General features: G+C 65.3%; 110 protein-coding genes, 2 tRNA genes and 2 pseudogenes (1 of these 114 cut by a window edge). 59 read left to right on the plus strand and 55 right to left on the minus strand.

Translation table 11 applies throughout. The features are described 5' to 3' along the window. Nucleotides 1-257 precede the first annotated feature (257 nt). Both EU800_RS10035 and EU800_RS10040 read left to right on the plus strand, forming a co-directional pair. Nucleotides 258-1,934 (plus strand): DNA polymerase Y family protein, encoded by a 1,677-nt coding sequence (locus EU800_RS10035; protein WP_129631310.1) that lies wholly within the window; start codon nt 258-260, stop codon nt 1,932-1,934. Nucleotides 1,935-2,100: 166 nt separating this feature from the next. Further along, a pseudogene (locus tag EU800_RS10040) lies at nt 2,101-2,250 on the plus strand (IS481 family transposase); the annotation flags it as partial. Here EU800_RS10040 and EU800_RS10045 read toward each other — a convergent pair. After that, a complete protein-coding gene (locus tag EU800_RS10045; protein ID WP_129631315.1) occupies nt 2,247-2,870 on the minus strand; it encodes an alpha-ketoglutarate-dependent dioxygenase AlkB in 624 nt (207 codons plus the stop codon). The pseudogene EU800_RS10040 and the gene EU800_RS10045 overlap by 4 nt on opposite strands. Nucleotides 2,871-3,040: 170 nt before the next feature. Between EU800_RS10045 and dnaK the strand changes: the two genes are divergently transcribed. Both dnaK and dnaJ read left to right on the plus strand, forming a co-directional pair. Beyond that, on the plus strand, nt 3,041-4,954 hold the full coding sequence (gene dnaK, locus EU800_RS10050; protein ID WP_129631318.1) for a molecular chaperone DnaK: 1,914 nt from the start codon (nt 3,041-3,043) through the stop codon (nt 4,952-4,954). A gap of 73 nt (nt 4,955-5,027) precedes the next feature. Next, nucleotides 5,028-6,173 carry a molecular chaperone DnaJ gene (gene dnaJ / locus EU800_RS10055; protein ID WP_129631321.1) on the plus strand — a complete coding sequence of 382 codons (1,146 nt, stop codon included), beginning with the start codon at nt 5,028-5,030 and terminating at the stop codon, nt 6,171-6,173. A gap of 15 nt (nt 6,174-6,188) precedes the next feature. Here dnaJ and EU800_RS10060 read toward each other — a convergent pair whose 3' ends face one another. The 3 genes from EU800_RS10060 to secA form a co-directional block, all read right to left on the minus strand. Next, nucleotides 6,189-7,742 carry a phosphate ABC transporter substrate-binding/OmpA family protein gene (locus EU800_RS10060; RefSeq protein WP_129631324.1) on the minus strand — a complete coding sequence of 518 codons (1,554 nt, stop codon included), beginning with the start codon at nt 7,740-7,742 and terminating at the stop codon, nt 6,189-6,191. Nucleotides 7,743-7,864: 122 nt separating this feature from the next. Beyond that, a complete protein-coding gene (locus tag EU800_RS10065; RefSeq protein ID WP_129631326.1) occupies nt 7,865-8,092 on the minus strand; it encodes a hypothetical protein in 228 nt (75 codons plus the stop codon). A gap of 139 nt (nt 8,093-8,231) precedes the next feature. Continuing rightward, nucleotides 8,232-10,922: a preprotein translocase subunit SecA gene (secA, locus tag EU800_RS10070; RefSeq protein ID WP_129631329.1), complete on the minus strand. Its 2,691-nt coding sequence runs from the start codon at nt 10,920-10,922 to the stop codon at nt 8,232-8,234. A 178-nt stretch (nt 10,923-11,100) separates the two neighbouring features. Between secA and EU800_RS10075 the strand changes: the two genes are divergently transcribed. From EU800_RS10075 to EU800_RS26780, 4 genes are all read left to right on the plus strand, one after another. Continuing rightward, a complete protein-coding gene (locus EU800_RS10075) occupies nt 11,101-11,946 on the plus strand; it encodes a peptidylprolyl isomerase (RefSeq protein ID WP_129631331.1) in 846 nt (281 codons plus the stop codon). A gap of 11 nt (nt 11,947-11,957) precedes the next feature. Next, nucleotides 11,958-13,205, plus strand: coding sequence for a bifunctional glutamate N-acetyltransferase/amino-acid acetyltransferase ArgJ (gene argJ / locus EU800_RS10080; protein ID WP_129631334.1), 1,248 nt, complete (start codon nt 11,958-11,960; stop codon nt 13,203-13,205). Next, nucleotides 13,202-13,600: a (deoxy)nucleoside triphosphate pyrophosphohydrolase gene (locus tag EU800_RS10085; protein WP_129631336.1), complete on the plus strand. Its 399-nt coding sequence runs from the start codon at nt 13,202-13,204 to the stop codon at nt 13,598-13,600. The genes argJ and EU800_RS10085 overlap by 4 nt, the downstream gene beginning before the upstream one ends. Before the next feature lie 132 nt (nt 13,601-13,732). Continuing rightward, complete coding sequence (locus tag EU800_RS26780) at nt 13,733-13,870, plus strand: hypothetical protein (protein WP_165354619.1); 138 nt, start codon at nt 13,733-13,735, stop codon at nt 13,868-13,870. A gap of 86 nt (nt 13,871-13,956) precedes the next feature. On the opposite strand, the gene infB is transcribed toward EU800_RS26780, so the two are convergent. From infB to EU800_RS10120, 7 genes are all read right to left on the minus strand, one after another. Beyond that, a complete protein-coding gene (gene infB, locus EU800_RS10090) occupies nt 13,957-16,512 on the minus strand; it encodes a translation initiation factor IF-2 (RefSeq protein ID WP_129631338.1) in 2,556 nt (851 codons plus the stop codon). Further along, entirely contained in the window at nt 16,509-17,144 is a 636-nt protein-coding gene (locus tag EU800_RS10095; protein ID WP_129631341.1) for an RNA-binding protein, read from the minus strand. The genes infB and EU800_RS10095 overlap by 4 nt, the downstream gene beginning before the upstream one ends. A gap of 29 nt (nt 17,145-17,173) precedes the next feature. Then, nucleotides 17,174-18,793, minus strand: a complete 1,620-nt coding sequence (gene nusA, locus EU800_RS10100; protein ID WP_129631343.1) for a transcription termination factor NusA — start codon at nt 18,791-18,793, stop codon at nt 17,174-17,176. A gap of 15 nt (nt 18,794-18,808) precedes the next feature. After that, nucleotides 18,809-19,408 (minus strand): ribosome maturation factor RimP, encoded by a 600-nt coding sequence (rimP, locus tag EU800_RS10105; RefSeq protein ID WP_129631346.1) that lies wholly within the window; start codon nt 19,406-19,408, stop codon nt 18,809-18,811. Nucleotides 19,409-19,535: 127 nt separating this feature from the next. After that, on the minus strand, nt 19,536-20,150 hold the full coding sequence (locus EU800_RS10110; RefSeq protein ID WP_129631348.1) for a DedA family protein: 615 nt from the start codon (nt 20,148-20,150) through the stop codon (nt 19,536-19,538). Continuing rightward, on the minus strand, nt 20,147-20,353 hold the full coding sequence (locus EU800_RS10115) for a hypothetical protein (RefSeq protein ID WP_129631351.1): 207 nt from the start codon (nt 20,351-20,353) through the stop codon (nt 20,147-20,149). Before EU800_RS10115 ends, EU800_RS10110 begins: the two co-directional genes overlap by 4 nt. A gap of 286 nt (nt 20,354-20,639) precedes the next feature. Next, on the minus strand, nt 20,640-22,421 hold the full coding sequence (locus EU800_RS10120) for an IlvD/Edd family dehydratase (protein ID WP_129631355.1): 1,782 nt from the start codon (nt 22,419-22,421) through the stop codon (nt 20,640-20,642). Between the two features lie 391 nt (nt 22,422-22,812). Here EU800_RS10120 and EU800_RS10125 point away from each other — a divergent pair, with 391 nt between their 5' ends. Further along, nucleotides 22,813-23,016, plus strand: a complete 204-nt coding sequence (locus tag EU800_RS10125) for a hypothetical protein (protein ID WP_129631358.1) — start codon at nt 22,813-22,815, stop codon at nt 23,014-23,016. 189 nt (nt 23,017-23,205) lie between these two features. On the opposite strand, the gene pip is transcribed toward EU800_RS10125, so the two are convergent. Continuing rightward, nucleotides 23,206-24,195, minus strand: a complete 990-nt coding sequence (gene pip, locus EU800_RS10130; RefSeq protein WP_129631361.1) for a prolyl aminopeptidase — start codon at nt 24,193-24,195, stop codon at nt 23,206-23,208. Nucleotides 24,196-24,264: 69 nt separating this feature from the next. Between pip and ubiG the strand changes: the two genes are divergently transcribed. Beyond that, complete coding sequence (gene ubiG, locus EU800_RS10135) at nt 24,265-25,005, plus strand: bifunctional 2-polyprenyl-6-hydroxyphenol methylase/3-demethylubiquinol 3-O-methyltransferase UbiG (RefSeq protein ID WP_129631364.1); 741 nt, start codon at nt 24,265-24,267, stop codon at nt 25,003-25,005. Between the two features lie 10 nt (nt 25,006-25,015). Here the strand turns inward: ubiG and EU800_RS10140 are convergent, their stop codons facing one another. Beyond that, complete coding sequence (locus tag EU800_RS10140) at nt 25,016-27,247, minus strand: transglycosylase domain-containing protein (RefSeq protein WP_129631367.1); 2,232 nt, start codon at nt 27,245-27,247, stop codon at nt 25,016-25,018. 270 nt (nt 27,248-27,517) lie between these two features. Between EU800_RS10140 and EU800_RS10145 the strand changes: the two genes are divergently transcribed. The 4 genes from EU800_RS10145 to EU800_RS10160 all read left to right on the plus strand — a co-directional run bounded on the left by EU800_RS10145 (nt 27,518) and on the right by EU800_RS10160 (nt 31,385). Further along, nucleotides 27,518-27,856 carry a P-II family nitrogen regulator gene (locus tag EU800_RS10145; RefSeq protein WP_129631371.1) on the plus strand — a complete coding sequence of 113 codons (339 nt, stop codon included), beginning with the start codon at nt 27,518-27,520 and terminating at the stop codon, nt 27,854-27,856. A gap of 30 nt (nt 27,857-27,886) precedes the next feature. Next, a complete protein-coding gene (locus EU800_RS10150) occupies nt 27,887-29,212 on the plus strand; it encodes an ammonium transporter (protein ID WP_129631374.1) in 1,326 nt (441 codons plus the stop codon). Between the two features lie 477 nt (nt 29,213-29,689). Next, a complete protein-coding gene (locus tag EU800_RS10155; RefSeq protein ID WP_129631377.1) occupies nt 29,690-30,028 on the plus strand; it encodes a P-II family nitrogen regulator in 339 nt (112 codons plus the stop codon). Between the two features lie 31 nt (nt 30,029-30,059). Beyond that, nucleotides 30,060-31,385: an ammonium transporter gene (locus tag EU800_RS10160; RefSeq protein ID WP_129631380.1), complete on the plus strand. Its 1,326-nt coding sequence runs from the start codon at nt 30,060-30,062 to the stop codon at nt 31,383-31,385. 154 nt (nt 31,386-31,539) lie between these two features. Here the strand turns inward: EU800_RS10160 and EU800_RS10165 are convergent, their stop codons facing one another. The 5 genes from EU800_RS10165 to smpB all read right to left on the minus strand — a co-directional run bounded on the left by EU800_RS10165 (nt 31,540) and on the right by smpB (nt 35,193). Further along, entirely contained in the window at nt 31,540-31,926 is a 387-nt protein-coding gene (locus tag EU800_RS10165) for a rhodanese-like domain-containing protein (protein ID WP_129631383.1), read from the minus strand. A 105-nt stretch (nt 31,927-32,031) separates the two neighbouring features. Further along, nucleotides 32,032-33,216: an aromatic amino acid transaminase gene (locus tag EU800_RS10170; RefSeq protein WP_129631386.1), complete on the minus strand. Its 1,185-nt coding sequence runs from the start codon at nt 33,214-33,216 to the stop codon at nt 32,032-32,034. 8 nt (nt 33,217-33,224) lie between these two features. Further along, on the minus strand, nt 33,225-33,791 hold the full coding sequence (locus tag EU800_RS10175; protein WP_165354620.1) for an N-acetyltransferase: 567 nt from the start codon (nt 33,789-33,791) through the stop codon (nt 33,225-33,227). Beyond that, entirely contained in the window at nt 33,788-34,639 is an 852-nt protein-coding gene (gene sseA, locus EU800_RS10180) for a 3-mercaptopyruvate sulfurtransferase (RefSeq protein ID WP_129631392.1), read from the minus strand. The genes EU800_RS10175 and sseA overlap by 4 nt, the downstream gene beginning before the upstream one ends. Nucleotides 34,640-34,719: 80 nt before the next feature. Beyond that, on the minus strand, nt 34,720-35,193 hold the full coding sequence (smpB, locus tag EU800_RS10185; protein WP_129631711.1) for an SsrA-binding protein SmpB: 474 nt from the start codon (nt 35,191-35,193) through the stop codon (nt 34,720-34,722). A 70-nt stretch (nt 35,194-35,263) separates the two neighbouring features. Between smpB and EU800_RS10190 the strand changes: the two genes are divergently transcribed. Continuing rightward, nucleotides 35,264-35,464, plus strand: a complete 201-nt coding sequence (locus tag EU800_RS10190) for a DUF3329 domain-containing protein (RefSeq protein WP_129631395.1) — start codon at nt 35,264-35,266, stop codon at nt 35,462-35,464. A gap of 128 nt (nt 35,465-35,592) precedes the next feature. On the opposite strand, the gene dapA is transcribed toward EU800_RS10190, so the two are convergent. Continuing rightward, nucleotides 35,593-36,468, minus strand: coding sequence for a 4-hydroxy-tetrahydrodipicolinate synthase (dapA, locus tag EU800_RS10195; RefSeq protein WP_129631397.1), 876 nt, complete (start codon nt 36,466-36,468; stop codon nt 35,593-35,595). A gap of 378 nt (nt 36,469-36,846) precedes the next feature. Between dapA and EU800_RS10200 the strand changes: the two genes are divergently transcribed. Beyond that, on the plus strand, nt 36,847-37,251 hold the full coding sequence (locus EU800_RS10200) for a hypothetical protein (RefSeq protein ID WP_129631400.1): 405 nt from the start codon (nt 36,847-36,849) through the stop codon (nt 37,249-37,251). A gap of 241 nt (nt 37,252-37,492) precedes the next feature. After that, the gene (locus EU800_RS10205; RefSeq protein ID WP_129631403.1) at nt 37,493-39,433 is read left to right on the plus strand and encodes a lytic transglycosylase domain-containing protein; all 1,941 of its coding nucleotides are present in this window, start codon (nt 37,493-37,495) and stop codon (nt 39,431-39,433) included. 60 nt (nt 39,434-39,493) lie between these two features. Here EU800_RS10205 and EU800_RS10210 read toward each other — a convergent pair whose 3' ends face one another. Continuing rightward, nucleotides 39,494-40,366 (minus strand): DMT family transporter, encoded by an 873-nt coding sequence (locus EU800_RS10210; protein ID WP_129631426.1) that lies wholly within the window; start codon nt 40,364-40,366, stop codon nt 39,494-39,496. Beyond that, a complete protein-coding gene (mnmD, locus tag EU800_RS10215) occupies nt 40,363-41,070 on the minus strand; it encodes a tRNA (5-methylaminomethyl-2-thiouridine)(34)-methyltransferase MnmD (protein ID WP_371685616.1) in 708 nt (235 codons plus the stop codon). Before mnmD ends, EU800_RS10210 begins: the two co-directional genes overlap by 4 nt. Nucleotides 41,071-41,088: 18 nt before the next feature. On the opposite strand from mnmD, the gene EU800_RS10220 reads away from it, so the two are divergent. After that, entirely contained in the window at nt 41,089-42,135 is a 1,047-nt protein-coding gene (locus tag EU800_RS10220; RefSeq protein ID WP_129631433.1) for an FAD-binding oxidoreductase, read from the plus strand. Between the two features lie 107 nt (nt 42,136-42,242). Here EU800_RS10220 and EU800_RS10225 read toward each other — a convergent pair whose 3' ends face one another. The 4 genes from EU800_RS10225 to EU800_RS10240 all read right to left on the minus strand — a co-directional run bounded on the left by EU800_RS10225 (nt 42,243) and on the right by EU800_RS10240 (nt 46,757). Beyond that, complete coding sequence (locus EU800_RS10225) at nt 42,243-44,624, minus strand: molybdopterin-dependent oxidoreductase (RefSeq protein WP_165354621.1); 2,382 nt, start codon at nt 44,622-44,624, stop codon at nt 42,243-42,245. 729 nt (nt 44,625-45,353) lie between these two features. Beyond that, nucleotides 45,354-45,659, minus strand: coding sequence for a hypothetical protein (locus EU800_RS10230; protein WP_129631439.1), 306 nt, complete (start codon nt 45,657-45,659; stop codon nt 45,354-45,356). Nucleotides 45,660-45,777: 118 nt separating this feature from the next. Continuing rightward, on the minus strand, nt 45,778-46,410 hold the full coding sequence (locus EU800_RS10235) for an SH3 domain-containing protein (RefSeq protein ID WP_129631442.1): 633 nt from the start codon (nt 46,408-46,410) through the stop codon (nt 45,778-45,780). Beyond that, on the minus strand, nt 46,407-46,757 hold the full coding sequence (locus EU800_RS10240; RefSeq protein ID WP_129631445.1) for a hypothetical protein: 351 nt from the start codon (nt 46,755-46,757) through the stop codon (nt 46,407-46,409). Before EU800_RS10240 ends, EU800_RS10235 begins: the two co-directional genes overlap by 4 nt. 132 nt (nt 46,758-46,889) lie before the next feature. Between EU800_RS10240 and cysQ the strand changes: the two genes are divergently transcribed. The 5 genes from cysQ (at nt 46,890) to EU800_RS26785 (ending at nt 51,066) form a co-directional block, all read left to right on the plus strand. Next, entirely contained in the window at nt 46,890-47,693 is an 804-nt protein-coding gene (gene cysQ / locus EU800_RS10245; RefSeq protein ID WP_129631448.1) for a 3'(2'),5'-bisphosphate nucleotidase CysQ, read from the plus strand. After that, nucleotides 47,690-48,490: a 3-deoxy-manno-octulosonate cytidylyltransferase gene (locus EU800_RS10250; RefSeq protein ID WP_129631451.1), complete on the plus strand. Its 801-nt coding sequence runs from the start codon at nt 47,690-47,692 to the stop codon at nt 48,488-48,490. The genes cysQ and EU800_RS10250 overlap by 4 nt, the downstream gene beginning before the upstream one ends. Nucleotides 48,491-48,700: 210 nt before the next feature. Then, nucleotides 48,701-49,594: a UTP--glucose-1-phosphate uridylyltransferase GalU gene (galU, locus tag EU800_RS10255; protein ID WP_129631714.1), complete on the plus strand. Its 894-nt coding sequence runs from the start codon at nt 48,701-48,703 to the stop codon at nt 49,592-49,594. A 14-nt stretch (nt 49,595-49,608) separates the two neighbouring features. Beyond that, nucleotides 49,609-50,592 carry a UDP-glucose 4-epimerase GalE gene (galE, locus tag EU800_RS10260; RefSeq protein ID WP_129631454.1) on the plus strand — a complete coding sequence of 328 codons (984 nt, stop codon included), beginning with the start codon at nt 49,609-49,611 and terminating at the stop codon, nt 50,590-50,592. 336 nt (nt 50,593-50,928) lie between these two features. Then, on the plus strand, nt 50,929-51,066 hold the full coding sequence (locus EU800_RS26785; protein WP_165354622.1) for a hypothetical protein: 138 nt from the start codon (nt 50,929-50,931) through the stop codon (nt 51,064-51,066). Nucleotides 51,067-51,100: 34 nt separating this feature from the next. Here EU800_RS26785 and EU800_RS10265 read toward each other — a convergent pair whose 3' ends face one another. The 7 genes from EU800_RS10265 to EU800_RS10295 form a co-directional block, all read right to left on the minus strand. Next, the gene (locus EU800_RS10265) at nt 51,101-51,565 is read right to left on the minus strand and encodes a PTS sugar transporter subunit IIA (RefSeq protein ID WP_129631457.1); all 465 of its coding nucleotides are present in this window, start codon (nt 51,563-51,565) and stop codon (nt 51,101-51,103) included. 37 nt (nt 51,566-51,602) lie between these two features. Beyond that, nucleotides 51,603-52,181, minus strand: coding sequence for a ribosome hibernation-promoting factor, HPF/YfiA family (hpf, locus tag EU800_RS10270; RefSeq protein ID WP_129631459.1), 579 nt, complete (start codon nt 52,179-52,181; stop codon nt 51,603-51,605). 336 nt (nt 52,182-52,517) lie between these two features. Continuing rightward, entirely contained in the window at nt 52,518-53,282 is a 765-nt protein-coding gene (gene lptB / locus EU800_RS10275; RefSeq protein WP_129631462.1) for an LPS export ABC transporter ATP-binding protein, read from the minus strand. Next, nucleotides 53,279-53,803 carry an LptA/OstA family protein gene (locus EU800_RS10280; RefSeq protein ID WP_371685617.1) on the minus strand — a complete coding sequence of 175 codons (525 nt, stop codon included), beginning with the start codon at nt 53,801-53,803 and terminating at the stop codon, nt 53,279-53,281. The genes lptB and EU800_RS10280 overlap by 4 nt, the downstream gene beginning before the upstream one ends. 13 nt (nt 53,804-53,816) lie before the next feature. Further along, entirely contained in the window at nt 53,817-54,437 is a 621-nt protein-coding gene (gene lptC / locus EU800_RS10285) for an LPS export ABC transporter periplasmic protein LptC (RefSeq protein WP_129631465.1), read from the minus strand. 3 nt (nt 54,438-54,440) lie between these two features. Continuing rightward, nucleotides 54,441-55,418 (minus strand): SIS domain-containing protein, encoded by a 978-nt coding sequence (locus EU800_RS10290; protein WP_129631720.1) that lies wholly within the window; start codon nt 55,416-55,418, stop codon nt 54,441-54,443. 4 nt (nt 55,419-55,422) lie between these two features. Beyond that, on the minus strand, nt 55,423-56,034 hold the full coding sequence (locus EU800_RS10295; RefSeq protein ID WP_129631468.1) for a ribonuclease D: 612 nt from the start codon (nt 56,032-56,034) through the stop codon (nt 55,423-55,425). Nucleotides 56,035-56,233: 199 nt separating this feature from the next. Between EU800_RS10295 and fliL the strand changes: the two genes are divergently transcribed. The 14 genes from fliL (at nt 56,234) to EU800_RS10365 (ending at nt 71,618) form a co-directional block, all read left to right on the plus strand. Then, nucleotides 56,234-56,719 carry a flagellar basal body-associated protein FliL gene (gene fliL, locus EU800_RS10300; RefSeq protein WP_129631471.1) on the plus strand — a complete coding sequence of 162 codons (486 nt, stop codon included), beginning with the start codon at nt 56,234-56,236 and terminating at the stop codon, nt 56,717-56,719. 9 nt (nt 56,720-56,728) lie between these two features. Then, nucleotides 56,729-57,106, plus strand: a complete 378-nt coding sequence (locus EU800_RS10305; RefSeq protein ID WP_129631474.1) for a hypothetical protein — start codon at nt 56,729-56,731, stop codon at nt 57,104-57,106. Continuing rightward, nucleotides 57,103-57,726, plus strand: a complete 624-nt coding sequence (locus EU800_RS10310; protein ID WP_129631477.1) for a MotE family protein — start codon at nt 57,103-57,105, stop codon at nt 57,724-57,726. The genes EU800_RS10305 and EU800_RS10310 overlap by 4 nt, the downstream gene beginning before the upstream one ends. A gap of 78 nt (nt 57,727-57,804) precedes the next feature. Beyond that, nucleotides 57,805-58,677 (plus strand): flagellar motor stator protein MotA, encoded by an 873-nt coding sequence (motA, locus tag EU800_RS10315; protein ID WP_129631480.1) that lies wholly within the window; start codon nt 57,805-57,807, stop codon nt 58,675-58,677. Beyond that, nucleotides 58,677-61,004 carry a hypothetical protein gene (locus EU800_RS10320; protein WP_129631483.1) on the plus strand — a complete coding sequence of 776 codons (2,328 nt, stop codon included), beginning with the start codon at nt 58,677-58,679 and terminating at the stop codon, nt 61,002-61,004. Before motA ends, EU800_RS10320 begins: the two co-directional genes overlap by 1 nt. A gap of 463 nt (nt 61,005-61,467) precedes the next feature. Then, nucleotides 61,468-62,730 (plus strand): glycerate kinase, encoded by a 1,263-nt coding sequence (locus tag EU800_RS10325; RefSeq protein ID WP_129631486.1) that lies wholly within the window; start codon nt 61,468-61,470, stop codon nt 62,728-62,730. Nucleotides 62,731-63,253: 523 nt separating this feature from the next. Beyond that, nucleotides 63,254-64,924: a bifunctional diguanylate cyclase/phosphodiesterase gene (locus EU800_RS10330; RefSeq protein WP_165354623.1), complete on the plus strand. Its 1,671-nt coding sequence runs from the start codon at nt 63,254-63,256 to the stop codon at nt 64,922-64,924. A gap of 102 nt (nt 64,925-65,026) precedes the next feature. Next, nucleotides 65,027-66,832: an adenine deaminase gene (gene ade, locus EU800_RS10335; protein ID WP_129631492.1), complete on the plus strand. Its 1,806-nt coding sequence runs from the start codon at nt 65,027-65,029 to the stop codon at nt 66,830-66,832. After that, a complete protein-coding gene (locus EU800_RS10340; RefSeq protein WP_129631495.1) occupies nt 66,829-68,304 on the plus strand; it encodes an AMP nucleosidase in 1,476 nt (491 codons plus the stop codon). The genes ade and EU800_RS10340 overlap by 4 nt, the downstream gene beginning before the upstream one ends. 130 nt (nt 68,305-68,434) lie before the next feature. After that, complete coding sequence (locus tag EU800_RS10345) at nt 68,435-68,725, plus strand: HU family DNA-binding protein (RefSeq protein WP_129631498.1); 291 nt, start codon at nt 68,435-68,437, stop codon at nt 68,723-68,725. Nucleotides 68,726-68,910: 185 nt separating this feature from the next. Continuing rightward, a complete protein-coding gene (locus tag EU800_RS10350) occupies nt 68,911-69,441 on the plus strand; it encodes a hypothetical protein (RefSeq protein WP_129631501.1) in 531 nt (176 codons plus the stop codon). A 90-nt stretch (nt 69,442-69,531) separates the two neighbouring features. Further along, complete coding sequence (locus EU800_RS10355) at nt 69,532-70,419, plus strand: DMT family transporter (protein WP_129631504.1); 888 nt, start codon at nt 69,532-69,534, stop codon at nt 70,417-70,419. 39 nt (nt 70,420-70,458) lie between these two features. Continuing rightward, entirely contained in the window at nt 70,459-71,190 is a 732-nt protein-coding gene (locus EU800_RS10360) for a cytochrome c biogenesis CcdA family protein (RefSeq protein WP_371685618.1), read from the plus strand. 17 nt (nt 71,191-71,207) lie between these two features. Continuing rightward, the gene (locus EU800_RS10365; protein WP_129631506.1) at nt 71,208-71,618 is read left to right on the plus strand and encodes a thioredoxin family protein; all 411 of its coding nucleotides are present in this window, start codon (nt 71,208-71,210) and stop codon (nt 71,616-71,618) included. Between the two features lie 59 nt (nt 71,619-71,677). Here EU800_RS10365 and EU800_RS10370 read toward each other — a convergent pair whose 3' ends face one another. The 8 genes from EU800_RS10370 to petA all read right to left on the minus strand — a co-directional run bounded on the left by EU800_RS10370 (nt 71,678) and on the right by petA (nt 79,273). Further along, entirely contained in the window at nt 71,678-72,286 is a 609-nt protein-coding gene (locus tag EU800_RS10370) for a glutathione S-transferase family protein (RefSeq protein ID WP_129631509.1), read from the minus strand. A gap of 129 nt (nt 72,287-72,415) precedes the next feature. Next, a complete protein-coding gene (locus EU800_RS10375; protein WP_129631512.1) occupies nt 72,416-73,360 on the minus strand; it encodes an AEC family transporter in 945 nt (314 codons plus the stop codon). Between the two features lie 4 nt (nt 73,361-73,364). Then, nucleotides 73,365-74,468, minus strand: a complete 1,104-nt coding sequence (gene aroC / locus EU800_RS10380) for a chorismate synthase (RefSeq protein ID WP_129631515.1) — start codon at nt 74,466-74,468, stop codon at nt 73,365-73,367. A gap of 68 nt (nt 74,469-74,536) precedes the next feature. Continuing rightward, nucleotides 74,537-75,463 carry a DMT family transporter gene (locus tag EU800_RS10385; protein ID WP_129631518.1) on the minus strand — a complete coding sequence of 309 codons (927 nt, stop codon included), beginning with the start codon at nt 75,461-75,463 and terminating at the stop codon, nt 74,537-74,539. Nucleotides 75,464-75,544: 81 nt separating this feature from the next. After that, nucleotides 75,545-76,294, minus strand: coding sequence for a hypothetical protein (locus EU800_RS10390; RefSeq protein ID WP_129631521.1), 750 nt, complete (start codon nt 76,292-76,294; stop codon nt 75,545-75,547). Between the two features lie 191 nt (nt 76,295-76,485). Further along, a complete protein-coding gene (locus EU800_RS10395; protein WP_129631523.1) occupies nt 76,486-77,325 on the minus strand; it encodes a cytochrome c1 in 840 nt (279 codons plus the stop codon). Nucleotides 77,326-77,344: 19 nt separating this feature from the next. Beyond that, nucleotides 77,345-78,682 (minus strand): cytochrome b N-terminal domain-containing protein, encoded by a 1,338-nt coding sequence (locus tag EU800_RS10400; protein WP_129631526.1) that lies wholly within the window; start codon nt 78,680-78,682, stop codon nt 77,345-77,347. 12 nt (nt 78,683-78,694) lie between these two features. Next, on the minus strand, nt 78,695-79,273 hold the full coding sequence (petA, locus tag EU800_RS10405) for a ubiquinol-cytochrome c reductase iron-sulfur subunit (protein WP_129631529.1): 579 nt from the start codon (nt 79,271-79,273) through the stop codon (nt 78,695-78,697). 288 nt (nt 79,274-79,561) lie between these two features. Between petA and EU800_RS10410 the strand changes: the two genes are divergently transcribed. Further along, on the plus strand, nt 79,562-80,221 hold the full coding sequence (locus tag EU800_RS10410; protein WP_129631532.1) for an outer membrane protein: 660 nt from the start codon (nt 79,562-79,564) through the stop codon (nt 80,219-80,221). Here the strand turns inward: EU800_RS10410 and EU800_RS10415 are convergent, their stop codons facing one another. The 4 genes from EU800_RS10415 to dapF all read right to left on the minus strand — a co-directional run bounded on the left by EU800_RS10415 (nt 80,222) and on the right by dapF (nt 84,764). After that, complete coding sequence (locus tag EU800_RS10415; protein ID WP_129631535.1) at nt 80,222-80,824, minus strand: glutathione S-transferase; 603 nt, start codon at nt 80,822-80,824, stop codon at nt 80,222-80,224. Between the two features lie 197 nt (nt 80,825-81,021). Then, nucleotides 81,022-82,383, minus strand: coding sequence for a nucleobase:cation symporter-2 family protein (locus EU800_RS10420; RefSeq protein ID WP_129631538.1), 1,362 nt, complete (start codon nt 82,381-82,383; stop codon nt 81,022-81,024). A 322-nt stretch (nt 82,384-82,705) separates the two neighbouring features. Further along, complete coding sequence (gene mtaB / locus EU800_RS10425; RefSeq protein WP_129631541.1) at nt 82,706-83,962, minus strand: tRNA (N(6)-L-threonylcarbamoyladenosine(37)-C(2))-methylthiotransferase MtaB; 1,257 nt, start codon at nt 83,960-83,962, stop codon at nt 82,706-82,708. A 1-nt stretch (nt 83,963) separates the two neighbouring features. Further along, on the minus strand, nt 83,964-84,764 hold the full coding sequence (gene dapF / locus EU800_RS10430; protein ID WP_371685621.1) for a diaminopimelate epimerase: 801 nt from the start codon (nt 84,762-84,764) through the stop codon (nt 83,964-83,966). 135 nt (nt 84,765-84,899) lie between these two features. On the opposite strand from dapF, the gene EU800_RS10435 reads away from it, so the two are divergent. From EU800_RS10435 to EU800_RS10445, 3 genes and pseudogenes are all read left to right on the plus strand, one after another. Continuing rightward, nucleotides 84,900-84,975, plus strand: a tRNA-Lys gene (locus tag EU800_RS10435). Between the two features lie 258 nt (nt 84,976-85,233). Further along, the gene (locus tag EU800_RS10440; protein WP_129631547.1) at nt 85,234-85,776 is read left to right on the plus strand and encodes a hypothetical protein; all 543 of its coding nucleotides are present in this window, start codon (nt 85,234-85,236) and stop codon (nt 85,774-85,776) included. 270 nt (nt 85,777-86,046) lie between these two features. After that, nucleotides 86,047-86,322 (plus strand): annotated as a pseudogene (locus EU800_RS10445) (IS21 family transposase); the annotation flags it as partial. On the opposite strand, the gene EU800_RS10450 reads toward EU800_RS10445, so the two are convergent. Both EU800_RS10450 and EU800_RS10455 read right to left on the minus strand, forming a co-directional pair. Next, nucleotides 86,300-86,968, minus strand: coding sequence for a DUF6538 domain-containing protein (locus tag EU800_RS10450; protein WP_129631550.1), 669 nt, complete (start codon nt 86,966-86,968; stop codon nt 86,300-86,302). The pseudogene EU800_RS10445 and the gene EU800_RS10450 overlap by 23 nt on opposite strands. 78 nt (nt 86,969-87,046) lie before the next feature. Further along, a tRNA-Leu gene (locus tag EU800_RS10455) sits at nt 87,047-87,133 on the minus strand. A gap of 179 nt (nt 87,134-87,312) precedes the next feature. Here EU800_RS10455 and EU800_RS10460 point away from each other — a divergent pair. Then, nucleotides 87,313-88,293: a complex I NDUFA9 subunit family protein gene (locus EU800_RS10460; protein WP_129631553.1), complete on the plus strand. Its 981-nt coding sequence runs from the start codon at nt 87,313-87,315 to the stop codon at nt 88,291-88,293. A 116-nt stretch (nt 88,294-88,409) separates the two neighbouring features. On the opposite strand, the gene EU800_RS10465 is transcribed toward EU800_RS10460, so the two are convergent. Continuing rightward, nucleotides 88,410-89,213, minus strand: coding sequence for an undecaprenyl-diphosphate phosphatase (locus EU800_RS10465; protein ID WP_129631556.1), 804 nt, complete (start codon nt 89,211-89,213; stop codon nt 88,410-88,412). A gap of 217 nt (nt 89,214-89,430) precedes the next feature. Between EU800_RS10465 and EU800_RS10470 the strand changes: the two genes are divergently transcribed. The 10 genes from EU800_RS10470 to EU800_RS10515 all read left to right on the plus strand — a co-directional run bounded on the left by EU800_RS10470 (nt 89,431) and on the right by EU800_RS10515 (nt 100,899). After that, nucleotides 89,431-90,864 (plus strand): NAD(P)-dependent oxidoreductase, encoded by a 1,434-nt coding sequence (locus EU800_RS10470; protein ID WP_129631559.1) that lies wholly within the window; start codon nt 89,431-89,433, stop codon nt 90,862-90,864. A gap of 27 nt (nt 90,865-90,891) precedes the next feature. Continuing rightward, complete coding sequence (locus EU800_RS10475) at nt 90,892-91,626, plus strand: hypothetical protein (RefSeq protein WP_129631562.1); 735 nt, start codon at nt 90,892-90,894, stop codon at nt 91,624-91,626. Next, entirely contained in the window at nt 91,623-92,039 is a 417-nt protein-coding gene (locus EU800_RS10480; RefSeq protein ID WP_129631565.1) for a GFA family protein, read from the plus strand. Before EU800_RS10475 ends, EU800_RS10480 begins: the two co-directional genes overlap by 4 nt. After that, entirely contained in the window at nt 92,036-96,574 is a 4,539-nt protein-coding gene (gltB, locus tag EU800_RS10485; protein WP_129631568.1) for a glutamate synthase large subunit, read from the plus strand. Before EU800_RS10480 ends, gltB begins: the two co-directional genes overlap by 4 nt. Before the next feature lie 174 nt (nt 96,575-96,748). After that, complete coding sequence (locus EU800_RS10490; RefSeq protein WP_129631571.1) at nt 96,749-97,552, plus strand: VPLPA-CTERM sorting domain-containing protein; 804 nt, start codon at nt 96,749-96,751, stop codon at nt 97,550-97,552. Beyond that, a complete protein-coding gene (locus tag EU800_RS10495) occupies nt 97,552-98,076 on the plus strand; it encodes a hypothetical protein (RefSeq protein ID WP_129631574.1) in 525 nt (174 codons plus the stop codon). Before EU800_RS10490 ends, EU800_RS10495 begins: the two co-directional genes overlap by 1 nt. 45 nt (nt 98,077-98,121) lie before the next feature. Then, nucleotides 98,122-98,862, plus strand: coding sequence for a monofunctional biosynthetic peptidoglycan transglycosylase (gene mtgA, locus EU800_RS10500; RefSeq protein ID WP_129631577.1), 741 nt, complete (start codon nt 98,122-98,124; stop codon nt 98,860-98,862). A gap of 64 nt (nt 98,863-98,926) precedes the next feature. Then, nucleotides 98,927-99,592, plus strand: a complete 666-nt coding sequence (locus tag EU800_RS10505; protein WP_129631580.1) for a glutathione S-transferase family protein — start codon at nt 98,927-98,929, stop codon at nt 99,590-99,592. Next, nucleotides 99,573-100,637: a tRNA epoxyqueuosine(34) reductase QueG gene (gene queG / locus EU800_RS10510; protein WP_129631583.1), complete on the plus strand. Its 1,065-nt coding sequence runs from the start codon at nt 99,573-99,575 to the stop codon at nt 100,635-100,637. The genes EU800_RS10505 and queG overlap by 20 nt, the downstream gene beginning before the upstream one ends. A gap of 64 nt (nt 100,638-100,701) precedes the next feature. Next, nucleotides 100,702-100,899, plus strand: coding sequence for a hypothetical protein (locus EU800_RS10515; RefSeq protein WP_129631587.1), 198 nt, complete (start codon nt 100,702-100,704; stop codon nt 100,897-100,899). 42 nt (nt 100,900-100,941) lie between these two features. On the opposite strand, the gene EU800_RS10520 is transcribed toward EU800_RS10515, so the two are convergent. Together EU800_RS10520 and EU800_RS10525 are read right to left on the minus strand one after the other, a co-directional pair. After that, complete coding sequence (locus EU800_RS10520) at nt 100,942-101,427, minus strand: hypothetical protein (protein ID WP_129631590.1); 486 nt, start codon at nt 101,425-101,427, stop codon at nt 100,942-100,944. 82 nt (nt 101,428-101,509) lie between these two features. Continuing rightward, nucleotides 101,510-102,379: a branched-chain amino acid aminotransferase gene (locus EU800_RS10525; protein WP_129631593.1), complete on the minus strand. Its 870-nt coding sequence runs from the start codon at nt 102,377-102,379 to the stop codon at nt 101,510-101,512. Nucleotides 102,380-102,536: 157 nt separating this feature from the next. Here EU800_RS10525 and EU800_RS10530 point away from each other — a divergent pair, with 157 nt between their 5' ends. The 7 genes from EU800_RS10530 (at nt 102,537) to dxs (ending at nt 108,204) form a co-directional block, all read left to right on the plus strand. Beyond that, nucleotides 102,537-103,049: a MarR family winged helix-turn-helix transcriptional regulator gene (locus tag EU800_RS10530; RefSeq protein WP_129631596.1), complete on the plus strand. Its 513-nt coding sequence runs from the start codon at nt 102,537-102,539 to the stop codon at nt 103,047-103,049. Beyond that, nucleotides 103,046-103,765, plus strand: a complete 720-nt coding sequence (locus EU800_RS10535) for a response regulator (RefSeq protein ID WP_129631599.1) — start codon at nt 103,046-103,048, stop codon at nt 103,763-103,765. The genes EU800_RS10530 and EU800_RS10535 overlap by 4 nt, the downstream gene beginning before the upstream one ends. 110 nt (nt 103,766-103,875) lie before the next feature. Further along, nucleotides 103,876-104,154 (plus strand): hypothetical protein, encoded by a 279-nt coding sequence (locus tag EU800_RS10540; protein ID WP_165354618.1) that lies wholly within the window; start codon nt 103,876-103,878, stop codon nt 104,152-104,154. Then, a complete protein-coding gene (locus EU800_RS10545) occupies nt 104,151-105,086 on the plus strand; it encodes a histone deacetylase family protein (protein WP_129631605.1) in 936 nt (311 codons plus the stop codon). The genes EU800_RS10540 and EU800_RS10545 overlap by 4 nt, the downstream gene beginning before the upstream one ends. After that, a complete protein-coding gene (locus EU800_RS10550; RefSeq protein ID WP_129631608.1) occupies nt 105,083-105,325 on the plus strand; it encodes an exodeoxyribonuclease VII small subunit in 243 nt (80 codons plus the stop codon). The genes EU800_RS10545 and EU800_RS10550 overlap by 4 nt, the downstream gene beginning before the upstream one ends. Next, entirely contained in the window at nt 105,322-106,194 is an 873-nt protein-coding gene (locus EU800_RS10555; protein ID WP_129631611.1) for a polyprenyl synthetase family protein, read from the plus strand. Before EU800_RS10550 ends, EU800_RS10555 begins: the two co-directional genes overlap by 4 nt. Before the next feature lie 81 nt (nt 106,195-106,275). Then, nucleotides 106,276-108,204: a 1-deoxy-D-xylulose-5-phosphate synthase gene (gene dxs / locus EU800_RS10560; protein WP_129631614.1), complete on the plus strand. Its 1,929-nt coding sequence runs from the start codon at nt 106,276-106,278 to the stop codon at nt 108,202-108,204. Between the two features lie 18 nt (nt 108,205-108,222). Here the strand turns inward: dxs and EU800_RS10565 are convergent, their stop codons facing one another. The 6 genes from EU800_RS10565 to EU800_RS10590 all read right to left on the minus strand — a co-directional run. Beyond that, nucleotides 108,223-108,903: a hypothetical protein gene (locus tag EU800_RS10565; protein WP_129631617.1), complete on the minus strand. Its 681-nt coding sequence runs from the start codon at nt 108,901-108,903 to the stop codon at nt 108,223-108,225. Nucleotides 108,904-108,939: 36 nt separating this feature from the next. Further along, nucleotides 108,940-109,404 (minus strand): SRPBCC family protein, encoded by a 465-nt coding sequence (locus EU800_RS10570; RefSeq protein ID WP_129631620.1) that lies wholly within the window; start codon nt 109,402-109,404, stop codon nt 108,940-108,942. Next, the gene (locus EU800_RS10575) at nt 109,401-109,742 is read right to left on the minus strand and encodes a helix-turn-helix transcriptional regulator (RefSeq protein WP_129631623.1); all 342 of its coding nucleotides are present in this window, start codon (nt 109,740-109,742) and stop codon (nt 109,401-109,403) included. Before EU800_RS10575 ends, EU800_RS10570 begins: the two co-directional genes overlap by 4 nt. Before the next feature lie 72 nt (nt 109,743-109,814). Beyond that, nucleotides 109,815-110,675, minus strand: a complete 861-nt coding sequence (locus EU800_RS10580) for an SDR family oxidoreductase (protein ID WP_129631626.1) — start codon at nt 110,673-110,675, stop codon at nt 109,815-109,817. A gap of 173 nt (nt 110,676-110,848) precedes the next feature. Next, nucleotides 110,849-111,268, minus strand: coding sequence for an EVE domain-containing protein (locus EU800_RS10585; protein WP_129631725.1), 420 nt, complete (start codon nt 111,266-111,268; stop codon nt 110,849-110,851). Further along, nucleotides 111,268-111,307: the final stretch of a YciI family protein gene (locus tag EU800_RS10590; protein WP_129631629.1), read on the minus strand. The gene runs 233 nt beyond the window's last position; the window shows 40 of its 273 coding nt (coding positions 234-273); its start codon lies off the right edge, out of view; it ends in the stop codon at nt 111,268-111,270. Before EU800_RS10590 ends, EU800_RS10585 begins: the two co-directional genes overlap by 1 nt.

Consider the following 111,307-nt stretch of genomic DNA (forward strand, 5'->3'; position numbering starts at 1 on the left):
TGTCCGAAGCTCCATCGCAGGCAAGCCGAGCGAAAACTTTCCGACCCAAAGCCCGAACGACATCAGATCAGCCCAAGATCAGGACACGAACACGGCTCGATGCCCCGCCCGATGAATATGGCGGGGTTAGATGATCCCGTTTGGGCTCTGGGCGCGGCGGCCTTCGGCCGTTGCTCCGCGCCATGCGACTCGACTCCGGCCGACCACGGGATAAAATGAGAACATAACATGAACAAACTGCCGCCCCGAATCGCCCCATGCCCTCCCGACGGATCCTGTCCCTCTGGTTTCCCCGCCTCGCGGCCGAGCGCCTGCTGCGCCGCGAGGGGGCTGCGCTTGCCGGGCCCTTCGCGGTGGTTCGAGACGCCGGCAACATGCAGCTCCTGCAATCGCTCTCGGTCGAGGCGTCTGAGGCCGGGCTGGTGCCAGGCCAGCCGCTACGCGACGCGCAGGCGATGTGCCCCGGCCTCGTCACCCGGCTCTCCAACCCGCAGGCCGAGGCCGCCTTCCTGACCATCCTGCGCCGCTGGGCGGGAAAGTTCTCGCCCTGGGTGGCCGAGAATGGCGCGGCCTCGCTCCTCGTCGATCTGACCGGCTGTGCGCATCTCTTCGGCGGCGAGGCGGCGCTGCTGGCGCAGGCGGAGGCCGATTGCGCCGATCTCGGCATCACCGCGCGCGGCGGCATCGCCGACACGGTGGGGGCGGCCTGGGCCCTGGCGCGCTATGCCGGGCGGGACGCCGCGCCCGTCCGCTCGGGCGACGCGATCGACCAGGAGGCGCGGGCGACGCGCTCGCGGGCGGCGAAGCGGCGGCACTGGGAGCGCGGCGGGGCGCCGCCGCGGACCGAGGCGGGGGCGGATGTCGCCCGGATCGCGCTGCCGGGTCAGACGCGCACCGCGCTCGCGCCCCTCCCCGTGGCGGCGCTGCGCCTCTCGCCCGAGACGGTGACACAGCTCACCCGGCTCGGCCTCAGGCGGATCGACGAGCTTGCCGGCCAGCCCCGCGCCGGGCTCGCGCGGCGCTTCGGGCAGGAGCTGGTCCTCAGGCTCGACCAGGCGCTCGGGCTGGTGCCCGAACCGGTCTCGCCGGCCCGCCCGCCGGACCATTTCGCCGTCCGCCTCACCCTGCCCGAGCCGATCGGGCTGGAGGAGGATGTCCGCGCCGGGCTCGACCGGCTACTGCCGGCGCTAGCCGAGCGGCTCCGGGCGCGTGGGCGCGGGGCGCGGCGGGTGCGGCTGCAGGCCTTCCGCTGCGATCACACGATGCAGCCGGTGGAGGTCGGCCTCGCCCGGCCCTCGGCCGATCCCGAGCGGCTGCGCCCGCTCCTGGCGATGAAGCTCGGCGAGATCGAGGCCGGGCCGGGGATCGACGTCCTGCGCCTCGAGGCGCATGTGACCGAGCCGGTCCACCCCACCCAGCACCGCGGCCATCTCGGCGCGGCGGCCGAGGGCATGGCGCGGCGGGGGCGGGCCGGTGCCGGCGTGGCGCTCGACGACCTGATCGGCCGGCTCGGTGCGCGGGTCGGACTGGAATCGATCACGCGGCTCGCCCCGGCCGACAGCCATATCCCGGAGAAGACGACGAAGGTCCTCGCTGCCGCCTGGTCGGAACCGGCGCGGGACTGGCCCGCGGCGCCGCCCCGCCCGCGCCCGCTGGTGCTCTTCCGCCCCGAGCCGGTGCATGTGGCCGAGCCACCCGGCCGGCCCGTCCGCCCGCCTGCGCGCTTCCGCTGGCGACGGCGCGACTTCGCCCTCGCCAGCGCCACCGGCCCGGAGAGGATTGCGCCGGAATGGTGGCTCGACGATCCCGAATGGCGCTCGGGCACTCGGGACTACTGGCGCGTGGAAACAGCGGGCGGCGAACGGCTCTGGCTCTTCTACGCCCATGGCGGGGCGCTGTCGGCGGGCTGGTTCTGCCAGGGGAGCTTTGCATGACGCGGACTGTGCTGGATCCGTTCGGTCATCAACCAGACTTTGGCCTTGAGCCGAAATAGGCCGGATCCGGGTGCGGAGCCGCGCCACCGACGGACCGCGGCGCGGCAATCCGACAGTGGGACGGGGCACTTAATCGGGAGGAATCCGAAATACCTCAACGCGACGCGCCGGCTTCATGGCCGCCTACAACTTCGCACGCCGCCTCAAGACGCTCAGCGGTCTTACGCCCTACGAATACATCTGCAAGATCTGAACTTCAGAGACAGACAGATTCATCGTCGATCCGATCCACCAGATGCTGGGACTAAACACCTAGCGGGCTACCCGCAGCGTCAGGTTGATCCGCCCGCCCTCCGGCAGGAGCGTCGAGGAGCCGGGCCGGATCCGGTCGATCCCGTGAAATACCAGCCGCGCCGCGCCCCCCATCACCAGCACGTCGCCCGACCTGAGCCAGACCGACTCGGTCTTGCCGCCGCGCGTCAGGTTGCCGATGCGGAAGAGCGCGTCGTCGCCAAGCGAGATCGACACCACCGGCTGATCGAAATCGGCCTCGTCCCGGTCCTGGTGCATCCCCATCCGCGCGGTCTCGGCGTAAAAATTGACGAGGCAGGAATCGGGCGCCCGCGCGCCCGGTGCCACCCGCGCCCAGACCGCGCGCACCGATTCGGGGATCGGCGGCCATTGCCCGCCTTCGGGGTGCGTCTCCTGGTAGCGATAGCCCCGCCGGTCGCTCACCCAGCCGACCGCGCCGGCCGAGGTCATCCGCACCGACATCTGCTGTCCGCGCGACGTCACGGGCCGGAAGAACGGCGCATCACGCGCCACATCGCGCAGATCGTCGACGATCCGGACCTGTTCCCCGGGCGAAAGCAGACCCTGGAAAAGCGCCACGCCGCGGATCGTCACAGTCGGTTTCGCTTCCAATTTCTTCACCATTTTTGCTTCATATCGGCCGCGCATCCCGGCTTGCAGGGGTGCCGATGCACTCCTATATACGCCGGGATGCTCGGCCGGGCAGCCAATCCGGCCGGATAAACCGGGATTGGGGCGCGGGAGCCTGATAAGGGCCCGAGCCCCGCAACATCGCCAAGAGAGGTAGAAAGCACATGGCCAAAGTCATCGGTATCGACCTCGGTACGACCAACAGCTGCGTCGCCATCATGGACGGGTCGCAGCCTCGCGTGATCGAGAATGCGGAAGGCGCGCGCACGACCCCGTCGGTCGTCGCCTTCACCGAGAGCGAACGTCTCGTCGGCCAGCCCGCCAAGCGGCAGGCCGTCACCAACCCCGAGAACACCATCTTCGCCGTCAAGCGCCTGATCGGCCGCCGCGAGGATGACCCGGCAGTCGCGAAGGACCGCAAGATCGTCCCCTACACGATCGTGGACGGCGGCAACGGCGACGCCTGGGTCCAGGCCCGCGGCGAGAAATATTCGCCCAGCCAGATTTCCGCCTTCATCCTGCAGAAGATGAAGGAGACCGCCGAATCCTATCTCGGCGAGGATGTGACGCAGGCCGTCATCACCGTTCCCGCCTATTTCAACGACGCACAACGTCAGGCCACCAAGGACGCCGGCAAGATCGCCGGCCTCGAAGTCCTCCGGATCATCAACGAGCCGACCGCGGCGGCGCTGGCCTATGGCCTCGACAAGGAAGAGAGCAAGACGATCGCCGTCTACGACCTCGGCGGCGGCACTTTCGACGTGACCATCCTCGAGATCGACGAGGGCCTCTTTGAAGTCAAATCCACCAACGGGGACACCTTCCTCGGTGGCGAGGACTTCGACATGCGGATCGTCCAGTATCTCGCCGACGAGTTCAAGAAAGAGCACGGCATCGACCTGACCAAGGACAAGATGGCGTTGCAGCGCCTGAAGGAAGCCGCGGAGAAGGCCAAGATCGAGCTCAGCTCGAGCCAGCAGACCGAGATCAACCAGCCCTTCATCTCCATGGACCCCAATGGCGGAACGCCGCTGCACATGGTGATGAAGCTCTCCCGTGCCAAGCTCGAAAGCCTCGTGGGCGACCTGATCAAGAAGTCGATCAAGCCCTGCCAGGCCGCGCTGAAGGATGCCGGCGTGACGGTGGACCAGATCGACGAGGTCGTTCTCGTGGGCGGCATGACGCGCATGCCCAAGGTCATCGAGGAAGTCACCAAGTTCTTCGGCAAGGAGCCGCACAAGGGTGTGAACCCCGACGAGGTTGTCGCCGCCGGCGCCGCCATTCAGGCCGGTGTGCTGCAAGGTGACGTCAAGGACGTCGTCCTTCTCGACGTGACGCCGCTGTCGCTCGGTATCGAGACGCTGGGCGGCGTGTTCACCCGGCTGATCGACCGTAACACCACGATCCCGACCAAGAAGAGCCAGATCTTCTCGACCGCCGAGGACAACCAGAACGCGGTGACGATCCGGGTCTTCCAGGGCGAGCGCGAAATGGCACAGGACAACAAGCTCCTCGGCCAGTTCAACCTCGAGGACATCCCGCCGGCGCCGCGCGGCATGCCGCAGATCGAAGTGACCTTCGACATCGACGCCAACGGCATCGTCGCCGTCTCGGCCAAGGACAAGGGCACCGGCAAGGAGCAGAAGATCACCATCCAGGCTTCCGGCGGCCTCTCGGACGACGAGATCGACCAGATGGTCAAGGACGCCGAGGCCAATGCCGAGGCCGACAAGGAGCGCAAGGAACTGGTCGAGGCCAAGAACCAGGGCGAGAGCCTGCTCCATTCGACCAAGAAGTCGATCGAGGAGCATTCCGACAAGGTCGACCCGTCGACCGTCGAGGCGATCGAGCTGGCCATGGGCCCGCTCGAGGAGGCCCTGGAAGGCGAGGATCTGGGCAAGATCCGGTCCGGCATCCAGAACCTGACCGAAGCCGCGATGAAGCTCGGCGAAGCCATCTACAAGGCCGAGCAGGAGAAGGCCGGCGAGTCCGCCCCGGACGGCGAGGATGAACCCAGCGGTGTCGACGAGGACATCGTGGATGCCGATTTCGAGGATCTCGGCGACGACAAACGCTGAACCGCGCAATACCTCCAGGGGGCCGGTCCGGGCAACCGGGCCGGCTCCCGCGTTGGAGGCAAGGGGATGATTGATGGCAAAACGTGACTATTACGAGGTTCTGGGTGTTGCGCGCGGAGCCTCGGAACAGGAAATCAAGAAGGCCTACCGCAAGAAGGCCCGCGAACTCCATCCCGATTCCAATTCCCACAAGCCGGATGCCGAGGCCCAGTTCAAGGAAGTGAACGAGGCCTATGACTGCCTGAAGGACCCCGAAAAGAAGGCGGCCTATGACCGCTTCGGGCACGCCGCTTTCGAAGGTGGAATGGGCGGCGGGCGGCGACCCGGCGGTTTCCACGGCCAGGGCGACTTCGCATCGACCTTCTCCGACGTCTTCGACGATCTCTTCGGCGATTTCATGGGCGGTCAGCGCGGCGGTGGCCGCCAGCGTGCCGCGCGCGGCTCGGACCTGCGTTACAATCTCAGGGTCACCCTCGAGGAGGCCTACGGCGGCGTCCAGAAGACGATCAACGTTCCCACCTCGGTGGCCTGCGCGGCCTGTTCGGGCACTGGTGCTGAAGGCGGCGCCGAGCCGGTCTCCTGCCCGACCTGTTCGGGCATGGGAAAGGTGCGCGCGCAACAGGGCTTCTTTACCGTCGAGCGCACCTGCCCGACCTGCTCGGGCCTCGGGCAGATCATCAAGAACCCCTGCCAGACCTGCCACGGTGCCGGCCGTGTCGAGAAGGAACGCTCGCTCTCGGTCAACATCCCGGCCGGGGTCGAGACTGGCACGCGCATCCGGCTCGCCGGCGAGGGAGACGCGGGGACCCGTGGCGGGCCCTCGGGCGATCTTTACATCTTCATCGAGGTGGCCGAGCACGAGATCTTCAAGCGCGACGCACAGCACCTCTTCTGCCAGGTGCCGGTGAGCGTCGCCTCCGCCGCGCTCGGCGGCGAGATCGAGGTGCCGTCCATCGACGGTGGCCGCTCGCGTGTGAAGGTCCCGGCGGGCTCGCAGACCGGCAAGCAGATGCGCCTGCGCGGCAAGGGCATGCCGGCGCTTCGCGGCGGCGGCCAGGGCGACATGTTCATCGAGCTGGTGGTCGAGACGCCGGTCAACCTCACCGCGAAGCAGAAGGAACTGCTGCGCGAGTTCGATGCGCTGAGCGCCGAGAACAACCCGCAATCGTCGAACTTCTTCACCAAGGTGAAGAATTTCTGGGACGAGATGAAGGGCTGAGCTGGGCGCGGCGGCTCACCTGACCCAGACTTCGACGCGCCGGTTGGCCTGACGACCGCGCTCGCTGTCGTCGCAGGCCAACGGCAGCGCCTCGCCAAACCCGACCGCCTTCAGCCCGACGCGACTCCAATCGGCGCCGGCCGACGCGCTGCGGAGCGCCTCGGCAACCGCCTCGGCCCGCTCCAGCGACAGCGCCCGGTTCGCATCGGCGGGCCCCAGCCCGTCGGAAAATCCCGCCAGCACGATCTGCCTGTCGTCATAGAGACCGACGCCGATATCGCGCACCAGCCTGTCGAGATTACCCTCCGACTGTGCGTCGAGCTGCACCGAGCCGTTGCGGAACCGAAATGTCGCCGTGAGCCGTCCGGCGCCGGACATCGCCGCGACGAGTTCCCTGAGATCGGCCAGGTCCACTTCCTCGCCCGCCGCCGCAATGGCGTTGGCGAGCCGCTCGCCCTGGGCCGCGAGCGGGATCTCCACCGGCACCTGGTCGACATAGCCCGCGCGCCGCACCGCCATCTCCGCTGTCGGCGTCGAGAGCCAGTCGAGGAACTCGCGCGCGATTAGCGGCAGGCGCCGCGGCGGCACGTAGAGATAGAGCGGCAGGGCCAGCGGATAATCCTCTGCCTTCAGCGCCTCGGGCGTCACGGTGATCTGCCGCCCGCAGCGACCCACAAGGGCCAGCGGCCGCACCGCGCGCAGGTCGGAAAAGCGGGCGAGGCCAAGAGCTTCGGGATTGCGGGCGACCGACTCGACGAGGCCCGCGCCGGATTCGTGTCGCACCAGCCACGCAGGCCGCCCCTCGCCGCCGCGTCCGGACGGTGGCAGGACCTGCTCAAGACTGCCGTCGGGCGTGGTTTCGTGGAGGTCGATGGTGACGCCGGCAGGACCGCCGAGGACGGCCCAGTCCTGCAAGCGTCCTGCGCGGATCGCAACGAGTTGCTCGATGGAGATGCCGCGGACCGGGTTTCGCATCGCCACGACCGGCACAAGCGCGTCAAGCGCGATGATCCGCGCCCGCCGCGGCCCTGCGAGATCGCCAATCCCGGCCGCGCGCCCGGCAGCAACCTCGGCGTCGGTGGCGGCACGATTGGCCATCGCGAGGTCGGCGCGGTCTGCGGCGAGATCGGCGAGCCCCGCTGCGCTGTCGCTGAGCGAGAGGTGGAACCGGGCCACGAGCCGGTCCTCGGTCGGGTCGATCAGGTGATAGGAGAGGTTGGCGGCGTCCTCAGGGACGCGGCGCGCCAGCAGCGCGCTGCGTGCGGCGAACGTCTCGATCAGCGCCGGTAACAGCAGCCGGCCCATCGTTGCGTCGCCGGAAAGGCGGATGTCGGCGACCGGGTTCATCAGGTCCGGACAGCCAGGCCCCTCGCAGCGCACCCCCTCGGCGTCGACCGTCAGGATGCCGAACTCGGTCTGCAGGCGATAGAATTCGCCGTCGAAACCGATCATCGTGCCCTCAAGGCTGATCGATCCGTCGCGCGATGTCAGGAAGGCGTCCTGGGCGGCCACCGGGCCCGCCCCGATTGCAAGGAGTGCTGCGAGGGCCGCCGCGCGGATTGGTTTCATGCGCATGTTGTTGGATTGGCCCGCCTCAGTCGGAGGCGATCTTCGTCGCTCCGCCGCGCGGATTCAACACGCAATATGTGCAGAAAGGGTCTCAGGCCGGACAGTCCGGCGCGCGCGTGGCTTCAGGCCTCCGGCAGGCTGAGCGCGTAGGTCTGCGTGGCCGGCGGGGTGAGGTCGCGCGAGGCCGGGTCAGTCGGCAGCTGCTGACCGGCTTGCACGAAACTGGCCGTCTTCGCCTCGCCGCCGCCGAAACGCGCCGCGATCGCCTCGGCATTCTGCATCACGTAGCCGGTCCCGAAAGCGACCAGGAAAACGAATCCGACCGTTCCAAAACGCCGCACAACTTGCATCGTTCTATTCTCCCCACAGTTTCCTGGGAGACGGAATATCGCGGGATTCGGGCGCGGCTGTGGCCGTACTGGGGCCGATTTCCGCCACATTCGGCGGGGCAGCGCACGTTCCCTGTCCCGAAGCCCTGTGACGTCCGGTTCAGAGCGCGCCGTGGCAGTGCTTGAATTTCTTGCCGGAGCCGCAGGGGCAGGGCTCGTTGCGCCCCGGGTTTCCCCAGGTCGTGGGATCGGATTCGTCGAAATCCGCGACCAGCGGCGTACGGTCCGCGTCCGGCGCCGGTGCCGCCGCCTTCTGCTGCGCTGCTTGCTGGGCCAGCATCTGCTGCATCATCGCCTGCTGCTCTTCCTGGGTCAGCGGCCGGATCTGGCTCAGCTTTTCCGTCACCTCTTCGCGCAGCCCGTTGAGCAGGTTCTCGAAGAGCTGGAAGGCTTCGTTCTTGTATTCGTTGAGCGGGTCGCGCTGCGCGTAGCCGCGGAAACCGACGACGGAGCGAAGGTGTTCCAGCGTCAGCAGGTGATCGCGCCACTTGCCGTCGATCGTCTGCAAAAGAAGCTGCTTTTCGATCATACGCATGTTCTCGGCGCCGAAATCCGCGGCCTTCTTGGCCATGAACTCGTCGGACGCCTTGTAGAGCCGCTCGCGGACGTCGTCGTCGTCAACGCCCTCCTCGTCGGCCCAGTCGATCACCGGCACGTCGATGCCGAGGTGCTTGATCACGTCGGCATAGAGCTTCTCGGTCTCCCACTGGTCGGCATAGCTCTTCTTGGGCATGTACTGGTCGACAAGCTCGTCGACCACCTCGTGGCGCATGTCCTGCACCACTTCGGAGAGGTCCGCGGCCTCCATGATCTCGCGGCGCTGGCCGAAGATCACCTTCCGCTGGTCGTTCATCACGTCGTCGAACTTCAGAAGCTGCTTGCGGATGTCGAAGTTGCGACCCTCGACCTTGGCCTGCGCCCGCTCCAGAGACTTGTTGACCCAGGGGTGGACGATCGCCTCGCCCTCTTTCATGCCAAGTTTCTTGAGCATCGAGTCGAGCCGCTCGGAGCCGAAGATCCGCATCAGGTCGTCCTCGAGGCTGAGGAAGAAGCTGGACTTGCCCGGGTCACCCTGGCGGCCGGAACGGCCGCGCAACTGGTTGTCGATCCGACGGCTCTCGTGACGCTCAGTGGCGAGCACATAGAGCCCGCCCGCAGCCTTCACCGCCTCCTCGTCATCCTTGTGCTGCGCCTCGATCGTGGCGCGAATCACCTCCGGATCGCCCTCGGGGTCGGCGGCGATGGCTTCCATCACCTTGAACTCCACGTTGCCGCCCAGCTTGATGTCGGTTCCGCGGCCAGCCATGTTGGTGGCGATGGTGATCGCGCCGAGCTTTCCGGCATCGGCAACGATCTGCGCTTCCTGCTCGTGCTGGCGCGCGTTCAGCACGTTGTGCGGAAGCCCTTCCTTATTCAGGAGCTGGCTCAGCTGTTCGGACTTCTCGATCGAGGTCGTTCCGACGAGCACCGGCTGGCCCTTCTCGTGCGAGGCCCGGATCTCGTCGATGACCGCCTGCAGCTTCTCGGCATTGGTGCGGTAGACCTGGTCGTGCTCGTCGATCCGCGCCACCGGCAGGTTGGTGGGAACCTCGACCACGCCGAGCCCGTAGATCTCGAGGAATTCCTCCGCCTCGGTCAGCGCGGTTCCGGTCATGCCGGAAAGCTTGTCGTAGAGGCGGAAATAGTTCTGGAAGGTCACGCTCGCGAGCGTGACGTTCTCGGGCTGGATCTGGCAGTCCTCCTTGGCCTCGATGGCCTGGTGGAGACCATCCGAGAGACGACGCCCGTGCATCATCCGGCCGGTGAACTCATCGATCAGCACGATCTGGCCGTCGCGGACGATGTAATCCTTGTCCTTGTGGAACAGCACATGCGCCTTGAGGCCCTGGTTGATGTGGTGGACCAGCGTCGTGCTCTCGGGATCGTAGAGGTTCTGGCCCTCGGGCAGCAGCTCGTATTGCAGCAGCCGCTCCTCGAGGAACTCGTTGCCCTCATCGGTGTAGGTGACGTTCTTGGTCTTTTCGTCGAGCGTGTAGTGCTCAGGCGAAAGCTCGGGGATGATCTTGTCGATCACCCGGTAGAGTTCCGAGCGGTCCTGGCTCGGGCCGGAAATGATCAGCGGCGTGCGCGCCTCGTCGATCAGGATCGAGTCGACCTCGTCGACGATGGCAAAGTTGTGGTGCTTCTGGCAGACGTCCTTGAGCTCCGACTTCATGTTGTCGCGAAGATAGTCGAAGCCGAGTTCGTTGTTGGTCGCATAGGTCACGTCGCAGCCATAGGCCGCGAGCTTTTCCACCTCGGGCTGCTGCGGGTAGACCACGCCGGTGGTCATGCCGACATGGGCATAGACCTTGCCCATCCATTCGGCGTCCCGCTTGGCGAGATAGTCGTTGACGGTGACGATATGCACGCCCTTGCCGGTGAGCGCGTTGAGATAGGCGGGAAAGGTGGCGACCAGCGTCTTGCCCTCACCGGTCTTCATCTCCGCGATGTTGCCCTCGTGCAGGAAGATGCCGCCCATGAGCTGGACGTCGAAGGCGCGCAGGCCGAGCGCCCGCTTTGCCCCCTCGCGCACATTGGCGAAAGCCTCCGGCAGAAGGGCGTCGAGCGGTTCGCCGGACTTCGCCCGTTCCTGCAATTCCCTGGTCTTGGCGATCAGCTCCTCGTCCGACTTCGCCTCGTATTCCGGCTCGAGCGCGTTGATTTGCTCGATGATGGGGCGGGTCGCCTTGATCTTCCGGTCGTTGGGCGTGCCAAAGACCTTTTTCGCGATCGTTCCAATTCCCAGCATATCCGCTCCGCCTTGACGCTTTCGTGTGGAAGCACGCCTTGTCGGCCCCTCTGCGCAGCGTTACCAAGCATCAAACGAAGAGCCGCCCGTCTCCCGGACCCTCCGCGATGTAAGGGCGTGCCCTCAGAGTGTCAACGCCGCGCAAGGGCGCGGCCAGCGAGGAGCCGATTTAATGCCGATGACCAAGAAAACCTGGGGAGCCGGGCTGATTGCCCTTGCCTTGATCGCAAGCGTGCCGGCTCTGGCCGAGGAGGTGACGGCCGATACAGTCGTCGCGACCGTCGGCGGGGTGGATATCACCGTCGGACATATGATCGTGGCGCGCCAGACGCTGCCGGCGCAATACCGGCAGATCGACGTGGCGACGCTCTGGGACGGCTTGCTCGACCAGCTGGTACAGCAGAACGCAATGGCGCAGTCGCTTGGCGACGGGGTGACGAAGGCCACCGAGCTTTCGATCGACAACGCGATCTCGGGCCTGCTGGCCGGCGAGGCGATCGGCAAGGTGGTGCAGGCGGCAGTGACGCCCGAGGCGCTGCAGGCGGCCTACGAGGCGCGGTTCGCCGATGCCGAGCCGTCGCTGGAATACAATGCCGCGCATATCCTCGTCGCCACCGAGGAAGAGGCACAGGCGCTGGTCGCAGAGCTTGAGGGCGGCGCCGATTTCGCGGAGCTGGCGAAAGAGAAATCCACCGGCCCGTCGGGTCCGAACGGCGGTGATCTCGGCTGGTTCGGCACGGGCATGATGGTGCCCGAGTTCGAGCAGGCCGTGATCGCGCTGGAGCCCGGCCAGGTTTCGGCGCCGGTGCAGACGCAGTTCGGCTGGCACGTCATCAAGCTGAACGAAACTCGTGCGGCCGAGGCGCCGCCGCTGGAGGAGGTCCGGGACGAACTCGCGGGCGAGCTCGAGGCCGCCGCGATCGACAAGGCGCTCGACGATGTCATGGCGGAGGCCGAGGTCACCCGTGCGGAGATCGAAATCGACCCCGCCGTGCTCGACAATCTCGACCTCGTCGCCGAGTGACGGAGGCGTAGATGGCCGGATCGCTGCCTGTCTCGCCGCTCGCACCTGCGAGCTTTCCCGCCCTGCCGGAAATCGCCGGGCTGGAGCTTTCCGCCACCGAGGCCGGGGTACGCTATGCGGGCCGGCGCGACGTTATGCTCGCGCGGCTTGCGCCGGGAACGGCGGTCGCCGGGGTGTTCACCCGCTCCGCCACCCGTTCCGCCCCGGTGCTCGACTGCCAGGCCAAGCTCGCCGCGCGCGCCGACTCCGAGGCCGGCGCAGCAATCCTGGTGAATTCCGGCAATTCCAACGCGTTCACCGGCTCGGTGGGCGACGATTCGGTGGCCGCTATCTGCGCCGGCGTCGCGGAGGCGGCGGGCGTTCCGGTGTCGCGCGTCTTCACGGCCTCGACGGGCGTGATCGGCGAACGGCTGCCGCACGAGCGGATCACGGCGAAGCTGGCGGAACTGGTCGCTGGCCTTGCGCCCGAGGGCATCGCCGACGCCGCCCGCGCAATCATGACCACTGACACCTATCCCAAGGGCGCCGGTGCAGTGGTCGCCACCGAGGCGGGCGAGATCCGGATCGCGGGCATCGCCAAGGGCTCCGGTATGATTGCGCCCGACATGGCCACGATGCTGGTCTATATCTTCACCGATGTCAGAATCCCGCAGCCCTCGCTGCAGAAGATCCTGGCGGATCACACCCGCTCCACCTTCAACGCGATCACCGTCGACGGCGACACCTCGACCTCCGACACGCTGATCCTTGCCGCCACCGGCAAGGGCCCTGTCGCGATCGAGGATCTCTGCACCGGCGCCGGTCCGGCCTTCTGCGAGGCCCTGCGCGGCGTCATGCTCGATCTCGCCCAGCAGGTCGTGAAAGACGGCGAGGGCGCAACGAAGTTCCTCGAGATCCGCGTAACCGGCGCCGCCTCGGACGCAGATGCAAAACTCTGCGCCATGTCCATCGCCAATTCGCCGCTGGTCAAGACAGCGGTGGCAGGCGAGGACCCGAACTGGGGCCGGGTCGTCATGGCGGTCGGCAAGTCCGGAGCCCAGGCGGATCGGGATCGGCTTTCCATCCGTTTCGGCGACATCCTCGTCGCGGAGAATGGCTGGGTCGCCGGGAGCTACACCGAGGAGGCCGGCGAGGCCTACATGAAGCGGCAGGAGCTTCTTCTCTCGGTCGATCTCGGCATCGGGGACGGGCGCTTCACCGCCTGGACATGCGATCTGACGCATTCGTACATCTCGATCAACGCGGATTACCGTTCGTGAAGACGGTCCTTGTCTCGGCCGTGGCACTTGTCGACCGCGACGGGCGGGTGCTGCTCGCCCAACGGCCGGAGGGCAAGGCGATGGCCGGGCTCTGGGAATTCCCGGGTGGCAAGGTCGAATCGGGCGAAACGCCGGAGGCCGCGCTGATCCGGGAACTCCACGAGGAGCTCGGCATCGACACCTTCTCCTCCTGCCTCGCGCCGCTGACATTCGCCAGCCATACCTACGAGAGTTTTCACCTTCTGATGCCGCTCTTCATCTGCCGAAAATGGCAGGGCACGCCGGTCTCGAAGGAGGGACAGGCGTTGAAATGGGTCCGCGGCGCCGCCCTGCGGGATTACCCGATGCCGGAGGCGGACATCCCGCTGATCCCGCATATCCGCGAATGGCTGTGACCAGAGGGACAATATTTTGCGCCCCGCCCAAAATTTGCGCTGATATATCGACAATGTGACAATTTTATACGTGATTTGTGAACAGTCTCTTTGTAACCTCCTTTGGACAGACACGAACGGAGACGCGAAGAGATGCTGCGCACGATCACTATCGGCAGCCATGTTTCGATCCAGGGGAATTTCGTCCGGGATCTGCGCGACGGCCGGATTCTTGTCCAGGTCGGCGAGCGACTGTTCAAGGGAACCCCGGTCGAGACAAAGGCGGCCTGACCACACGCTCCACTCACGAAGCAATACAGAAGGGCGGCCCTCGAGGCCGCCCTTTTCACGTCTTCCGGGTCTGACTCGGCTCGCGATCAGGCAAGCTTGCGCTCGACCTCCTCGCGCTCGAAGATCTCGATGACATCGCCCTGGCGGATGTCGTCGTAATTCTCGAAGGCCATACCACATTCCTGGCCGGACTGAACTTCGGAGACCTCGTCCTTGAAACGCTTGAGCGTCTTCAGCGTGCCCTCGTGGATCACCACGTTGTCGCGCAGCAGGCGGACGCCGGCGGAGCGGCGGGCGACGCCTTCGGTGACGAGACAGCCGGCGACCTTGCCGACATTCGACACCTTGAAGACTTCCTTGATCTCCGCATAGCCGATGAAGTTCTCGCGCACCTCGGCCGAAAGCAGGCCGGAAGCGGCCGCCTTCACGTCGTCCACGAGGTCATAGATCACCGAATAGTAGCGGATCTCCACGCCCTTCTGGTTCGCCGCGGCGCGCGCAGGCGCGTTGGCACGGACGTTGAAGCCGATGACCGGCGCACCAGAGGCTTCCGCGAGACCGATATCGCTCTCGGTGATCGCCCCGACCCCGGAATGCAGCAGGCGGACCCGCACCTCGTCGTTGCCGATCCTCTCCATCGCCTGGGCGATGGCTTCGGCCGAGCCCTGCACGTCGGCTTTCACCAGAACCGGCAGTTCCTTGACGTTCTCGTCTTCCTTGGCCTTGGCCAGCAACTGTTCCAGCGAGGTCGCAGCCCCGGCAGCGGCACGCTTCTCCTTGGCCGCCTGCTCGCGGTATTCGGCGATCTCGCGGGCCTGCGCCTCGGTCTCGACGACGTTCAGGACGTCACCAGCCTCCGGCGTGCCGTTGAGACCCAGAACCTCCACGGGCACCGACGGTCCGGCCTCGTCGACGCGCTCGCCCTTGTCGTTGACCAGCGCACGCACCTTGCCCCATTGCTCTCCGACCACGAAGATATCGCCCTGCCGGAGCGTTCCGTTCTGCACCAGGACGGTGGCGACCGGTCCGCGGCCGACATCGAGCTGTGCCTCGATCACCGCGCCGGCGGCGGCGCGCTTCGGGTTGGCCTTGAGTTCCAGGATCTCGGACTGCAGCGCGATGGCCTCCAGCAGCTCGTCGAGGCCCTCCCCAGTCTTGGCCGAGACCTCGACATCCTGCACATCGCCCGACATGGCCTCTACGACAACCTCGTGTTGCAACAGGTCGGTCCGCACTTTCGTCGGGTTCGCCTCCGGCTTGTCGATCTTGTTGATCGCCACGATCATCGGCACCTTGGCGGCTTTGGCGTGGTTGATCGCCTCGACGGTCTGCGGCATCACTGCGTCATCCGCAGCAACCACAAGCACGACGATGTCGGTCACCTGCGCACCACGAGCGCGCATCGACGTAAAGGCCGCGTGGCCCGGCGTATCGAGGAAGCTGAGCACCTGTCCGCCATCGGTGGTCACCTGGTAGGCGCCGATATGCTGGGTAATGCCGCCAGCCTCGCCGGCAACGACCTTGGCGTGCCTGATCGCGTCGAGCAGCGAGGTCTTGCCGTGGTCGACATGGCCCATCACGGTCACGACAGGCGGACGCGGCTTGAGATCCTCTTCCTTGTCTTCGACGGTGTCGATCACGTCCTCGACATCCGAATCGGAGACGCGGACGATCCTGTGGCCGAATTCCTCGACGATGAGCTCGGCGGTATCGGCGTCGATCGGCTGGTTCTGCGTGACCATCATGCCGTTCTGCATAAGCGCCTTGACCACGTCGGCAACGCGTTCGGCCATGCGGTTGGCAAGTTCGGACACGACAATCGTCTCCGGAACCTGGACGTCGCGCACGACCTTTTCGCGAACCTCGGACCCGCCCATGGCCTTCTGCCGGGCGCGTTCCTGCTTCCGCTTCATCGCGGCCATAGACCGTTGCCGGCCGCCTTCGCCACCGGCCATCGCCTGGTTCAGCGTCAGCTTGCCGGCGCGGCGGCCATCCTCGCCCTTGCCCTTGCCGCGGCTCTCGCGCTGGCGGTCTTCGCGGTCGCCCTTGCGCGGGGCTGCGTCCGGCTTGGTGAAGTTGCGCTGCGCGTTCCGTGCGCTGCCGGCATCCTCGGGCTGCGCGGCGGAAGACGATGCGGCCGCGTCGGCCTCCTGCCTGGAGCCGGCCTTCTTCGCCGCCTCGCGCTCTTCCTTCTCGCGCTGTGCGGCCTCTTCGGCTTCGCGCTTCTTGCGCTCGTCCTCTTCTGCCTTGGCTTTCAGCGCTTCTTCGCGCTCGCGCTCCTCGCGTTCCTTGGCCTCGGCATCCGCACGCCGGCGATCACGTTCTTCCTCGCGGCGCTTCTCTTCCTCGAGACGCACCTTCTCTTCATCGGCCTCGCGCGCCCGCGCAGCGGCGAGCGCCTTCATGCGGCGCTCCAGCTCCGCATCGGAAATGCCAGCCGGGCGGCGCGAGGGATCCCCGCCCGTCTTCCCGCCGCCACCGCTGGCCGCCTTGCCGGCGCCAGGCTTCGGCACAACGACCCGCTTGCGCTTCGTCTCCACCACGACGTTCTTGGTGCGTCCATGGCTGAAACTCTGCTTCACCGAGCCGGAGCGCGTGCCGCCCTTCAGGCCCAGGGTCTTCTTGCCGTCATTGTCGCTCATGCGATTCCATCGTCCTTTCCGGGGCCGGTTGCCCCGATCTTGCCGCGCAGGCCGGAAAGCCGTGTGGCTTCCTCCACGACGCGAGTCGTGAGTCCTCCGGCACACAGCGCCGCGTGTATTACATGGTCTCGACCAAAGGACAAACCCATTTCCTGAGCCGTCAGACAGTCGAAACTGACACCCTCCTCAGCGGGAAGGCGCAATTTGCTCTTGCCGCGCTCCGAGCCGTCGGCGGCCTGAAGAAGTGCAACGGCCTCGCCGGCCTGAAGCATCCCGCGAACCTTCTCGTATCCTGCCACCGCCAGCCCCGCCTTTCGCGCAAGCGACAGCAGGTCCGTCACCCGCCGGCAAAGCCCGGCCTCGACGGTCTCCACGAGCCCCTCGGGCACCGCTACCTGCCGTTTCGCGCCGCGGGCGAAAGCCCGCTTCTTCACCGCAAGCTCGAGCGCCTCGCGGCGTGCCGTCACCCAGATCCCGCGGCCGGGCAGCTTGCCGGCAAGATCCGGCACGATCCCGCCATCGGGTCCGACCACGAAGCGGATCATCTCCGCCTTGGGCCGCGTGTCGCCAGTGGCGACACAACGCCGCTCGCCTGGCCTGTCCCGGTCCTTTGTCATGCCCCCGCGCCCCACGGCCCGACACCCGGCTCCGGCGCCAGGGATCAGGCGCCGGCCTCCTCGGTCTCCGCGTCCTCGGCCGCTTCACCTTCCTCGGGGAAGAGATCCGCCGGGTCGACCCAGCCGAGCTGAACTCGCGCGGTCATCACCAGGTCCTGCGCCTCGGCGAGGGACAGGTCGAACTTCTCGAGCACGCCGTCGTCCTTCACCCGCTCGCCATCGACCGTGGTCCATCCGCCGGCAAGCTCCCAGTCGGCGCATGTCGCGAAATCCTCGAGGGTCTTCACGCCATCCTCGGCCAGCGCCTCGATCATTTGCGGCGTCAGCCCCTCGAAATCGATCAGGCTCTGTTCGACCCCAAGCTCCTTCGCATGCTCCAGCGCCTTGCGGTTCTGCTCCTCGATATGGTCGCGGGCACGCGCCTGAAGCTCCTTGGCGGTGTCCTCGTCCACGCCGTCGATGACCAGGAGTTCGTCCTGGTCGACATAGGCGACCTCCTCGAGATTGGTGAAGCCCTCGGCGACCAGAAGCTGGGCAAAGAACTCGTCGAGATCCAGCTTGTCCATGAAGAGCTGCGTGCGCTCCTCGAATTCCTTCTGGCGGCGCTGACTCTCTTCTTCTTCGGTCATGATATCGATGTCGAGACCGGTCAGTTGGCTCGCCAGCCGCACGTTCTGGCCGCGCCGTCCGATCGCGAGGCTGAGCTGCTCGTCCGGAACGACGACCTCGATCCGCTCTGCTTCCTCGTCGAGCACGACCTTGGAAACCTCGGCAGGCTGCAACGCGTTGACGAGGAAGGTCGGGACGTCCTCGTTCCACGGGATGATGTCGATCTTTTCGCCTTGCAACTCGTTCACCACCGCCTGGACCCGGCTGCCGCGCATGCCGACGCAGGCGCCCACCGGATCGATCGAGCTGTCATAGGAAATGACGGCGATCTTGGCACGGCTTCCCGGGTCGCGGGCCACGGCCTTGATCTCGATGATGTTGTCGTAGATCTCCGGCACTTCCATCTTGAAGAGTTCCGCCATGAATTCCGGCGCGGTGCGGCTGAGGAAGATCTGCGGCCCGCGGGCCTCGCGGCGCACGTCCTTGATGTAGCAACGGATCCGATCGCCATTGCGGTAGCTCTCGCGCCCGATCTTTTCGTTGCGGCGCAGGATTCCCTCTCCGCGGCCGATATCGACGATGACGTTGCCGTATTCCTCGCGCTTGACGAGGCCGTTGATGATCGTGCCGGCGCGGTCCTTGAACTCCTCGTACTGCCGGTCGCGCTCCGCCTCGCGGACCTTCTGCAAGATCACCTGCTTGGCGCTCTGGGCGGCGATCCGGCCCATCTCGACCGGCGGCACCTCGTCGGTGATCGTGTCGCCGACCTTCGGATCGTCGAGATACTGCTTCGCCTGCGCGACCGTCAGCTCCGCCTGGTAATTCTCGAGCTCCTCGTCTTCGACAACCGTGCGCACGCGGGTGAAGGTCGCCCGCCCGGTCTTGCGGTCGATGGCGACGCGGATGTCCATCTCCGAGCCGTAGCGGGACTTCGCGGCGCGGGCGAGGGATTCTTCCATCGCCTCGATCACCAGCTCCGGGTCGATCATCTTCTCGCGCGCCACCGCCTCGGCGGTCTGCAGGAGTTCCAGCTGGTTGGCGGATGTGATGGCCATCTCTTGTTCTTCCTCTCAGGTGTTCTCGGCGGCGTCGTCCTCGGACGCCAGGATGGTCTCGATTTCGTCGAACTGGGCTTCGTCGATCTGGCCCACATTCTTGCGCTGCTTCAGCATCTCGCGGATCAGCTCGTCGGTCAGCACGAGCTTGGCGTCATTGAGCCAATCGAAGCGGAGCCCGATGGTGACAGGCGCGCCTTCATGGTCGATCTCGACCAGGACCTCGTCGCCCTCGACCCCCCTGAGCGTGCCCTTGAAGCGGCGGCGGCCGTCGATCAGCTCCTCGGTCTCCAGCTTGGCGACATAGCCTTCCCAGGTGTCGAAATCCTTCAGCCGCGTGAGCGGCCGGTCGATGCCGGGAGACGAGACCTCAAGCGTGTAATTGTCTTCGATCGGGTCCTCGACATCCATCACCGCGCTGACCGCGGTGGAGATATCGGCGCAGTCGTCGACCTCGATGCCGCCATCCGGCCGCTCGGCCATGATCTGCAGCGTCTTGGTGCTGCCGGACATGAGCCGGATGCGCACCAGTTCGAACCCCATCCCCTCGATGACGGGGGTCAGGATCTCGGCAAGGCGCCGGTCGATATTGGTCTTCGCAATCAGGTCGGTCACATCTGGGTCCCAAGAACAAAAAAACGGGCACGCGGCCCGTCGATCTTTCCCGGTGGAGCTTCCGGGTTGCCCCGACAGCGCCGCTGTTGAGGGGCATATACGTGCTCGCACCGGATTGCGCAAGGGCTCACTTCCCGGTCTGCGCCACCTTCCCTTGGAGCCGCCAGGCCCGCCAGAGCCACCAGCCCGCGCCAAGCGCCACCACGCCCGAGAGGATGAAGCCGGAGATGTCGACGAGCAGCTCCGCGATTGCCGAGATCTGGTCGGCAAAGAAGAACCCGAGTAGGGCGTAGCCCGCGGCCCAGACCGCCGCGCCGAGCATGGCGGCCGCGGTGAACCTCGCCCAGCCGAGCCCCGCTGCGCCACCGGCATAGCTTGTCCAGGGGCCAAGTGGAGCGACGATCGTGCGCCCGGCAAGCACCGCCACCGCGCCCCAGCGTGCAACCAGAGTCTCGGCGCGGGCGGCGAGCCCGGCGCTGGACGGTCGCGCCTTGAGACGCGCGAACAGCCCCGGCCCGCGCCATCGCGCGAGGTTGAAGGCAGTCTGGTCGCCGATGACGAAGCCGAGATAGGCCGCGCCGATGACCTGCCACAAGACGAGGTCTCCGGCCGCCGCAAATCCGCCCGAGGCCATCACCAGAACGGAGGCGGGAAGCGGGATCGCAAGGCAGGAGAGCATCACCACGGCGGCAATCAGGTAGAGGCCGTAGACCGGCACGAGGGCGAGCACCGTGTCGATCATCGCGCCGCTCCGGGCTGGTAGGCCGCCACGCCGGCGCGCAAGCGCTCGGTCAGGGCGTCGAGCGTCACGCCCTGGGCCGCGGCCACCTCGGCCATCGTCGGCGGTTTGCGGGAACCTAGGCCGTCCGGGCGTTCCAATCCGAGGATATCGAGCACCACCTCGGGTGGAACCTCGTAGGACATCGCCACGTAGCGCGGTCGCATCCAGGCCTCCAACGGCAGGTCGCGCTCCACGCCCTGATGGACAAGACCGAAATGCAAGAGGAACCGAGCCGCGAAAAACACCATAACCAGCAGGGCGGCCGCGAAAATTCCGCTCGGCAGGGGGTGTCTGGTCAGGAAGTACCGCAGGACTGACAGGAGTTCGGTTCCGATCTGTGTTCGTTTCGGGTCTTTAACGATAGGCGCGCGTTGGTCCGTCGCCACCTATGCCGCATTGGTTTTGGACCTCACGTTGTCTCGCGGCCCCCGGGGGCGGGGGCCGGTGTTCTCAGTGGCTGTCGCGGGGCAATCCCTTGGTCTGGGCGATGCGCTGGTATTTGACGGCCGGTTTCAGGACCATGCCCTCGTCGAACTGGTCGACGATGCTGCGCTGGATCTCCTGCCAGGGTGTCTGGTGGTCCGGGTAGGGGAAGCCGCCTTTGGCTTCGAGCGCGGCGCGGCGGGCGGCCAGCTCCGCGTCGGGGACGAGGATGTTGGCCGTTCCTTCCCTGAGGTCGATGCGCAGCCGGTCGCCGGTCTGCACCAGCGCCAGCCCGCCCATCGCCGCCGCCTCCGGCGCGGCGTTGAGGATCGAGGGGCTGCCCGAGGTGCCCGACTGGCGGCCGTCGCCGATGCAGGGCAGCGCCTCGATGCCCTGTTTCAGCAGCGCCGCCGGCGGCTGCATGTTCACCACCTCGGCGCCGCCGGGATAGCCGATCGGGCCCGCGCCGCGGATCACCAGGATGCAGCTTGCGTCGATCGCGAGCGCCGGGTCGTCGATCCGGTGGTGGTAGTCCTCCGGCCCCTCGAAGACGATGGCGCGGCCCTCGAACGCGTCCGGGTCGTCGGGGTCCGAGAGGTAGCGGGCGCGGAAATCCTCCGAGATCACCGAGGTCTTCATGATCGCGCTGTCGAAGAGGTTGCCCTTGAGGTTGATGAAGCCCGCGGCCGGTTTCAGCGGCGTGCCGAAGGGCCGGATCACCTCCGGGTTCTCGACCCGCGCCCCGGCATAGACCTCCGCCACCGGCCGGCCGGTCACCGTGATCGCCTCCGGGTGGGGCAGCGCGCCGGCGCCGATGAGCTCGGCGAAGACGCCCGGAACCCCGCCTGCGCGGTGGAAATCCTCGCCGAGGAAGCGGCCGGCGGGCTGGCAGTCGACCAGCAGCGGGATCTGGTGGCCGAGCGCCTGCCAGTCGTCATTGTCGAGCGGCACGTCGAGATGGCGGGCGATCGCCGTGAGGTGGATCGGCGCGTTGGTCGAGCCGCCGATGGCCGAGTTGACCACGATGGCGTTCTCGAAGGCCGCCCGCGTCATGATGTCGGAGGGCTTGAGATCCTCGCGGACCATGTCGACGATGCGCCGCCCGGTCTCGTAGGAGATCTGGCCGCGCTCGCGATAGGGCGCGGGGATGGCGGCGGCCCCTGGAAGCTGCATGCCGAGCGCCTCGGCGAGGCTGTTCATCGTCGTCGCCGTGCCCATCGTGTTGCAGAACCCCACCGAGGGCGCCGAGGAGGCGGCGACGTCCATGAACTCGTCATAGTCCATCTCGCCGGTGGCGAGCTTCTGCCGGGCCTGCCAGATGACGGTGCCGGAGCCGGCGCGCGCGCCCTTGTACCAGCCGTTCAGCATCGGGCCGACCGACAGCGCGATCGCCGGGATGTTCACCGTCGCCGCCGCCATCAGCAGCGCCGGCGTGGTCTTGTCGCAGCCGATGGTGAGCACGACGCCGTCGATCGGGTAGCCGTAGAGCGTCTCGACGAGGCCGAGATAGGCAAGGTTGCGGTCGAGCGAGGCGGTCGGCCGCTTGCCGGTCTCCTGGATCGGATGGACCGGGAACTCGAAACAGATCCCGCCGGCAGAGACGATGCCCTCGCGCACCCGCTTGGCGAGCTCGATATGGTGGCGGTTGCAGGGCGAGAGGTCGCTGCCGGTCTGGGCAATGCCGATGATCGGCTTGCCAGACTGAAGCTCCGCGCGCGTGATCCCGTAATTCAGGTAGCGCTCCAGATAGAGCGCCGACATGCCGGGCGCATCGGCGTTGTCGAACCAGGCTTGCGAACGGAGCGTCATCAGCAGGATCCTTGATCAGATGCCCCACGCCGGAAATGGCATGGGGCGGGGACCTCGGGCGAGGTCTTCCGATTCAGCATAGCGCGATTTCCGGAGCGGCTTCCAGACGTCCCACGAACCGCAGTGGCGCTCTCGTCGGGGCCGGGCCGGGTCACCGGAGCGCGGAGCGCGGACTCTGTAAAGCGCCCCCGCGTGCGCTCACGTTGACAGGACGGCAAATTCGCCGTTCCCTGTCGCCATTGATCGGAGGAACCATGAAAACTTTCTCTTCCTGGCAGCACTGCCGCTTCTGGCCGGCGCCGCCCAGGCGCAATCCGCACTTCTGTCCGCGTCGCCAATCCCGGACGATGCGGAACGGCGCTTCTGCTATTACGCCGGCCTAGCCTACTCGGTGAACTCCTACATCCTGATCGGCGGCAATCAGGTGACGCAGGTCTCCGGCGGCACGGCTGCGCTTTCCGCCGAGGTCGGCGGCACGCCCCAGGGCGGCGGACAGATTCGCCGGGTCGACGAGCAGAAGCCGCTCCGCTGTGTCGCCGGCGAAGACGGGGTCCTCGGCTGGTCCTCGGTGGCAACGCTCCAGCTCGGCCGGTAGCGCGGCCGGACGGGCGCGATTTCTCCCGGTGCAGGATGTCGGGCCGCCGCCGGCCTGATCAGGCTTCCGCGAAAGCGGCCGAAGGTTGCTTGAAGCCGCAGTCCGACGACGAACCAGAGACCCCGGCCGCAGTGCCGGGCGACGGAGTGCTTGGGGCGCGTTCCGGCAACGGTCGCCTGGGACTTGCGCCTACAGCCCGAACTGAGCTGCCTGGCGGGCGATTCCGTTGGTGGCGCGTACCAGTTCCTCGGAAATCCCCGGCTCGCTCAGCGCATGGCCCGCCAGCCCGATCATCCGCAACTCGCCCCGTGGCCAGGCCTCGGTCAGCTCCCAGGCAGAGCGTGGCGGACAGATCATGTCGTGCCGGCCCTGCACGACGATGCCGGGAATATGGGCGATGAGCGGCATGTCGTCGAGGATCTGCCGGTCCCGGTCGAGCCAGCCGTGGTGCTGGAAATAGTGGTTCTCGAGCCGGGCGAAGGCACGCGCATAGGGGCCAGGCGCCTCACCGCCAGCCGCATCGCCGGCGACCGTCGCAAGCGCGTTCTCCCAGCGGCACCACGCGCGGGCAAAGTAGGTCTGTTCGGTGATGTCCGTCTCAAAGAGCCGCCGTGCATAGGCCGCGATCAGGTCATCGCGTTCCTCCACCGGGATCATGTCAGCGAATCGCCGCCACTCTTCAGGGTGAAACTGCCCCGCACCGCCGGCATAGAACCAGTCGAGCTCGCGCTGCATCATCAGGAACACGCCGCGCAGCACGAGGAAGGCCGCGCGCCCGGGGTGCTTCTGTGCGTAGAGAAGCGCCAGCGTCGCGCCCCAGCTCCCGCCGAAGACACCCCAGCGCGGGATGTCGAGCCGCTCGCGAATGGCCTCGATATCACCGATCAGATGCCAGGTCGTGTTGGCGTGGATGGACGCAGACGGTTTCGACATGCCGCAGCCACGCTGGTCGAAGAGCACGACCCGGTAGCATTCAGGGTCGAAATAGCGCCGCATCGCGGGCGAGCAGCCGCCCCCCGGTCCACCATGCAGGACGACAACGGGAATGCCATCGGGATGGCCGCATTGCTCGACATAGAGCTTGTGGCCGTCGCCGACATCCAGCAGACACCGGTCGAAAGGTTCGATCGGTGGATAGAGGTAGCGCAGTGCGCTTTTGTGTCCCGCGACCCTGTCCATATGAGAGCTATATAGCGGTCGGAGGCACGGCGCTATGCCGAAGCAGCCACACCCGGAAAGGAGCATTGCATGACCCAGAGCACCATCGATCCGGCAGAGGTGGCCAAGTTCGAGGCGATGGCCGCGGATTGGTGGGACCCGACGGGCAAGTTCAAGCCGCTGCACATGCTGAACCCCACCCGGCTCGACTACATCACGCAACAGATCGCGGCCGAATTCGACCGGGACCTGAACGCGGCCCGGCCGTTCGAGGGGCTGCGCCTGCTCGACATCGGCTGCGGCGGAGGGTTGCTCTCCGAACCGATGGCGCGGCTGGGCGCGGAAGTGGTCGGCGCGGATGCGGCGGAGCGCAACATCCCGGTCGCGCAGATCCATGCCGAGCAATCCGGGCTCGAGATCGACTATCGATGCATCACCGCGGAGGCTCTGGCTGCTGCGGGCGAGTCGTTCGACGTGGTCCTGAACATGGAGGTGGTCGAGCACGTGGCGGATCCGCTGGCCTATCTTACTGCCTGCCACGATCTGCTGAGACCCGGCGGGCTGATGATCTGCTCGACCATCAACCGCAACCCCAAGAGCTTTGCCATGGCGATCGTGGGAGCGGAATGGGTCATGCGCTGGCTGCCCAAGGGGACGCATGACTGGGCGAAGTTCATCACCCCCGCCGAGCTGAGGGAACTGATCGAAAAGTCCGGGCTCACCTTCGAGGATGCCACGGGCTTCGTTTTCAACCCGGTGAAATGGACCTGGTCTCTGTCGAAGACCGACCTCTCCGTGAACTACGTCACTGCCTCGACGCGCCCGACCTGAGCGCGCGGCCTCAGTTACGTCCGCCGAAGAGCGCGCCGACGTCCTTCAGAATGCGCTCCGCGAGATTGTCGCGGCGGGGCTGCTGGCGCGCCGGTTGCGCCGCAGACTGCGCCGAGGAGCTGGCACCGTCGTAGCGCGGTGCCGACTGCGCGGCCGCAGCCGGCCTTGGCGTATCCATCGGCAGCGGCAGGATCGGCTTGCCCTCGTGGATGCGCACCATCGCCTCGTGCCAGATCTCTGCCGGCAAACCACCGCCGGTAACACCCTGGAGCGGCGTGTTGTCGTCATAACCCATCCAGACGCCGGTCACGTAATCGGCCGTGAAGCCGATGAACCAGGCGTCGCGCGCCGCCTGTGTCGTGCCGGTCTTGCCGGCGGCCGGCCGCTCGCCGAGCTTGGCGCGCTGGCCGGTGCCGGCCTCGATCACCCGGCTCATCATGTAGACGAGGTTGCGCGCCGCCGAGTCCGAGATCACCCGCTCGCCGAAGCCGCCGCCCTGCCCCATCAGCGGGTCGGGGTCCCCCTCGAGCCGAAGCTCCACCAGCCCGTAGGGCGTGACCGAACGGCCGCCGTTGAGGATGCCGGCATAGGCGCCGCTCATTTCCAGAAGCGTCGATTCGGAGACGCCGAGCGCCAGCGACGGGCCGGTGGCGAGCTTGTTGTCGATGCCGAAATCGGAGGCGATCTTGCGCACATTGTCCCGGCCGACGAATTCCGAAACCTTCACCGCCGGGATGTTGAGGCTGCTCGCCAGCGCCTGCGTCAGCGTCACCCGTCCCTTGTATTCCCGGCTGTAGTTCTTCGGGCAATAGCGCGGCTGGCCCGCCGGCATGTCGATGCACCATGGCTCGTCGACCACGGTGTCGAGCGGCGAGTAGCCGAGGTCCATCGCCGCGGCATAGACGAAGGGCTTGAAGGAGGACCCGGTCTGGCGCTTGGCCATCGTTGCGCGGTTGAAGGCGCCCGAGACCCGCGTCTCGCGCCCGCCGACCATCGCACGCACCGCGCCGTCAGCCGACATCACCACGATCGCGGCCTGCGCCTCGGAGCCCTCTGCCACCTTTTCCTGAAAGATGATCTGTAACGCCTCCTCGGCCGAGCGCTGAATCTCCTGGTCGAGCGTGGTCTTCAGGATCACGTCCTCGGTCGTGTCGCGGGTGAGGAAGCTCGGGCCGGAGTCCATCACCCAGTCCGCGAAATAACCGCCTGTCTGGGACTGCGCCGCCTCGCTCAGTGTGGCAGGCTGGGCCCAGGCCGCGTCGCGTTCGGACTCGGTGATGTAGCCCTGATCGTACATCAGCCGGACCACCGTGTCGGCCCGGTCCTGGGAGCGCTTTAGGTTGTTGGTCGGCGCAAAGCGGGTGGGAGCGGGTAGAAGGCCCGCCAGCATCGCGGCCTGCGCCACCGAGAGCTGACGCGCCGGGATGCCAAAATACCGCTGCGCCGCTGCTTCGAAACCGCGCGCCGACGCGCCGAGATAGGCGCGGTTGAGATAGATCACCAGGATCTCATCCTTGGAGTATTTCAGCTCCATCGCCATCGCGTAGATGGCTTCCTTGATCTTGCGCCTCATCGTTGTGCGGCGGCAATCGTCCTCGTATTCGGCCTCGGTCTTCCAAGTCTCCGCATCGAATGGCACGCCGAGGCACAGAAGCTTCGCCGTCTGCTGTGTCAGGGTCGAGCCGCCATGGCCTGAGAGCGCCGAGCGGCCTTCGCTGAGGTTGATTCGAATCGCGGACGCGACACCGCGGGGGCTCACGCCGAGATGCCAGTAGAAACGGCGGTCCTCGCTGGCGACGACGGCATCCTTCAGGTAGGGCGAGACCTGGTCGATATCGGTGACCTGCTCGAATTGCTCGCCGCGCCAGGCAAAGACCTCCCCGTTGCGGTCGAGAAGCGTAACCGAGCCGCGGATGCGCCCGTCGATCTGTTCGGCGAAGGGCGGAAGCTGCGCGTAGAAGTAGAGCACGGCGCCGGCGAGGATCAGGGCGAAGACGACACCCGAGCGCCAGACCACCGACCAGATTAGCCGCAGGACAAAGCGGAAAAGCGCCGCCAGCCAGCCGAGAGGGCCGCTCTTGCGGGCTGTCCGGGCGCGCTTCTTCGAGGGGGTCTTACGCTTCGCGGCGGGCTTTGCCGCTGCCTTCTTCGGGGTCTTCGATGTCGGGGACCGGCCGCCAGCGCCGGATGAATATCGTTTGTCGGCCCGAAGGGTCGGACGTTTTCCGCCTTTTGAGCTCATGGGGGCCTCTGATGCGATCGCTGCTCGGATTTTTTCCCCTTGATAGCTTGCTTCGTTGCCGATTGGGAGAGGACAGCCGCGTTCCGCGCGCTTCAATTGTGCCGAAAAATTAGGCGAACCGTCCGGGCTGTGCGAATAATGTGCATTATGCCCAGGTTTCGGCCTTCATCCGGCCGGCTGATTCCTTGCTCCCGCTGCGTCACCCCGATTGTCATCGACCATCGCTAGAACGCCGGGGACGCTCCCCGACACAGCGGAAGGGGGAGACAGGTGAAACTCATCATTGCAGCAATCAAGCCGTTCAAGCTCGAGGAGGTGCGCGAGGCGCTCACGTCCATCGGCGTGCGAGGCATGATGGTGACCGAGATCAAGGGCTTCGGCTCGCAATCCGGCCACACCGAGATCTACCGCGGCGCCGAATACGCAGTGAATTTCGTGCCCAAGATCAAGATCGAGATCGTCGTGGGCGCGGAGATGGTCGACCAGGTCGTCGAAACCATCCGGGTCACTGCCAAGACCGACAAGATCGGCGACGGCAAGATCTTCGTTCTCGACGTCAACCAGGCCGTCCGCGTCCGCACCGGCGAGACCGACGACGATGCACTCTGAGTGCGGGCGCCAACAGGGAAACTCCAGCATATGAAACTCTCGAAGCTCATTCCCGCCGCTGTCGCAGCCACGCTGCTGCCGATGGTGGCCTCCGCCCAGGACGTCGTCGACGCGGCGGTCGTCGACAAGGGCGACGTCGCCTGGATGATGACGTCCTCGCTGCTCGTCCTGTTCATGATCATTCCCGGCCTCGCGTTGTTCTATGGCGGCCTGGTTCGACAGAAGAACATGCTCTCGGTGCTGATGCAGTGCACGCTCATCACCTCGGTGGTGATGATCATCTGGGTGCTCTACGGCTATTCCTTCGCCTTCGGCGGCAGCACCTCGCCCTTCTGGGGCGGCACCGGCAAGCTGTTCCTGGCCGGCGTGACCCCCGAGAGCACCGTGGCGACCTTCTCGGACGGGGTCGAACTGCCTGAATATGTCTTCATCTGCTTCCAGATGACTTTCGCTGCGATCACCCCGGCGCTGATCGTCGGCGCCTTTGCCGAACGTGTGAAATTCTCCGGCGTGATCCTGTTCGTCGTTCTCTGGGTGACCTTCATCTACTTCCCCATCGCCCACATGGTCTGGGACGGTGCCGGTGTGATCTTCAACTGGGGCGCCATCGACTTCGCGGGCGGCACGGTCGTTCACATCAACGCGGGGATCGCGGCCCTTGTCTGGACCGTCGTGATCGGACCTCGCGTCGGCTTCGGCAGGGACAACATGGCCCCGCATTCAATGACGCTGACCATGGTCGGTGCGGCGATGCTCTGGGTCGGCTGGTTCGGCTTCAACGCCGGTTCCAACCTCGAGGCGACCGCCGGCGCAACGCTTGCGATGATGAACACTTTCATCGCGACCGCCGGCGCTGTGGTCTCCTGGTCGGTCGTCGAAGCCATCACCCGCGGCAAGGCATCGATGCTGGGCGCGGTCTCGGGCATGGTCGCGGGTCTTGTCGCGGTCACCCCTGCCTGCGGCACCTCGGGCCCGGTCGGCGCACTTGTGCTCGGCCTCGTGGTCTCCCCGATCAGCTTCTTCTTCGTCACCACCGTGAAGCAGAAGTTCAAATACGATGACAGCCTCGATGTCTTCGGCGTGCACGGAGTCGGCGGCATCGTCGGCGCAATCGGCACCGGCATCCTCTGTGCTCCGTGGCTCGGCGGAACAGGCTTCGTCGTCGAGGCGGGAACGATGGGGGCCCAGGTCCTCACCCAGATCAGCGCGGTGCTTCTTACATTGGTCTGGAGCGGCGTCGGGTCGCTGGTGCTGATCTATGTCACCAAGTCGATCACCGGCATCCGGGTCGACGAGGCCGACGAGCGCCAAGGGCTCGACCTCACATCGCATGGCGAGACCGCCTATCACAGCTAACGCTGGGTCCGTCAGCATTTCCCGGCCCCGGACATGGCAGTGTCCGGGGCCGGTTTCGTTCGGGCGGCACCGCCGAGTCGCGACCGCGCAGGCAAGGCGATCCGGGGCGGATGCAAGTGATCGGTCGCCCGAATTGTGCATGCGCTCTCTGCACTGGATTACGACGCGGCCCATTCCCGGGTGCCCCGTCCTCAGTCGCCCCATCTCGTAGCGATGGATCGGCTGCGGTCCGCTGCCCGGATCTTGAACTCCGATCACCTCAGTTCCGGGCGCGCGTGAATACCGTTGCAGGGCCCACATACCCCATTCGCCTAAAAAAACGGCACGTCATTCATTTTGTGCAAAAATTGTGCATAAAGCCCGGATTCCGGCCCTTGTCAGCCCGCCCGTTTGCTTGAACCCGCCCGCTGGTCTCGGCTGTGTTCCTCCATCACCAATCGCCGGGGCCTCCTCCCGGCCAATCGGAAGGGGAGCAAATTGAAACTCATCATCGCAGCAATCAAGCCGTTCAAGCTCGAGGAGGTGCGCGAGGCGCTCACTTCCGTCGGCGTGCGCGGCATGATGGTGACCGAGATCAAGGGCTTCGGCTCGCAATCCGGCCACACCGAGATCTACCGCGGCGCCGAATACGCCGTGAATTTCGTGCCCAAGATCAAGCTCGAAATCGTCGTGGGCGCGGAGATGGCCGACCAGGTGGTCGAGACCATCCAGAAGACTGCCAAGACCGACAAGATCGGCGACGGCAAGATCTTCGTTCTCGACGTCAACCAGGCTGTCCGCGTCCGCACCGGCGAGACCGACGCCGATGCGCTCTGATCTCAGGGCCCCAATAGGAAAACGATCCGACATGAAACTGAGCAAATTCCTTCCTGTCCTCGCCGCGGTGGCACTGCTGCCTGGCCTGGCGCTGGCCCAAGAGGCCGACGTGACGCCGCCGAACGAAGAGATCGGCTATATCTTCACGACCTTCATGTTCCTCGTCACCGGCTTCCTGGTGATGTGGATGGGCGCGGGCTTCTCGATGCTCGAGGCCGGCCTCGTGCGCTCGAAGAACGTGACCATGCAGCTGACCAAGAACATCGCGCTCTTCTCGATCGCCGCGATCATGTACTACCTGATCGGCTACAACCTGATGTATCCGGGCGATGGCTGGACCATCCCGGGTGTGCTCGGCGCCTTCGCTCCGGCCGTTATGGAGCCGGTGGGCGGCAGCCCCGACACCGACCTCACCTACGCATCGGTTGGCTCCGACTTCTTCTTCCAGTTGATGTTCTGCGCCACCACGGCCTCAATCGTTTCGGGCACGCTGGCCGAGCGGATCAAGCTGTGGCCCTTCCTGGTCTTCACCCTCATCCTGACGGCGCTCATCTACCCGATCCAGGCCTCCTGGAAATGGGGCGGCGGCTTCCTCGACGCCAATTATGGCTTCCTCGACTTCGCCGGCTCGACCGTCGTGCACTCGGTCGGTGGCTGGGCGGCGCTCGCTGGTGCCCTCGTGCTCGGGCCGCGGATCGGCAAGTATCCGGCCAGCGGCGGCGTGCATCCCTATCCGGGTTCGAACCTGACGCTTGCCACCCTCGGCACGTTCATCCTCTGGCTCGGCTGGTTCGGCTTCAACGGCGGCTCGCAGCTCTACATGGACACCGCCGGCAACGTCGCCGACATCTCCCGGATCTTCGCCAACACCAACACGGCTGCGGCCGGTGGCGCGATCGCCGCGCTGTTCATGACTCAGATCATGTATGGCAAAGTCGACCTCACGATGGTGCTGAACGGTGCTCTGGCGGGCCTCGTCTCGATCACCGCCGAGCCGCTGACCCCCGGTCTCGGAATGGCCACGATCATCGGTGCCATCGGCGGCGTGATCATCGTCTTCGCGGTGCCGTTCCTCGACAAGCTCAAGATCGACGACGTGGTCGGCGCTATCCCGGTGCACCTGTTCTGCGGCATCTGGGGCACCATCGCGGTCGTGCTGACCAACCCCGATGCCACGCTCTTCGGCCAGCTGATCTCGATCGTGATCGTCGGTGTGTTCGTCTTCGTCGTGAGCCTCGTGCTTTGGTTCATCCTGAAGGCCACGATGGGCATCCGGGTTGACGAGGAAACCGAGATCAACGGTCTCGACGTCGCCGAACTGGGCATCGAAGCCTATCCCGAGTTCTACAAGGGCTGACCCTCCTTCCTGTCAGCCACACTTGGCCCCGGATGCATGGCGCATCCGGGGCCTTTTTCGTCGCCGACACTCGGGAATGTGGCGCAGCCGCATCGGGGAGATGCCTTCCCGTCACAGGATGGCGGAGCCTGGCAGGCATTCCGTCTCCAACGCGTCAGCCGTTCTTGCCAGCCACGCGAACCGAGCCTCCGGTTGCCATATCGGTGCCCATATAGGCTTGGCCGTCCGCTTTCCAGGCCGCGAAGCCGCCGGCCATATGCGCCACCGGCGCAAAGCCCGCGGCCAGCGCGGCGCGCGCGACCTTTTCGGACCGGACGCCGGAGCCGCAGTGAAACACGATCCGCTTGCCTTCCTGCGACGGCAGCCGTTCGGCTTCGAAGAAATGCATAGGCAGCAGCAGCGCGCCGCGGATGTGCTCGAAGGCATATTCCTGGATCGTGCGCACGTCGATGATCGCGACCTCGCCGGCGCGGAAGGCGCTTGCAACCTCTTCGGCGGTCCAGGTCTCGAGATCCCCGTTCGGTGTCCTTTCAATTTCCATGTCCGGTCCTTTCCGTGTGACTGGCTTTCCGGCACAGTCATGCGCCGCCGCGGCGGACAGGTCAAGAATAGATGTAATTATGATATATCTTTAATGCCGCGGCCATCAGACCAGCACCCGGGCGAGCGCGCGGGCGGCCGGGGCGACCGTCTCGGGGGTCAGGCCGGCCAGGTTGATCCGCCCGTCAGCGATCATGTAGAGCCCGTGATCGCGGCGCAACGCCTCGACCTCGGCTTCGCTGGCGCCGACCAGCGAGAAGAGGCCGCGCATGTTCCCGAGAAAATCGAATCGCTCCGAGTTGGTCTCGCGGCGGAGTGCTTCGACCAGCGCCCCCCGCATTCCGGCAATTCGGTCGCGCATGCCATCGAGTTCCTCAGCCCAGAGCGTGCGCAGCGCGGGGTCGCGGAGAATCTCCGTTACCACGCGCGCGCCGTGATCGGGCGGAAAGGCATAGTTCTGCCGGTTGAGCCAGGCCAGCGTGCCCTGCAGCGCCGACGCCTCGGCCGCCTTCCCGGACACGGCCAGAAGCAGGCCCACGCGGTCCCGGTAGAGGCCGAAGTTCTTCGAGGCCGAGATCGCCAATAGAAGCTCCGGCAGCCGCGCGGCGAGCCCGCGAAGCCCGTCGACATCCGTCTCGATCCCGGCACCGAAGCCCTGATAGGCGAGATCGACCATCGGCAGCGCTCCGGTGCCTTCGAGCAGCTGCGCGATGTCGTCCCAGTCCTCCGCCGAGAGGTCGGCGCCGGTCGGGTTGTGGCAACACCCATGCAGCAGGACGACGTCGCCCCGCCGGACCTGCGCCAGATCGGCCTGCATCCCGTCGCGGTCGAGCCCGCCCAGCGCGGCATCGTAGTAGCGATAGGGCTTCCAGCGGATCCCCAGAGTGCCGAGAATCGACTCGTGGTTGGGCCATGTCGGGGCGGGGGTATGGAACACGGCTTCGGGGCGCACCATCCGCACGAGGTCGAAGGCCTGACGAACGGCGCCGGTGCCGCCGGGCGTCGCCAGCGCCGCGATCCGGTCGGGCGCGACGGAATGTCCGAGCGTCAGGTCCCGCATCGCTGCGTGGAAGGCGGGGTCGCCCGCGAGCGCGACATAGCCCTTGCTCTCCTGGGTCTCATGGATAGCTGCCTCGGCGGCCTTGACCGCCGCGAAGACCGGCGTGCGCCCATCCGCGGTGCGGTAGACGCCGACCCCAAGGTCGATCTTCTCCGGCCGCGGATCTTCGGCGAAGGCCTTCATCACCCGGAGGATCTTGTCCGGTTCCGGCGGTCTGTGGTCTTCGAACATGAGCGGCCCTAGTCGGGGATACGGCTGGCGTCGAGCGGGCGCCTGAGCACCCGCGTATGATCGCTCCGGCGGACCGGCGTGAAGCCGCAGCGCTGGTAGTTCTGGAGCGCGCGCGGATGGTCGAGCGTGCTGGTGTTGACAGTGACCTTCTCGACACCGGGCAGGTCCCAGGCCGTCAGCACGGCGTTCTGCAGCAGGAAACGGCCGAGCCCCTGGCCGATCGCCTGCGGAACGAGCCCGAAATAGGCGATGTTGCAGCGCGCGCGCTTGCGGTGATCGAGCAGGACGAACCCATGCGGCCAGCCGTCGCGGATGAGCGTGTAGAGCGCTGTCTCGGGATGCTCGAGCCAGTCGGCGAGCTCGGCCTCGTCGCGGTCGTGCATGTCCTCCCAGGCATAATCGCGGCCGACCGCGTCGTAGAGATCGAGGAAATACCAGACCGGCGGCTTCTCGGCCTTCAGGAGCGAGGCGGGCGCGCCAGAGGGCTGGTTGGGCCAGCCATAGGATGGGCGCTCCGTCATCTCGAGCCAGGTCACGGAGTAGTGGATCTCGGTGCCGGCGGGGGTGATACTCATCCCTTTTCCACCTTCAGGTCCGGATAGGCGCCCCATTCGGCCCAGGAGCCGTCATAGAGCGCGTTCTGCTTGTGGCCGAGGCGGGTGAGCGCGAGAGTGATGATCGCCGCCGAGACGCCGGAGCCGCAGGTGGTGATGGCGGGTTTCTCGAGATCGACGCCGGCGGCCACGAGAATGTCGCGCAGCGCGTCGGTGGATTTCATCGTGCTGTCGTCGTTAGAAAGAGTGTCCCAGGGGATATTGAGCGACCCCGGGATGTGCCCCTGGCGCAGGCCCGGGCGCGGCTCCGGATCGACACCGCGGAAACGGCCCTCCGGGCGGGCGTCGAGGATCTGCCAGTCGCCGAGCTTGGAGGCAAGCGAGACCTGGGTCACGTCCTTGACCATGTTGGACTGCCGGCGGACGGTGATGTGGCGTTCCCGGATCGACGGCGGCATGTCCTCCAGCGGCCGGCCCTCGGCCACCCATTTGGGCAGGCCGCCGTCGAGCACCGCGATATCGAAATGGCCCATCAGCCGGAAAAGCCACCAGACGCGCGGCGCCGAGAACAGGCCCATACCGTCATAGACCACGACCTGATGGCCGTCGCCTACGCCGAGCTTGCGCATCCGCGAGATGAACTTCTCCGGCGGCGGGACCATGTGCGGAAGGTCGGAGCGAAGGTCGGCGATCTCGTCGATATCGAAGAAGCGGGCGCCGGGAATGTGGCCCGCGTCGTATTCGGCGCGTGGGTCGCGGTCCATCGTCGGCAGGTACCAGGAGGCGTCGAGCACCCGCAGGTCCGGGTTGTTCATGTGGGCGGCCAGCCAATCGGTGCTGACAAGCGTTCTCGGGTCGCTCTGGTCCATCTCGGCCTCCCTGCTCGGATCCCGTCTGGAATTGCTAGTGCCGCGGGCGCGCGGACGCAAGGGCAGGCCGGACGGCGGCGCTAGTCCCCGTGCCGGAGCAGGCGCTGCTTCTGGCGATTCCAGTCGCGCTTGGCCTCGTCGGCGCGCTTGTCGTGGATCTTCTTGCCCTTGGCGATGCCGATCTTCAGCTTGGCGATGCCCTTGTGGTTGAAATAGAGAACCAGCGGCACGAGGGTCATGCCCTTGCGCTGCGTCTCGTTCCAGAGCCTGGAAAGCTCCTTCTTCGATACCAGAAGCTTGCGCCGGCGGCGCTCCTCGTGGCCGAACATGGCGCGGTCGTACGGGGCGATGTAGCCGTTGACCAGCCAGAGCTCACCGTTCTCCACCGCGGCATAGCTCTCGGCGATATTGGCCGAGGTGGTGCGCAGGCTCTTGACCTCGGAGCCGGTCAGCATGATGCCGCATTCGAGATCCTCCTCGATCGCGTAATCGTGCCGGGCCCGCCGGTTCTCGGCGATCACCTTGTAGTTCGGATTGTCCTTCGCCTTGGCCATGGCCGCGGGATATAGGCGCTTGCAGAGGGAGTTCCAAGGGCGTTCGATGGGCCAAGCGAAGAGGTGAGCCATGAAACTGATCGATACCGACCACCCATTCTATGCCCCGCTCTGGCGGCGCGCCGTCATCGTCGCGCTGACGCTGGGCTGGTCGGCCTTCGAATTCGTCGCCGGCTCACCGATCTGGGGCGTGCTTACGGGCGCACTCGGGGTCTACTGCCTCTACATGCTCTTCATCACCTACGACCCGAAGGGCGGCGACGGCGCGTGAGCGGCGCAAGTGCATGCAACGACACTTGGCCAGGAGCAGCGGCCGCAGGCCGCCGCGCCCGGTTTTGGTCAACATCAGGCCCGTGACAGCCTTTGGCTGATGACCGGCCCGAGCGGCCGGGTTTCGCCCTAGTTGATCAGACCTGCGAAGACCATGGCATCGCGGATCGCAGCCTTGGTCGGCTCGGTGAGCCCGACGAGCGGCAGCCGCACCTCCTCCGAGCAGCGACCGAGCAAGGACAACCCGTATTTCGCCCCCGCCAGCCCGGGCTCGAGGAAGATCGCCCGGTGGAGCGGCATCAGCCGGTCCTGATACTCGAGCGCGGTGGCATAGTCGCCCGCAAGCGTCGCCGCCTGGAACTCGGCGCAGAGCTTTGGCGCCACGTTGGCGGTGACCGAGATGCAGCCGACGCCGCCATGGGCGTTGAAGCCGAGCGCGGAGGCGTCCTCGCCCGAGAGCTGGATGAATTCCTTGCCGCAGGTCTCGCGCTGGCGACTGACACGGGTGATGTCGCCGGTGGCATCCTTGACGCCGACGATCCGCGGCAGTTCGGCGAGCCGGCCCATCGTCTCGGGGCTCATGTCCACCACCGAGCGGCCGGGAATGTTGTAGATAATGATCGGCAGCTCGCAGCAATCGTGCAGCGCCTTGAAATGGGCGTAGAGCCCGGCCTGGGTCGGCTTGTTGTAATAAGGCGTGACAACGAGGGCGGCATCTGCACCGACCTGCTCGGCATGGCGGATGAGCTGCATGCCCTCGGCGGTGTTGTTGGAGCCTGCGCCAGCGATCACCGGCACCCGGCCGGATGCCGCCATCACCACACGGGCAACCACCTCGCCATGTTCGGCATGGCTGAGCGTCGGGCTTTCCCCGGTCGTGCCCACCGGCACGACACCGTTCGATCCCTGAGAGATCTGCCAGTCGATCAGAGCGTCGATTGCCGCGAAATCGACCTTGTTGTTCTTGAACGGCGTCACCAAAGCGGGAATCGAGCCTCTGAACATGTCGTCCTCCTTTTCCCGCGCCTCCCGGCGCGCCTTTGGCCCTGCTCGGGGCCGAGTCGTTGGTCTGAGCCGCGGCGGACCCTATAACCGGAGCTGCGCCTTGCCAAGTTTACGCGGCGTCTCGCCCGGACCGTGGCGAAGCGAATCTGTTGAATCGTTGCACGAAATCAGACCCGCCCATACCGCCCGGACCACCCATTCTGCAATCTGCATTTTCAATGACCTGCCGTCCGGCCGTTCGGTCGCCGTTTTCGGGAAGACCTCGCCAATCCGTCGGCCCGAACCGTTGGGGCGCGGACCGTTCAATCTATGGTTGATTTCCGTCGATCTCACGCCACCATGTTTGGATCACATCACCCCAAAAGAAAGGACTTCAGGATGCGTTTCCATGTTTTAGCGCTCGTTTCGCTCCTCGCCCTGTCCGCGCCGGCGATGGCCCAGATGACGGCGGATGTGCAGTTCCAGAAGGGCAATTATGGCACGACCGTCAGCGGAACGATCACGGGCGACGAGTATTTCGACTACAGGCTTGGCGCGAATGCTGGCCAGACGATGTTTGTCGAGCTCATGGTCGACGGCACCAACGGAAACGGGTCCGCGTATTTCAACATCCTCCCGCCGGGAAGCGACGGGGTGGCGATCTATAACAGCTCGATGGACGAGAACAGCACCACGATCGAGCTGCCGGAGAAGGGCGATTACACGATCCGGGTCTACCTGATGGGCAACGACCGCGACGCGGACAAAACTGTCGGCTACAATGTCGATATTTCAATCCAATAGGCGCGGCGCGACCCGGATCCGACGTCCCGCCACGGCGACTGTCATGCGCTCCTTTCACGGCGCTTCCGCCAGTTGCCGGTTTGGCGTCATTGCGTCGTCGGCCCAAGCGCAATTGGGTCTAAAGTATTGACATATAAAGGCTGACAGTCCGTCCCGGCACGCGTTTTTGTGAGTTGCGCCTGTCACCGCGCGCGTTACCCTTGTCGGAAACCCTCCCGAGTCAGCGTGATCAGGCTTTCCAATGCGCCTTCTTTTCGGACTGCTCTTGCTTGTCTGTTTGCCCTTTGCATCCCTTGCGACACCTGCGGGACGTGGCGAGGTGCTGGCGCTCGCGCTCGACGCCGCTGCGGTCGGCAATTGGCGGGCGGCGATGGTCGCGGCGCGGCCGACGGGGCCGGAAGGGCGCGATCTCATTGATTGGCTGCGCCTGCGTCAGGGCGGCCAGGCCGATTTCGACGCATATCGCGATTTCCTTTCCCGCCGGCCCGACTGGCCCGGGCTGGACCTGCTGCGAACACGCGGCGAGGGGTCGATCCCGGAGGAAGCCGTCCCCGCCGAGGTCATCGCTTATTTCAACGGCGACCTGCCGGAGACCGGCACTGGCGTGCTGCGGCTCGTCGATGCCTATCTCGCCCTCGGCCAGACCGGAGATGCCGAGGCGACTGCGGTCATGGCCTGGCGCACGCGGACGCTGACGGCCGAGACCGAGGACGCGCTGCTCGAGCGCTTCGGCAAGGTTCTGGCGGACAGTCACGCCAGCCGGCTTGACGACCTGCTCTGGCGCGGGCAGGAGAGCGCGGCGCGGCGAAACATCGCGCGCGCGCCCGAGGGCTGGTCCGAACTGGCCGAGGCGCGACTGGCCCTTGCCGATCGCGCGCCCGGCGTCGACGCGAAAATCTCGGCCGTGCCGGATGCTTTGCAGGAAGATGCTGGTCTTGCCTATGAGCGGTTCATCTGGCGTGCCCGCAAGGGCCGTCACGATGAGGCGATCGCCCTGATCAACGCCCGTTCACGCAGCCCCGAAGCGCTCGGGCGACCCGAGGAATGGTCGAACTGGCGCCGCATCTATGCGCGCCGCGCGCTGCGCGATGGAAATGCGGAGGAGGCCTACGCGCTGGCCAGCCGGCACTTCCTTGTCGGAGGCGCGTCCTTTGCCGATCTCGAATGGCTCGCGGGCTATATCGCGCTGCGGCATCTCAACGACCCCGAATTGGCGCTGCTGCATTTCGACCGTTTCGAAGCCGCCGTGCAGACCCCTATCAGCCTCGGCCGTGCCGGCTACTGGCGCGGCCGTGCCTTCGACGCGATGGGCGACGCAGCGGCCGCGAAGGAGGCCTATACGCTTGGCGCGAAGCACCAAACCAGTTTCTACGGGCTGCTTGCCGCGGAGGCCGCCGGGCTGCCGATGGACCCGACCCTCGATGGGAGCGAGAGCTTCCCACCGCTCGAGGACAGCCCGCTGCGCGGCAATTCCGTCCTGGTGGCTGGGCTGCTGCTGCTCGATGCCGGCGATCTGGCCTTGTCAGAACGTTTCCTCACACACCTCGTCGAGTCGCTCGACCGCGAGCAGGCCGGAACGCTGGCCTCGCTGATGCTCTCGCTCGACCAGCCACATATCGCATTGATGATCGCCAAGCGCGCGACGCAGAACCAGATCGTCCTGCCGGCCGCCTATTTCCCGCTCAGCCCGCTGATGGAGCGCGACTTGCCGGTGGCGCGGGACCTGGCCCTCGCAATCGCCCGGCGCGAAAGCGAGTTCGACCCGGTGGTGGTCAGCCCCGCCGGTGCGCGCGGCCTGATGCAGCTCATGCCGGGGACGGCGCGCGATGTGTCAGGCGTGCTGGAGATCTCCTATGACCGGGACGCTCTGACCGCCGATCCCGCTTATAACGTCACTCTCGGAACGGCCTATCTCGCCGGCCTGATCGAGCGTTTCGGCCCCGCGCCGGTGCTTGTTTCGGTGGGCTACAATGCCGGGCCGGGCCGCTCGACCGACTGGATGGAAGACCGGGGCGATCCGCGTAACCCGGATGTCGACATCGTCGACTGGATCGAGATGATCCCGTTCCGGGAGACCCGGAACTACGTGATGCGGGTGACGGAGTCGATCATGGTCTATCGCGCCCGGCTGAATGGCACGCAGCCGAACGTGCCGATGACCGAGTTCCTGCACAAGGGCTGAGCCCGGCGCACGCAGCGCTGGCACAGCCGCAGGTTCATCCGCGATACGGGCGCGAGCCCGTCACCGCGACTGCCGGGCTTCCCGCAGAAGCGTGAAGATGCCGGCGGAGACGACAATCGCCATTCCGATCACCACATTCGCCCGCAGAGCCTCGCCAAACACCAGCACGCCGAGCATCGAGCCGAAGGCGAGGTGGAGATAGGAAAAGGGCTGCACGGCGCTGGCCTCGGCCACCTCGTAGCAGCGGATCAGCATGTAGTGGCCGAGCGCGCCGGTCACGCAGAGCGCCGCCATCCAGCCCCAGTCGGCCGGTAGCATCGGCTGCCAGTAGAAGGCGCCGACCGCCGTCATCAGCACCGCCCCGGTCGTGCCGGTCCAGAAGAAGCTGGTCGACGCCTTGTCCCGCCGCGCCGCCTTGCGGGTAAGCAGGCTGTAGAGCGCGAACATGAAGGTCGCCGTGAGCGCGATCAGCGCATAGGGCGAGAAGACCCCGAAACCGGGCTTGAGGATCACCAGGAGGCCGAAAAAGCCGATGCCGATAGCGGTCCAGCGACGCGGTCCCACTTTCTCGCCCAGCACCGGCCCCGAGAGCGCGGCGACGAGCAGCGGGTAGCCGCCGAAGACCGCCAGGCTTTCGACCAGTCCCAGCAGGACGAAGGAGGTCACCATGACGCAGATCTCGGCGGCCAGCAGCAGGCCGCGGGTTATCTGAAGAAGCGGTTGCGCCGTCGCCGCGGCGGCACGCAGGCTGCCGGCGCGGCGCGCCGCGACGGTTGTCACGAAGGCCGCGAAGAACCAGTAGCGGATCATCACCACCATGAAGACGTTGTATTCCGCCGCCAGATGCCGCGAGAGCCCGTCCTGCACGGCGAAGACCAGACAGGTCGCGACCATCAGCGCGATGCCGAGCCGGGTGTTCTGTTCCGTGCTCATGACCGCCGTCCCGCGCTCATGTGCCGCTTGCGTCCGAAGCCGGGACGGCGCTCGACGACGAAACCGGCTTCGGACAGCGCGCGGCGCACATGGCCTGCCGCCGAATAGGTCGCGAAGCTGCCACCCGGCGCGGTGTGGCTGCCGACCTCGCTCATGAGATGGGCCTCCCAGAGCTCTGGGTTCTTGGCCGGCGAGAAGCCGTCGAGGAACCAGGCGTCGGCGCGGCCGTCCCAGGCGGCGAGGGTCACGCGGGCATCGCCGACGATCATCCGAGCGGTCACAGGGCCGATCCGGGCGTCGAATCCGTCCGGGTGCCAGGCCGCGAGGAGGTCTTTCGCCGGCGCCGCGAGTTCGGGAAAGGGCGCGAGCGCACGGGCGAGGTCGTCGCGGGCCAACGGAAAGGCCTCGAACCCGGTGTATGAAACTCCGTCAACACCGGCGGCGGCGGCGCAGTGCGCCAGCGCCAGCAGGTTCAGCCCGGTTCCGACGCCCAGTTCGGCGACACGAAACCCCGGCGCGAGGCGCGCCGGCAGGTCGTTGCCGTCGAGAAAGACATGGCGGGTCTCCGCCAATCCGTTATCGAGCGAAAAATAGGGGTCGTCGAAGCGGGACGAGACCGGGACATCGTCGTCGCGCCAGATTACCCCGCTGCTCTGGCTCTCTTCCGTCACTTGCCCTAGACCTCGCTGCAACGCGCGGACCATGTGTGAGAAGGGCATACCTTGGCAAGAGTGGATGTAACGGTTCGTGGCGCCGGGATCTTCGGCCTGGCCTGCGCCTGGGAAATGGCACGGCGAGGCGCGAAACTGCGCGTGATCGATCGCGAAGGCGTGTTCGCGGGATGCTCCGGAGGCCTTGTCGGCGCGCTTGCGCCGCATGTGCCGGAGCGGTGGAACGCCAAGAAGGACTTCCAGTTCGAGAGCCTCGTCATGGCCGAGTCGTTTTGGGGCGACATCGCCGCCGCCTCGAGGCTGGACCCGGGCTACGGGCGCACCGGGCGGCTGCAACCGATCCTCGACGACGAGGGCCTTGAGCGGGCGCGGGCGCGTGGCGAAGAGGCGAAGGCGCTCTGGAAGGGCAAGGCGGACTGGCAAGTGGTCCGGGCCGAAACATTCGGCGACTGGGCGCCCGCGACGCCCACCGGATGGGTGATCCACGACACGCTGACCGCACGGCTGCACCCGCGCCGCGCCGGCGCTGCCCTCGCGGCGGCGGTCGAGGCTCTTGGCGGCGAGTTGGTCATCGGTGAGGGCGAGGACGAGGGGAAAGTGCTCTGGGCGACGGGCGCCGCAGGGCTTGCGGACCTGAGCGCGGATCTCGGCCGGACGGTCGGCGTGCCGATCAAGGGGCAGGCGGCGCTCCTGAAGCTCGACCGCCCGGAGGCACCCCAATACCTCGCGGATGCGACCCATGGTGTCCCACATGTCAACGGCACGCTGGCGATCGGGTCGACCACAGAGCGGGAATTCGGCGACCCCATTGCCACGGATGGCCAGATCGACGCCGTGGTGGCGCGCGCGAAGGCGGCCTGCCCGGCGCTTGCGGAAGCGCCGGTGATCGCCCGCTGGGCGGGGCTGCGGCCGCGGTCGCGGAGCCGCGCACCGATGCTCGGACGCTGGCCGGGGCGCGACGGCAACTACGTGGCCAATGGCGGCTTCAAAATCGGGTTCGGCATGGCGCCGAAAGTCGCGCATGTGATGGCGGACCTGATCCTCGATGGATCGGAGACCGGGATACCGGAGGGGTTCCGGGTCGAAGACAACCTCTGATCGGGCGGAAATGTCCGGCAGGAGGCGATCGCCTGGCCGGGAGGTGTGCGTGAGTTGTCCGGGGAGGATCCCGGCCGACATGGCCGGCCGGGATCGCATGGCAATGGTCAGACGGCTGGGTCGAATGCCGTCACGGCCGGAGCGGGCTCCTCGTATTTCTCGACCTGAACGATCGCCGTGCCCGCGATCGTTGCCTGCGCGAAGCGGGACGTCCGCGGTTCCTCGCGGGTCAGCACGTTGGGCGATCCGTACTTGTCCAGGGAGCCCAGCGTGCCGCCTTGCACCGGATCGTACCAGGCGCCCTCATGCAGGCATATCGTACCTGGCATGATGCCGTCGGTCACGACGGCCCCGGCGAGCACCTGCCCGCGATCGTTGAAGATCCGGACGATGTCGCCAGACTGGATTCCGCGCGCCGCGGCATCCTCGCTGTTGATCGTGACCGGCTCCCGGTCACTGACGGCATAGTGCTTGCGCGCATCGGTGTTGCACATCTGCGAATGCAGCCGGTACATCGAATGCGCCGAGACCATCTGGAGCGGATAGGTGTCCGCCTGTGCGCTGCCCCTCCACTCGACGGGTTCGAGCCAGGTCGGATGCGCCGGGCAATCCTCGTCATACCCCATCTTGGCGACGGTCGGGGAAACGAATTCGAAGAGACCGGTCGCGGTGCCGAGCGGGTTGAGAAGAGGATCCTCCCGGAAATCGGCAAGCTGGACGACGTCGCCCTTACCCATCGGGAACTCGATCAGGCTCTCGCCTTCCCAGAACGTGTCGAAATCCGGCATTTCGACCGTCTTCGACATGCCGCGGGCCTCGTCATAGAGCATCCGCACCCAGTCCATCTCGGACTTGCCTTCGGTATAGTCGCTGCCGAAGCCGAGCCGGTCGGCCAGGTCGCTCAGGATGTCGTAATCGGTCCGCGACTGGAATTGCGGATCGACCGCGGCATGGGAGCCGAGGATCAGGTTGATCACCTGGCCGAGGTCGTTGCGCTCCAGATCGCTCGCGGCCGGAAGGACGATGTCGGCGAACTTGGCCGACGGCGTCCACCACGGATCCTGAACGATGATCGTTTCGGGGGCCTGGAACGCCTTGACCACGAGGTTGGTGTCCTGGTGATGGGTGAACTGGTTGCCGCCCGAGGTGTAGACCAGCCGGATATCAGGATAGGTGATATCCCGTCCCTTGCACTGGATCACCTTGCCCGGGTTGAGATAGGCATCGGTGAGGCAGGCGATCGGGAACGGATCCGGGATCGCGTTCGAGCCGCGCGGCGTCCCGCCGACCGACGGCATGTCCGCCCTCGGGAAGCCGATATCGCCGTAGTTCATGCCGAAATTGATGCCGCCACCAGGCAGGCCGATCTGGCCGAGCATGGCCGCAAACGCAGCCAGCGCCCAGGGGCCCTGCTCGCCGTGGTGCTGTCGCTGGATCGACCAGCCGGAGACGATCTGGGTTCGCGTGCCCTGCATCTTGCGCACGAGCTCACGGATCGTGTCGGCCGGAACGCCGGTGATCTCGGCGGCCCACTCCGCGCTCTTGGGCTGTCCGTCTTGCTCACCGGTCAGGTAGGGCAGGAACGTGTCGAAACCGTAGGTGTAGTCCTCGAGGAAGGCAGCGTCGTGCAGGTTCTCGGTATAGAGCGTGTGCATCATTCCGAGCGCCAGCGCGGTGTCCGTGTTCGGGCGCACCGGAACCCAGCGGGCATCGAGGCTCTGGGCCGTTTCGCTCCTCACCGGGTCGATGACGATCACCTCGATCGGCGACTCTTTCAGCCCAAGCCAGGCCGCGGTCATGTAGCGTCCCGACAGGATGCGGGTGGTGACGGCGGGGTTGGCGCCCCAGATGACAACGAGCTTGGCGTTGTCGCGCACCACCGGCCAGTCGCTGGCAACCGTCGCACCCCAGGCGACGGTCGGCATGATCTCCGAGATCGCCTGGTTCGAGTAGTTGCCGAAGAACTCCGCGCATCCGCCATACTGGTTGAGGAAACGCTGGAGCAAGGATTCGGTCTTGTAGAAATGGGCGTGGTTGCTGGCCCAGGAACTCTTGCCGCGGTGGAGCGAGGCATTGCCGTAGGTCGTCTTGACCCGTTCCAGCTCCTCGGCGACCAGATTGAGGGCCTCGTCCCAGCTCACCTCGACGAAATCGCCGCTGCCGCGGCCCGTCCGGTCGCTCGCCTCCCGCTTCTCGAGGAAGTCGCGGCGTACCGCGGGGGCCCGGACACGGGCACGGTTGTAGAGCCGGTCGGGCATAGAATCGATCAGCACCCAGGGTTCGCCGACCTGCGGCAGGGCCTCGACGCCGACAACCTTGCCACCCTCCTTGATGAGGCGCATCGGGCCGATGCAGGTGTTGACCAGCACGCGGCCGTCCATCACGCCGCCGGCGCCCGACGCAGCCAGAGCCAGATGCGGCAGCATGGAGGCCACGATCACGCTTGACGTGCCGCCCTTGAGAAACGCTCTTCGGCCAAACTCGGTCATGGGGGGTCCTTTCATAGAAAACCGGCCCGGCGGAACAGCGACGACCGTTCGCACGGGCCGGGGTGGTTGAGAATGCGCCGTTGGCAGAGAGGTCCGGCTGGCACCCGCACAGCGGGACGACGACAGGTTCCCAGGGAGGGAAGGACGCCGAATAGCACTCCAGACAGGAAAGAAAGCTGTGATCCCGCCGCATCCAGTCGAGGGACGCCGGAGGGGCCCGGTCGACATACCACGACACCCGCGGCTCTATCCGAGTCGTGTCCCATTCTCGCCGGGGATTTCCGAGCGAACATGTGACCACCGGCCTTTTCCCGCCGCGAATCTCACGCCGGGTCGTCTGCGACGACGCTCCCTAACCATACTCGCGCGAAGGGGATTCGTCGATGTGACCGATATGTTTGCCCGACCGTTCGCGACGAAAGAAGCCTTCGAAGATACGGGATGTCGCGGCCGCCCGCGGGTGACCTTCCTGCCCGGCTCATGCAGGGGCGCTCAATCCGGGGAGGACCGCCAGCCGTTACCGCTGGTCGAGGGTGAAGAATCCGGTCTCGACCAACATTCCGACCGAGCCCTGCCTCAACAGGACGATCCTACAGCTGAACCTTCGGTCCGACAGGCCGTCAGTACGGTAGGCGGCCACGACGGGTCCGGAGAGGCGGCGAGTAGGTGATCGGTGACGGCGAGGGGAGTCCCGAAGCCATCAATTTCGAGGCCAGCTTTTGACGAGAGTCAGGAAGCGCAGGGGCCTGTCTTGGCGACCAAGAATTGCCCGGACACTTCCCCATCACCGGACTGGATCAGATCCTGCCCGATCGCCTTGATTTCGTCGCGGTCGTATCCGGCCGCAAAGAGGTCGTCGACCAAGGCCTGAGACGGCTGGGAATTGTGAAAACGACAGTCATGGTCGGACATGATTTCCACGAACTGCGCCCGCCGCTCGGCGGTGACGCCCTGCGCGAAGGCACCAGTGGAAAACGAAGCGATGCTGATGGCGAGCAAGAAAAGGCGTATCAAAAGGACTTCCTCCCGTTTCATGTCACTGCCGATCCGTCTGTGACCCGGTCCGACAATGACACTGTGTCATCCCAGTCCACGCCGGGCAACGAGCGGCATGTTTCGCTCGCCGGACGGTGTCAGCGAGATCCCTACCCTTTCAGCGCCGATCGAGCGTGCAGCACCCCGACTGAACGCGCATTGTCCCCTCATCCTGCTCTAGCAGCACGACGCGCCAGCCGAAACTGCGGTCGGACATGCCGTCCGAACAGGCCGCGGCCTCGATGATGCCCGAAAGGCGTACCGCACCCTCGCCTGCTGCAAAACCGAAGAGCCGGTTTCCCGGCGGCAGTGGCGACGGCGCAGCCACCACCTGCATCTCTGAGCGCGTTTCTCCCATCCGATCAACGAAAACTGCACTGCCTTCGAAGCGGAGCGACCAGAACGGCTCAGTGCCGAAACAGCGCATCCCCTCGGGAATCGGCCCCGGCGGGAAGGGACGCTGCGCGAGATAGGCCATCGAGACCCAGCCGTCCGTTTCTCCCGCGCCGATCCGGCCCCAGCGGCCGGTAGTGTCGAGCGCAGTGACCTCGATTCCCGTCGCGTCGGGCGGCAGTGTGCCGAGGATCGGGGCCGAGGCGCCGGGTTCGGCGCGGATGTTCAGACTGTCATTCGCTGCCACGCCAGTCACGTCATGCAAGGTGGGAAGGACATCCTGCTGAGCCTGCGCCGGCATTCCGGCCAGCACGAGAAGGAGCGCAAGACGCCGCGCGGCCGCTGTCGGGTGGATCATCGTTTCGCCTCCCAGGAAATAGAACTGCGCTTTCGGGTGAATTTCTTGCCCAGAAACCCGACAAGGACCAACCAAACGCTGAGCCAGAACGGGTAGGCGATGTTCGAGAAATGCAGGTTGTAGTTGACGAAGGCATCGCCGCGGATCGCGTTCGCGCGCCGGCCGACGACATGGAACATAACGTAGGCACCCAGCACGAAGATCATCAACTGCAGGATGTTCCTCAGCTGGCCGATAACGGCGTGGCTATGTGTCTTGCGCAGGCTCCGCAGCGTGGCGTGATGGATCGGGTCGGCGAGGCGGATCGCCGAGCGGAGACTGGTCTGCGGTATGGCGGCCTGGAACATCGGTGCGATGTGTCGCTTTCTGGCAGGTCGGGAGCATTTCTGACAGGGATAACTTGCCGTTCCCTTGACGCGCTACGATAAGGGACGGCGACAGATCGATCAACGGACAGACCGGCCCCGAGGAGACCGCGCATGGAACATGACCGCCTGAGCACAGTGATCCGGCGCCTGGCGCTGGAAGCCGGGGACAGGATCATGGAGATCTACGATTCCGAGGATTTCGAGGTGCGTGCGAAGTCCGACGCGAGCCCGGTGACCGAAGCTGACGAGGCCGCTGATGCGCTGATCGCCGCCGGGTTGGCGGAGGCGTTTCCCGATATCCTCGTGGTGACCGAGGAGCAGGCGGCCTCGCACGGGAAGTCAGCCGAGAGCTTCCTGATCGTCGACCCGCTCGACGGCACCAAGGAATTCGTCAAGCGGCGCGGCGAGTTCACCGTCAACATCGCCTATGTCGAGAACGGCGTGCCGCTGCGCGGCGTGGTCTATGCGCCGGCCAAGGGGCGGCTCTTCTACACCGACGCCAGCGGCCAGTCGGTCGAGGAAACCGGCGCGTTCGACAAGGAAACCCCCGGTCCGGTTCGCCCGATCCGTGTGTCGGAAAAGCCCGACAACGCGGCGCTGATGGTCGTGGCCTCAAAGTCGCATCGCGACCAGGCGACGGACAACTACATCGCCCGCTATGCCGTGGCGGACATGACTTCGGCGGGCTCTTCGCTGAAGTTTTGCCTGGTGGCAGCCGGCGAGGCCGATCTCTACCCGCGACTCGGGCGCACGATGGAATGGGACACCGCAGCGGCGGACGCGGTGCTGCGCGGCGCCGGCGGGCGGATGGTCCGCTTCGACGACCATTCCGAGTTCACCTATGGCAAGCCCGGCTACGAGAATCCGTTCTTCATCGCCTTCGCGCCAGGTGTGGAGCTGAAGCCCGCATCATGAGCGTCCTGATCGTCATCCCCGCCCGCTACGCTTCGCATCGCTACCCCGGCAAACCGCTGGTGCCGCTCAGGGGCGTAACCGGCGAGGGACGGAGCCTGATCCGGCGCAGCTGGGAGGCGGCGATTGCGGTTTCGGGAATCGACCGTGTCGTGGTCGCCACCGATGACCGGCGCATCCGGGAAGAGGCGGAGGGGTTCGGAGCCGAGGTGGTGATGACCTCGGAAGCCTGCGCCAACGGCACTGAGCGCTGTGCGCAGGCGCATGCGCATCTCGGCGGCGACTACGAGATCGTCGTCAACCTGCAGGGCGACGCGCCGCTGACACCGGCCTGGTTCGTGTCGGACCTGGTCGCCGGGCTGCGCGCAGCGCCGGCGGCCGAGATCGCAACGCCGGTGCTTCGCTGCGACGGACGGGCGCTGGCCGCGCTCAAGGGCGACAGAGCGGAGGGGCGGGTCGGCGGCACCACGGCCGTCTTCGACTCCGAGCACCGCGCGCTCTATTTTTCAAAGGAAGTTGTGCCCTACACGGCGACGGTCTATGCGCCGGCCGCGGAAACGCCGGTGTTTCATCATGTCGGCGTCTACGCCTATCGCGCCGACGCGCTGGCGGACTATCCCGGCTGGCCGCACGGGCCGTTGGAGGCGATGGAGGGGTTGGAACAGCTGCGCTTCCTGGAAAACGGGCGGCACGTTCTCTGCGTCGAGGTCGAGGCGCGCGGGCGGCAGTTCTGGGAGCTGAACAACCCCGAGGACGTGCCCCGGCTCGAGGCGATGATGGCGGAGATGGGGATCGAGTGAGCCCCCATGCGCTCCGCAATGCCCCGAACCAGCCGGCAAAGCGTCGCCGAGCGGTCGGATTCGCGCGCAACTGTCGCTGCAACGCGGCAGATTCGGTGAGACAGTCCGCGCCGGAATCCGATAGGGTGCCGGCAAAATGAATTTGGCATGGGGCGGCCAGCGGCCGGGGATCCCGGCGGGCGGCTGCCCGACAAGGAAAGGACAATGCATATGCAACGCACGGTCACGAAGGCGGTGTTCCCCGTAGCGGGTCTCGGCACCCGATTCCTGCCTGCGACGAAGTCGGTTCCCAAGGAGATCATGACCCTCGTCGACCGGCCCCTCATCCAATACGCCATCGACGAGGCGCGCGCCGCCGGTATCACGGAATTCATCTTCGTGACCTCGCGCGGCAAGTCGGCGCTGGAGGATTACTTCGACACCGCGCCGGAGCTCGAGGCATCGCTGAACGACAAGGGCAAGGACGACCTGCTGGAGGTGCTGCAATCCACCAACATGGAGAGCGGCGCGATCGCCTATATCCGCCAGCACAAGGCGCTCGGGCTCGGCCATGCCGTCTGGTGCGCGCGGCGGCTCATCGGCGACGAGCCTTTCGCGGTGATGCTGCCCGATGACGTGATCGCCGGCGACACCGCCTGCCTCAAGCAGATGGTTGATGCCTATCAGGAAACCGGCGGCTGCATGGTCGCCGCGATGGAAGTGCCGCCCGAGAAGGCGAGCGCCTATGGCATCCTCGATGTGGAATCGGAGGATGGCGCGCGCGTGAAGGTCAAGGCGATGGTCGAGAAGCCGACACCCGGCGAGGCCCCGTCGAACCTCGCGGTGATCGGCCGCTACATCCTGACGCCGGACGTGATGGCCAATCTCGACCGGATGAAATCGGGCGCTGGCGGCGAGATCCAGCTCACCGACGCGATTGCCGACGAGATCCAGGCCGGCCGCGGCGTATATGGCTACCGCTTCCGCGGCCAGCGCTACGATTGCGGCTCCAAGGCGGGCTTCCTGCAGGCCACGGTTGCCTTCGGCCTGGCGCGTCCGGACCTGCGCGACGAATTCTCCGAGTATCTCGAGGAGATGATGGCGGTCCGGAACGCCGCACAGTAGCCCGAGGTAGAGGCATGACCAGGATCCTCGTCACAGGCGGAGCAGGATATATCGGATCGCATGCCTGCAAGGTGCTGGCGCGTGAAGGCTACACGCCCGTAACGTTCGACAACATCTCCACGGGCTGGGAAGACGCGGTGCAGTTCGGCCCGCTGGAGAAGGGCGACCTGCTGGACCGGGCGCGGCTCGACGAGGTCTTCGCGAAGCACAAGCCGCACGCGATCATGCATTTCGCCGCGCTCAGCCAGGTGGGTGAGTCGATGCAGGTGCCGGGCTGGTACTGGCGCTCGAATGTGGGCGGCGCGGCCAATCTCTGCGAAGCGGCGGTGGCGGCGGGCTGCAAGCGGTTCATCTTCTCCTCGACCTGCGCCACCTATGGCGACCAGGACGGGGTGGTGCTCGACGAAAACTCGGCGCAGATGCCGATCAACGCCTATGGCGCCTCCAAGCGGGCGATCGAGGACATCCTCGCCAATTTCGAGGACGCCTTCGGGCTTAAGCACGTCATCTTCCGCTATTTCAATGTCGCGGGCGGCGACGAGGAGGCACAGGTCGGAGAATTCCACCGGCCCGAGACGCATCTCATTCCGTTGGTTCTCGACGCCATCGACGGCAAACGCGACAAGCTCACCATCTATGGCACCGATTACGACACGCCGGACGGCACCTGCATCCGCGATTATGTCCATGTCATGGACCTCGTCGAGGCGCATGTTCTCGGGCTGAGATGGCTGGAATCCGGCAAGGACAGCCGCGCCTTCAATCTCGGCACCGGCAGCGGTTTTTCGGTGCGTGAAGTGATGGAGGCGGCCGGACAGGTCACCAACCGGCCGGTTCCCTATGACGAGGGACCGCGGCGGGCGGGCGATGCGACGCGGCTGGTCTCGGGCTCGAGCCGGGCCATTGACGAGCTCGGCTGGACCCCTCGCCGCTCCACCATGCCGCAAATGATCAAGGACGCCTGGCGCTGGCATCAGACGGGAAACTACGAGAAGTAGGCCGCCCTCCCGGCGGCGGTCGGCTCTCCGAGGCGCGGCAGGCGCTGCGCCTCTGCTGGAAGTGGCGTGGCCTCCTCTGGCGCTCCTTCCGCAGCCGTCGCAAGCTTGCGACGGTGGCCGACTGCACGGCTGAGACCTGCAAGAGCCAGATCCTCTCCTGCTTCCGCGACGAGATCGGCCGCCTGCCTTGTTTCCTCGCGCACTATCGGGCGCAATGCCTGGCGAAGTTCGATCCAGCCGGTGCGGCTCAACCACGCCTGTGACGACCCCGACGACTTGGGGCCGAGCGGAATCCTGCCGCAAACGAGATTCCGACCCTCTGTCGTTGCGCGCTAAGTGGAGGAAAAAGAGCGGCGCGAGCATTTCGGCACGCCCGACGAAGCCGGATACGCGCTGGCGGGCCGGCGGGCGCTGGCCCCCCTCTATGACGAGAAGGTCGCGACCGCGGTGCGCGCGGTCCACAACTGGGACTAATGGCGTTCAGGTTCCGCCGCTGGAAGCCCTTCCCTCAGGCCGCCTGCGAGGCGTTCGCGTCGGTCAGCACCGTGTGCAAGGTCGTCGGGTTGTCGTTGGCCCGCAGCTTGGCGCAGACATCGGGATTGCGCATGGTGCGCGAGATCAGCGCCAGCGCCTTGAGGTGTTCGACTCCCGCGTTCTCGGGCGCGAACAGGGCGAAGACGAGGTCGACCGGCTGGCGGTCGACCGCGCCAAAATCCAGGGCGCGCTCGAGTTTGAAGAAAACACCCGTGACGTCGGGCGCATCGTCCAACCGCGCATGCGGCAGGGCGATGCCGTGGCCGACGCCGGTGGGCCCGAGGCTCTCGCGTTCCATCAACGCCTCGGCCGCCTGCAACCCGTCAAGGTCATAGGCGCTCTCCACGACCTCTCCAAGGCGCTGGAACAGCCGCTTCTTGCTGCTCGCCTCGGAAATGACCTTGACCGCCTCGGGCTTCAGAATGCTCGAAAGATCCATGTGCTTTCCAGTTTCCCGGCTTGCGCCTGTGGCCGGATCAGCCCCCGGTTCTCGGGTCGATCCAGCCGATATTTCCGTCGTCGCGCCGATACACCACGTTGACGGCGCCCTCTCCCTCGGGACGGAAGACCAGAACCGGCGCGCCGGAAAGCTCCATCTGCATGACGGCTTCTCCAACGGACAGGCTGGGGATCTGGGTCTCCATCTCCGCAATGATCATAGGCTGGAGCGTTTCCGGTTCCTGTTCCTCGGCCCCATCCTCGGATGCGGCGAGGATATACGAGGCCGCGCCATAGACTGCAACCGGCTCCTTGCGATCCTTGTAGTGATCTTTCAGGCGGCGCTTGTAGCGACGAAGCTGCTTCTCGAGCTTTTCGCGGCAATCGTCGAAGGCAGCATAGACTTCGCTGGCGCGGCCCGAAGCCACGGCGTTCAGGCCGGTCGAGAGGTGGACCGTCGTCTCGCACATGTATTCATGACCACGCCGGGAAAAGATCACTTGGGCATCCGTCGGCCGTTCCGCGTATTTCGCCACGGCTTCGCCGAGCTCCGCTTTCACATGGGTCGTGAGGGAGTCCCCAATGTCGATCTGTCGACCGCTGATCTGATAGCGCATCTCGCCTCCATGAGGTTGAGGTTAGGGGTTCGTCCAGCAAATGCCGTTCGGACCCGGTTGGAAAGCCCAAAAAGAGTTAACGCGGAAAAACGGGGGAATGTCCGGCTCAACGGCGCGGCATCGCGCGGGGCGGGGCGGCGTTCGGCACGGAAGTTTGGCAGTATGCACCGTCATCTTCTCTATTTGGTGACCTCTCCCCCCCGCCGTCAACGCCCTGGCGGCGAAGATTCGGTGGGAAGCCGTCGGATCCAGTCGAGACCGGCCCGGCCGCGCCGTCAATGATCGGTGTCAAATCAGGGGCTTGGGCCGCGCGGCGTGTCGCTGGCGCCGCCATGCTCAGCCAATTCGGAAATTCTGGCCGAGATAGACGCGACGGACGTTCTCGTCGCGCACGACGTCTTCCGCGGTGCCGCTCATCAGGACCTGGCCATCATGCAGGATATAGGCACGGTCGACGATCTCGAGCGTCTCGCGGACGTTGTGATCGGTGATCAGCACGCCGATTCCACGATTCTTGAGATCGGTCACGAGGTGGCGGATATCGCCCACGGAAATCGGATCGACCCCCGCGAAGGGCTCGTCGAGCAGCAGGTATTTCGGTTCGGCGGCAAGGCAGCGGGCAATCTCCACACGCCGCCGCTCGCCGCCCGAGAGCGAGAGCGCGGAGGCGCGGCGCAGATGCTCGATGCCGAATTCGGAGAGCAGGTCCTCGAGCCGTTCGCGCCGCTTGTGGCGGTCACCCTCGGTGATCTCGAGGATCGCCATGATGTTGTCTTCAACCGTCAGGCCGCGGAAGATCGAGACCTCCTGTGGCAGGTAGCCGATACCGAAGCGGGCGCGGCGATACATCGGCAGCGTGGTGACGTCCCGTCCATCGATCTGCACCAGGCCGGATTCGGGCAGGATCAGCCCGGCAATGGAATAGAAGCAGGTGGTCTTGCCCGAGCCGTTGGGGCCGAGCAGCGCAACGATCTCGCCCCGCTGCAATTCGAGCGTCACATCGTGGATCACCGGCCGGCGGCGGTAGCTCTTCCTGAGCTGCACGACCTGCAGCCCGGCGGAACCGGGCGCGATCGAAAGTCCCCGGCCGTCTCGGATCATTGCGTCGTTTCCGGCTCGCTCTCGGGGTTGAAGAAGACCTTCACCCGGCCTTCCATCTGGCCGATTCCGGTGTCGAGATTGACCGTAAGCTTTTCGCCGGCCATCGTGTTGTCGCCCTGTGTGACGAGCACGTCGCCGGTCATGACGACGACGCCCGACTCCACGGTATAGACCGCGTCCTCGCCCTCGGCGGCCTCGGCGCCATTGAAGAGCGTGACGTTGCCCGTCGCGTGGACCCTCTGGATAACGGTCTCGCCCTCGGCATTCTCGGCATATTCGACATCGACCACGTCGCCGAAGAGACGCATCTCGCCTTGCGATACGGCGACATTGCCGGTGAATTTCGCCCGGCCGGCGTCGCGTTGCATGTCGAGTTGGTCGGCAGTGACCTCGACCGGCGCGTTGCCGTCGTGCTCGGAATTGCCGAAGCCGATTTCGGTTCCCTGCGCGGCAGCGGCGATGGCCGAGGTGGATACTGCGACGCAGAGCGAGGCGGATTTCAGGAATGATCGCAGGGACAAGGGCAGTATCACCTCACTTGGCTTTAGGTAGGTATATCACCTTCACGCCGTCCTTGAAAACCACGGTCACGGCTTCCTCGGTTCCGTTTGTCGACTGTTGTGACGTCACTTTCATTCGTCCCGCCTCGATTGTTCCGAGCGGCCCGGTGCCGTGGACGGGGCCGGCGGTCTCGATATCGGTGCGGCTTGTGGAGGAGGTGAGCTCATCGGTGACGAGCCGATAGCCGGAGGAGGTGGAAATGCGCACGTTGCCGCGCAGCACGGTGCGCGATTCCCCAGCATAGATCGTGCCGCTGTCAGAGCGCATGTCGATCGTGGTGCCATCCTCTTCGAGCAGGGTGCCGTGTACCGCGACAGCATCGACGACCTCGTAGTTGCCACCCCGCGGCGTCGCCTGGTCGGCGGTCACGACGATCCGGTTTCCGTCGTCGGTCACGCTGGAAAACACGGGCGAATCGACGGTCTGCGCGCTGGCCATCTCCTCGAGATCGAGGTCCGAATAGGGAATTTCGCCGCCCTCGTCGCCCATCGTGGCCAGCAGGAAGACCGACGAGAGCAGGCCGAGCGCAGCAAGCGGCAGGATGATCTTCAGTCCGGCGACGACATGCGAATGGAGGTTGTCGCGGGCGGCCACGGCTCAGACAATCCCCGCTCTCAGGCAGTCGTGGATATGCAGGATGCCCGTCGTCCGCCCGTCGTCATCCGGCGGCACCACGAAGAGGCAGGTGATGGAGCGCGCGTTCATCTCCGCCAACGCCTCCTCGGCCAGCGCATTGGGCGCGATGGTCCGCGGATTTCGCGTCATCACAGCCTCCGCCGCCATCTCCATCAACCCGCGCATGTGACGCCTGAGGTCACCGTCGGTGATGATGCCGGCGAGCCGGCCGGCGTCGTCGGTCACGCCGACCACGCCGAAGCCCTTTTGCGTCATCACAAGGAGCACGTCCGGCATCGGCATCGCAGCGTGCGCCAGCGGCAGCGCGTCGCCCGAATGCATCAGATCGCTCACCCGGGCGAGCTGCACGCCGAGGCGGCCCCCGGGGTGAAACTCGCGGAACATCTCGGGCGTGAATCGGCGGTGCTCCATCAGCGCGACGGCGATCGCGTCGCCGAGCGCGAGGGACATCGTGGTCGAACTGGTCGGCACGATTCCGGTCTCGCAGGCCTCCGGCACCTCAGGCAACAGCAATGCGACGTCGGCGCGCGTGAGCAGCGTCGAGCCGGCGCGACCCGCAATGCCGATAAGCGGAATGTGGAAACGGCGGGTATAGGCGATCATATCCGCCAGTTCCGCCGTTTCGCCGGAATTCGACAGGAGCAGCGCCACGTCGCCCGCCGCCATCATCCCGAGATCGCCATGGCTGGCCTCGGCCGGATGGACGAAATGGGCCGGCGTTCCGGTCGAGGCGAGGGTGGCGGCAATCTTGCGGGCGATATGGCCCGACTTGCCCATGCCCGAGACGATGACCCGGCCGCGCGCGGCGAGGATCAGCGCAATCGCGTCTGCGAATTCCGGTCCGAGCGTGTCGCCCAGCCGCACCAGCGCCGCCGCTTCCTGCCGGACCACGCGGCGTCCGGTGGTGAGAAAGGCCTCGGTATCGGGCAGGGTGCGCATCGGATCAATGGGCAAAGATGTCGATCTCCGGCCATCCTGCAAGGTCGAGCCGGGCGCGCGTCGGCAGGAAGTCGAAACAGGCCTGTGCAATCTCCGTGCGGCCCTCGCGAGCGAGGCGTCGGTCCAACTCTTCACGAAGCCGGTGCAGGTAGAGTACGTCGCAAGCAGCATACTCCTGCTGCGCGGTGCTCAGCTCCGCGGCTCCCCAGTCGCTCGACTGCTGCTGCTTGGAAATGTCGATATCGAGCATCTCCTGGCAGAGATTCCTGAGCCCGTGCCGGTCAGTATAGGTGCGCACCAGTTTCGAGGCGATCTTGGTGCAATAGACCGGCGCGGCCAGCACCCCGAAGGCGTGGAAAAGCGCCGCGATATCGAACCGGCCGAAATGGAAGAGCTTTAGCACGTCCTTGTCGGCCAGCATCCGCGCCAGGTTCGGCGCCGCCGTCTGGCCGCGGCTTACCTGAACCAGATGCGCCTCGCCATCGCCGCCCGAAAGCTGCACAAGGCAGAGCCGGTCACGATGCGGGTTGAGCCCCATGGTCTCGCAGTCGATCGCGACGACCGCGCCAAGATCGAGCCCGTCAGGAAGGTCGTTTTTGTGCAGATGATTGGCCATTCGCGGCCCCTTGTTTCAGCGCGCTGCGCCCAGATACGGGGTCCGGGGGGCAAATTCAATGGCCGCGACGCAACGGCTGGGGTGTCGGCCGGCGACCCATGCAGATGTCGTAACGGACGCGAAAAAAATCGTCCTGCTTAACAGTCGATTAGCTCTACCGGGGATAACCATGGATCATCGATGGTGAAGGAGTCCCCGGATGTCCGATGAATCCGGCTTCGAAAACAGCGAAACGGATCGAAAGAAAACGGGCATCGTAATGCCCCTCCTGATCGGGCTCGTCCTTGCCGCCGGTCTCGGGGCCGGCGGCTTCTACGTCACCTATTCCGGTATGCTCGGAGGTAACTCGGGCGAGGCTGACGCTGCCGCGTTGCACGGCGCTCCGCCGGTCGCCTTCGTGCCGATCGATCCGATCCTCGTTTCCCTGGCTGGGTCCGGCTCACCCAGGCATCTTCGTTTCCGCGCCCAGATCGAGACCTCGCCGGGACAGCAGGATGCCATCGTCGCGATCATGCCGCGCATTCTCGATGTTCTGAACAGCTACCTGCGGGCGGTCTCCACAGAGGACCTCGAACGCGAAACTGCGCTGATCCGCCTGCGCGCGCAGATGCTGCGGCGAATCCAGTTGGTTTCAGGCGATCGGGAGGTCCGCGACCTCCTGGTGACTGAATTTGTGCTGAACTAGGAGAATGCGATGAGCCTTCTGGCCGATATCCTTCTCATTGCCGGCGCACTCGGCGCGGCGTTCTACTGCTTCGTCCTGTCCCGGCGTCTGACCCGTTTCACCAATCTCGAGAACGGGATGGGTGGCGCGGTCGCGGTGCTCTCGGTCCAGGTCGACGAAATGACCAAGGCGCTCGAACAGGCCCGGTCGATGTCGAAGGACTCGGCGGAGTCGCTCCAGCACCTGACCGAGCGGGCCGAGGCCGCGGCGGCCCGGATCGAGCTGGTGCTGGCCTCGATGCACGATCTCGAGGAGCCTCCGCCGCCTTCCCCTGGTCGCGCGCCCCGCGGGACCGTTCGCCGCAGCCGTCGTCCCCGGTCCGCGGCCGATCTGGATGCCGCGGAATGAGCCGGGAGAAAAAGCCGGCGAAGCGGCGTCCGGGGCGCGGCACGTTGCTTGCCATCGGCGCTCTGTTCTTTGCCTCGGGTGTCCTTCGGCTCGCGGACGGGACCGGAAATGCAATTGCCCGGCAGGTCGAGGCGCTGGCAATTCAGTCAGATGCTGATGCGACTGTGGAGGCGCCGGCCAGTTCGATACATCCGGCCGACTGCGCGACCGAGGACAGCCTTGCGCGGGCGCTCGCCACGCTCCGCGAGCGCGCGGCGCAGCTCGACGAGCGGGAGAAGCAGATCGGCGACCGGATGGTGTCGCTGGATCGTGCCGAAGCGGAGATCGCGCGAAACCTTTCGGCCCTTGTGGAAGCAGAGGACAGGCTCGCCGCGACGATTGCGATGGCCGATGGCGCGGCGGAAAAGGACATCACGCGCCTGACGACGGTCTACGAGAAGATGAAGCCGAAGGATGCGGCTGCCGTCTTCGAGGCGATGGACGCGACCTTCGCGGCGGGTTTTCTCGGGCGGATGCGTCCGGATGTCGCCGCCGACATCCTGTCCGGCATGTCGCCCGCGAAGGCCTATACGGTCAGCGTCCTGCTGGCCGGGCGAAACGCCGGCGCGCCCGCGCAATAGGCGAATGAGTCGGGCGGGATTAACCGCCCTGACAGGTTTTCCCTGCACAACGGAACCACAAGCCAGTGGAGCGTTCGGATGATCGGAATCATCGGGGTCATCGTCATCTTCATCATGGTGTTCGGCGGCTATATCGCGGCCGGCGGCAAGATGGCGATCATCCTGAAGTCCCTTCCGTACGAACTCATGATCATCGGCGGCGCGGCGATCGGCGCCTTTGTCATCTCCAACGATGTCCCCGCGATCAGGCATACGCTGAAAGATATCGGGAAGGTGTTCAAGGGACCGACCTGGCGACCGGAGGACTACCGGGATCTGCTCTGCCTGCTGTTCGAGTTGATCCGCCTGGCCCGGCAGAACCCGGTCGGGCTGGAGGAGCATATCGAGGCGCCCGCGGAATCCACGATCTTTGCCAACTACCCCAGGATCCTCAAGGACAAGGAAGCGATCGACCTGATCTGCGACACGCTCCGGTCCGCTTCGATGAACTATGACGATCCACACCAGGTCGAAGAGGTGCTCGAGAAACGGATGGACTCGAACCGGGAGTCCGCGCTGCATTCGAGCCATGCCCTCCAGGCCATGGCCGACGGGCTTCCGGCATTGGGCATCGTCGCCGCCGTGCTCGGCGTCATCAAGACGATGGGATCGATCGACCAGCCTCCGGAGATCCTCGGCCGGCTCATCGGGGGCGCTCTGGTCGGCACCTTTCTGGGTGTTTTCCTGGCATATGGCATTGTCGGCCCATTCGCCGCCAAGGTCGGGGATGTCACGCAGGAGGATGCGCATTTCTACCAGCTGATCCGGGAGGTGCTCGTCGCGAACCTGCACAGCCACGCCACGAATATCTGCATCGAGGTCGGTCGCCAGAACACCCCAAGCCATATCAGGCCGAGCTTCTCCGAACTGGAAGAGGCTCTCAAGGACGTCAAGCAGAGAGAGGCTGTCTGATGCGGACCTTCCTGATATCGGCCATTTTGGCATTGGCGGCCAGCGCGGGCCACGCGGAGACTGTTCGGGTCCTGTCCGGCGAGCATGAGACCTTCTCGAGAATTGTTCTGGTCTTCGGCAGCGCGATTGGATGGAAGGAGTCAAGGAGCCGCGATGGCTACGAAATTGCCTTCGATCGCTCGGACATAGCCCTCGATCTGTCGCGCGTCTTCGAGAAGATTCCCAGGACACGGATTTCCGACATCGCCTTCGGGACCCCGGACGGTGTCCTCGCCCTGACCGTTCCCTGCGACTGCGACCTCGACATCTTCGAGGTGGGAAAGAACACGATCGCGCTTGATGTCCGGGACCGCGCCCCCCGGACGGGCGTAGGGCTCTCGTCCGATGTCCGCGAGCCAACGCTCGCATTTCCGTTTGGCGCCCCGGAGGCGTTTGAGACGCGCGCGGAAGCGACCGGAATCCTCCTGGGCCATGCGCTCGACAAGAGCCGGAACCGTTCGTCTGGAGATGTCGCGACAGCCGAGGACGCGGTACGGGTCCGGGACATGGAGCGCGCGTTGCTCGAACAACTCGGCCGCGCCGCGACCCAGGGCGTAGCCCGGATCGACCGGGACGCCGCGCCCGCAGATTTCGGGATGCCCGACGGGGATGTTTCCGGGGGTGAGTCCAGCCGACACATCCAGACGCGCACCGTGTTCGATTCAGTCCTGCAACCGGCGAAGGACAGTTCGGGCAGCGGTGGCGCGGGCACGAAATGCTACGGCGAGGAGGTTCTGGACCTGTCCCAGTGGCTTTCGACGGATGATCCGGCCGAGGCGATCGCGCTGGCGCGCGTCGGATTGACCTCGGAACTCGACAAACCGGACGCGCGCCAGGTCGAAAACCTCGTCAGGACTTATCTCGCCTTCGGCTTCGGCGCCGAAGCGAAGGCGGTCCTCACCGAGTTCGACGTCGCGATCAAGGAACGGTCGCTCTATCTCGCCATGGCCTTGATCGTCGACGGTCTTGATCCCGAAACGGAGTTCGGCCGCTCGGGCGAAGCGAGTTGCGACGGCCCCACAGCCCTCTGGGCACTCGCCGCGCGCGCGCCCGGATCCGGACCGGACGATATCAACCTGACGTCCGTCCGGTCCTGGTTTGTCCGCCTGCCGCCGGCGCTGCGCATCCAGCTGGGACCACGGCTCGTCGAGACCCTGCTTGCCACCGGCCATTCTTCGGACGCCCGGGCCATTCGCGACGCGATTGCGCGCACGACGTCAGCGCCATCGACGGCGCTCATGATGGTCGACGCGCAGGAAGCGCTGGAAAGCGGCGACTACGACACCGCGCTGGCAACCTTCTCCGAGGTGGTGGCGGATTCGGAGTCCGACGCACCCGAAGCGATGGCGAAACTGCTCCGAGGGATGAGGCTTGGCGGCCGCGTGTCAGCCGAAACCATACTCGACGCCGAAGCCCTGGCATTCGAACCAGGCGGCACGCCGGCTGGACAGTCCCTTTTCGAAGAAATCGTCTTGTCATGGGCAGCAGCTGGAGACTTCGATTCCAGCTGGCGAAACTGGGACGAACTCACAAGGCAGAGCCCCGGACGCAAATCGCCCGATTCGGTCTTTTCCGGCATGTTTCTCGAGATGATACGGCAAGGAGCCGATGGCAAGATTCTCCGCATCCTCAATTCCGATCACTCTGAGCCCTTGACCGAGTCCCTGAATCGGGAAACGAGGCTGGCGCTTGCAGAATGGCTCCTCGACGCCGGACAGCCGGTGCGCGCACGTGACATCCTGGCGTCTCTCGGTTCCGACAACGCGCTCGCCGTCCGGAGACTTCGGGCCAGACTCGCGCTGGAGTTAGGTCAACCAGCCTTCGCGTTGTCCCATATCGCCGCAGAGGACGATCCGCAGAGCCTTTCGCTGCGTGGCGAAGCACTGTCGGCACTCGGCGATCACGCAGCGGCAGCGGACCTCTTCGCCCGTGCAGGCCAGTCCGAGGACTCTGCGCGGGAGGCGTGGTTGCTCGGAGATGTGGAGGTCGTCTCGGCCTTTGGCCGCCCCGAAGATGGTGCTTTTCTCCGCCTGATCGGTGCGCTCCCGGCAACGGGAGATGCCGCTTCCGACGACACGGCGGACGGACAGCAATTGCTGTCCGGAGTACCCGGCCCTGTGCAGGAAAGCTCTGCGACAGGGGTATCTGGTGTCGTAGGGGCCCCGCTCGGCGACGCTCTCACACTCGACAGCTCCAGAAATCTGATCGAGGCGAGCCGGACTGCGCGGGCTGCCATATTGAATCTGTTGAATACCGATGGTGACGGACCGGGGCGCGTTCTTGAGTGACGCCGCCTCGGTCCGCATAGGCTGCGCCAGATAGATTTTCTCTACCGTAGCCCGGCGCTTTGTCCGCGGGCCGTCGGGATCGCAAAACCGTTCCAGTCACGGCGCGGTGTCGCGACGGTTGCGCCACTGCGCGGCACGACAGGAGGTTGGATCTTTCGGCCAAACGGAGCACGCGAGGTCCAAGGAAAGGCGTTCGCCGCATTGCGGAAATCCGGCAGCGGTGAATACTGGCAGCATGAGAATCGTCATGAGCACAAACGACCTCGTCGAATCCGGCGCCACGGGAAGGCCCTTGGCGGATCGCCTGGCCTCGGCCGGGACTAAACAATTCTTCGCAGCATCTCACGCCGGACCGACGCAGAGGATTGGCAGCGATTGCGCCACCATTCGTGCCTCCACCCCGGATCCTTCGTCCGGGGCCACTGCGCCCAAACCGACTATCAGCCGAGAGGCCGCCTAATCCATGACTTCCCCCGAAGCCCTCCTGCGCGACATGTTCCAGGCAGCGGTCGACGCTGCCCAGCCAGAACTCTGCGTTCCGCCCGCCCTTCCGGCATGGCCGGATAAGGGTCGCCTCCTGGTGATCGGCGCCGGTAAGGCTTCCGCCGCCATGGCCCGCGCCGCGGAGCGCCATTACGGTCGACCGCTGGGGGGGCTTGTGGTCACGCGATACGGCTATGCTGTGGAGTGCGAGGGCATCGAGATCGTCGAAGCAGCGCATCCGGTGCCCGACGCTGCGGGCCACGCCGCGGCCGGCCGCATGCTGGAACTTGTGCAGGGTCTGGGCGAGAACGACATTGTCCTCTGCCTGATCTCGGGAGGTGGCTCGGCGCTTCTGCCCTTCCCGCTCGATGGCGTCAGCCTCGAGGACAAGCAGGCGGTCAACCGCGAGCTCCTGAAATGCGGCGCCACGATCACCGAGATGAACTGCGTTCGCCGACATCTGTCGGCGATCAAGGGCGGCCGGCTTGCCGCGGCCTGCGCCCCGGCCAAGGTCGTCAACCTGCTTATCTCGGACGTTCCGGGCGACAGCCCGTCCAATATTGCCTCCGGCCCCACTGTTGGCGACCCGACCAGCGTCGCCGACGCGTTGGAAATCATCGACCGGTATCGCCTCAACCTGCCCGGTCATCTTCGACAGGTTCTGGAGAGGGTGGACGCAGAGAGCGTCAAACCGGACGACCCGCGGCTGTCCCGGGTGGAAACACATCTCGTCGCCACGCCGCAGAAGTCGCTCGAAAAGGCCGCCGACGTGGCGCGCAAGGCGGGGTATTCCGTCCATATCCTCGGCGATTCCATCGAAGGCGAGGCGAGCGAGGTCGGCATCGTGCTGGCCGGGATCACCCATCAAGTCGTGCGCCACGGTCAACCCTTCGCGCGCCCCTGCGTTCTGCTCTCCGGCGGCGAAACCACCGTGACGCTCCGCGGCACCGGCCGCGGCGGGCGCAATGTCGAGTTTCTGCTGTCGCTGGCCAACGAACTTGGCCGGCTGAGCGGTGTCTACGCGATTGCCGCGGATACAGACGGGGTGGACGGCGTGGAAGAAATCGCCGGCGCGATCTGCGGCCCCGACACGCTGGCCCGCGCGCTCGAGCTGGGCATTCTGCCGCGTGCGAGTCTGGCGAACAATGACGGCCACGGCTTTTTCGAAGCGCTCGGAGATCAGGTTGTGACCGGGCCGACCATGACCAATGTCAACGATTTCAGGGCGATCCTGATCTCCTGAACACGGGCAGCGCAGCCCCGTTCGTCACGGCCCGGCAAGAATCCGACAGCCAGCGCAAGCCGGTGATGACTCTCGTTTTTACATTTTGTTAACCGAGCCGCACCCATCGTGGGCTCGATGGCCCTCTGCATGTGGGGCGCTCGGTGTTGACGTCTCGAATGGCGATCAGGCTCGTGCGCGATCTGGATAGGGGACGGTGGTTGGGGAAAGAGATAAGGGTATCGCACGACATTGCCGGAACCACGAGGACGCACCGAACCGGTGTCACGCCTCACACGGTGCTCCGTGCCGACCTTGCCGGCTTCACCGCCCGGGTCCTGCCCGCCCGCCTCGACCGGACGGCCTCCAATCCCAATGGCTGCAGGTCTGGTCGCATCGGCGCGGCGCAGAGGGGATGTACGGAGGAGGCTCGCGGGGTCGCAGGCGGATCCGGCCGTAACGCGCCGCCATTCGTCATGCGGGAGTAGCTGGAGGTTTCGGTAGGGGTTGACCGATGGGTAAGGGGGAAAAGCGGGAGACCGGATTGCCGGAACCCGCATCTGTTTGGCAGACGATCAAAAACAGCGACGCGCTTTTCGCGGTGTTCGGCGAAGACGGCCGGTTGCTTACCGCCTCGCTTGGTCTTGTCGCCGCCACCGGCCACACCCTAAAAGACCTTCGTGGTTATCCTCCCGATATCCGAAATGCCATTCTCGGGCTGCCAGCCTGGGACAAGTTCGTTGCAACCTCCAACGAGCAGGGTGCCTTTCGCACGACCTCCTGGCTTCGCCGGGTGGACGGGACCGCATCGCGATTCCTGCTCACGGTGACTCCGACGGTGGCAAGGGGCGCCGTGGGCCGGCATTTCGTCATCCAGGCGATCGACACGTCCGGCGATCCCGGCTTGTACGACCGGCCGGAGCAACAGGTCTACCGGGATCGCCTGACCGGTCTGCACAACCGCCGCTTCCTCAAGGACACGATTAACCATCTGGAGGAGACTGGTGTTTCGCTCGCGTTGCTGATCGTCGACCTCGTTGATTTCGGCGAGATCAACGAAACTTTCGGCCATGAGGCCGGCGACGACGTCCTTTGCAAGGTTGGGGGTATCCTGACAGAACTGGCCCCGCCCGGGGGAACGACCGCGCGTCTGTGCAGCGACAAGTTCGCCCTGCTGCTTGGTGGCATCGAACCGGGTCGCGATGCGGAGGATCTTGCCGACGAGATCCTGACGGCGATTTCCCGCCCGATGTCGGTTCACGACGAGACCGTGCGGGTGACCGGTCTCGCCGGGATCAGCCGCTTTCCGGAAGACGGGCGCGACCTTGGCGAGCTGTTGCGCCGGGCCGGCGCTAAGATGCGCGGCTCGGGCCGGAAAACTGCCACGGACGCGCCGGACGCATCTTCGCCGTCGCCGGGATTCGCGACGGCTCCCAAGCTTGTCCGCGCGTTGACGCTGGAGGCTCTGGAGGAGGGGCTTCGCCCCTATTTCCAACCCATCGTCGACATGCGGACCCGCCGCATTGTCGGCGCGGAAGCGCTGTGCCGCTGGTTGCACTGCGATGGCGGCACCGTCCTGCCCCGGGAGTTCATTCCGGTCGCCGAAACCAGCGGGCTGATTGCGGAACTCGACCGAAAGATGTTCGAGATGACCTTGCGCGGAATGCGGGCCTGGGAACTGTCCGGCCTGCCGGATGTGCAGATTTCCATCAATGTCGCGGCGGCGACGCTTCGCGGGCAGGGTTTCTCGCTGTTTCTCGAAGAGACCGTCGCCGCCTATGGCATCCGGCATGAACAGATCTGTATCGAGCTGACCGAGAGCATGGCGCTGCATGAGGCCGACCCGGGGCGCGACCGCGTCTTCGAGCTTCGGGAACTCGGCTTCCACGTGGCGCTCGACGATTTCGGCACCGGCTACTCCTCGCTGGCGCTCCTCAAGAGCCTGCCGGTGTCGAGACTCAAGGTCGACCGTTCCTTCATCCTCAACCTCGCTGCCAATCCGCGCGACCGCGGAATCGTGCGTAGCATCGCGGACATTTCGACCGCGCTCGGGGCCGAGACGGTTGCCGAAGGCGTGGAGACCGCCGAACAGGTGACGCTTCTTTCGGAATACGGCTATCGCCTCGGGCAGGGCTTCCTGTTCGCGCGGCCGATGCCCTCGGGCGAGTTCACCGCCTGGTTGCGTAATCCGCCTCCGGTCGCTGCCTGCGCCTGATCGGCAGGCCTGACCGGACGCTGTCGCGCGTCTGTCACGAAGCTCTGCTTCAGCTTGAGGCCAGCCGCTTGCATCGGCCGGGAAAACGGGAAAGCATGTCCCATGGAAAGACATCCTCTCAAGAGTTGGGCCGAGGCGGCCCCCCGTCTCGTCGCCGTGGCCGCCGGCCGGGAGCCGGCCGATCTTGTCGTCCGTGGCGGCATCTGGGTCAACGTGCACAGCCGTGAACTCCTGCCCGACCATGACATCGCCATCGCCGAAGGCCGGATCGCCTATGTCGGCTCGGACGCCGGCCATTGCATCGGCCCGGAGACGCAGGTGATCGAGGCGGCGGGGCGCTATATGCTGCCCGGTCTTTGCGACGCGCATATGCATGTCGAATCCGGTATGCTGACGCCCGCCGAGTTCGCCCGTGCCGTGATCCCGCATGGAACCACTTCGATGTTCGCCGACCCGCACGAGATTGCCAATGTGCTCGGTCTGGAGGGCGTGCGGCTGATGCATGACGAGGCGCTCCTGCAACCGGTGAACATCTTTACCCAGATGCCCTCCTGCGCACCGTCTGCGCCGGGGCTCGAGACCACCGGTTTCGAGATCACGCCTGAGGACGTCGCCGAAGCGATGTCCTGGCCCGGGATCGTCGGATTGGGCGAGATGATGAACTTTCCCGGCGTGGTCGCGGGCGACCCCAAGATGCTCGCCGAGATTGCCGCAACCCAGGTCGCGGGCAAGACCGTCGGCGGGCACTACGCGTCACCCGACCTCGGCCCCGCCTTTCACGCCTATGCTGCGGGCGGCCCCGCCGATGACCACGAGGGAACACGCGAAGAGGATGCCGTCGCGCGGGTGCGGCAGGGGATGCGGGCGATGCTGCGGCTGGGGTCCGCCTGGTACGACGTCAAGGCGCAGATTACCGCGGTGACCGAGAAGGGACTCGACCCGCGCAATTTCATTCTCTGCACCGACGACTGCCATTCCGGCACGCTGGTCAATGAAGGCCACATGAACCGCGTGCTGCGCCACGCCATCGACTGCGGCTGCGACCCGCTGGTGGCGTTGCAGATGGCGACGGTGAACACCGCGGCGCATTTCGGCTTGGAGCGCGAACTCGGCTCGATCGCTCCGGGGCGGCGGGCAGACATCATTCTGAGCTCCGATCTGCGGGCCCTGCCTATCGAGACGGTGATAGCGCGGGGCCTCGTCGTGGCCGAGAACGGGAAGATCATGGTCGACTGCCCGCATCTCGACTGGCCGGCACATGCGCGGGCGACGGTGCATCTGGGCAAGACGCTCGCGGCATCGGATTTCGAGATACCGGCGCCCGCGGGCGCCAACCACGTCCGCGCGCGGGTCATCGGCGTGGTCGAGAACCAGGCCCCGACGAAGGCGCTCTCGGCCGACCTTCCGGTGATCGACGGGCTCGTGGAAGCCGAGGGCGAGGTCTGCCAGATCGCGCTCGTCGAGAGGCATCGCGGGACCGGCATGGTGGTCAACGCCTTCGTGCAGGGCTTCGGCTACGAAGGGCCGATGGCGATGGCGTCGACCGTGGCCCATGACAGCCACCACATGATCGTCGTCGGCACGGACCGAGAGAACATGGCACTGGCCGCAAACCGGCTGGGCGCGGTCGGCGGCGGCGTCGCGCTTTTCGCAGGGGGAGAAGAAAAGGCGCTGGTCGAACTGCCGATCGCCGGCCTGATGTCGGACGATCTTGCCGAGAAAGTGGCGGCGAAGGTTGAGGCGCTCGGACATGCGATGCAGGAGGCGGGGTGCCGGCTCAACAACGCCTACATGCAACACTCGCTTCTTGCGCTTGTGGTGATCCCGGAACTCCGGATATCGGACAAGGGCCTGGTCGACGTGACGCGATTCGAAGTGACCGAGCTGATCGAGAAGGTTCTGGAATGAACGATATGACGCCGGTCGTGACCCCGAACGTGCCGGAACGGGCGCTGTTTGACGATGCCGAGGCCGCGGTGGACCGGCTGACGGAACTCTATACGACCGCCACGGATTTTCTCGCGAAGAAGTTCACCGAGAGCCTCACTGGCGAGACGCCGCGACAACGCTATCGCGCCTTCTACCCAGAGGTGCGGCTGGTCTCGACGAGCTTCGTTCAGGCGGATTCGCGGCTGGCCTTTGGCCATGTCACCGAGCCGGGCGTCTACGCGACGACGGTCACGCGTCCGGATCTCTTCCGAAACTACCTGATCCAGCAGATCGGGCTTGTGATGAAGAACCAGGGCCAGAAGATCATGGTCGGCCCGTCGGATACACCCATCCCGGTGCATTTTGCCGTGCTGAACGACGCCCGCCTGACCGTGCCGCAGGAAGGCGCGATGCGCTTCCAGCTGCGCGATGTCTTCGACGTACCGGACCTCACGACCACCCATGACGACATCGTCAACGGGTATGGTTTCACCTACCCGGACGGCGCGCGTCCGCTGGCGCAATTCACCGCGCAGCGGGTGGACTACTCCCTCGCCCGGCTCAGCCACTATTCCGCCACCAGTCCGCAGCACTTCCAGAACCACGTCCTGTTCACCAACTACCAGTTCTACGTCGAGGAATTCGAAGCCTATGCCCGCGCCGCGCTGGACGATCCCGAGAGCGGCTACATCGCACTCGTCGGCCCCGGCAATCAGGAAATCACCTCCGGGGACGCGGTGCTCAAGACGCCCGAAAAGCTGCCGCAGATGCCGACTTATCACCTCAAGCGGGCGAATGGCGCAGGTATCACGCTGGTAAATATCGGCGTCGGCCCGTCCAACGCCAAGACCGCGACGGACCATATCGCGGTTCTGCGCCCGCATGCCTGGCTGATGGTTGGTCATTGCGCGGGGCTCCGCAACAGCCAGGCGCTCGGCGATTTTGTCCTCGCCCATGCCTATCTGCGCGAGGACAAGGTTCTCGACGACGATCTGCCGGTCTGGGTGCCGATCCCGGCGCTGGCGGAAATCCAGGTCGCGCTGGAGGACGCCGTCGAGGAAGTGACCCAACTCGAGGGCTACGACCTCAAGCGGATCATGCGGACGGGCACCGTGGCCTCTGTCGACAACCGCAACTGGGAGCTGCGCGACCAGAAGGGGCCAGTGCAGCGGCTCAGCCAGAGCCGGGCGATCGCCCTCGACATGGAGAGCGCGACGATCGCTGCCAACGGGTTCCGCTTTCGTGTTCCCTACGGCACGCTGCTCTGCGTCTCCGACAAACCGCTGCATGGCGAGTTGAAACTGCCCGGCATGGCGAGCGAGTTCTACAAGACACAGATTGCGCGACATCTCCTGATCGGGATACGGGCCATGGAGCTGTTGCGAAACATGCCGCTCGAACGGCTGCACTCGCGGAAATTGCGCAGCTTCGAGGAAACAGCCTTCCTCTGATCGCCATTCCATGCAGAAAACCCCTTGTTTTCCTGCGCAGAGGCCCACTAAGGATTGTGGGTGACGTCAAGATCACGTAGAATCGTGTGAATAAGCCCCAACAGAAGGGGCACGAACGAGGAGACCTCATATGGCCACCAAACCCATGACCAAAACGCAGCTTGTTGCCGCCATTGCCGAGGCAATGGATGCCGACAAGAAAACCGCGGGCGCGGCGCTGGACGCCGTGACCGGTGTGATCACCAGCGAAGTCGCCGGCGGCGGCGCGGTGACCCTGCCGGGCATCGGCAAGATCTACTGCCGCGAACGCCCCGCGCGCCAGGTGCGCAACCCCGCCACGGGCGCGATGATCGACAAGGAAGCCGACAAGGTGGTCAAGGTCACCATCGCCAAGGCGCTGAAAGACTCGGTCAACGCCTGATCCGGCGCCGAGACGACGACGAAGGGGTCACCGCTGGGTGGCCCTTTTTCTTTTCCTTCCGCCGGTGTCCCCTTCACGGCGGTGGAGCAATGACCGCTCGAAAGTGACTGCTTGTCGTTGACAGGCGGCGTCTCGTTTCCGGAAATACCTCATGGCGGAGCAGCTGCGTCTGGCAGGAGGGACGAATGCCGGGTCCGGACATATCGGGAAATACGCTGATCGGGCGGGACTGGACCAAATCCGTCGCGCTGGTTGTCGTCTGTATTGGTTTGGTCGCGGCGGCGATCTATGGCGTGCAACTCGAACCCGACAGCTATCGCGCGCAGCGGTTCCACCAGACGTCCTTCCTGATCCTCCCAATCTTCTCCGTCTTCGGTCTCTTCGCCATCTACCGCCTGGTGATCCCCTGGGGAGCGCCGGTCCGGCTGTCCCCCGAAGGTTTCCTGGACCTGCGCGCGGGGCGGCGCATCATTCCCTGGCCGGAGATCACCAATGTCCGCTCTGCGAGCGAGTTCGTGACGCTTACGCTCGGCCGCCGGTTCCGCAAGACCTACCAATTGTCCTGGACGCAATCGCTCCTGAAGAAGGTCCGGAAATCCGCCGGTCCCAATCACCTCGTCGTCGCCGACTGGTGCCTCGCGACAACGCCCGGCGATCTCGCGGAGGCGATCCAGGCCTATCGCGCCGCTCATTCCGGAAACCCCGAGTCCCGTTAGCAACGCTGGCCCCGCGACGTGATGTCCGGGGCTATTCTTCCTCAGGCAAATGTGCAACCCGGGCGGAGCGAACGGAAGAGAGCGAAATCAATGGATCTGCGGGCAATCTCAATGGGGCTGGCCTTCGCCCTGATGTGGTCGTCGGCCTTCAGTTCGGCGCGGATCGTGGTCGCCCATGCGCCCCCCTTGGGCATCTCGGCGCTGCGCTTCCTGATCGCCGGCACGGTCGCTGTCACGATTGCCCGCGCGCTCGGTCAGTCCTTTCGACTGACGACGGCGCAGGCGAAGGCCACAGTAATCTTCGGCATCTGCCAGAACGCGCTCTATCTCGGCCTCTTCTTCGTCGCCATGCAACGTATCGAGGCCTCACTCGCCGCAATCATCGCCTCGACCATGCCGCTTCTTGTGGCGCTCGCCAGCTTCGCGATCTTCGGCGAGAGGCTGCGGCCCCTCGGCATTGCGGGGCTGACGGCGGGTTTTGCCGGCGTTGCGGTCATCATGGCGAGCCGGCTTCAGGGTGGCGGCGTCGACCTCACGGGCATCGGGTTCTGCCTCGTTGGCGTTCTGGCGCTGACCTTCGCCACGCTTTCGGTGCGCGGCGCGACCTCGGGCGGCAATGTCTTGATGGTCGTCGGACTGCAGATGCTCGTCGGCACGGCGGTCCTCCTGCCGGCCTCGGCGCTGCTCGAGACCTGGAGCATCGACGCAACCCCCGCCTTCGTCGCCGCCTTCGCCTACACCATCATCGTGCCGGGCCTCGTTGCCACGATCACATGGTTCCTGCTCGTCCGCCGCATCGGCGCGGTAAAGGCCGCGACCTTCCACTTCCTCAATCCGTTCTTCGGGGTTGCCATCGCCTCGCTGCTGCTCGGGGAACGGCTTCGCGCATGGGACGCGGTCGGGGTGCTTGTCATCATGGCCGGCATCCTCGCCGTCCAGCTCTCGCGTCAGCCTGCAACACTTCCCACGCGCTCGTGAGTCCCATCCAGGGTTTCGTGTAGTGACAAGCGCAGCTCCGTGAGCGAACTCTTTGTCATGGAATTCCTGCTTGCATATGGCGCGGGGCTGCTGACGCTCATCAACCCCTGCATACTGCCGGTCCTGCCGATCGTGCTGGCCAGCGCGCTCCAGGCAAGCCGCTGGGGCCCGGTCGCGCTCGCTGCCGGCATGTCGCTCTCCTTCGTCACGCTCGGAATCGCCGTTGGCGCCTTCGGTCGCGCCATCGGACTGACCGAGGACATGATCGGCCAGGCCGCGGCGCTCCTGATGATCGGCTTCGGACTCGTGCTTCTCGTGCCGCGCTTCTCGGCCGGTTTCGCCACTGCAACGGCGGGCCTTGCCGGCAGTGCGGACGTGCGTTTCGACATGATCGACCGCTCCGGCCTGCGGGGCCAGGCCCTCGGCGGGGCGCTGCTCGGTGCCGTTTGGAGTCCTTGTGTCGGGCCGACGCTCGGCGCGGCGATCTCGCTTGCCAGCCAGGGCCAGAGCCTTGGCCGCGCGGGCCTCATCATGCTCGGCTTCGCCGCCGGTGTCTCCACGGTGATCCTTGCGCTCGCCTACGGCGCCCGCTCCGTTCTCCAGGAGCGGCAGGCCTGGATGCGCGCCGTCGCCGCCCGCGCCCGCCCGATTCTCGGCCTCGTCTTCCTCGCCACCGGCCTGGCGGTGCTGTTCAAGCTTCACTACCAGATCGAGGCCTGGGCACTCGAAATCCTGCCGATCTGGCTTCAGGACCTGTCCGTTTCCATCTGACGAAGGGAGTTTTCACCATGGACCGTCGCGCCTTTCTCGCCCTTTCCTGCGCCACCGCCCTCGCCCCGCTTTCGCTCAGCGCCGCTCCGCTTGACTATTCGCCCGGCCTCGTGACCAAGCACCTCGAGGCCGGCGACACCGTCTTTCTCGATTTCAAGGCAAGCTGGTGCACGACCTGCGCGGCGCAGGAGCGGGTGCTCAACGCGCTGAAGGCCGAAAACCCGGCCTATGAACAGGCGATCACCTTCATCAATGTCGACTGGGACAGCTACGGCAATTCCGAGCTCGCCAAGTCGTTGAATATCCCGCGCCGCTCCACACTCGTCGTGCTCAAGGGCAATGCCGAGCTCGGCCGGATCGTCGCGGACACCTCGAGGAGCTCAATCCAGGCGCTGATGGATACCGCGCTCGCGGCCGCGACCGCCTGAAGCATTTCGACTCAGCATTCATCCGGGCACCGATGCTGCAACGACAGATCGGCGCGCACTCACGCGCCCATGAGCCGTTGCTCACGTTCGAGATTACGCTTGACTGCAGGCCGGTCGGCGCATCTTTCGAGCCAGGCGTTGAAAGCGGCGTCCTCCGGGACGAAATCCGGGAACCAGAGGAAGGTCGAGGCGATCAGCAGGTCCGCGCCGGTATATCGATCGCCGACCAGGTAGGGCGCTTCGGCCAAGGCCGTGCAGAGCCGGTCCATGGCATCGTCATAACTCCGGAAGGTGTTGGTCAGGCCGGGATTTTCGATCTCGAGGAACCGGAAATGGATCACCGGCTCCAGGACGTCGCCATACCAGGCAAGCCATGACAGGTAGCGCCCCCGGCCCTTCTCGCCCGGACGCCGCCCGAGCCCGGCCTCAGGGAAGAGATCGGTGAGGTAGAGGACGATGGCCGGGCTCTCCCAGATCATCTCGCCATCATGAACCAGCGTGGGAACCTTTCCCTCCGGGTGTGGATTGCGCGCGTCGCGACCGCCGGTGCCGTCGCGACGCGGGACTGTGACCGTTTCGACCGCGACGCTTTCGAGCGCCCCGAGTTCGTCCAGAAGCTGATAGATGCGCGTCGCCCGCGTTTGCGGCGCGTAGTAGAAGGTGAGCATGGATTGTCCTCCGGCTGACTGCGCCCACGCTAGCCGATTCCCGCTCGGCGTCGAAAGAGCGATATCTCCGCCCGGCGTGACTGCGAATTGCCGGCAGTGGCGTTGAAGGAGTCGGGAATCTCCGGCCGCCTAGCGGAGCAACAGCAACAGTGCGGAGAGCGTGAAGAGAGATGCCACGGTGGCGCCGAACTGCGCCGCAGAGGCGAACCCGGCACGGCCGTGGGCATGGGCGAGAACCGGAAAGATGCCCATTGTCGGAACCGCCGCGGTAACGATCAGGGCCGTGCGCATATCCGGCGGCAGATCGGAGAGGCCGGCGAGCGCGAAGAGCGCGATTCCGGCGAGCATCACCAGGGGATGGAGCACCAGCTTGGCAAGCACGATGTAGCCCGCGAGCGCCCGCACGCCGCGCGGCCGGGTCTGCGCCAGCATGCCACCAATCACCACCAGCGAAATCGCGCCGCTTGCGGCCGCCAGCATGTCGATCGGGCGTTCGAGGACCGAAGGCAAGCGCAGCCCCAATCCCGACACGGTGAGACCTGCGAGGATCGCCAGGACCAGCGGATTGGTCACCACCCGCCGTCCGATCCGCCGCGCTGCCCGCCAGGGCGAAGCGGAATCGCCCTCGCCGACCTCCAGCATGGCAAGCAAGAGCGGGATGATCAGCAGAAGTTCCACAAGGACGTTCTGGGCCAGCGCCCGACCGGCGACTTCGGGCATCGCCAGAAGCAGGATCGGGTAGCCGACATAGCCGCTGTTGGGGCAGACCGACCCCATCAGCGCCAGCGTCGTGGTTACGTGGTCGTAGCCGCCGACGCGGCGGAAGACGGGGTAGAGCCCGGCGATCATCGCCAGCCCGCCGATGCCATAGATCGCGATATAGGGAAGCTTCACCGTCTCGGACAGCGACTGCGCCGTGACCGCGGAGAACATCAGTGCCGGCAGCGAGAGGGACAGGATGAAGCGGCTGAGCGCGCGTATCTCGGCCTCGGAGAACACGCCCCGGCGCGTCAGCACGAAACCGATACCGATCAGCAGGTAGATCGGCAGGGTGATCTCGAGGACGGCGAGCACCGCCTCAGCCGATCTTTCCCGGCAGACCCGTGCCGACCTGCCCGCGATGCAGCAGCAGGTGATCGAGCAGGACGCAGGCCATCATGGCCTCGCCCACCGGCACCGCGCGGATGCCAACGCAGGGATCGTGCCGGCCCTTGGTGATGATCTTGGTCTCCTCGCCGGACCGGGTGATCGTCCGCCGCGGCGTGAGGATCGAGGAGGTCGGCTTGACGGCAAATCGTACGACCACGTCCTGCCCCGTCGAAATACCGCCGAGAATGCCGCCGGCGTGGTTTGAGCTAAAGCGCGGCCCGTCGTTGCCCATGAAAATCTCGTCGGCATTGGCTTCGCCCGTCAGCGTCGCCGCGCCCATGCCCTCGCCGATCTCGACACCCTTGACCGCGTTGATGCTCATCATCGCGGCGGCCAGATCGGTGTCGAGCTTGCCATAGATCGGCGCGCCGAGTCCTGCCGGAACGCCGGAGGCGGTCAGCTCCACCATCGCGCCGACCGAAGAGCCGGACTTGCGCAGCCCGTCGAGATAGGCCGACCATTCCTCGACCACGCCGGCATCGGGCACCCAGAAGGGATTGGTCTCGACCGACGCGAGGTCGAACCGCGCGCGGTCGATATGCTTCTCGCCCATTTGCACCATGTAGCCGGTGATCTTCAGAGTCGGCGCCAGCGCTGCCAGCGCCGCCCGCGCGACGCCGCCCGCGGCCACCCGTGCTGCCGTCTCGCGCGCCGAGGAACGCCCGCCGCCGCGATAATCGCGGACGCCGTATTTCTGCCAGTAGGTGATGTCGGCGTGGCCGGGGCGGAACTTCTCGGCAATGTCGCCGTAATCCTTCGAGCGCTGGTCGGTGTTGCGGATCATCAGCTGGATCGGGGTGCCGGTGGACCGGCCTTCGAAGACGCCCGAGAGGATCTCAACCGCATCCGCCTCTCGGCGCTGCGTGGTGAACCGGTTCTGGCCCGGCTTGCGCCGGTCGAGCCAGTGCTGCAGCGCCTCGGCCTCGATCGCGACCCCCGGCGGGCAGCCATCGATCGTCGCTCCGAGCGCGGGGCCGTGGCTCTCGCCCCAGGTGGTGACGCGGAACAGGTGGCCGAATGTGTTGAGGCTCATGCGCGGGCTCCTTTGCGACCCGTTTACGGGGCGTCGCGGAGAGGCTCAAGAGCCCCGACGCCCGGAGTTTATTGCCCGCCCGGAGTCAACGCGCGGCGCTGGCGTGCACGCTTGAGGCCGAGATGGCGCTCGCGCAGGATAATGGCAATGCCGGCGGCCACCACGATAGCCCCACCGGCAAGCGTCGAGCGCGCGGGAACCTCGCCGAAGATCGTGTAGCCGATCACCACGGCAAAGAGCATCGAGGCATAGTCGAAGGGCGCAACGAGCGAAGCGTCGCCGTCGCGATAGGCCATGGTCAGGAGGCCCTGCCCGGCGCCGCCCAAAAGCCCCGCAATCACGAGGAGCATCGCATCGCGTGGCGTCGGAACGACCCAGCCAAAGGCGATCGTCAGGAACGACAGCAGCGTTGCGGTGAGGCTGAAATAGAGCACGATCGTGCCCGGCCGCTCGGTTGCCACCATCTTGCGAATGAAGATCTGCGCCAACGCCGCGAAGACCGCCGCCGTCAGCATGAGCATCGCGCCCAAAGCCTCGGCGTGCTGCATTCCGGTACCGGAGCCGATGGAAAGGCGTGGTGACAGAACGATCAGCACCCCCACCATGCCGGCCGCCACAGCCGAGAGCCGGAAGATCCCGACCCGCTCGTTGAGAAACATTGCCGCGAAGATCACGACGAGGATCGGCGCGGCGTAGAAGATTGCGGTCACTTCCGGCAACGGCAGCAGCACCAGGCCGGCAAAGGAGAGGCCCATCGCCGAGGTGCCGAGGAAGCCGCGCCAGACATGGCCCATCGGATTGGCAGTGCGAAACCCTGTCGCCAACCCACCGTCGAGATGCAGCCAGAACAGGATCACCGGCAGGGCAAAGGCGGAACGGAAGAATACCACCTCGCCGGCCGGCACGCGGCCCCCGGTCGCCTTGATGAGGCTCTGCATGACGACGAAGAAGGCAACGGAGCCGAGCTTCATCAGGATGGCGCGAGTGGGATTCATGGCGCCAGATGTGCAGGTTTTATCGGAAATGTCACGCCTGCGGCGGCGCATCGGCCCGAACAGCCTGTCGCCGAAGCGGTGTCAGAAGCCGACGAGGCCAGTCAGCACCGAACGCTGCCAGGTGAAGGTCGGGCGCTGCTGGCTGCCGCCAAATTGCCGAGTGAGGCCGAGCGCGAGCTTGGCCTCCGGCCCGCCTTCGGCATCGAAACGGATATGGCCGAAACCGGCCGTGAGGTGAGTGCGTCCCGCTGCGTCGACCGGCAGGTCAAGGCCGACGCCGTAATCGTAGTAGTCCCGGTCGGTCCGGCCGGATTCGCTTGTGGTGTCCTTGTTGAAGAACAGTGTCGCGTAGAGGTCATGGCTGAACGTATAGCCGATCGTCGCGCCCTTGGAGGTGGCGTAGCCGTCCTCCGCCAGTTCATCGCCCCAGGCCTCGCCGAAATAGGCTTCGGCGGTAAAACCGTTGCGGGCCATCCAGGCGATCTCGACGCCGGCCGCCGTCGCCGGGTCTTCTGCTGCACGGCCCAGGAAATATCCGCCGAAGGAGAGCCCGTGCCCGAGGCGGAGGAACGGGTGCAGCGCGAACAGCGCGGCGGGCTGGTCGTCTCCGTCGGTCGTCAGATACTCGCCCCCGAGATTGCCTTGCAGGCCGAACCGGCGGCCAAAGTGCATCTCCACCGAACCCAGGGCGCCTAGGCCGATCTGCGCGGGATCGTTGGCGACATGTGAAAGCTCGAGACCGAGGCCGCGATAGGCAAGCTCCTGACCGGAGGCGATTGCGGGAAACGACACGAGAAAGGCAGCAAGAAGAACGCGGGTTCGTGGGGACATTTGGCAAGGCGATTCCGGAAAACAGGGGATGCGGCGTATCTTTCGGACTTTCCCTGAAGATGGAAGGGCACAGACCTCGCCCGTGCGGCGGTGTTTCCGGAAAGACTCGGCGGTCCGCTGCGTCCGAAAGTGAAAAAGGGCGCCCGGATGAGGCGCCCTTTCAAAGAAATTTCAGTCCGCGAAGCGCCGGATCAGGCTTCCTTGGCGGCCTTCTTGACCGGTTTCCAGAGCCGCTTGTTGGTGGCGTAGAGCAGGACGGTCAGGACCGTCAGGAAGATGACCGCGATAAAGCCGGTCTTCTTGCGTGCCATCATCTGCGGTTCCGCGGCCCACATCAGGAAGGCAGCGACGTCCACCGCCTCGTGATGCAGCGAATTTGGATGGCCATCGGCAAATTCCACATCCTCGCCGTAGAGCGGCGGCGCCATCGAGATCCAGCCGCCCGGGAAGGCGGTGTTCTCGTAGAAGATCGTCCCCGCCTCTTCCTTCTCCTCGCCGGTATAGCCGGTGAGGAGCGAAACGATGTATTCTGGGCCACCGATGCCGTTGAAGAACTGGCTGATGCCGGTGCCGTAGGGCCCGTGGAAGCCGGCGCGCGCCTTGGCCATCAGGCTGAGATCAGGTGCGCCCTGGCTGTGGTTGGCCGGGAAATGGTCATTCGGAGTGAGTGCCCGGTATTCTTCGCTCTCGCGATCGAAGAGTTGCGGGTTCGACAGCTCGTCGGTGACCAGGAACTGTTCCGCATAGGCGCGAACCTGATCCTCCGGCAGGCCGGGGCCGCTCTCGGAACTCAGGGTGCGGATCGGAACATACTGCATGCCGTGGCAAGACGAACAGACTTCGGTATAGACCTGTAGCCCTCGCTGGAGCTGCATCTGGTCATAGGTGCCGAACGGTCCCTCGAAGGAGAACGCCACGTCGTGGGTGCCGTGGGACTCGGCCGGCCGGAGCTCGGTGTCGCCGGCGGCGCTGGCCACGCCGCCCGAGAGGACGAGAGCTGCGGCCGCGGTGAGTGCGAATTGCTTGATCATGTCAGAACGATCCTTCCTGTCACTCGGCCGGGGTGGCCGCGGCGGAGCCTTCGGGCGTGCCGTAATGGGCGTCGAAATCCGCCTCGATGGTCTCGGGGGCCTCTTCCGGTTTCTCGATCACGCCGAGCAGCGGCAGGATCACAAGGAAGAAGGCGAACCAGTAGGCGGAGCCGGCGAGCGAGATGTAGGGATAGATCCCCTCAGCCGGCATGGCGCCGACCCACATCAGAACGACGAAGTCCACGCAATAGATCGCAAACCACCACTTGAACATCGGACGGTAGCGGCCGGAGCGGACCCGCGAGGTGTCAAGCCAGGGCACCAGCGCCCAGACGATGATCGCCCCGAACATCGCGATGACGCCGAAGAACTTCGCGTCGACGAGCCCGAAGGTGATCCAGTTGGTGAACATCACCACCCAGACGTCGCTCGTGAAGGCCCGGAGGATCGCGTAGAACGGCAGGAAATACCATTCGGGCACGATATGCGCCGGCGTCACCAGCGGGTTCGCCTCGATGTAGTTGTCCGGGTGGCCGAGATAGTTCGGCATCCAGCCAACGATGGCAAAGAAGAAGATCAGGATCAGCGCCAGTGCGTAGAAATCCTTGATCACGAAATAGGGCCAGAAGGGCAGGGTGTCCTTCTTCGCCTCTTCCTTCGACCCGCGGCGCACTTCGACCCCGGTCGGGTTGTTGTTGCCGGTCGTGTGGAAGGCCCAGATATGCACGATCGTCAGGCCGGCGATCACGAAAGGCAGGAGGTAGTGCAGCGAGAAGAAGCGGTTGAGCGTGGCGTTTTCCACCGCCGGACCGCCGAGCAGCCAGGTTTGAATCGGCTCACCAATGAAGGGGATGGCACCGAACAGGCCGGTGATGACCGTCGCGCCCCAGAAGGACATCTGGCCCCAGGGCAGCACGTAGCCCATGAAGGCCGTGCCCATCATGCAAAGATAGATCAGGATGCCGATGATCCAGGTGATCTCGCGCGGCTCCTTGTAGGATCCGTAATAGAGGCCCCGGAAAATGTGCAGGTAGACGGCGAAGAAGAACAGCGAGGCGCCGTTCATGTGCAGGTAGCGCAGGAAATGCCCGCCATTCACGTTGCGCATGATGTGTTCGATCGAGGCGAAGGCCATGTCGACCTGCGGCGTGTAGTGCATCGCCAGGATGACGCCGGTGACGATCTGGAGCCCGAGGCAGAACGCCAGGACGATACCCCAGATCCACATCCAGTTAAGGTTCTTGGGCGTCGGGATGACCATCGTGTCATAGAGGAGACCGATGATCCCGAGGCGCCGGGTGACCCATTTCTCGGCGCCGGTCTTCGGCTCGTAAGGGTCGTGGGGAATGCCAGCCATAATGTTCCTCCCTCAGCCGAGCTGAATCGTGGATTCGTCGAAGAAACCGGCGACGGGAACCGGCAGGTTCTCCGGCGCGGGACCCTTCCGGATCCGCCCGGACGTGTCGTAATGCGAGCCGTGGCAGGGGCAGAACCAGCCACCGATGCCGTCCGGGCCGACGTAGTCGCCCGCATCGGCGAGCGGCACGCAGCCCAGGTGGGTGCACACCCCCATCATCACCAGCCATTCCCCGGCCTCGTCGATCGTGCGGTTCTGGTCCGCGCCATCGGCGGCAGTGTCGATATTCGCGTTGCGGGCGCGGTTGTCAACGAGCGCGCTGAGATCCACCGCGCGGGCGTTCTCGATCTCGCTTTCCGCGCGGCGGCGGATGAACACCGGCTTGCCGAGCCATTTCACGGTCAGTTGCGAACCGGTTTCCAGCGAGCTGACGTCGACGAGGATCGAACTGAGCGCCTGAACATCGGCGGAGGGGTTCATCTGGTTGATAAGCGGCCAGACCGCGGCGCCGGTAGCGACCACTCCGGCGCCTGCCGTGGCGTAGTAGAGGAAGTCGCGACGGCTGCCGTCGTGGTCTTCTGCATGGGACACGGGGGCTCTCCCTTTCCTGGCTATACTCATACATTGCGGTGCCGGCGGCACAGCAAGTCTGCATTGCTAATTAGAGGCAGCGTATTTGGCCGTCCACCCGTGAATGTGTTGACTCTGCGGCGGGTTGTCGCAATTGCCCCAAAATATGCACCTGCCTGCATGTGTCGCTGCGTCGCAGCGGCGGACTCTCGGCAAGAGTTCACCGCTAACATAGCTTTCGGCGGAATCGGCTGGAATCGCGCCACTCCTGTGATATCAGCACGCCATCCCCCCAGAGGAGTTCGAGACATGCAGCGACTTCTGATCGCCCTGACCGCAACCGCAGCAATGGCGCTCCCGGCCGCCGCCGAGGTCGAGTTGAGTTTCTACACCGGCGTTCAGGAGGTCTTCTCGAGCCATGTGCGCGGCGAGGACTCCAATGGCGATGATTTCGACTTCCTCGCGGACTGGGAAGGCAAGAGCTTCGAGATGCCGCCGCACTGGGGCGTCCGTGCAACCTGGTGGCGCAGCGAGCGACTGGGCTTCGGTGTCGAGTTCGAGCACACCAAGGCCTATGCTTCCGACGCGACGCGGGAAGAGTTCGGTTTCGACACGCTGGAATTCACTGACGGCCTGAACAGCCTGACGGCGAATGTCTTCTATCGCTGGCCGGGGATCTGGGCCGAGGGCAAGATCACGCCCTATGTCGGCGCTGGCGTGGGCCTCGCGATACCGCATGTCGAGGTGACGCGCACGGGCAGCGACGACGAGACCTTCGAGTATCAGCTTGCCGGTCCCTCGGCGATGATCGCGGCCGGCGTTTCCTACGCGCTGAACGAGAAATGGGCGCTGTTCGGCGAATACAAGTCGACCTTCTCGATGGTCTCGACCGATCTCGATGGCGGCGGAAACCTCGATTCGAACATGTCCACCTGGGGTATCAACCTGGGCGTGAGCTACAGCTTCTGATCATTCCGGCCGCGTGGCCTGCATCGACGCGCGGGAGGCGAAGTCCGATTCCCAACTCGCGAGCGCCTCGCGGCCGGCGCGCCAGTCGCGGTCGCCGTGCCGGAAGTCGATGTAGCCCAGGGCGCAGCCCGTCGCGATCTGGCCCATATCAAGCGGCCCGGCAAGGTGGCTCATCCAGCGATCCCCGAGTGCGTCGAGCGCGCGGGAGATCTTGGTCCATTGGCTCTCGACCCAGAAATCATAGACCATGTCCTCCGGCCGGCAGCGCGATTCGTAGACCATGAGAACCGCGGCCTCCATGATCCCGTCCGCCAGCGCCTCGAGCGTGAGCACCTCCCAGAGACGCTTTTCGGGATAGAGCCCACCCCCGGCGCGGGCGTCGAGGTAGCGGCAGATGACGCGGCTGTCGAAGAGCGCCGGCCCGTCGTCGCGCACCAGCGTCGGGATCCGGCCGAGCGGGTTCTGCGACACCGGCATCCGCGATGAATCCGTCGGGCTGCCGGTCGCGGAGACCAGTTGCACCGCATCGACCTGCCCCGTCTCGTGCAGAGTGACCATGACCTTGCGGGTGAAGGGCGAAGCGGGGGCGTGATAAAGCTGCATGGGAGTCTCCGGTTGCTGTCGGCAAGAGGCTACAGCAACCGGCAGCGGTGGGAAATCGGCAGGTCCGTCGCGAGGGACGGGGGCCTCATGCGTGATTTCACCGCGTTGCTTCGGCGTCAGTGTGCATCGCTCCGGTAGCGATCCGCGAAGCGGCCCGCCCGAAAGGCGGACCCATGAGGTTATGGTGACCTGAGGGACTATTCCGCCGCCTCGACGGTCGGCTCCGCGTCTTCGGGAAGCACCAGCGACAGAATGATCGCAGAGAGGCCCGCGATGGTGATCGGCGCGGCGAAGACCTGCTGGAGGAAGACCGGGAGATTCTGGGTCGAATCCGGAACCAGGGTGACGCCGAGCGCGAGGCCGAAGGACACGGCCATGATGTAGATGCGGCGCAGCGTGATCTCCTCGGAGGACAGGATCCGAATACCAGCCACGGCGATTGTCGAGAACAGCACGAGGGTTGCTCCGCCGAGCACGGGCTTCGGAATGATCAGGAAGAACGTCCCGATCACCGGGAAGAGCCCCATCAGCGCGAGAAATCCGCCGACCCACATTCCGACATGCCGGGACGCCACACCGGTCATCTGGATGACGCCGTTGTTCTGGGAGAAGGTGGTGTTCGGGAACGTGTTGAAGACCGCGGCGAGCGCCGAGTTGACCCCGTCGCCAAGCACACCGCCCTTGATCCGTTTCATGTAGAGATCGCCCTCGACCGGCTGGCCGGAGATCACGGAATTGGCAGTCAGGTCGCCGGAAGTCTCGATCGCGGTCATCAGGTAGAGAAAGGCGATCGGGACGAAGAGCGCGATGTCGAAATCGATCCCGTATTTGAACGGCACCGGCAGCGCGAACAGGCTGGCCGAACTCAGGGCCGACACGTCCACCATGCCGAAGACGGCGGAAACGATGGTTCCGACGACAAGGCCGATCATGATCGCGGAGATCCGGAGCATGGGGTTCCCCACGAAGGTCGTGACCAGGATCACCGTCACCACGAGCGATCCCATCAGGAGGTAGATTGGTTTACCGAGATCCTCGCCGGCGCGTGCGCCTCCGGCGAAATCCGTGAAGCCCGCCTTGATCAGCGACAGGCCGATGACGGTGATCACGACGCCCGTCACGGTCGGCGTGATGATGCCTTTGAGCCGGTCCAGGAACTGCGACAGCACGATCTCGACGAGGGATCCGAACAGGCAGAGGCCGAAGATCATCGCGAGAATGTCCTCGGACGAGCCGCCCTGCCCCTTGACGGCGAAGCCGGCAGCGAGGATTGCGCCCAGAAACGCGAAGGAGGTTCCCTGCAGGCTCAGCAACCCCGAGCCGATCGGCCCGATGCGCCGGCATTGGATGAAGGTCCCAACCCCCGACACGAAAAACGCCATCGCGACGAGATAGGCCATGTGTTCGCCGAGCCCCAATGCGCCGCCGATGATGATCGACGGCGTGGCGATACCGACGATCGAGGCAAGCACATGCTGCACGGCGGCGAGCGCGGCTTTCGGTGGCGGCGGCACATCGTCCAGGCCGTAGACCAGCGGCATTACGTCTTGTTGGCTCATATCTGTTTACCCCCGGTGTGATATTCCGTTACCCGAGCTTGTGACGAGCGGAGCTGTTGAAAAAGCGCGGCGTTCCGCCGGCGGACAGCCGTTGCCGCAACGCAGAGAGACATGGTCAATTCTTGGGCGGATTCGGATGCGACCGGCCACTCTGCCCAAGAGACGGGCGGACCACGTTCGACGCCGTTGAGTGAACTGCGACGAAACCCGATGGCCGCCCAGCCTGATTCCGGGCTCCGCTCGGATGCACCTTGCCCGCGAGGGAACACGCAAGCGACGCGACGACGGCTCGCGGACTATGCTCAGGTCAAAACTCTCAGGATCAGGCGCAGAGTTGGCCGCCCTGCGTGCCGGTGATCCGTGCCGAAACAATTTTCCCCTCGGGCTGGTCGCTGGAGAAAATGACTTCCGTGAACTGCTCCGTCCGCCCCATGCGCGGGCTCTCGAGAAGGACCCGGTGGCTCCGCCCGACTTGGACCGCGAGATGTCGCGCGACCTGTGCCTCGCCCAGGGACCGCAGCCGCGCCGCGCGCTCCCGGATCGCACCGCCCCGGACCTGCGGCATCCGCGCCGCCGGGGTTCCCTTGCGTGCGGAATAGGGGAAGACATGCAGCCATGTCAGTCCGCACTCCTCGACGAGCGCCAGAGAGTTCTCGAACATCGCCTCTGTTTCCGTCGGGAAGCCGACGATGATATCGGCGCCAAAGGTCATGTCCGGCCGGAGCCGTCGGGCCTCCTCGCAGAAGCGGATCGCATCCTCCCGCGCGTGCCGTCGCTTCATCCGCTTGAGGATCATGTTGTCGCCGGCCTGGAGCGACAGGTGCAGATGCGGCATCAGGCGCGGTTCCGTGGCGATCGCCTGCATCAGCCTCTCGTCGGCCTCGATGGAATCGATCGAGGAGATCCGGAGCCGCGGCAGTTCCGGCACGTGCGTCAGGATGCGCATGACCATGTCGCCGAGCCGCGGTTCTCCGGGAAGGTCCGCCCCCCAACTCGTCAGGTCGACCCCCGTCAGCACCACCTCGTTGAAGCCGCGCTCCACCAGCCGGCGGATCTGGTCCACGACCACGCCGGCCGGGACCGAGCGGGAATTTCCGCGGCCGAAAGGAATGATGCAGAAGGTACAGCGATGATCGCATCCATTCTGGATCTGGACATAGGCGCGGCTGCGGCTGCCGAAGCCGTCGATCAGGTGGCCGGCGGTCTCGCGCACCGACATGATGTCGTCAACCTGCACGCGCTCGGTCGCACCGACGAAATCGGGGCCGGACATGGCGTTCCAAGTGGCAGGCTGCATCTTTTCGCTATTGCCGATGACCCGGTCGACCTCGTCCATCGCGGCGAAGGTCTCGGGCTCGGTCTGCGCCGCACAACCGGTGACGATCAGCGTTGCCTCGGGATTGTCGCGGCGCAGCCGCCGGATCTCCTGGCGTGCCTTGCGGACCGCCTCCGCGGTGACTGCGCAGGTATTGACGACGACGGCGTTGTCAATGCCGGCCCGGGCCGCGAGCTTTTTCATCGCCTCGGTCTCGTAGGCGTTGAGCCGGCAGCCGAGCGTGGAAAAAACGGGGGCCGTCATCTCAGAGGCTCCCGAGGAAGTCCGGGGTAAGAACGCCGTCGAAGACATGCACGGTCGGCCCGGTCATGTGCACGCCGTCCTCGCGCCAGTCGATTTGGATCGTCCCGCCGTCCAGCTCGATGGTGACACTACGCCCGGTCAGTCCGCGGCGGGCGGCGGCCACGGCAGTTGCGCATGAGGACGACCCCGAGGCGAGCGTGATGCCCGTACCGCGCTCCCAGACCCGCATCCGCAGGTGATCCGGCCCGATCAGATGCGCGACTTGGACATTGGTACGCTCTGGAAACATCGGGTGATGCTCGTGCGCAGGGCCGAAGCTGGCGAGATCCACCGCATCGACATCGTCGACGAAAAAGGTGCAGTGCGGATTGCCCATGCCTGTGGCCACCGGATTGCCCTCGATCGGAAGCGCGAGCGTGTCGACGGCCTCGGCCAGCGGCACGTCGGACCAGTCAAGCAGGGGAACGCCCATATTGACACGCGTCAGCCCATCGCCCGCGTCGGCGCAGGCAAGCAGGCCGCGCTCGGTCCGGAGAAGCGCCGCCGTCGACCCGGTCTCGTCCATCAGGAACCGGGCCACGCAGCGCGTGGCATTGCCGCAGGTCGCCGAGAGCGAACCGTCGGCATTGTAAAAGGTGAGCCGCGCATCGGCCTCCCGGTCCGGCTCAATCAGCGCGAACTGGTCGAACCCGACAGCGCGCCGCCGGTCGCCGAGCGCACGGGCGATCCGGTCCACCGCGGTCACGGGCACATGGCGGGCATCGACAACGACGAAATCGTTGCCCAGCCCGTGCATCTTCATGAAGTTCAAGACCTGTGTTTCCCGGGATTCGCGCATGGTGCGCGGGGTATACGCGGACTCTGAGGGGTTTTGAAGAGAGCGAACATTTTCTGCTTGACCCTGCATGGCAGGTTTCCTAAGCAGCGGGCCTTGGATGGGCCGTTAGCTCAGTTGGTAGAGCAACTGACTTTTAATCAGTGGGTCACAGGTTCGAATCCTGTACGGCTCACCATCAAAAACAAGGGCTTAGGCGGAAGCGCCTGAGCCCTTTGGTTTTCTAGGACGCATATAGGACGCAACCGTAGAACGTGCTCGCAGAGTTGCCGAACACTCGTTGCCTGCGGCATGGCTAGGGCAATCTTCAACTCAACCGTTGTCGTGCCAGACGAGGTTTGAGAGGCCTTGACCATCCCCCACAACACTGGAACTTTGCGAGAGCGCCGGACAATCATGCAGTCGAGTTATTCGACGTACCAAGGTGAGCGAAAAGTTGGGCGACGAAATTGACCTTCTTGAAGCAGATTTGTTTGGCAGCGGCCAAGCGCTGGGATTTCCGATCAACTTTGATCTTGTGTTGCAACACTTGCAGCAAGACATGCGCGATGATTGGTACGCGGACACTCTGGGTTACTCAGACATCTTCGGCGACAAGGACTATGCGAAGGCCGTAATTCTTGGTTGCTTGAGTGATTGGAACGGCGTCTATTCGGGGGACCGTCGTTACCTGCGGGCCATACCGAAGAAAGGGTTCGCCGAACGATACTCACTGGAGACGGACTTCTTTGATCGTTTTGTCTACCAAGCAATTTGCACTTTTTTAGTTCCCCGGATCGATCCTCTACTATCCCACAGAGTATTGAGCTACCGATACAGACGCCATGAAACCGAAAGCAAGTATCTGTTTTCACACAAGATCAACAAGTGGCTAGATTTCGAGGGACTGTCATTCACCTTCTTAAAGGGCGAGCAGTATTTGGCCTGTACGGATGTTAGCAACTTTTTCGAGAATGTTTCGGCAAAGCAGCTGATCTAAGAGCTTTATCAGCTGTCGCGAGAAGCCAACTGTGATGGCTACGAGAAGGGGCAGATTCGCTCCGCTATACGAGTTCTAGAAAGCCTTATGAAGAACTGGTTGAGAACGGCAGTGGAATAGTCGACCACGGTAGCGGCGGGGATGTTTCTCGCTGCGGGCGGAGCAAAAGTCGCCCAGTATCGGCCCTTTCTGTTCTGATTTCAGGGGGGCGGGAGCATTTTCACCGTGGAGATGTATCGGAAGGTTCGTCACGCCTATTTCCGTGAAGGTATGAGCAAGCGGGCGATAGCCCGGCATTTCGCGATCTCACGCGACAGCGTTGACAAGATGATCCTGTTTTCGGTTCCACCGGGCTACCGGCGGACGGCGCCGGTCCGGAGACCGAAGCTGGATGGGTTCACCGGAGTAATCGATCAGTGGCTGTCCGAGGATCGGGACCGGCCGCGCAAGCAGCGCCACACGGCCAAACGGATCTTCGAACGGCTCCGTGACGAGCATGGGTTCACGGGCGGCTACACCATCATCAAGGACTACGTGCGAAGTCGTTGGCATTATCTCGGGTGTATTGCTCAATCGGCAAATCGCCGTATCGACCAATGAACTCGTTCACGACACGCACCCGACCCTTTTCCCCGTCAGTGGATGGGTCCTGGACCTTGAGGGTTTGAAACTCCTTCAAAGCATTGGACAGGAAGACTGGAACTTTGTCTCCGTAGAACATGTCAGCGGCGAGCCGATGAACCGGCGGTAGCTCGGTGTCCCAGCGCTGGGTGTTCTCCTGTTCGGTGTTCTCAGGGCCAATCCCAGCGAGAGATTCCAAGTCCCATACGAACCTGTCCGGTTCTATCCCCTCAGCGGCATAGAACTTCGATTGTCCGGGCTTGAGACCATAGGAAGCAAGGAGAGCCAGAGCGGCTTTTACTTCCTCAGGGCCGTGTTCTAGCTCGCCAGTCCTGTAACTCTCCCATAGAGCGTCTTGCTGCTGCGCTTCCGCGTCAGCTTTCATGGCGGCTTTGGCCTTGTCCTGGGTCTTCAGTGAGAACTGGATGTATCCGCTCTTATTGCCGGGATAGTGCTTGGCAACGTCAGCGGGGATGCGGCGTCTGAACTGCCAGACCTCACTGTTCTTCTTCTTGTAGAGGTGACTTGCCAACAGTCTGAAGGCTCCGATGTCATAGATTACAACAGCCATGTGAACCACTTTGTGACACCTCACAAGGGCTCATGCTGTAGTATGTATATGATTTCATTGGATGAATCACGACGTTTATGGTGCCCAGGAGAGGACTCGAACCTCCACGTCCATACGGACACTAGCACCTGAAGCTAGCGCGTCTACCAATTCCGCCACCTGGGCAGGTGTCGTGAGCGCGGTCATTATATCCGGGGTCCAAGGCTGTCAACGCCAATCGGATCGAATCTGACTCGCGCCCGCGCGAGCGCCCCGAGCGCCTGCCCCGCGACGCAATCGCTGCTTGTTCCCCTGGCCCTGCGACGCTATCTCGAGACGCAAGTCACCGCACGGAGGAAGCTTACATGTCCAGGCTCGTCACGATCTATGGCGGCTCCGGCTTCGTCGGACGCTACATTGCCCGCCGCATGGCCAAGGAAGGCTGGCGGGTGCGGGTCGCTACGCGTGTGCCGGACGAATCGCTTTTCGTACGAACCTATGGCGAGGTCGGCCAGGTCGAGCCGGTGCCCTGCAATCTCCGTGACGAGGAAAGCGTGCGCGCGGCGATGCACAGTGCGGATGCGGTGGTCAATTGCGTCGGGATTCTTGCCGAGTTCCGCAAGAACACCTTCGATGCGATCCAGGCCGAGGGCGCGGAACGTGTGGCACGCCTCGCCGCCGAGGCCGGGATCGAGACACTTGTGCATATCTCTGCGATCGGCGCGGATGCCAATTCGGACTCGGACTACGCCCGGACCAAGGCTGCCGGAGAGGCTGCGGTGCTCAGGCACATGCCGAACGCTGTCATCCTGCGGCCCTCGGTGATCTTCGGCCCGGAAGACGAGTTCTTCAACCGGTTCGCGTCGATGTCCCGCTTTGGCCCGGTGCTGAACATCATCGGTGCCGACACCCGGTTTCAGCCGGTCTATGTCGACGATGTCGCCAAGGCCGCGGTCGCCGGTGTGACGGGCAAGGCAGCGCCGGGGATCTACGAACTCGGCGGGCCGGACGTGGCGAGCTTCCGCGACCTGATGAAGCTCATGCTGAAGATCGTGCGCCGCAACCGGCTGATCAACGACGTCCCGACCGGAATCGCCAACCTGATGGCAGGGACATTCGGCGTGATCCAGAAGGTCACGCTGGGCAATGTCGAGGCACCTCTGACGCGGGACCAGATTCGCAATCTTCAGCGAGACAATGTCGTCTCCGAAGGGGCAAAGACCTTTGCCGATCTCGGGATCGAGCCGCAGTCGCTCGCCGCGATCCTTCCGGAATATCTCTGGCGCTACCGCCCGGGCGGACAGTTCGAGGCGCTGACGGAGTCGGCAGCAAATCTCAAAGTCTGAGAAGGCGGGGGCGGCACGCTCCCATCCTGCCTCCGATCGTCCGTTGCCCGATTCAGACGGGCGCCGGCGTTCAGCGGGTGGCGAGCCTCTGATAAGGCAAAAAACGGTCGAACACGTCAGCCATAGGCGATCCACAGCAAGACCACTCCAAGAACGCAGCGGTAGATCACGTAGGGAGTGAAGCTGATCGAGCGCAGCAGGCGCATCATCAGGCTAAGCGCCAGCAGCGCGGCGACGAAGGCGAAGGCAGCGGCGATGGCGGCATCGCGCAACAACGCCATCTCGCCATGGGCCACGACATCGAGCCCGAGCAGTGTACCGGAGGCGAGGATCGTCGGAATCGACATCAGCATGGAGATGCGTGCGGCATCGCGGCGCTCGTAGCCGAGGTAGCGGGCGCCGGAAATCGTTATGCCCGAACGCGATGTGCCGGGGATCAGCGCCACGACCTGCCAGAGGCCGAGGATCCAGGCATGGCGGATCGACCACTCCTCTGCCTTGAACTCCTCGGCGCCTCTCTGGTCGGTCCAGTAGAGAAGGATGCCGAAGAGCAGCATGGTCCAGCCGATCACGGCGACGGAGCGCATGGCCTCGTCGAGCCCGGTCAGCTTGAGAACCAGTCCCGCGAGAATCACCGGGATCGTGGCTATGACGAGAAGCAGCGCGAGACGGGCGCCTTGCGTGTCGGCACGTCCGCGGAGAAGCCTCGGGATACCGCCGAGCGCAGTTTTCACATCGCGCCAGAAATAGAGGATCACCGCAAGCAGCGTGCCGACATGGGTGGCCACGTCGATCGTCAGGCCCTGATCGTCCAAGCCGGAGAGTTGCGGCAGGAGAATCAGGTGGCCCGAGGAGGAAACCGGAAGGAATTCGGTAAGGCCCTGAATCGCGGCGACAAGGAGCAGATGGAAATAGGTCATGGGGACGGCCTCCCGAGGTCCGGGCGGGCGCAGAGTAACCAGATGATTCCGAAAGGAAAGAGCATAAGTAGGTTGCCTATGCTGACCTTTAATTGAGAAGGCAGGCCTTCTGCGGCCCGGGTTGAGGCGCACTTTCCGGCATTTAGGTCACGATTAATGACTTTATTTCCCGCCAGCGGACGTGTAATCAGCCTAGACTGAATGATGGAGGCTGACTGTGGCCAAACAACGAATGCTCCAGTTCGTGTCGGTAGACAAGCAGATGCCCGAGAAGCGGGACGCCGACGCGCGCGCGCATGACTTCAACGAGATCTATGGCGAGTATGCGGACGCCAAGGCCACCGAACAGGCCGGGCGTTGCAGCCAGTGCGGCGTGCCCTATTGCCAAACCCACTGTCCGCTGCACAACAATATCCCCGATTGGTTGAGGCTGACCGCCGAGAACCGGCTCGAGGAGGCCTACGAGCTCAGCCAATACACCAACACCTTCCCCGAGATTTGCGGTCGGATCTGCCCGCAGGACCGGCTCTGCGAGGGCAACTGCGTGATCGAGCTGTCCGGCCACGGGACGGTGACGATTGGTGCGGTGGAGAAATACATCACTGACACGGCCTGGGAGAAGGGCTGGGTGAAGCCGATCACGCCGCGGCGCGAGCGGCCGGAGAGCGTCGGCATCATCGGCGCGGGCCCGGGCGGGCTGGCCGCGGCGGACCGGCTGCGGCGCGCCGGCGTACAGGTGACGGTTTATGACCGTTATGACCGCGCGGGCGGGCTGATGATCTATGGCATCCCCGGGTTCAAACTTGAGAAGGACATCGTCCTGCGGCGCAACGCGCAGCTGGCCGACGGCGGCGTAGAGTTCGTCATGAACTGCAATGTCGGCGAGGACATCTCCTTCGAGGATATCCGCAAGAAGCACGATTGCGTCCTGATCGCCACGGGCGTCTACAAGTCGCGCGAACTCGAGGGCCCGGGCGCGGGGGCACACGGGATCGTCCGGGCGATCGACTACCTCACCGCCTCCAACCGGCAGAATTTCGGCGACAGCGTGCCGGATTACGAGTCCGGGGAACTCAATGCCAAAGGCCGTAAGGTCGTCGTGATCGGCGGCGGCGACACCGCGATGGATTGCGTGCGCACCGCCATCCGGCAGGGCGCGACGAGCGTGAAATGCCTCTATCGCCGCGACCGCGCTAACATGCCGGGCTCGCAGCGCGAGGTGCAGAATGCCGAGGAAGAGGGAGTCATCTTCGAGTGGCTGACCGCGCCGAAGAGTTTCCTCGGGGAACCGGTTTCGGGCGTGATGGTGCAGAAGATGCGGCTTGGCGCGCCGGATGCGAGCGGGCGCCAGCGTCCGGAAGTGATCGAGGGGGCCGATTTCACGGAGCCGGCCGATCTCGTTATCAAGGCGCTCGGCTTCGAGCCGGAGGACATCCCGACGCTCTGGGGCGAACCGGAACTGGAGGTCACCCGCTGGGGCACGATCAAGGCCGATTTCCGCAGCCACGAGACCTCCTTGCCTGGGGTCTACGCGGTGGGTGACATCGTCCGCGGCGCCTCGCTGGTGGTCTGGGCAATCCGGGACGGTCGCGAGGCCGCCGACGCGATCCTCGAACGGTTCAATACCGCCGCTGACGTGGCGGCGGAGTAGCGGTCCCGCTGCGGAAAGGAACGTAACATGGCAAACGCGCTTCAGGCAGGACTCCGCGTGGCGGCATGCGCGCTGGCGATCGGAGCCGGATCGGCGCGTGCCGAGACGATCGAGGTCCCGGAAGGCTGCGAAGCCTTCCTGACCGTGCAGCAGAAGGGCTGCGGCGTCTCGCATTACTGGCGCTGCGATGCCGCGCCCGAAGAGGCCGTCTGGGAGGTGCATTACGATGCCGACGGCGCTTTTTCGCTTTCGGTCTACGATCGGGAGTTCCAGTGGCTCGACAGTCAGTATTTCCGGGACGGCACCCGCGAGTTCCTGACCGGCGAGGCCCCCGACCCGGCATCGCTCGGCGAATTGCTGGAGACCGGACGCGACAGCTATGCCTTCGTGATCCGCGAGCAGGGCCCGGACGGGATTCGTGACGTGGTCCACCAGGGCTACGACGCGCTGACCGGGCGCACGGTGACGATCGACGGGGTGGAACTTCTCGAGACGGAGTTCTCGTCGACGGCCATGGATGCTGCGAGCGGCGAAGAGATCTTCGCCGTCGCCGGCAACCAGTATGTGCTTGCCGAAGAGCGGCTGTTCTTCCTTGGCCCCGATCAGTATCTGCGCGACGGCGAGGAAATCTCGAACGACTTCAGCCCGGTCAAGTTCATCCGGCCGGGCCAGCCTGGGTTCGCCGACATGACCCCGCTCTACGGGTGTAACACGGCCGAGGAGATTGCCTTCCGCCAGGGATCGATGGGACCGTGGCGATGAAGGGGCAGTGCCTGTGCGGGGCGGTCACGCTCGAGGTGACGCCCGAGGCGCGTGAGGTCAGCGCCTGTCATTGCCGGATGTGCCGGCTCTGGACCGGTGCGGCCCTCTTCGTCTTCACCGCGGCGCCCGAGCAGGTGTCTGTGGCGGGCCCGGTCCGGCGGTTCCGCTCGTCCGAATTCGCTACGCGCGCCTTCTGCGAAACCTGCGGTAGCCATCTCTGGATCCAGGACGACGGCGGCGACTATGAGCTGCTGCCGGGCCTGTTCGAGGAGGCCGCGAGCTTCGCGCTGACCTCAGAAATCTATGTCGATCACCGGCTCGGATCTGCGGAGCTCTGCGGTGATCACCCGCGCCGGACACGCGCCGAATACGAATCCCAAAACCCCTTCGTCGAAGAGGAGCGTTTGCAATGACCGAATATGACCACAACTGGGTCGCCCGCGAAGAAGCCAAGCGTTCCATGCTGGCGGAGCACGGCATGTATCGCCCGGAGGACGAGCATTCCTCCTGCGGCGTCGGCCTTGTCGTCGCGATCGACGGGCAGAAGAGCCGCAAGGTCGTCGAGGACGGGATCACTGCGCTGAAAGCGGTCTGGCACCGCGGCGCTGTCGATGCCGATGGCAAGACCGGCGACGGCGCAGGCATCCACCTGCAGATCCCGGTACCGTTCTTCTACGACCAGATCCGCCGCACCGGCCACGAGCCCGATGTCAACAAGCTCATCGCCGTGGGTCAGATCTTCCTGCCGCGGATCGATTTCGGCGCCCAAGAGACTTGCCGGACCATCGTCGAGAGCGAGGTCCTGCGGATGGGCTACTACATCTACGGCTGGCGGCACGTGCCGGTGGACATTTCCTGCCTCGGCGAGAAGGCGAACGCGACCCGGCCCGAGATCGAACAGATCCTGATCTCGAATTCCAAGGGCGTCGACGAGGAGACCTTCGAGCGCGAGCTCTACGTCATCCGCCGTCGCATCGAGAAGGCGGCGGCCAACAAGCGTGTGCCGGATTTCTACGTCTGCTCGCTGTCCTGCCGATCGCTTATCTACAAGGGGATGATGCTGGCCGAGCAGGTGGCGGAATTCTACCCGGACCTGCAAGACGAACGTTTCGAGAGCGCCTTCGCGATCTACCACCAGCGCTATTCGACCAATACCTTCCCGCAATGGTGGCTGGCGCAGCCCTTCCGAATGCTCGCCCATAACGGCGAGATCAACACGCTTAAGGGCAACATCAACTGGATGAAGAGCCACGAGATCCGCATGGCGCACGCGACATTCGGGCCGATGGCCGCGGACATCAAGCCGATCATCGCGCGCGGCTCCTCGGATTCGGCGGCGCTCGATTCCGTCTTCGAGATGCTGGTGCGTGCCGGCCGCACGGCGCCGATGGCCAAGACCATGCTGGTGCCCGAGAGCTGGTCCAAGCAGGCAGTGGACCTGCCGGAGCCCTGGCAGGACATGTATTCCTATGTGAACTCGGTGATGGAGCCCTGGGACGGGCCGGCGGCGCTGGCGATGACCGATGGTCGCTGGGTCGTCGGCGGGCTCGACCGCAACGGGTTGCGGCCGATGCGTTACGTGGTGACCGGCGACGGCTTGCTGATTGCGGGCTCGGAGGTCGGAATGGTGCCGACCGATGAACGCACGGTCGTCGAGAAAGGCGCGCTCGGGCCGGGTCAGATGATCGCGGTCAACATTTCTACGGGCAAGCTCTTCCACGACAAGGAGCTCAAGGACAAGCTCGCCGCCTCCCAGCCTTTCGGCGAATGGGTCGGCAAGATCAACGAGTTGGACGATGTTCTCGCGGGCGAGACCGAAAAGGCGATCTATTCCGGCAGCGAGCTTCGGAAACGGCAGATCGCGGCGGGCTATTCGGTCGAGGAGATCGAGCAGATCCTGGTGCCGATGGCCGAGGACGGCAAGGAGATGATCGCCTCGATGGGCGACGACACGCCGTCGGCGGTGCTGTCGGAAAAATATCGGCCGCTCAGCCACTTCTTCCGCCAGAACTTCTCCCAGGTCACCAACCCGCCGATCGACAGCCTGCGCGAATACCGGGTGATGAGTCTGAAAACGCGGTTCGGCAACCTCAAGAACGTGCTCGACGAGGATTCGAGCCAGACCGAGATCATCGTCCTGGAGAGCCCCTTCGTCGGCAACACCCAGTTCGACAAGTTGGTCTCCGAGTTCAAGTCGCCGATGGTTGAGATCGACTGCACCTTCCCGGCAGGCCGAGCGCAGAACGCGCTGCGGGAAGCACTCGACCGGATTCGCGCGGAGGCGGAGGACGCCGTGCGCTCGGGCGCCGGGCATATCGTACTGACCGACCATCACCAGTCGGAAGACAAGGTGGCGATGCCGATGATCCTGGCAACCAGCGCCGTTCACTCCTGGCTGACCGAGAAGGGGCTCAGGACATTTACCTCGGTGAATGTCCGCTCTGCCGAATGCGTCGATCCACACTACTTCGCGGTGCTGATCGGCTGCGGCGCGACGGTGGTGAACCCTTATCTCGCCGAGGACAGTCTCGCCGACCGGATCGACCGTGGACTTCTGGAAGGCCCGCTCAACGAAGCGATGGCGCGCTACCGCAAGGCGATCGATGCGGGCCTGCTCAAGATCATGTCCAAGATGGGCATCTCGGTCATCGCCTCGTACCGGGGCGGTCTCAATTTTGAAGCGGTGGGGCTCAGCCGCGCCATGGTGGCGGAGTTCTTCCCTGGCATGACCAGCCGCATCTCCGGTATCGGGGTCGCCGGCATCCAGGTGAAGGCGGAGAGGATTCACCGCGACGGCTGGGGCGAGGCGACCCACATCCTGCCGCTTGGCGGCTTCTACAAGGCGCGCAAGTCGGGCGAGACCCATGCCTGGGGGGCGCAGACGATGCATATGATGCAATCGGCCTGCAACGCCGGATCCTTCGAACTGTGGAAGCAGTATTCCAAGAAGATGCAGGCGAATCCGCCGATCCATCTGCGCGACTTGATGAATTTCAAGCCGCTCGGACGGCCGGTGCCGCTCGAGGAGGTGGAGTCCATCACCTCGATCCGCAAGCGTTTCGTGACGCCGGGCATGTCGCTCGGCGCGCTGAGCCCCGAGGCGCACAAGACGCTGAACGTCGCGATGAACCGGATCGGCGCCAAGTCCGACTCCGGCGAGGGCGGCGAGGATCCGGCGCATTTCGTGCCCGAGCCGAACGGCGACAACCCCTCGGCCAAGATCAAGCAGGTGGCCTCAGGGCGGTTTGGAGTCACCGCCGAATACCTCAACCATTGCGAGGAACTGGAGATTAAGGTGGCCCAGGGCGCCAAGCCCGGCGAGGGCGGCCAGCTTCCGGGCATGAAGGTCACCGACCTGATCGCGCGGCTGCGCCACTCGACCAAGGGCGTGACGCTGATCTCGCCGCCGCCGCATCACGACATCTATTCGATCGAAGACCTTGCGCAGCTGATCTACGACCTCAAGCAGATCAACCCGCGCGCCAAGGTGACGGTGAAACTCGTGGCCTCTTCCGGCGTCGGCACGATCGCCGCCGGCGTGGCCAAGGCCAAGGCGGACGTGATCCTGATCTCCGGCCATAACGGCGGCACCGGCGCAAGCCCGGCCACTTCGATCAAATACGCCGGTCTCCCCTGGGAGATGGGCCTCACCGAGGCGCACCAGGTCCTGGCGATGAACAAGCTGCGCGACCGGGTGACGCTCCGCACCGATGGCGGGCTGCGCACCGGCCGGGACATCGTCATTGCGGCGATGCTCGGGGCCGAGGAATTCGGCATCGGCACCGCCGCGCTGATCGCCATGGGCTGCATCATGGTGAGGCAGTGCCAATCCAACACCTGCCCGGTGGGCGTCTGCACGCAGAACGAGAAGCTGCGCGAGAAGTTCACCGGCACGGCGGACAAGGTGGTGAATCTCATCACCTTCTACGCCCAGGAAGTGCGCGAAATCCTGGCCGAGCTCGGCGCACGGAGCCTCGACGACGTGATTGGCCGCACCGACCTGCTGGCGCAGGTCTCGCGCGGTAACGCGCATCTCGACGACCTCGACCTCAACCCGTTGCTGATCAAGGTCGATAGCGCGGGCGAGATCGACTATGACCTGAACAAGCCGCGCAACGCGGTGCCGGACACGCTGGATGCCCAGATCGTGGCCGATGCAGCGCGATTCCTGAAGGACGGCGAGAAGATGCAGCTTTCCTACGCGGTACAGAATACGCATCGCACCATCGGAACGCGCACCTCGAGCCATATCGTGCAGCGCTTCGGCATGCGCAACGCGCTTCAACCCGATCACCTGACGGTCAAGCTCACGGGCTCGGCCGGCCAGTCGCTCGGCGCATTCGGCGCGCCGGGACTGAAGCTCGAGGTGTCGGGGGATGCCAACGACTATGTCGGCAAGGGGCTGTCGGGCGCGACCATCGTCGTGCGTCCGCCGATGAACTCGCCGCTGAAAGCGGACGACAACACGATCATCGGCAACACCGTGCTCTATGGCGCCACCGACGGCTATCTCTTCGCCGCCGGCCGCGCCGGCGAACGTTTCGCGGTGCGGAACTCAGGCGCAAAGGTGGTCATCGAGGGCTGCGGTTCGAACGGCTGCGAATACATGACCGGCGGCGTCGCGGTCATCCTCGGTTCGGTCGGAGCCAATTTCGGCGCCGGCATGACCGGCGGCATGGCCTACCTCTATGATCCGGACGGCACGTCGCGGCAGCTCATGAACATGGAGACGCTGGTCAGTTCCGAGGTCTCGCATCCGCATTGGGAGGCGGAGCTGCGCGGGTTGATCGAGCGCCATGTCGCGGAAACCCAGTCGGTCAAGGCGGCCGATATTCTCCAGCACTGGGATCTCGAGCTCGGGAATTTCATTCAGGTCTGCCCGATCGAGATGCTGGCACATATTCCGCACCCGCTCGCTATCGAACAGGACGCGATCCCGGCGGAATAGTCCGGATTGCAGCGCGAACACTGCTGGACCCGGCCAATCTGGCCGGGTCCAGCCATTTTTTGGCCAAAGTTTAACTCAAGATGAAGGGATAGATCGGGCGCGAAGGCCGTTTCGTCGGCTCATGCCGAGTCGCGGATTCGACGGGTTGTTCCTATTGCCGGGAGATTTATCCTTATGAAGAGTTTCAAGCCGACGATCGCTGCCGGATTGCTTGCGATCAGTTGGTCCGGCGCTGCCCATGCAATCACCGATTTCAACATCGATGTGGTCTTTGCCGGCGGGCTAACGGAAAGCCAGCAGGCGATCTTCGCGCAGGCAGAAAGCTATTGGGAAAGCGTCATCCTCGGCTACAAGGTCGGCGTCGTGGACCTGACCGGGGTCACGATCACCGCTCTGGGAGAGGACATCGACGGCGCCTATGGCGTTCTCGGATCGGCCGGGCCCAGTTATCTCGGATACGCGACGCGTCTCGGAACGGTCTATTCGACCGTCGGGCAGATGCGGTTCGACACTGCCGACCTGATCCGGCTCGAAAACAACGGCAGCCTGCTCGACGTCATCAAGCACGAAATGGCGCATGTCATCGGGTTCGGCACGCTCTGGGAGATGAACGGCCTTTATGACGGAGCCAGTGACCCGGGCCGCTATACCGGTTCGGCGGCCGTCGCGGCCTACAATGCCGAGTTCGGCAATAACAGCAGCAATGTCCCGGTGGAACTGGGCGGCGGGAGCGGCACGGCCGATGCTCATTGGAACGAGGTCGACGGCGGCGGCGCAGGCGCGGATGACGCCTTCCGGTACGAACTGATGAGCGGATGGCTGAACACGCCGTCTACGGTCAGCAATACGACGATCCAGTCCTTCGCGGATCTTGGGTACGTCGTGCTGGACATGACCGCGGTGCCGTTGCCGGCCAGCGGCCTGCTGTTGCTCGGCGCCCTGGGCGGCATCGCGACTGCGCGACGCCGCAGGCCCTGATGGCCCGCGAGGGTCTCGCCCGGCTTTTTCGGCGCGTGATCGCAACCGCTGCGTCAGCTGCAATCCTTCTGTGTGGTCCTGGCCTGGCAGAAGAGCCACACCTGCTCGTCTTCGACATGGAAAGCGCGAGCAGCGGATCGGAACCGCTTCTGACGATTGCGCCGGACGGCGTGGCCGAGTTGCGCGCGGTGCCCAACAGGATTGCCGCTATCCGGACCAAGCTGCCGCCGGAAAGGGTCGCGGAGATTGTCGGCTTTCTGACCGGCGACGCGAATATCCTTGCCGTCGATACCGAGGAAATCCGCGCCGAGATGACGCGGCAGGGGATGATCGGCAACCGAATGAACGTCGCCGATGCGCCGACGACGCGGATCGCTCTCTCCCTGCACGGCTCTCGGATCGAGATCCGCTTCTACGCCGTCAGCGAGGCCGCGCGGGACTTCCCCGGAATCCAGGGGCTGGCGGATCTGCGCAAGGCCGAGCGCTACCTGCTGGCACTCGTTTCGGAGTTGCGTGGCGGCTGAAAGGGCGGCTTGACGGGGAGCGGCGGCGCGCGGCATGTGTGGCGCGTGGCAAGGGCAAAGAGCAGAAAGCCGGCCGGCAAGGCAAAGGCGCGACGCGGCGACGGGCGGCTGGTGCGGATCGCGCGGGCGCTGCGGCGCTGGACGCGCCTGTTGCTGCTCGCCCCGATCCTTTTGGTGGTGCTCCTGATCCTGCTCTTCCGGGTCGTGAACCCACCGACCACGCACACGATCTGGAGCGAGTCGCGTCGGATCGGAGGCGTGGAGCGAGAATGGGTGCCGCTGGAAGAGATCTCCCCCGACGCGGCCCGCGCAGTGGTGGCGGCGGAGGACGCGAATTTCTGCCTGCACTGGGGGTTCGACATGGCCGCAATCCGCGACGCGCTGGACGATGGCGCGCGGCGTGGCGCCTCGACGCTCACGCAGCAGACGGTCAAGAACGTCTTCCTCTGGCAGGAGCGGAGCTGGCTGCGCAAGGCGCTCGAGGCCACGCTCACTCCTGCTGTCGAACTCCTCTGGCCGAAGCGGCGGATCCTCGAGGTCTATCTCAATGTCGCGGAGATGGACGAGGGCATCTTCGGCATCGAGGCCGCCGCGGAAAGCTATTTCGGCCGCCCCGCCGCCGACCTCACGGTGCAGCAGGCGGCGCGCATCGCGGCGGTCCTGCCCGCTCCGAAGTCGCGCGATGCCGACAATCCGAGCCCCTGGCTGCGCAGGCGCGCGGATTCGATTGTCGAAGGTGCGGCGACGATCGCCGCCGACGGGCGTGCCGCCTGTTTCGAGGATTGAAAATTCGTCCCAAGCGCGGCAGAACGGGGCAAATCTCCTCCGTTTTCTGCCCGAAAGGCCCTTGATGAACCGTCTCTATCACGTTCCGCTGTCTCCCTTCTGCCGGAAGGTCAGGCTCGTGCTGGCAGAAAAGAAGATCGAGGTGGAGTTGGTCGAGGAGCGCTACTGGGAACAGGATGCCGATTTCCTGCGCCGCAACCCGGCCGGCAAGGTTCCGGTTCTGCGGATGGACGGGATGAACATGGCCGAGAGCCAGGCGATCTGCGAATATCTCGAGGAGACCATTCCCGAGCCGTCGCTGTTTCCCACGGCGCCGAAGGAGCGCTACGAGATGCGCCGGCTCTGCGCCTGGTTCGACGACAAGTTCCACAGCGAAGTCACGACCAAGCTGCTCTACGAGCGGGTCAACAAGAAGATCTCCAAGCAGGGCTATCCCGAGAGCCGCAACGTCAAGGATGGGGCACGGGCGATCAAGTATCACATCGACTACATGCACTGGCTGCTGGACCAGCGCCGCTGGCTCGCCGGTGACCGGATGACGCTCGCCGATTTCGCCGCCGCGGCACATATCTCGGCGCTCGACTACATCAGCGATGTCGACTGGAACCGCAGCGCCAATGTCCGCGACTGGTATGCCAAGATCAAGTCGCGCCCGGCCTTCCGAGGCCTTCTGGCCGACCAGGTGCCCGGCTTTCCACCGTCCCGGCAATATGCCGACCTCGATTTCTGAGACCCCGACGACTCCGCTCAAGGAGAGGCTGTTGCAACAGGCGACGGTGGAGGGGTTTACCCGCCTGCGTCTCTGCCGGCCCGACGCGATCCCGCAAGTGGCGAAGGACCTCGAGAAATTCGTCGGGGGCGGCTACCACGGCCAGATGCACTGGATGGAACGCCGGATCGGCTGGCGCGGTGACCCGCGCGCGCTCTGGCCCGAGGTCCGGTCCGTCATCGTCCTGGCAGAGAGCTACAGCCCCGACGCGCCGCCCGAGGCCAGCCTGGACCGACCGGAACTCGGGACCGTCTCGGTCTATGCGCGCGGCAAGGATTACCACGATATCGTCAAGAAGCGGCTGAAGCGGCTCGCGCGCTGGCTCATCGCGGAGGCCGGTGGCGCGGTGAAAGTCTTCGTCGACACCGCGCCGGTTGCGGAAAAGCCGCTCGGCCAGGCGGCGGGGCTTGGATGGCAGGGCAAGCACACCAATCTTGTCAGCCGGGAGATCGGCAACTGGTTCTTCATCGGCGCGATCTTCACGACGCTCGAGATCCCGCCAGATGCTCCGGAGGTGGACCATTGCGGCTCCTGCCGCGCCTGCCTCGACGCCTGCCCCACCGATGCGTTCCTGGCGCCCTACAGGCTGGATGCCCGCCGCTGCATCTCCTACCTGACAATCGAGCATTCCGGGCCGGTCGCGCCAGAGCTGCGGGCGCGGATGGGAAACCGGATCTATGGCTGCGATGCCTGTCTCGCGGCCTGTCCCTGGAACAAGTTCGCCGCCGCGGCCACGGAACTTCGCTACGCCGCGAAGGACGACCTCGACGCGCCGCCACTGGCCGAGCTCGCGGCGCTTGACGACGCCGCTTTTCGTCGGCGCTTCGCGGGGAGTCCGATCAAACGGATCGGACGCGATCGCCTCGTCCGCAACGTACTTTATGCGATCGGCAATTCCGGACGGGCGGATCTCGGTGCGGCGGCGGAGCGATTGCTGGACGATCCCGACGAGACCGTCGCGGAGGCGGCGCGATGGGCGCTCACCCGATTGGCCCGGTCGATCTGATCCCTGTCAATTCGACGACGCCTGCATATATGCTATCGTGACGAAACACCGAACGGAGGATCGCATGTCGAAGCATGTTCTTGACCGCCCCCACAGCCGTTTCCACTCGCTGGTTCTGCCTTATGCAGCGGCAGCGCAGCGTCAGGCACCAGAGGGTTCGAGCTACGCCGCCCAGTATCTGATCCGGCGCCGGAAGGGGCCCCTGAACTCGGCCCTGCGAACGCAAGCCTTTCTGAGAATCGACCGCGGTCAGGAGGCCTGACGACTCGGCGCCACGGTCCCCGGCGGGCCGGGGCCCGTGGCGTTATCGGCTGAGCGTACGGGACGCGCCAGCAGCCTTGGCCCTCTCCTGTCGCGTAATCGTGGCGGCCTCGGTGGCGAGTTGGATGCCCCGTGGTGCGGTTCTCGCCGTAAAGGGGCCAAGCGCGGTGCCGTTCACGAAGATCAGAATCTGGGGTGGGCCCTTGCGCGGCTGCGGGTCGATCCGGTAGCGCGCGGTGAGGCCCTTGCCGTAGAAGGCCCGGATCAGCTTTTCACCCAGCCTTTCCCCCAGGCGATTGCCCTCGGGGGTTCCGTCCGTCGAGATGAGTGTCCGGACATAGACGTTGTCGTCTTCGACGACCCCCTGTGACACCAGCCGTTCAACGGTGATCGCTAGAGGCCGAAAGGTCGGATCGCCGGTAAGGTGATAGTAGCTCAGCGCCAGCGTCGCCGGCGTGGCGATGGCGACGACCGCCATCGCGAGTATCGAAAGTTGCCGTTGCGGGCCGGGAGGACGATCCTGTGGCATGGCCCTGAGTCTGGGCCGGAATCGTCAAGTTGTGGTAAACACGACAGGATCCGCCGGCCCGTGTCCGGGCCGGCGGCGCGGCTCAGGCGCGCACCATCTTCTCATAGGCTTCCGAGATCTCGCGCGTCAGGCTGCCGACCTCGAAAGTGTAGTCGCCGATCTGGCCGACCGGAGTCACCTCGGCGGCGGTCCCGGTAAGCCAGCATTGCTCGAAGCTCTCGAGCTCGTCCGGCATGATATGGCGCTCCTTCACCTCGATCCCGCGCTGCTTGAGCATCTCGATCACCGTCTGCCGGGTGATCCCGTTCAGGAAGCAGTCCGGAAGCGGCGTGTGCACCTCGCCGTCGCGCACGAAGAAAATATTGGCGCCGGTCGCCTCGGCGACATAGCCGCGATAGTCGAACATCATCGCATCCGAACAACCCTTCGCCTCGGCGGTGTGTTTGGACATGGTGCAGATCATGTAGAGACCGGCCGCCTTGGCATGGCTCGGGATGGTCTCAGGCGAAGGGCGCTTCCATTTCGAAATGTCGAGCTTGGCGCCCTTGAACTTGGCATCGCCGTAATAGGCGCCCCATTCCCAGGCGGCGATGGCCATGCGGACGGGGTTGCGCGCCGATGCGACCCCCATGTCCGGCCCGGCACCACGCCACGCGACCGCGCGGACATAGGCATCCTGCAGGCCGGATTCGCGCAGGATTAGCGCCTTGGCCGCTTCGATCTCCTCGACCGAGTAGGGCACTTCGAAATCGATCATCTGGGCGGATTTCTTCAGCCGCCTGGAATGCTCGAAGCTCTTGAAGATCTTTCCGTGATAGGCGCGCTCGCCCTCGAAGACAGAGGAGGCGTAGTGCAAGGCGTGGGTCAGAATATGCACATTGGCATCGCGCCATGGCACGAGCTTTCCGTCCATCCAGATGACCCCGTCACGATCGTCATATGCGCCAGCCATTCCTCATTCTCCTTGGCGGTTTTCAAATGTTGCGCAAAAAATGTCCGCTTCGGACGTAATGTTGCGCAAAAACTGACCGGAGCTAGCAGTTGGCTCTAGCAATGTCAACAAGGCTGACATAAAATGTGATGGAGGAGCAAAAAGAGAGACCGACAGAATGGCGGAAGGCCACGGCGGGACACCGCAGCATGGCGAGACGCTGCTCTTCCTGACGGACGAGCAGTTACGCAAGGGAATCGAGGCATTCTTTTTTGCCTACAAGGGGTTCACCGCGGACCCCGACCGGATCCTGGAGGCGCGCGGTTACGGGCGGGCACATCACCGCGCGATTCATTTCATCCATCGCAGCCACGGCACGACGGTGAACAACCTGCTGGCGATTCTCGGGGTGACCAAACAGTCCCTGAACCGCGTGCTCCGCACTTTGATCGAGGACGGGCTTGTGGAAAGTCGGGTCGGCACGCGGGACAAGCGGGAGCGGCATCTCTACCTGACCGAGGACGGTCAGGCGCTCGAACAGGAGCTGAGCGCGGTGCAGCAGGCGCGGGTGCGCGACGCGTTCCGCGCGGCGGGCCCGGGCGCGGTGGCGGGCTTTCGCAATGTGCTCGAGGCGATGATGGACCCGGAGATGCGGCGCCGTTATCAACGGCTGACGGAGAATGGCCGATGAGCGAACTGCTCGCAGGCGCCGAGGTCGAGGCGCACCTGCTGATCGTGGACGATGACGAAAGAATCCGGGGGCTTCTCAAGAAGTTCCTGGTTCGTCACGGGTTCCTGGTATCGGCGGCACGAGATGCCGACCAGGCGCGGCGGCTGCTCGGGGGCCTGGAATTCGAACTGATCGTGCTCGACGTGATGATGCCCGGTGAGGACGGAGTGAGCCTGACGCGCGAGTTGCGCAAGGAGATGGCAACGCCGATCCTGCTGCTGACGGCGCGGGGCGAGACAGAGGACCGGATCGCGGGGCTTGAGGCCGGCGCGGACGACTACCTCGCCAAGCCGTTCGAGCCCAAGGAACTCCTGCTCCGGATCAACGCGATCCTGCGGCGTATGCCCGCCGAAGTGGTGGTGGATTCGGGGCCGAAGCTTCTCAATCTCGGCCGGGTTCGCTACGATGTGGACAAGAGCGAACTCTGGAGCGGCGACGAGCCGGTGCGGCTGACGGCGACGGAGGTCGCCCTGATGCGAATCTTTGCGGCCCATCCCGCCGAACCGCTGAGCCGGGCGCGGCTGGTGGCCGAGCTCGGCCGCGACGGCGACCAGGCTCAGGAGCGGGCGGTCGACGTGCAGATCACTCGACTCAGGCGCAAGATTGAGAACGACCCGCGCCAGCCGCGCTACCTGCAGACGGTGCGTGGCGCGGGATACATGCTGGCGCCGGATTGACCTCCGCTGCGCGGTTCTCCTGCGCCTCTTCGGAGGAGACAATGCCCATGTTGCATGGCCTGTCGAACAGCCTGAAACGCCTGTTTCGACCCCGTCGGGAAAACTCCGACATGTCGCTGCGCTTCCCAGAGGTGGCGCGCCCGGACTATCCCAACCCGATGCCGCCGCCCTGGATCGCCTTTCCCGACATCGCCCCCGACTCCATCGGCTGGCGCATGGGATCGGGCGAGGTCTACATGATGGACTTTCACCAATGGTACATGCAGCTCGACGACAGGGCGGCCCGCCATCTTCGCGAGCGCTGGCCGGCGCCGGAGGACTGGGCGGATTTCTACCCGACCTATGAGACGCGACGCAGAACGCGACACGAGACACGGAGGCGCCGATGACGACCGGGCTCTACAGCCACCCCGACTGCCTGGGCCACGAGACACCGCCCGGCCACCCGGAGCGCAGCGACAGGTTGCGGGCCGTCCTCGCGGCACTGGATGATCCGGCCTTCGCGGCACTCGATCGGCGCGAGGCGCCGCTGGTGGAGCGCTCCGAACTGCTGCGGGTTCACCCTGAGTCACATGTCGCCGCAATCGAAGCGGCGATACCGGCGGTGGGCGACGTCATGCTTGATGCCGACACCCATGTGATGGCCGGCTCGTTGAAGGCGGCGCAACGCGCGGCCGGCGCAGTGGTCGCTGCGGTGGACGCGGTGATCGCGGGAGAGCTCGGGAACGCCTTCTGCGCCATCCGGCCGCCCGGACACCATGCCGAGAGATCGGTGCCGATGGGCTTCTGCCTGTTCGGCAACGTCTCGATCGGCGCGAAACGGGCGCTCGATCACCACGGGCTCGAACGGGTGGCGATCGTCGATTTCGACGTCCACCACGGAAACGGAACGCAGGACCTGCTCTGGGACGAGGCGCGTGTCCTGTTCTGCTCGACGCACCAGATGCCGCTCTATCCCGGATCGGGGGACCCGCGTGAGACCGGGGCGCACGGAAATATCATCAACGCGGCGCTGCCGCCGGGGGCGGGCAGCGTGGCGTTCCGAAATGTCATGGAAGGACAGATCCTGCCGGCGCTGGACGATTTCCGTCCGGAGCTTGTCCTGATCTCGGCCGGGTTCGACGCGCATCGTGACGATCCCCTGGCGCAGCTCGAGCTTGTCGAAGAGGATTTCGCCTGGGTCACGCAGCGTATCTGCGATGTGGCGGACACCCATTCCGGAGGGCGCGTGGTCTCGACTCTCGAAGGCGGCTATGATCTGGAGGCACTGGCCGCCTCGGCGGCGGCGCATGTGAAGGTGCTGATGGAGCGGGGGAAATGAGCGAGAGTCCGGTCGAGAAGATGAGCTTCGAACAGGCGATGACGGAGCTCGAACAGGTGGTGAAGACGCTCGAGGCCGGTGACGTGGCGCTGGAGGATTCGATCCGTCTCTACGAGCGCGGCGACGCACTCAGAAAGCGCTGCGAGGCGCAACTCCAGGCGGCAGAGGAAAAGATCGCCGCGATCACCACCGACGCAAGCGGCGCCGCCACCGGAACGAAACCCTTCGACGCCGAATGAGCTATCGGGAGCGACTCGACGCCGCTTCGGCCCGGGTGCGGGCGCATCTGGCGGCGGAACTGGACGATTGCGCGAATCAGCCTGTGATCGCGGCGATGCGCTACGCGGTCAGCGGCGGCAAGGGCCTGCGTGGGTTCCTCGTGCTGGAGAGCGCGGCGCTCCATGGCGTTGACGAGGCGCGGGCGATCTGGGCGGCGGCGGCAATCGAGGCGGTGCACGCCTATTCGCTCGTGCATGACGACCTGCCGGCGATGGACGATGACGATCTGCGTCGCGGACAGCCGACTGTGCATGTGAAATGGGACGAGGCGACGGCGATTCTCACCGGCGACGCGCTGCAGACGCTGGCCTTCGAATTGCTGGCGAATCCCCGCTGCTCCGAGGATCCCACTGTCCGCATCGACCTCGTCGCCTCTCTGGCCCGGGCGGCCGGCCCGCGCGGCATGGTGCTGGGACAGGCGCTGGACATCGCAGCGGAGACGGCGATGGAACCGCTCGGGCTCACCGAGATCACCCGGTTGCAGGCCAACAAGACGGGCGCGCTGATCCGGTGGTCCGCCGAGGCCGGGGCGCGCCTGGCAGGCGCCGACCCCGAGCCGCTTACGCGCTACGCCACGGCGCTCGGCCTTGCCTTCCAGATCGCGGACGACATCTTGGATGTCGAGGGCGATGCCGCGACGGCGGGCAAGGCGCTGCGGAAGGATGCCGATGCCGGCAAGGCGACATTCGTCTCCCTGCTCGGGCTGGAGGGCGCTAGGTCGCGGGCCCGGGCCCTTGTGGAAGAGGCGCTAGAGGCGCTATCGCCCTATGGAGCGCGGGCCGAGACCTTGCGGGAGACCGCCCGTTTCGTTATCGCGCGCAAGATGTGACGCCGCACGGGACGCCGTGCGAGATCGACGGTCGCCGCCGTTCCGGATGGCGGCGCGCCGCGGCCGACGGAGGGCCGAGCCATGCCGACGAGACCGACCACGCCGCTTCTGGACCGGGTTCAGAGCCCCGCCGACCTGAAGCGTTTTACCGATGACGAGCTCGAGGATCTCGCCGAAGAGCTGCGCGCCGAAGTGATCTCGGCGGTGAGCGAGACCGGCGGGCATCTCGGCGCGGGGCTTGGCGTGGTCGAATTGACCGTGGCGCTGCATGCGGTTTTCGACGCGCCGAAGGACAAGGTGATCTGGGACGTCAGCCACCAGTGCTACCCGCACAAGATCCTGACCGGCCGCCGCGACCGGATCCGCACCCTGCGCCAGAAAGACGGGCTCTCGGGCTTCACCAAGCGGTCCGAGTCGCCCTACGACGCGTTCGGTGCCGCCCACAGCTCGACCTCGATTTCGGCCGCGCTCGGCTTTGCCGTCGCGCGCGATCTAGGCGGGCAGACCGAGGCGGGGCTCGGTGACGCCATCGCGGTGATTGGCGACGGGGCGATGAGCGGCGGCATGGCCTTCGAGGCCATGAACAATGCCGGCCATCTCGACAAGCGGCTGATCGTCATCCTCAATGACAACGAGATGTCCATCGCGCCGCCTGTGGGCGCGCTGTCCTCCTATCTCTCGCGGCTCTATGCCGGCGCGCCGTTCCAGGACCTGAAGGCGGCCGCCAAGGGCGCGCTGAGCTTCCTGCCCGAGCCATTCTATGAAGGCGCGAAGCGGGCGCGCGACATGGTCAAGCATGTCACTATTGGCGGCACGCTCTTTGAGGAGTTGGGATTCGAGTATGTCGGGCCGATCGACGGCCATGACATGGATATGCTGCTTTCGGTGCTGCGCACGGTGAAGGCGCGGGCCGACGGTCCGGTGTTGATTCACGCGATCACGCGCAAGGGTAAGGGCTACGCGCCGGCCGAAGAGGCGCAGGACAAGGGCCATGGCGTAAGTAAGTTCGACGTCGTGACCGGGGCGCAGAAGAAGGCCGCGAGCAATGCGCCGAGCTACACCAAGGTCTTTGCCGAAGCTCTCATGCAACATGCCGCCGAAGACGACAGGATCACCGCGATCACCGCGGCGATGCCGGACGGCACCGGGCTCAACCTTTTCGCCGAGCGCTATCCGTCCCGCTGTTTCGATGTCGGGATTGCCGAGCAGCACGCGGTGACCTTTGCCGCCGGCCAGGCCGCGGGCGGGATGAAGCCCTTCTGCGCGATCTATTCGACCTTCCTGCAACGCGGCTATGACCAGGTGGTCCATGACGTCGCCATCCAGCGCTTGCCAGTGCGTTTCGCCATCGACCGGGCCGGCCTCGTCGGCGCTGACGGGGCGACCCATGCCGGCGCCTTCGACGTCGCCTATCTGAGCAACCTTCCCGGGTTCGTGGTCATGGCGGCGGCGGACGAGGCGGAGCTCAAGCATATGGTCGCGACGGCGGTCGCCCATGACGACGGGCCCATCGCCTTCCGCTATCCGCGCGGCGAAGGGGTGGGCGTTGAGATGCCCGAGCGCGGCGCGCCGCTCGAGATCGGCAAGGGGCGGATGATCCGGGAAGGCAGCCGGGTGGCTCTGCTCTCCTTCGGGACCCGCCTGCAAGAGGTCGAGAAAGCCGCCGAAAGCCTGGCGCGGCGCGGCATCAACCCGAGCGTCGCCGATGCCCGCTTCGCCAAGCCACTCGACCGGGACCTGATCCTCGATCTCGTTCATCACCATGAGGCGCTGATCACGATCGAGGAGGGCGCGGTGGGCGGATTCGGCTCCCATGTCGCACAGCTCCTGGCCGAGGAAGGCGTTTTCGACCACGGGCTGAAGTTCCGCTCGATGGTCCTGCCCGACATCTTCATCGACCAGGCGAGCCCGAGCGACATGTATGCTGTGGCGAAGATGAACGCCGAGGATATCGAAGCCAAGGTTCTGGATGTTCTCGGCGTCAGCCGGATCAAGGCGGCAAGCGCTTAAACGGCTCAGTCGCCGCGGTCACTCGCAATAGCGGGACTGGATCTCCGGCCGGAAATCGTAGGGTGGCGTCAGATCGTCGAGCCCTGCGGGGTTTTCCCTGATGAGGTCCAGCGGATTCCGGGAGAGACGCCAAGCGTCCCTCAGGCTCTCCCGATCGTGCATTGCACCTGACCGAACAGGCGCGCGCCGCTCGGGCTCGTATCGCAGGCCCTGACAGATGCGCTGCTGCCGGATGTCTGGTGCCGGCGGCCGGTCCGGGCTGAATCCGGTCAGATCAACGATGTGCCCGATGCGCGTGGCGCTGCCAAGTATCTCGAAGGTCAGCGTATCGGGCAGGGTGAAGATACCGGTCTCGGCTCCCGAGCCGAACCGCGCCGCCTCGCCCTGCCAGAGGTTGCCGTATTCGAACTGAAGCCGGAAAACCCCGGGCGGAACCAGCACCCGGAAGAACCGGCCGCCCTCGATGTCGGCGGCGAGCACGGCCTCGTCGGTGTCGACCTGTCGTAGCGTGAGCCGGAAGGCACGCCCGGGATCGGTCTGGACCTGAAGCGGGAAAACCGCAGGAAGGCCGCTGCGGTTCCATGCAAGGCCGTGAGGCGGCGCCGTTTCGCCGACCGCGGCAATGGCGGCGGCAAGCCAGACGAAAAAGAGGACGCCGGCGCCAACAAGGCGGCATTTCAGCAGCGCGGCTCCGGTCACATCGGCCTCCTTTCGACATTGCCCGCCTGCCCCATGTCAGAGAGTCCGGGCGTATTCCTCGAGTTGCGTTGCTACCGTGCCCCAGCCATCGAAGAACCCCATTTCCTCGTGGCGCTTGCACGCGTCGGGGGAGCGGTGGCGCGCTGTGGCAGTGTATTTGGTCTTGCCACGGTCCGCGTCCTCGAAATCGACGATCGCGGTCATGAAAGGGTCCGGCGCGGGCTTCCATCCCTCGGAATAGGCGTCCGTGAAGACAAGTCGTCTGCCCTCGACGATCTCGAGATAGACCCCGTCATTGCGCATCAGATTGCCGTCGACATTGAAGGTGGTGTTGAAACGGCCACCAGCCCGCAGGTCGATCTCGCAGGAGTCGACGCTGTGCGGTCGCGGAACGAAGAAATGCGGGATGTGTTCCGGCCGGGTCCAGCATTCCCAGAGCAGCGCGCGGGGCGCATCGACGATTCGGGTAAAGGTAAGGTCGGTTTCGGGATCGAGTTTCATGAATTGCGTTCCTTCATCAGTCTGGTGACATAATCGTCGAGTCTGTCCAGCCGGCCCTCCCAGGCGGCGCGCTGCTCCCCGAGCCAGTCCTGCGCCGGCAGGAAGGCATCCGGAGCGAGAGCGCAGATTCGGGTCCGACCTTCCTTGCGCGATGTGACGAGCCCCGCCGCCTCAAGCTTTCCAATGTGGCCCATGAAGGACGGCAGGGACATCGCATGCGGCGCGGCAAGCTCGCTGACACTCGCCTCGCCGCGCGCGAGGCGGGCGAGAATGCTCCGCCGCGTGGGGTCACCCAGGGCGGAAAAGCAGAGATCGAGCCGTGCGTCTAACTTAGCCATTCTCCTAAGTATGTTGACTACGAGGATCCGTGCAAGAAAAAGTTAGCCGTTTGCCTAATTGTTGTCGGGACCTCAACCGCGGAGGCCGCGGGATTCTTCCGCCAGTAGCTGCGCCAGCCCGCTCCGGTAATCCGGGTAAAGAAGCTCGACACCGAGGTCCCGCCGCATCTTGTCGTTCCGGACCTTCTTGCTCTCGGCATAGAAACTGCGCGCCATCGGGGTCATCTCGGCGCTGTCGTACTCCTCGACCGGCGGCAGCGGCAGGCCAAGAAGCTCGGCTGCGTGGGCGATGACGTCCTCCGGCGGCGCAGGGTCATTGTCGCAGACATTGTAGATCGCGCCGGGGTCGGGCCGGTCGATGGAAGCGGCGAGGACCCGGGCAATGTCGTCGACATGAATGCGCGAGAACACCTGCCCTGGCTTGACGATCCGTCGTGCGGTGCCGGCCCGGACCTTAGCAAAGGGGCCGCGGCCGGGGCCGTAGATCCCTGCGAGGCGGAAGATGTGGAGCGGCAGGTCGGCTTCGGCAGCGAGCCGCTGCCAGGCCGCCTCGGCAGCCACGCGCAACTTGCCACGCCTGGTCGAAGGGGTGAGCGGAGTCGTCTCGTCGACCCAGCCGCCCTCGTGGTCGCCATAGACGCCCGTGGTCGAGAGATAGCCGATCCAGTCCGGGCGATGGCGGCGGAGGATGCCCTCGACATGCGGCAGGAAGGGATCTCCCTCTGCTCCTGGAGCGGCGGAAAGCAGAATATGGCTAGCCCGGCCGACAAGAGGGTCGAGGTCGCAGCCCGGCCAACGGTGAAGCTCGACGCCGGGATCGTCATCCTCGCCGGAACGCGTGGTGCCGATCAGGCGCCATCCGTCTCCCCGCAGGTGCCGCGCGAGCGCGCGCGCTGTGTAGCCGTGGCCGAGGGAAAGAAGCGTGCGTGTCATGGTCGAGATATGTGCGACGCTGACGAGAAAGGGAAGGGCAGGTGTTTCCTGCTTCTTCTGTTCGGAAATATCCCGGGGGAGTCGCGGCCTGCTACGTCGGGGCAGCGCGTCCTCCGGCACCGAAGCTCGACACTCGTCGGTCGCCGCCTGGCCGGGCCTTACGGGTTTCCCGCTCAGGCGTCCACGCCACCCATCTCGCAAAGGATCCGCCACTCCGCGTCGGTAACCGGCTGCACGGACAGGCGGCTGTTCTTTACCAGCACCAATTCGGAAAGATTCGGATTGGCCTTGATCTCGTCCAGCGTCACCGGGCGGGCGAATGGTGCGACGGCCCGGATGTCGACACACTCCCAGCGGTCGTCCTCAGTCGTGCTGTCAGGATGCGCCTCGGCCGAGACCTCGACGACCCCGACGATCGCCTTCTCGGTCTGCGAGTGATAAAAGAAGCCGCGCTCGCCGCGTTTCATCGCCCGCATGTTGTTGCGCGCCTGGTAGTTTCGCACGCCGTCCCATTCCTCGCCAGCCGCGCCTTTCGCCACTTGGTCGTCCCAGGACCAGGTCGACGGCTCGGACTTGAAGAGCCAATACGCCATCAGCCGATTACCTTCTTCCATGGGATGATCTCGACGCTC

This window comes from Tropicimonas sp. IMCC6043 (assembly GCF_004146235.1).
Classification (GTDB): domain Bacteria; phylum Pseudomonadota; class Alphaproteobacteria; order Rhodobacterales; family Rhodobacteraceae; genus Tropicimonas.

Excerpts from the sequence above, each read along its gene's own strand:
- EU800_RS10035 (WP_129631310.1), top strand. The coding sequence starts at position 258 with ATGCCCTCCCGACGGATCCTGTCCCTCTGGTTTCCCCGCCTCGCGGCC.
- EU800_RS10045 (WP_129631315.1), bottom strand. The coding sequence starts at position 2,870 with ATGGTGAAGAAATTGGAAGCGAAACCGACTGTGACGATCCGCGGCGTG.
- dnaK (WP_129631318.1), top strand. The coding sequence starts at position 3,041 with ATGGCCAAAGTCATCGGTATCGACCTCGGTACGACCAACAGCTGCGTC.
- dnaJ (WP_129631321.1), top strand. The coding sequence starts at position 5,028 with ATGGCAAAACGTGACTATTACGAGGTTCTGGGTGTTGCGCGCGGAGCC.
- EU800_RS10060 (WP_129631324.1), bottom strand. The coding sequence starts at position 7,742 with ATGAAACCAATCCGCGCGGCGGCCCTCGCAGCACTCCTTGCAATCGGG.
- EU800_RS10065 (WP_129631326.1), bottom strand. The coding sequence starts at position 8,092 with ATGCAAGTTGTGCGGCGTTTTGGAACGGTCGGATTCGTTTTCCTGGTC.
- secA (WP_129631329.1), bottom strand. The coding sequence starts at position 10,922 with ATGCTGGGAATTGGAACGATCGCGAAAAAGGTCTTTGGCACGCCCAAC.
- EU800_RS10075 (WP_129631331.1), top strand. The coding sequence starts at position 11,101 with ATGACCAAGAAAACCTGGGGAGCCGGGCTGATTGCCCTTGCCTTGATC.
- argJ (WP_129631334.1), top strand. The coding sequence starts at position 11,958 with ATGGCCGGATCGCTGCCTGTCTCGCCGCTCGCACCTGCGAGCTTTCCC.
- EU800_RS26780 (WP_165354619.1), top strand. The coding sequence starts at position 13,733 with ATGCTGCGCACGATCACTATCGGCAGCCATGTTTCGATCCAGGGGAAT.
- infB (WP_129631338.1), bottom strand. The coding sequence starts at position 16,512 with ATGAGCGACAATGACGGCAAGAAGACCCTGGGCCTGAAGGGCGGCACG.
- nusA (WP_129631343.1), bottom strand. The coding sequence starts at position 18,793 with ATGGCCATCACATCCGCCAACCAGCTGGAACTCCTGCAGACCGCCGAG.
- EU800_RS10110 (WP_129631348.1), bottom strand. The coding sequence starts at position 20,150 with ATGATCGACACGGTGCTCGCCCTCGTGCCGGTCTACGGCCTCTACCTG.
- EU800_RS10115 (WP_129631351.1), bottom strand. The coding sequence starts at position 20,353 with ATGCGACCGCGCTACGTGGCGATGTCCTACGAGGTTCCACCCGAGGTG.
- EU800_RS10120 (WP_129631355.1), bottom strand. The coding sequence starts at position 22,421 with ATGACGCTCCGTTCGCAAGCCTGGTTCGACAACGCCGATGCGCCCGGC.
- pip (WP_129631361.1), bottom strand. The coding sequence starts at position 24,195 with ATGGACAGGGTCGCGGGACACAAAAGCGCACTGCGCTACCTCTATCCA.
- ubiG (WP_129631364.1), top strand. The coding sequence starts at position 24,265 with ATGACCCAGAGCACCATCGATCCGGCAGAGGTGGCCAAGTTCGAGGCG.
- EU800_RS10140 (WP_129631367.1), bottom strand. The coding sequence starts at position 27,247 with ATGAGCTCAAAAGGCGGAAAACGTCCGACCCTTCGGGCCGACAAACGA.
- EU800_RS10150 (WP_129631374.1), top strand. The coding sequence starts at position 27,887 with ATGAAACTCTCGAAGCTCATTCCCGCCGCTGTCGCAGCCACGCTGCTG.
- EU800_RS10160 (WP_129631380.1), top strand. The coding sequence starts at position 30,060 with ATGAAACTGAGCAAATTCCTTCCTGTCCTCGCCGCGGTGGCACTGCTG.
- EU800_RS10165 (WP_129631383.1), bottom strand. The coding sequence starts at position 31,926 with ATGGAAATTGAAAGGACACCGAACGGGGATCTCGAGACCTGGACCGCC.
- EU800_RS10170 (WP_129631386.1), bottom strand. The coding sequence starts at position 33,216 with ATGTTCGAAGACCACAGACCGCCGGAACCGGACAAGATCCTCCGGGTG.
- EU800_RS10175 (WP_165354620.1), bottom strand. The coding sequence starts at position 33,791 with ATGAGTATCACCCCCGCCGGCACCGAGATCCACTACTCCGTGACCTGG.
- sseA (WP_129631392.1), bottom strand. The coding sequence starts at position 34,639 with ATGGACCAGAGCGACCCGAGAACGCTTGTCAGCACCGATTGGCTGGCC.
- smpB (WP_129631711.1), bottom strand. The coding sequence starts at position 35,193 with ATGGCCAAGGCGAAGGACAATCCGAACTACAAGGTGATCGCCGAGAAC.
- EU800_RS10190 (WP_129631395.1), top strand. The coding sequence starts at position 35,264 with ATGAAACTGATCGATACCGACCACCCATTCTATGCCCCGCTCTGGCGG.
- dapA (WP_129631397.1), bottom strand. The coding sequence starts at position 36,468 with ATGTTCAGAGGCTCGATTCCCGCTTTGGTGACGCCGTTCAAGAACAAC.
- EU800_RS10200 (WP_129631400.1), top strand. The coding sequence starts at position 36,847 with ATGCGTTTCCATGTTTTAGCGCTCGTTTCGCTCCTCGCCCTGTCCGCG.
- EU800_RS10205 (WP_129631403.1), top strand. The coding sequence starts at position 37,493 with ATGCGCCTTCTTTTCGGACTGCTCTTGCTTGTCTGTTTGCCCTTTGCA.
- EU800_RS10210 (WP_129631426.1), bottom strand. The coding sequence starts at position 40,366 with ATGAGCACGGAACAGAACACCCGGCTCGGCATCGCGCTGATGGTCGCG.
- mnmD (WP_371685616.1), bottom strand. The coding sequence starts at position 41,070 with ATGGTCCGCGCGTTGCAGCGAGGTCTAGGGCAAGTGACGGAAGAGAGC.
- EU800_RS10225 (WP_165354621.1), bottom strand. The coding sequence starts at position 44,624 with ATGACCGAGTTTGGCCGAAGAGCGTTTCTCAAGGGCGGCACGTCAAGC.
- EU800_RS10230 (WP_129631439.1), bottom strand. The coding sequence starts at position 45,659 with ATGAAACGGGAGGAAGTCCTTTTGATACGCCTTTTCTTGCTCGCCATC.
- EU800_RS10235 (WP_129631442.1), bottom strand. The coding sequence starts at position 46,410 with ATGATCCACCCGACAGCGGCCGCGCGGCGTCTTGCGCTCCTTCTCGTG.
- EU800_RS10240 (WP_129631445.1), bottom strand. The coding sequence starts at position 46,757 with ATGTTCCAGGCCGCCATACCGCAGACCAGTCTCCGCTCGGCGATCCGC.
- cysQ (WP_129631448.1), top strand. The coding sequence starts at position 46,890 with ATGGAACATGACCGCCTGAGCACAGTGATCCGGCGCCTGGCGCTGGAA.
- EU800_RS10250 (WP_129631451.1), top strand. The coding sequence starts at position 47,690 with ATGAGCGTCCTGATCGTCATCCCCGCCCGCTACGCTTCGCATCGCTAC.
- galU (WP_129631714.1), top strand. The coding sequence starts at position 48,701 with ATGCAACGCACGGTCACGAAGGCGGTGTTCCCCGTAGCGGGTCTCGGC.
- galE (WP_129631454.1), top strand. The coding sequence starts at position 49,609 with ATGACCAGGATCCTCGTCACAGGCGGAGCAGGATATATCGGATCGCAT.
- EU800_RS10265 (WP_129631457.1), bottom strand. The coding sequence starts at position 51,565 with ATGGATCTTTCGAGCATTCTGAAGCCCGAGGCGGTCAAGGTCATTTCC.
- hpf (WP_129631459.1), bottom strand. The coding sequence starts at position 52,181 with ATGCGCTATCAGATCAGCGGTCGACAGATCGACATTGGGGACTCCCTC.
- lptB (WP_129631462.1), bottom strand. The coding sequence starts at position 53,282 with ATGATCCGAGACGGCCGGGGACTTTCGATCGCGCCCGGTTCCGCCGGG.
- EU800_RS10290 (WP_129631720.1), bottom strand. The coding sequence starts at position 55,418 with ATGCGCACCCTGCCCGATACCGAGGCCTTTCTCACCACCGGACGCCGC.
- EU800_RS10295 (WP_129631468.1), bottom strand. The coding sequence starts at position 56,034 with ATGGCCAATCATCTGCACAAAAACGACCTTCCTGACGGGCTCGATCTT.
- fliL (WP_129631471.1), top strand. The coding sequence starts at position 56,234 with ATGTCCGATGAATCCGGCTTCGAAAACAGCGAAACGGATCGAAAGAAA.
- EU800_RS10305 (WP_129631474.1), top strand. The coding sequence starts at position 56,729 with ATGAGCCTTCTGGCCGATATCCTTCTCATTGCCGGCGCACTCGGCGCG.
- EU800_RS10310 (WP_129631477.1), top strand. The coding sequence starts at position 57,103 with ATGAGCCGGGAGAAAAAGCCGGCGAAGCGGCGTCCGGGGCGCGGCACG.
- motA (WP_129631480.1), top strand. The coding sequence starts at position 57,805 with ATGATCGGAATCATCGGGGTCATCGTCATCTTCATCATGGTGTTCGGC.
- EU800_RS10320 (WP_129631483.1), top strand. The coding sequence starts at position 58,677 with ATGCGGACCTTCCTGATATCGGCCATTTTGGCATTGGCGGCCAGCGCG.
- EU800_RS10325 (WP_129631486.1), top strand. The coding sequence starts at position 61,468 with ATGACTTCCCCCGAAGCCCTCCTGCGCGACATGTTCCAGGCAGCGGTC.
- ade (WP_129631492.1), top strand. The coding sequence starts at position 65,027 with ATGGAAAGACATCCTCTCAAGAGTTGGGCCGAGGCGGCCCCCCGTCTC.
- EU800_RS10340 (WP_129631495.1), top strand. The coding sequence starts at position 66,829 with ATGAACGATATGACGCCGGTCGTGACCCCGAACGTGCCGGAACGGGCG.
- EU800_RS10345 (WP_129631498.1), top strand. The coding sequence starts at position 68,435 with ATGGCCACCAAACCCATGACCAAAACGCAGCTTGTTGCCGCCATTGCC.
- EU800_RS10350 (WP_129631501.1), top strand. The coding sequence starts at position 68,911 with ATGCCGGGTCCGGACATATCGGGAAATACGCTGATCGGGCGGGACTGG.
- EU800_RS10355 (WP_129631504.1), top strand. The coding sequence starts at position 69,532 with ATGGATCTGCGGGCAATCTCAATGGGGCTGGCCTTCGCCCTGATGTGG.
- EU800_RS10365 (WP_129631506.1), top strand. The coding sequence starts at position 71,208 with ATGGACCGTCGCGCCTTTCTCGCCCTTTCCTGCGCCACCGCCCTCGCC.
- EU800_RS10370 (WP_129631509.1), bottom strand. The coding sequence starts at position 72,286 with ATGCTCACCTTCTACTACGCGCCGCAAACGCGGGCGACGCGCATCTAT.
- aroC (WP_129631515.1), bottom strand. The coding sequence starts at position 74,468 with ATGAGCCTCAACACATTCGGCCACCTGTTCCGCGTCACCACCTGGGGC.
- EU800_RS10385 (WP_129631518.1), bottom strand. The coding sequence starts at position 75,463 with ATGAATCCCACTCGCGCCATCCTGATGAAGCTCGGCTCCGTTGCCTTC.
- EU800_RS10390 (WP_129631521.1), bottom strand. The coding sequence starts at position 76,294 with ATGTCCCCACGAACCCGCGTTCTTCTTGCTGCCTTTCTCGTGTCGTTT.
- EU800_RS10395 (WP_129631523.1), bottom strand. The coding sequence starts at position 77,325 with ATGATCAAGCAATTCGCACTCACCGCGGCCGCAGCTCTCGTCCTCTCG.
- EU800_RS10400 (WP_129631526.1), bottom strand. The coding sequence starts at position 78,682 with ATGGCTGGCATTCCCCACGACCCTTACGAGCCGAAGACCGGCGCCGAG.
- EU800_RS10410 (WP_129631532.1), top strand. The coding sequence starts at position 79,562 with ATGCAGCGACTTCTGATCGCCCTGACCGCAACCGCAGCAATGGCGCTC.
- EU800_RS10415 (WP_129631535.1), bottom strand. The coding sequence starts at position 80,824 with ATGCAGCTTTATCACGCCCCCGCTTCGCCCTTCACCCGCAAGGTCATG.
- EU800_RS10420 (WP_129631538.1), bottom strand. The coding sequence starts at position 82,383 with ATGAGCCAACAAGACGTAATGCCGCTGGTCTACGGCCTGGACGATGTG.
- mtaB (WP_129631541.1), bottom strand. The coding sequence starts at position 83,962 with ATGACGGCCCCCGTTTTTTCCACGCTCGGCTGCCGGCTCAACGCCTAC.
- dapF (WP_371685621.1), bottom strand. The coding sequence starts at position 84,764 with ATGAAGATGCACGGGCTGGGCAACGATTTCGTCGTTGTCGATGCCCGC.
- EU800_RS10450 (WP_129631550.1), bottom strand. The coding sequence starts at position 86,968 with ATGGCTGTTGTAATCTATGACATCGGAGCCTTCAGACTGTTGGCAAGT.
- EU800_RS10460 (WP_129631553.1), top strand. The coding sequence starts at position 87,313 with ATGTCCAGGCTCGTCACGATCTATGGCGGCTCCGGCTTCGTCGGACGC.
- EU800_RS10465 (WP_129631556.1), bottom strand. The coding sequence starts at position 89,213 with ATGACCTATTTCCATCTGCTCCTTGTCGCCGCGATTCAGGGCCTTACC.
- EU800_RS10475 (WP_129631562.1), top strand. The coding sequence starts at position 90,892 with ATGGCAAACGCGCTTCAGGCAGGACTCCGCGTGGCGGCATGCGCGCTG.
- EU800_RS10480 (WP_129631565.1), top strand. The coding sequence starts at position 91,623 with ATGAAGGGGCAGTGCCTGTGCGGGGCGGTCACGCTCGAGGTGACGCCC.
- gltB (WP_129631568.1), top strand. The coding sequence starts at position 92,036 with ATGACCGAATATGACCACAACTGGGTCGCCCGCGAAGAAGCCAAGCGT.
- EU800_RS10490 (WP_129631571.1), top strand. The coding sequence starts at position 96,749 with ATGAAGAGTTTCAAGCCGACGATCGCTGCCGGATTGCTTGCGATCAGT.
- EU800_RS10495 (WP_129631574.1), top strand. The coding sequence starts at position 97,552 with ATGGCCCGCGAGGGTCTCGCCCGGCTTTTTCGGCGCGTGATCGCAACC.
- EU800_RS10505 (WP_129631580.1), top strand. The coding sequence starts at position 98,927 with ATGAACCGTCTCTATCACGTTCCGCTGTCTCCCTTCTGCCGGAAGGTC.
- queG (WP_129631583.1), top strand. The coding sequence starts at position 99,573 with ATGCCGACCTCGATTTCTGAGACCCCGACGACTCCGCTCAAGGAGAGG.
- EU800_RS10515 (WP_129631587.1), top strand. The coding sequence starts at position 100,702 with ATGTCGAAGCATGTTCTTGACCGCCCCCACAGCCGTTTCCACTCGCTG.
- EU800_RS10520 (WP_129631590.1), bottom strand. The coding sequence starts at position 101,427 with ATGCCACAGGATCGTCCTCCCGGCCCGCAACGGCAACTTTCGATACTC.
- EU800_RS10525 (WP_129631593.1), bottom strand. The coding sequence starts at position 102,379 with ATGGCTGGCGCATATGACGATCGTGACGGGGTCATCTGGATGGACGGA.
- EU800_RS10530 (WP_129631596.1), top strand. The coding sequence starts at position 102,537 with ATGGCGGAAGGCCACGGCGGGACACCGCAGCATGGCGAGACGCTGCTC.
- EU800_RS10535 (WP_129631599.1), top strand. The coding sequence starts at position 103,046 with ATGAGCGAACTGCTCGCAGGCGCCGAGGTCGAGGCGCACCTGCTGATC.
- EU800_RS10540 (WP_165354618.1), top strand. The coding sequence starts at position 103,876 with ATGTCGCTGCGCTTCCCAGAGGTGGCGCGCCCGGACTATCCCAACCCG.
- EU800_RS10545 (WP_129631605.1), top strand. The coding sequence starts at position 104,151 with ATGACGACCGGGCTCTACAGCCACCCCGACTGCCTGGGCCACGAGACA.
- EU800_RS10550 (WP_129631608.1), top strand. The coding sequence starts at position 105,083 with ATGAGCGAGAGTCCGGTCGAGAAGATGAGCTTCGAACAGGCGATGACG.
- EU800_RS10555 (WP_129631611.1), top strand. The coding sequence starts at position 105,322 with ATGAGCTATCGGGAGCGACTCGACGCCGCTTCGGCCCGGGTGCGGGCG.
- dxs (WP_129631614.1), top strand. The coding sequence starts at position 106,276 with ATGCCGACGAGACCGACCACGCCGCTTCTGGACCGGGTTCAGAGCCCC.
- EU800_RS10570 (WP_129631620.1), bottom strand. The coding sequence starts at position 109,404 with ATGAAACTCGATCCCGAAACCGACCTTACCTTTACCCGAATCGTCGAT.
- EU800_RS10575 (WP_129631623.1), bottom strand. The coding sequence starts at position 109,742 with ATGGCTAAGTTAGACGCACGGCTCGATCTCTGCTTTTCCGCCCTGGGT.
- EU800_RS10580 (WP_129631626.1), bottom strand. The coding sequence starts at position 110,675 with ATGACACGCACGCTTCTTTCCCTCGGCCACGGCTACACAGCGCGCGCG.
- EU800_RS10585 (WP_129631725.1), bottom strand. The coding sequence starts at position 111,268 with ATGGCGTATTGGCTCTTCAAGTCCGAGCCGTCGACCTGGTCCTGGGAC.